We start from the raw sequence: 115,343 nt of genomic DNA, 5'->3' as shown, positions 1-115,343 counted from the left end.
GCTCGACCTTGGCATTCCCGTTGGCGCAGGCACAGACGCAACGCGCGTTTCGAGTTACAACCCCTTCCTCTCCCTCTATTGGCTAATCACCGGAAAGACCATTGGTGGGCTCAGTCTTTACGCACAAGACAACCGCATGAGTCGCGCCGAAGCGCTTAGGCTCTACACTGTGGGATCAAGTTGGTTCTCATCGGAAGATGGCAAGAAGGGCGCCATTGAAGTTGGGCAACTCGCCGATCTCGCCGCACTTTCGGCGGACTTCTTCACCATCCCCGACGAAGAAATTCGAAATCTCGAATCAATACTTACGATTGTCGGCGGCCAGGTGGTCCACGCCAGCGATGAGTTCACATACCTTGCGCCACCTTCTCTACCCGTGAGCCCCGACTGGTCCCCGGTCAAGACTTATGGCGGCTACGCAAAAGGCGATCTCTATCGCTCCGCGGCGCATGCGCGCGTCCAGCAGCCTGTCGCGGCACCGGCCCACCAACATTGCTACGTCCAGAGTGAGGAAGGAGTCTGGAGCCTCGGCTGTGACTGCTTCGCCTTTTGATGCCAGCCCATTGTGAGGAGCTGCAGATCCTTAGACCACAATGTTTGTCTTTCGGATACCCCCACTTAATGAGGAGTCGAAACAAGTATGAAGCACGTCCGCATACACGCTGATCGTACGAGAAGGTACTTGTCCCTAGGTGGGACGTGCTTTCTGCTGATGTGGACTTTGATTGACACTCGCCCCCTGCGGGCACAGATTGGATCAACAATCGACACAGTCCCTGAAGCCAAAGTAGATCGCAGCTACAAGATCCTGCGCGAAAATGAAGACTGGAGTTTCTTGAGAGATAGGAGCCTGCACGGGGATGAGTGGGATCCAATCAAATACATACCTTTTCGGTCTGAGGGTTCTGATCGTTACATCTCCGTCGGCGGTGAGGCTCGGGAAGTATGGGAGCACATCGGCAACGACAACTTCGGCCAGTCCCCGTCTTGGAATGGATACCTGAACGAGCGCTATATGCTGCACGCCGATATGCATTTCGGACCGCATTATCGTGCATTCCTCCAGTTCAAGAGCGGTATCGAAGATTTCCGAATGGGTGGCCCACGGATTATCGACGAGAAGAGGCTCGACTTTCTCGCCGCGTATCTTGAAGTTGGTACACGAGGCGAAGGAGAGAAGACCAACTTCATCAAGCTTCGAGTTGGGCGGCAGGAATTAAACTACGGCTCCGGTCGCCTGGTCTCGGTTCGCGAAGGCCCAAATGTGCGACAGAGTTTCGACGGCGTCAAGATACGGAGCAAAATCGATACCTGGAACATCGACGGATGGTTGGTAAGACCAGACCTCGACAAGCCTGGTTTTTTCGACAATGCCCCAAATCATGCCACCGAGTTCTGGGGCATCTACACATCCCATCCGATCACCCCGGCCGTCTACTTGGATGCTTACTATCTAGGGCTCAATCGCCAGTCTGCAACATTCAATCGAGGCTCCGGCCATGAGATGCGACACACTCTAAGTTTTAGGCTGTGGAATCCACCTAAAACAAGAGTGCGAGGCTGGGATTTCGATGATGAAGCAGTGTGGCAATTTGGCAGTTTTGCCAACGGAGGCATCGACGCATGGACAGTCGCCACCGATACCGGATACAGCTTGCCTGACGCACCGCTGAAGCCTCGCTTCAGTCTCAAGGCCGACATCTCCAGTGGCGACAATCCGAACCGTAAATCTCTGGGAACCTTCAATCCGGTTTTTCCACTAGGCAATTACTTCGGCGTTCTAGCTACTACAGGTCCGGGGCCAGTCAACTTTATCGATCTTCACCCACGCTTACAAACCGCGTTCCCGCACGGCGTTACTGTCTCCTGCGATTGGGTTGTGCAGTGGCGCGAAAGTCTCCTGGACGGAATCTATACAGTCCCGGGTACACTTCTCCGTCGCGCCGGCAACAGTCGCGCCCGCTTTGTTGGCCATCGTCCAGGTATTGAGGCGCGATGGCAGATCACCCGCCATGCATGGGCGCAGGCAGACTATGGCATCTTTTACGCTGGCCAGTTTCTTAAAGATACAAAACCCGGTAAGAACCTCAATTACTGGGCCTTATGGACTGGCTACAAGTTTTAGGAGACACCAATGGCTCAATCCTCGAAGACTGTCATCATAGCCGCTCGGATCCTCGTCGCTCTTGTGTTTCTCATCAATGGGCTAGGCATAATCGACCAGAGCGAGGCTCTCCGCGAATTGATTCAACGGGGGTGCCCTGACGCAGTAGCAGCAGTTCTGCTGCTATTTGGAAGAACTATCGAGATTGTCGCAGGCTGTGCGTTGGCGCTGGGGATGTACCCACGCATTGCAGCAGCGGGGCTCATCCTGTTTCTCGTTCCGGCCACCTGGGTCGGGCATCCCTTCTGGCTCCTTGCAGGAGCCCCAACCTACATTCCCCAGCTCATCAACTTTTTCAAGAACATCGCTATGCTAGGTGGGCTTCTCTTCGTCGCATCGATCGACAATCAGCCCACACTTCTCAATCTACGTAATAAGCCGTCCGTGCCGCGACAGACCAGCATGCGGATCGGTGACGAGAGCAATACGAGAAGATAGCCTCTGTATGGCTTCATGCTGTCTGCCTGACCACTATGCTGGATGGATCATTGACCGGGCGTAGGTTAAACCCATTCCATATCCGCCACCATTGGACTCAACGATCGCGCGGGCATCCTCGTAAGTGTCGTGGCGGGTCCAGTCGCGTTGAAACTCCAACAGCACCTGAACCCAGCTTGTGAGCCTGGCACCCGCCCACTCCATACGTCGTAGAGCAAATTCGTGACCTGCCTGAGTCAGACCACCACAAGAGTCTCCAACGACAAAAACCTCGAATCCTTCCTTCAGCGCCGATAACACGGGAAAAGATACACAAGCCTCCGTGAGCAGTCCCGCAACGATCAGTCGCTTTCTTCCGGTAGCGACAATTGCATCACGAGCCGGTGCATCCTCCCACACATTCATGTTCTTGCGCTCAATGGGGCTAACGCCTGGGAGGGCAGCCTGCAGAGTAGGAAACATCGGTCCACTGTAGACCCGTGAAGCTGAAGTCGAAGCCACGACCGGCACATGAAAAGCTAGAGCCGTTTTGGCGAGTGCGATGGCATTGTTCAATACAGCCTGTCTAGACATCGACTCCACACCAAAACCGAGACCAGCCTGGAAGTCAACCAGTAGCAGCACGCAGTCACTTGGCTTGAGCAAGGTATCCGGTCCGTTCATCTCTCCTCCTTCAGCCCTTATATTCAGTATCAAGCGAGTTGTATGTTAAGTACGCCGCCCGTGACGATTTGCAACATCAGAGGTATCATTCCGTAATCCTCTATCGCACCGCCATCATGTATTTCTATTACATCGTCTCAAGTCGTCCGCAGTTTCCACGCCATTTCCACAATCCTCTAGGGCAGCTGTATCCTTTCCATTGGAAATAGATCAAGAGAACTTCTAGAGATGGATGATGCCGCGTCGGATGGCGATTGTCACTGCGGCAGTCCGGTCGCTTGCGTCCAGCTTCTCCATGATGCGTTTGATGTGAGCCTTCACGGTCTCTTCAGAGATGAGGAGTAGTTTCCCTATTTCGCGATTGCCATTACCTTGGGCAACTTGCTTCAATACATCGATCTCACGCTCGCTCAGGTTCTCAGTGCTGAAATGCTCTGCAAACGACTTCCCGATCTCAGGCGCAACGCGCTTCTTTCCTGCGTGGACTTGACGGATGGCCTCTACCAATTCATTCGGTGGCATTGTCTTCAGTAAGTATCCAAAAGCTCCTGCCTGAAGTGCTCGTCTGGCCTCAGCATCGCCCTCAAAAGTCGTAAGTATGATGATCTTTGAATTTGGAAATTCTGCGCGAATTGCGCTCATCGCTTCGACTCCATTGATATCTGGAAGTCTAAGGTCCATCAGCGTTACATCTGGCCTAAACTCACGGAAGAGCTCTATCGAATTTCTGCCGCCCGAGGCCTGGCCAACAAGTTCCAAATCTGCTTGACTTCGGATCACAGTCGCAATGCCCTCTCGGATAAGTGGATGATCGTCAACCGTCAAAACCCGGATGAGTCTTGTACTCGTCATTTTGTTTCGCTCCCGCTCTCGTTGTGCTCCCCGCTCGATATATCTCTGCCTAAGAACCAGAGGAAGGTTCTTCGTAGTCTAGGTTGAAATACAACCCGCCCGGGGACCACCAACTCAACAACTGTCCCTGACATAGACCTCGTTACGAGTGTAAGCTTGGCTCCAATTCCCTGTGCGCGCTCGCGCATGCCCTTCAGACCCCAATGCCCATCCTTCCCATGGTTCACAATCTGTTCATCGATGCCTATTCCATCGTCACAGACCAATAAATGGAAGCGATGCCATGTGAATTTCAACCGCACCTCGACAGTCGACGCTCCAGAGTGACGAAAGGCATTTACAACTGCCTCTCGGGCTACACAATAAATCTCGTCGCGGATTGCCGGGTGCATCGGTTGCCATGGGCCTTCCGATGTTACTTGATACGCTAGATCCTGGTGAAGTCCACAAACCTCTGGTATCGAATTAAGTGCCTGTTGCAAATCTAGGTTCTTGGGACCGCTGGAGCGCAGTCCATTGAGAGTTGTCCGGCCCTCTTGCGTAACCTGTCCCATCAACTCCAACGATCTTTGGAGCAGGGACCTTGCGTTTGAATTTTCGGGGATCTCATGGGTGGCAACATGGACAAGCATAGAAGAACTGATAAAGCCCTGGAGAAGGGTATCGTGCAGATCTTGTGCGATACGGGTCCGCTCAGCCAGACGCTCTTCAAATCGAAGATTTAATCGTCGAGTCATCAGCTGCATTCGACGCAGATAGAAAAGCCACCCTGCCAGTATCAGCGTCAGGACACTCAATAACTGAAACCACCATGCCTGCCAGAATGCAGGCTCAATCCTAAAAGGGAAGCTGATCTCCGATTCATTCCATACACCATCGCTGTTCGCAGTCTTCAAGTGAAATCGGTAGGTGCCGTAACCTAACTTTGTGTAAATCACTTGGCGTGTATCAATGGGAGAACTCCAATCATGATCGTATCCATCGAGCCGGTATCGATACCGAACTCGATCAGGCACGGCAAGGCTCAACCCCACAAAGCGAATCACGATTTGCTGAGGAAACGGCGGGATCCGCACACCGTCCTCGAGCGCTCGCTGATTCCCGTCAACTGAAAGTCCCTCTATGTGAGGAATCGCGGGAGCGTCATTATTGTCCGCACGAATTGGATCCACCATTGCGACGCCACGACTAATAGAAAACCATACGCGGCCTCGATGGTCTGTCACCACGGTACGTTCACCCTTCACACCATCTGTTCCGGGCAGGCCGTCGACGGGGCCGTATTTACGAAGATCTCCCGAATTGAGCACGCCACTTAGGACGGCGCTTCGCCTAACTTTGAAAATGTGATTCAATGTGCTCATCCATAGATAGCCGCCTGGTCCTTCCGCGATGCCGAAGATTGCTTCATGAAGAAGTGGCTCCGACTCTACCGCAACCATGACATGATTCGAAGTGAGAAACGCCAACCCATGCGCCGTACCTATCCAAAGAACTCCAGCGGAATCCATTCGAACAGTACTCACTTCGTTCGACGGCAATCCATCTCTTTCGGTCAGAGTCTTCCAATGGCCATTCGTATACGCAGTGAGCCCACTGGAGGTGCCAAACCAAAGCGTTCCATCTGCACCTTGATCGATGGAAGATATGGTGTTCGAGCCAAGACCATCGGCAGCAGTAAATGTCTCAAACTTACCTTGCTTCAAGCGAGAGACCCCAGCACTGAATGTCCCTGCCCAAATCGCTCCATCTTGACTCATGAAGACCGAGGAAACGCTGTTTTGCGCCAGTCCTTGCGCGTGCGTGTAAGTGGTGGCAACATATCCCTTACCGTGTGCGGTTAGGTGGGTCAGGCCAGTTTGCCTCTGTCCAAGCCATATTTCCTCCCCCTTCCCTGCAATCGAATAGATAGTGTCGCTCTTGAAGTCCCGCGCATGGACTCGGTCAACACGACCGTTCTCAATTCGATAGAGACCACCATCCGAACCTGCGACCCAAGTACGATTTCCTCCATCTACATAGATGGGCCCGTTGCTGTCTGGCGGGAAACCCTCTGCCTTCGAGAAGGTGGAAAATGCACCGTCGCGCATCCGTTCCAAGCCAAAGGAATCCCCGATCCAAAGGTTCCCATCGCGGTCCTCAAAAATCACCGTAATCGCCCTGCCAGACTCGTCGGGGACACTGTCCACCAACAACGGGTTTCCCGACGTTAGCCGAAACAGACCACTCGCAGTGCCTACCCAGATATTCGAGTTTCGATCTTGCGCGAGAGATAACACCTGAACATGACTCAAAGATTTGAACGGTCCCTGGGAAGCAATCTTCGATCCGTCCCAGAAGATCAACCCGCTGTCGGTACCGATCCATAATCCGCCATTCGCCACAGGGAGCAAGGTGTTGATCTTGTTGTCGAGAACACCAGTCTTTACCGGTGTAATCTTTCCCTGATCCTCATAAAACAATCCTTCTTCAAAGCTTCCAATCCATATCTTGCCGTCAGTAGTCTCTGCGACTGATCGTGGTACTACTGTCGGCATTGGCCCACCTACCGGCGTCCCCGCTTCAATTCTGCCGTGTCTGTAACGAAGAATATTCACCCCGGCAGTTGCCATCAGCAAACCGCCGTCCTGTGCACGGGAGACAGCGACAATTCTGGCGTCCGGAAATCCCGAATTGGAGATCGTATCCATCAAAGCGTGGTCTCGATATTGCAGCAGCCGCCTGCTTTCGTCTTCGAGCCAGAGGTTCCCATCCCGATCCGTAAGCAATGTTTGAAATGCGGAGACCGCTCGATCGGCCGGATTTAATTGCTCAAAGGTCTGGAAAGTAAATCCATCAAATCGAACGAGGGCGTTACTCGTGGCAATCCATAAATATCCATCTTCAGCCTGGGCAATAGCGTTCACACGACCGGCGGGGAAGCCGTTGCTAGTCATCCATCGATCGCGCATATATTGCGACGCTCTTCGATTCGGATCCAGTGCTCTCGCAGTGTCGCCAGCACCCACAATCGCAAAACATATGAGAGCAAGACTAAAACAACAGAGTCTTTGCAACACACGTTTAAGGAAGATACTGGAATTTTTCAATCACAACCTCCGCTCCCTTCTGGAGAGGCACTTTGGCGTGTTCGAATTCGCAGAAATCTATGTTGGCCAGTTCATTGCCGGGCGTAGGAATGGCGGTAGTGAACGTCCTGATAGACGCTCTCTGTCGTTCTAGGCTTGCGCTTCCCACTCTTGATGTCCCGAAGGTAGCAGCACCCGCTTCCCAACGTAGGGAATAATTCACAGTACCTGGAGGAGGCTGGAATTTCACCTTATTCTCTGGGAACCAGGAAGGCTGAATTACGTAATCCCCAGACTTGTTTTTTGGATCTCCCCACTGGCTAAGTTCAATATCCATCTCCCGATGGTGCTGCTCTCCATTATGTTCATCAAATGTGAACAGGCTAAGCACCGCGGCTGGTTCCAAGTGAGAGAGATCTTGGACGGAGAAGGTGTAAGTGCCGTATCCCAAACTACGGTCAAGTGCAACCGACGCACACATCCATTTGTCTGACTTGCGAGTGATGCGAAGGTGGAGAAATCCATTGGAATCAGTCCAGACATTAGAAGGTTCGTAGTAAAGCATCGAGCCAAAACGCTCGCGCGCAACATGACGAATACTCCATTCGTATCCGCTAAACTTCAATGTCTGAATGATCGGGGGCACCAGTTTTCCGCCGCTTACACTCGCTACCGCCAGAACTGACCCACCTGGCTTCGGAAGGGCAGGGACCGTCGAAAGAGGAAGATACGTAGAGTCCACAAGCAATGCCGCATATTCGCTCCCGAGATGAGTGGCACTTTTCCAGCTGGAATCTTGCTCAATCTTTGTAAAAGGTTCGACATCCAAAGGCTGTACCCACCACACGTTACTGGCCTTCGCAAAGAGGACAATCCTCAGGCCGGGATGGCCGCCAGTTACCTTTCCCTCAATCATGTCGAGTTTGTCTGGTCCTCCCTCCCTTGCCGGTGGTATGCGGGTAAATTGAATGGTGGGTCGATCTGGATGGTGTCGCCAACCGCATCCAGGCAGTAGACAACATACAACTACGAACACCCTCCGCCAATTACCGAACCTCTTCATAGATCCTCTGGCAGGTAAGCGATCTGCCAACTCGCCCACCAAGGTGGGCCCGGGGAAACAGACTCATTCTATTCGCCGTCCTAAGGTCACGCAACGCTGAAATCCATCTGTCTTGAATGCCTGCGCACCGCGCTAGCGGCGCTTTGAGCGGTCCACTCGACCGCCGTGCCTGAGCAATCCGCACGAACTCCTGCGCATGTCGCATATGTTCGCATCACTTCTTGGCAGATGCCTGTTTACACGAGGAAATCACATACGACTCCAGATTTCACATGAAATGAAGGCAAATAATGGAAAGACATGATGGGCAACGCTAGAAGTCACGACTACCATCTCGGTCAAGAGGTCTTGGAATAGAAATGGCGAGACAGATGTTCAGGATGATCGAAGTCTGCGCCGTAGTCTTGCTCGGAATCTCTGCCTTCTTTCTCATCATCGGGGTGTTTGGTCTTCGTTTGGCAGTCGCAGGAGTTCTTGCCTTCGTCCTCTGCGCCATACTCACCGCCAGAATGGCCCCCGAAAGCAAGGCTTGAGATGAGGCTGGACGCTCCAACCCTCGCGCGGATCCAGTTTGCTTTTACGGTGAGCTTCCACATTATTTTTCCGACAATTTCTATTGGACTGGCGTCATTTCTGGCCGTGATCGAAGGACTTTGGATCACGACTAAAGATGAAGTTTATCTGCAGATCTATCGCTTCTGGCTCAATATCTTCGCTATGGCCTTTGGTGTCGGAGTCGTCACTGGACTTGTGCTTTCCTTCGAGTTCGGCCTTGGATTTTCCCGCTTCGCTCAGATAGCGGGCCCTGCAATCGGCCCCTTGATTGCCTACGAAGTGCTCACTTCCTTCTTTCTTGAAGCGGGCTTCCTGGGAATCATGCTCTTCGGCTTTCATCGCGTTGGACCAAAGCTTCACTTTCTGTCAACATGCCTCGTGGCTTCTGGAACTGTGATGTCTGCATCATGGATTCTGGCCGCCAATAGCTGGATGCAAACCCCCTCCGGGACCAGATTCAAGAATGGTCGTATCGAAGTTGTAGATTGGTTTCACGTCATCGTGAATCCATCCTGGAGCGTACGATTGCCACACATGATCAGTGCGGCTTATCTGACTGCCTCTTTCCTGGTCTCGGGAGTTGGCGCTTTCTATCTTTTACAGAGAAGGCATCTAGCCTTTGCAAAAAAAAGCGTGGCGCTCGGGACGACGTTTGCAACAGTCCTGATCGCTGGTCAGGTCTTCATTGGGGATATTCTTTATGGCACCATGCTCAAGCATCAACCATCCAAGATGCAGGCTGCCGAGGGATTCTGGGAGACCAATTCTCAATCACCTGCTCCCTACTACTGGATAATCGTGCCGGACCAGCAGCATCAGCGCAACCGCTTCGCCTTTGGAACCCCATACCTGGGAAGCATATGGCTAACCCACAGTCTCAATGGAACTGTACAAGGACTTAGAAACACTCCCCTGGATCAACAACCGATCATGGGCATGGTCTTCTACGGATTCAGGACCATGTATTGCACAGCAATGGTCATGTTTGGAGTTTGCATTTCATCTTTGTGGCTGAAATGGAGAGGTAGGTTGTTCACCTCTCAGTGGTTTCTGCGCATCCTCGCCTTGATGACCCCTTCCGGCCTTATTGCAACACTTGCCGGCTGGTACTTGGCAGAGACAGGCCGCCAGCCTTGGGTCATATTCGGTATTTTCAGAACATTAGATGCGATCTCACCAGTGCCTGCCCAGGCACTCCTGACTACGCTGATTGCCTTCGTTTGTATCTACTCGGTCTTCATCACAGCATTTCTGTTCTTTGCCATCAGGCTCATTCGACGCGGCCCCAAGGGTGAGACGAATGAAGCAAGTTCGTCTGGTTCCCTTAAGAATGCTCTACGCCCCGAAATATTGACCCGCGCACTCGACACATCGGCGACAGCAAGGAGGTGACCCAATGGACCTACCGCTTCTATCGGCTTGTTTCGCGGCGCTTGCCCTTACTTTATATGGATTGCTCGATGGCTTTGACCTGGGCGTGGGAACTCTGCTACTTCTTCAGCCTTCTGATTCCTCTAGAAACCACATGATCGACTCCATCGCGCCAACTTGGGATGGAAATGAGACATGGCTCGTGATGACCGGCATCACGCTTTTTACAGCGTTTCCTATTGCTTACGCAATTCTCATGCCCGCTTTCTATTTGCCAGTGATTATCATGCTGCTGGCGTTGGGAGTTCGAGGAGTTGCATTTGAGTTTCGCGTACAGATGAAAAACTATCGGCGTCACTGGGATCTCGCCTTCGGAATTGGCTCAGTGGTCGCAGCCTATATGCAAGGACTCATTCTCGGTGGCTTTTTGCAAGGCGTTGCAATCACCAACCAGCAGTTCTCTGGAAGCGTGCTCGATGTGTTCCGGCCGCTGCCACTTCTCAGTGGAGCAATCGTTGTGATCGGCTATTCGCTCTTGGGATCAGGATGGCTGTATCTAAAAGGAAATATTGGTATTCTTCATTTCGCCATCCGATCACTACGCATCGGCACCCCATCGTTCTTATTTCTTCTTTGCCTCGGGGCAGTTTACGCCGCTTCTATTCAACCCGGGTTGCTCGTAGCCTGGGGCGTTCACTCAGTCTTTCTATCTGGACTCGCAATGCTGATGATCGTATCTGGGGCTTACCTTTCTCTGTTCCCCAGGAGCGTCAACGCAATGGTTCCGCTTCTTCTTGGTTTCGCGCTCATCCTGTTCGGAATGACCGCCATTGCAGTGATTATTTTCCCGGATATCATCCCTTTCAGGTTGGCCCTTTGGGAAGCAGCCGCCGGATCGGCGAGTCAGCTATTTCTGTTGGTCGGGGCCATAGTCGTCACGCCGGTGATCCTGTCATACTCAGCCTTCGCCTATTGGGTCTTTCGCGGAAGAACACCGGAGAAGGGATGGGCGGAATGACCACCCGCATGCACCGATCTCTTTGGTTTTTCACGATATACGCTTTGTCGCTTGTCTCTTTTGCGCTGGTCATTTCCTTGATTCGAAAAATCTTTCAACTCATTTTCTGATCCGAGCGACAAGATCGAGGGGAAGAATACGCTCATCGATAGGCGGGCCTTGCCACAAGTTACGCCCAATCCATTGATCGTGTCTGTGCCTGTCGACGTATCGTGCACCTCAGCCGCGGATGAACCATAGCCTCCACAGACAATCGGACCACCCATCGTCAGTATGGCGAAAAATTCGCCTGACAACTCATAGCAGGCGGAAAGTCCCTTCCGTAAGAAAACAAAAGTGATACCCGAGCGGCGGTACCAGCAATCCCAGGCAGGCGCAGAACAGCCATGAATGTCGTGGAGCGGACCCATAGTTTCCTTGATGATGCACTGAGCAGCAAGCCGCAGCGATGACAAGACAAACCCTGTGGCGAACCACCCGCACCAGCACTGATAATGTTGAGCAGACCCGTAGCTCCAAAAGGAACCTCAATGCCGCACCACTCATCCCGCCTCCGGGCAGCATTAATCGCCATGCTCCTCTGTTGCATCCCGCCCTTGGTCACTTCAGCGCAGATGCAGATGCCAGCCTGCCACGCCATGCCCTCCGGACCGGAGATTATCGCTCCCGAAAAGCTGCCGCCACCACAAAGGCTTACCGGCATCGGCAACCTGCACTTCCTTATCAGTTCAAAGAATCCCGAGACGCAAGCCTGGTTCGATCAGGGCATCAACCTTGTCTACGACTTTTGGGACTACGAAGCCAATCGGGCATTCGAGCAGGCCATCCGTACCGATCCAAACTGCGCAATTTGCCACTGGGCTCTCGCGGACTCCCTCGGCATCCACAACTCGGAAGTCCAGGGTTACGCCCACGAAGAATTGGTGAAGGCGGTCTCCCTCCAGTCCCACGCCGACAAGCGCGAGAAGCTCTACATCGCAGCTTCACAGGGAGAGGCGAACGATTCCGCGCCCAAATCCAGCCGTGACCAAAAGTCCACCGCGATACTTCGCCAGATCGTCAAGAAATACCCCTGGGACATCAACGCCCGCCTCATGCTCTCCGAATCCGTCTCGGATGGCTATGACCGCGACACGGGTAAAGCCCGCCCCGGCACCGTCGAAAGCATGGCGATTCTACAAGGCATCCTCAAGGATAAGCCGGAAGATTCCGCCGCCAATCATCTCTGGATTCACGCTGTCGAAGCCAGCCCTCATCCCGAACAGGCCCTTCACTCCGCAGATATCCTCGGCCAGCTCACGCCAAACTCAGGTCACATGACCCACATGCCCGGCCACATCTTCTACCGCACCGGCAACTATGACCGCGCCCAGGTCGCCTTCGACCTGTCAACCTCTGTCGACGAAGCTTATATGCAAGCCCAGCACGTGGCCGCAGATGATGACTGGAACTACGTCCACAACCTGATGTACTCGATCGCCAACCTGCTCGAGTCAGGGCGCCTCGCCAAGGCTGCCGTAACATCAGCCAAGCTCACCGGAGCCCGCGGTACCCGCGCTGCCTCGCTGTACCCTTGGTCCACCCGCGACTCGATCACCCGTCTCAACCCGCTCCTGCCAATTGCACTGCGCACTGGCAACTGGCCACAGGTCGAATCTCTCTCCGCCTCCGCCACGCTCCAGCCGGAATTTCCCAACTTGCATATCCTCGCCAGTTCACTGACTGCTTTCTCCCGTGGCATGCAAAGTCTGGACAGGAAGGACATGACCTCAGCGCAAGCCCAATCCGCCGAGCTCGATGCCCAACTCTGGCGCCTCTCCCAAAAAGTCGATAACGAGGAATCGCTGGCAAAAGGCAAATTGGAAGCAACTCAAAAGACACCGGTCAACCAGAAGCAGCCCACCGATCAGGTCGACAGCGCTATGCTGAAGAATCTCGCCATCCTGTCACTCGAACTGCGCGGAGCCATCCTCATCCAGGACGGGAAGATTCCCGAAGCCGAATCGCTCTTTGCGCAGGCCCGCCGCGAAGAGTTTGAACTCGGCTATCACGAACCCCCCGCTTTCATTCGCCCAGTCGACGAGCAGGAAGCTGCCCTCTTGCTCGCCGCCGGCAGGATCGCAGAGTCAGAGAAAGCATGGAAGCAAGCCCTCGAAGACCGTCCCAACTCCGGCTTCCCTCTGTACGGCCTTGCCGAAGTCGCCGAACAATCCAACGATTCATCCAAGACGCAGAAAGCCTATACCGACTTTCTCGCAGCCTGGAAATCCGCCGACCAGTCCCTGCCAGAAATCCAGCATGCCCACCAATGGCTCTCTGTCCATGAGGCTCAAATCCCAGCCATGTGATCGATCCGGGTCCACCTTCAACACAGTCGTATCGCGTTGAAGGTGGCCTCTCTCTCGGGAAGCACGAACCGGCCAAATCCTCGGCTTCAGCGACAATAGAGAAAGCAATGGCTAACCCTACCAATCCCGATGCCCCGCAAAAGCGCCCACCAGCGCCAACCCCGGAGCCAGGAGAGTTTTACTACGACGGCCCTTATATCGTCTTTACCGCGGCCTATCACCTGCGCCGTGGCTGGTGCTGCGAGTCGGGCTGCCGCCATTGCCCGTATGGCTTCGTCAAGCCACAGGTAATCGGAAAGTAAACTTCTGTACTGCCCAACGCTACACCTGATTCACGCCACAAATCCTACAGGAATTGCAGCGCTGCGGGCATCTCGGCCATCGCCATTTACATCTCATTGCAGGAACCATGCTGTTCTGGTTTGCTCAGACATTTCACAAATACACAATCAAGGGCCAGGAGCAAAGAACTTCGGTCCTGAAGAAAGAAGGAGTAAGACTATGGGTGGTTTAATTTGGTGGATCATCGTTGGCCTCATCGCTGGATGGGCTACCGGTAAGATCATGAAGGGTTCGGGTTACGGCTTCATCGCCGACACTCTCCTCGGCATCGTAGGCGCAGTGATCGGCGGTTATATCGCAGGAGCCTTGGGGATTTCCCCGGCCGGCGGCCTCCTTTACACGATTCTCATCGCCATCGCAGGCGCCGTGATCATCGTTTTCCTCTTCCGGCTTCTCACCGGTCGACGAGCCTGACGCTTCCCGTCCCAAGCTTCAACAAGTAAGAGCCGCTGCTTCACCTCCAACAGTGAGGTGAAGCAGCGGCTCTTTTATTCGATTCTGATCCTTGTCAATTCGCAATAGAGAAGACAACCGTTTTATTGCGGTGTCGCGCTCACACCCGCGCCAGAACTTACCGCGACAGGAACTTCAGCCTCCCGCACGAGGACAGCAAATCGCGGAAATGCAAAGCTACCACCCGCATCATCGACCACATTTAATTGCCCGATATACGAACCCGGCTTTAACTTATCAAGCGGCACATCCAGTTCCACGGCCACCGCGTCCCGTCCAGGCACATTGATTGCCGTAGCCTGCACCACCGGCGTCTCAAACACTTTGGTTGAGCCCTGAATCAATTCCAGGCTGCTGACCAGGCTAATCGTCCCCTTAGCGATCTTCGGAGCATTCGCCAACGTGGCATCCGCCTTCACTCGTGTCGGGTTATAGACCTCGTAGAGCAGATACAAGTGCTGCCCCTGCCGGAACACATGGCTGATATTTGGCACATACTGTTGACCATCATGCACAAGAGGACTCGCCGCACCCTTCTCTTTCGGTGCATTCACCCGCATCGAAGCAAGCAATATCGAACTCAGCTTCAAGGGCGTCTTCTTCATGTCCGGCAGCATAATATCCGTCTCAAACGACCCCATGTGCCCAGTCTGATTTTCGCGAACGACAAACTTCAAGTGATACTTGCCCGCGGGTAGATTGAAGCTCGTCGAATACTGCACATTCTTCTGTCTCACCTGCTGGTCCGCGTTCACCGCCAACTTCACCGTCTCGCGAACATTCCCAATTGGCCGCTTCGCCTCGTCGATCACTTCGCCAATCACATCCAGCGTAGCCTTGTCCCGATCGCCACCCTTCACAAACGGTATCTGCGAACCCGGCACAATCAGGCTCACCGGCACATAGAATCGGTTCTCCTCCAGCCGGAAGTAATATGCGTCGAGATACATCGCCACATCGGTAGCCGGCAGATCGCTCGCTAGCTGCTCCTGTAAATCCCGCTCCCGATCCTCCTTGCCCGCATGCTGGAAGTCCGACGGGGCAAAATATCCAGGTCGAAACTCCAGCTTCACACCGGGCCGATTCACCTTCACCGTCAGCTTGCGAAACTTCCCATCACGCGCTGGATTGGAAGGGTGAAACCCAATCACGTAGTAAGCCGATGAATCGCTCTGCACCTTCGCAAACGCCGGCGCAAAATCATTCGAATCGAGGAACGCCTTACCCCCAGTATCCGCAGACAAAGTCGTCATCGTCTCTTGCGATGCGAAGTTGGCGTTGAAGTTATTCTGAATGGCCCCGCCATTGAACCCGCTCGAGCCACGTAAGCTCGCTGTCGAAGCATCTCCCAAGGGCGAGATCGCCTGTAATCCCCGTGTATCCAAGCTGTAAATCGCAAGGTTGGCCCGCACCGCTGCGTTGATCGCCGCTCGCAGCGAAGCCTGGTTCTCGATTCCGTCACGTGACAAGCCTCCCGAAAAATACAGCAGCGACTTTTTCTGATTGATCCGCTCCAGCGACTTCGAAATAGCTCTCAATGCATAGAGTTCGCGATCCGTATTGATGTCGTTATATTCGCTCTCATCCGGCGTATACCCGCTCGCATCCTCGACTTGATTCGAGTTAGCATTCGCCCCCTGCGCAAATGCAGACCCTTCGGTCCCGTTGTAAACACCAACCTTGCCAATCAGCAGATCCTTATCCGAAGTGAAATCCTGATCAACTTTCAACGCAGTATCCAACGAGACGAGTGCAACCAGATCGGCAGGCTGCAGCTTATGCGTGAGAAACTCCTTCGCCGCAGTGACGCTGCGATCAAGATCCTCGGGTTGCATAGATGTCAGGTCGAAGAAGAACACAATCAGCCGGTGATTGCGCAAATCCTCCGGCCTCACACCCGCATTCACACTGCCTCGCGCCACCGCCGCAAGCCCGCTGATCGTCGCCTCGTTCAGCGGCTTCGCCATGTCCACGCTTTCAAAATCGAAACTGGCAATTGACTGCGGCTTCCCATTCTCCAGAATCGTAAAATCGCTCTGCTTGAGTCCGCGCACTACCTCACCGGTCTTAGCATCGCGCACAACCACATTGGTCAGCACCAGGTCCGACTCAGCGCGCAAGGTAAAGCCGGCACCCTGCTCTTGCTGCGCATAAACCGGCGCAGGCAATGCCAGCGATAGCACCATCACCGCAATGACGATCACTCGTATTCCCGAGATGCCTCGACTCTTATCCATAACCACAACACCCACTAACTCGCTAATTCAGAACCGGAACCGCGCCAGAAAATTGAACTGCCGCATCGTAGCCGCTGAAGTCACCTCACCGGCAGTCCTCGAATCAAGATTCGTGTCCACACCCGAGTACTGGACCGTATTGAATACATTGTTGGCCGTAGCTCGCAGCTCCAGGTTGCGCGTATCTCCCAAACCCATCGTCTTCGACAACGACATCGCATTCGAAATCGTCCCCGGTCCGGTAATCGAATTGCGCGAAGCGTTCCCATACCCGCTGGCCGGCGTCGTGTACGCCGCAGTATTGAACCACTGATTCAGAGAATGTGCACCCGCCGTCACAGAAACTCCGGGCACACGATCCGGCCTCAGTGAGCCAGCAGTCCCGCGGGAAACATCCAGACTATCTGCTGCATAACTGGGAGTCAGTGGCGTCCCGGTAGCAAACGTGAACGTCCCTGAAACCGACCAGCCTTCAGCAATCCTCGCAGCAGTACCCGAAGTCAGAAACGCCCGGTCCTTGCCAAACGGCAGCTCGAATAGATAATCGCCAGAAACCTTGTGACGCTGATCGATACTCGAATTCCCCTCTTCCGCCAGCAGATCCTGCCAGTTCTGTGCCACAACCGTCGAAACCCCTCCCAGCGCGCCCGCATTATCAATCGAGTGTGAGTAAGTGTAGTTGGCGCCAAGGGACACTCCCTTCTGGAGCCTCTTCCTAAGCCGCAACGTAGCCGCATTGAAGTTTGAGAACGCAACCGCCTGCTCATAGTTGAAGAGCACCGGCGTCACCACAAACGGAGCCGTCTGATTGGCAGGTCGCGGGGCACTTGTAATATCCAGGTGCGTTCCCTTTGACCCGTTGTAACCGGCATTCAACACAATCCCCAACGGCAGCGTCTTCTGCACATCGATATTCCACACCTGCACATATGGCAATTTGTAGTGCGGGTCCAATGCATAGTTGGGAGGCTGTGCACCCTCGGCAACAGGGAAACCCTGTTCCAGCGTAATCGCCGTGTCCGTAGCCTCATTGGTCTGCACATTGGCAAACGGCGGCTGATGCGCCAGCGTAGTAGCAAAGCTCGCATACTGACCATTCGTGTAGTTGATGCCGTACCCAGCCCGAACTACAGTCGACTTAGGCAACCGCAGCGCAATGCCGAGCCGAGGAGCAATCGCAGTCCGATAGGGGAATACCAGCGAATTCGGCAAGCCCTTGCAGAAAGCATTGGTACATCCGGGCGTGATCTCTCCAACCTGGGTAAAATCCATGTTCGTCCCGATCTCGCCGAGATGATCATTCTTCTCCGAAAACGGTGAGAAGTATTCATAGCGAATGCCATAGCTAAGAGTCAGGTTCGAAAAAGCCCGGAAATCGTCCTGCGCAAACAAGTCGAATACATTCTCGCGAAGATAGCTCTTCGCAATCGTTGACTGAATTGAACTCTCCTGTGGCTGATCGCTCAACAAATTCTCCAACGCAGTAGCCGTGACATTACCAGTTGCATCCGTACTGTTCGTAAAGTAGAACGTCCCAGTCCCATTGGAACTGCTCAGCACATCCTGATGCACCCGCCGGAAATCTCCTCCGAACCGGTAGTTATGCTTGCCATGCCCCCAACTCAACGTTTCTGTCAGCGAAATCGTCTGCTGCAACCGGAAGCTCGGCTGTTGCTCGCTTAATCCCGTAAAACCACTCAGCACAAGATTCGGAACACCAAAGTTCAACGGGCTTGGGTTCAGCGGACCATCCGGCCCCAGCACCCCCAGCTCTGTAGCGATATCCGTCTGGTTGGTATAAAAATTTGTTGCCTCGCTGCGCGTCCGGTTCCATCCCAGCACGAGGTTGTTGTTCAGTCGGTGATAGCCGAGGGAGTAGCCAGCCTGCAGCGAATAATTGTCAGAGGCTGTCTTTCCACCAAGATTCGGAAAGATGTTCAAGTTATCCGAAGCCGAATGACTCCAGTTGTAGTTGGCATTCACGCTTTGTCGCAATCCCTGCAGCGCTGAGCCATTGCGGCGGCCACCACCTCCGCCACCACGCCCCCCGCCGGTCGGTAAGCTCGCATTCGAACCGATGGCGCGAATATACCGGGCCCCGGCCTGCGTAGAATTCGACTGCCCCGTCGAAGCAAAGTAGTAGTTATATCCCTGGCTCGTCTCTGCGAGATTTGGAGCAGGATACAAGGCCAGCAGCCTGCAGGCCGCCGTGGACTTGCTGGCGCATGTACCCTGCTGGGCATCCGTCAACACCGGGATGGTCGCGTACTGATTAAACGGCGTAGAAGTGCGCTGTCCCGACAGCGTGAGAAACAGCGTATCTTTCCCGCTCGGCTTCGTAAGCTTCGGCAGGTAAGGCTGCCCGATAAACGTAAGGCCAAATCGATTTGAACCATACGTAGGCTGATCCTGTTCCTGCCCCCGCAGCGCAAACGGCAGAGCGTTTATGGCCGAGTTGCTTCCCGTCCAGAACACAGCCCCATGCGGCTGGTCCGCACGGAAGCCACGAAAGTTCCCACGCCCTCCGCCAAATCCGCCAAATCCGCCGCCGCCCCCGATATCCGGTCCACCAAAGAATCCCCCGCCCCCACCCGGCCCACCCTGCGCCCGCATCGTCTCGATCGCATCCCGAATACGGTCGGGATCGATACCCGCAAGCGGACTCACCGATCCCGACTGCCCGGTGATCGCGACCGAGTCCCCGCTGAAATTCGAATTCGCCGCCGCACCCGGCAACGTAGTACCGCTGGCATTTGTGCCGCCCTCAGCAGCATCCGTACCCTGCCCCAGCGAACTCATCAAACTCAAACTCTGCACCCCAGCCCCGAGCTGCCGGATCGCCTGCGCAGTCTGTTGAGCCTGACCCGCTTCCTGTGCATCCTGTTTCGCCACCCGCGACGCCAGTTGCAGCTCAAAGTCCACTTTTACATCATGCGTAGTTGCATTGAGGCGTGCTTCCTGCGTCGTCGCTGCAAACGCCGTGAACTCCGTACGCAGCACATACCGACCATTCTGCGGGATCGTCATCGACCACGCGCCCGTAATATCGGTCGTAGTAGCGAACCGCTTGCCCGTCAGCGTGTTCGTTGCAGTCACCGTTACACCCGGCAAAGGGACGCCGCCTGATGCACTGCCCGGCCCAGCGGCAAATTTCACCACACCATGAAGACTCCCACCTGCTTGGGGCGCGGACAAAGCCGGTTCGGCTTTAGGCGCAGCTAGGGGAGCAGTTTGCTGCACGCTTTGAGGTAAAGCAGTCTGCTGACCAACGGCATGCACCGCGCACCCAGCCGCCATCGCCAACGCCAGCACCATTCGCCCGTACGCCGACGTCAGCCCCTTTTGCCTGGCGCACTCGACCGCCTTGTAAGAGCTATACGCCACTCGAATCCACTCTCCACTGGAATGTCGTCTGCTTGCATTCGTCTGACGTAAACTCGAACCATAAGGTTTACGCAAACCAATGCCCCGCTTCACTCCTGGTGCCAAGGCACATCGTAAACTCAGTCATGTCCACCGGTTCCGCAGCGCCAGCCGCATCCGCAGTTCACCAGTTCGTCCTCACGGACTTAACAGCGCAGTCCCTACCTCAGACAGTCCAGGCCGCCCGGACACTTCTGCTCGAATACGGGCAATTTGTTGCCTCGGAGCCCTCCGTCACCAGCTTCTGCTACGGCTCGCTACTGGATGAGGCCGCCCAATTGCCTCACAGCTACATTGACCAGGGCGGTGGCGCTGTGCTCGCTGAACGGGCAGGCTTCCCATTGGGCTTCGTCGCATGGCGCTCCTTGCCGGCAGTGCCGGATGCATGGGAGATCAAGCGATTGTGGGTTCGCGCCGAAGGTCGTGGCACCGGCCTCGGCAGGCTACTCGTGCAAACGCTGATCGACCGCGCTAAATCCTCAGGCAGGACGCAATTGCTGCTCGACACGGCACCCGAGGTCATGGCCTCCGCGTACCGCCTCTACCTCGGGATGGGGTTCACTGAGTGTCCACCGTACAATGGGCCCGCCAAGCCGGCAATCGTCTATATGCGGAAAGTACTCTGAAATCCACATAAAAACCTGTTGCGTTCACCTCGTACGCATGTTAACTATAAGTACAACATCTCATGAACTGCGACCACGGGTTTCGATTCCGCGTGGCGCATGAGTTTCGGGGCTCCAGCGATGAAAATCGGTACTACCATCCGCGGCCACCGGCTGCAAAAAGGCCTCTCTCAGGGTGACATCGAGAAAAAGACAGGCCTGCTGCGCTGTTACCTTTCGCGCGTCGAAAACGGCCACACCATCCCCTCGCTGGACACGCTATCCAAGATCGCCCAGGCTCTCGATCTGCCCATTGCCCAGTTCTTCGCCGAGGACTCGCTTAACCGCGAACTCAACACCCAGAAGCTATCGGACGACGAACTGCGCTTCCTTACGCAAATCCGCCGCTACTCCACAAACCTCAATGAAAGCGACCGGAAACTGCTGCTCGCCATGGTAAAAAAGTTCGCCGCCACCGCAGTTCGATAGCTCGCAAAAGAACTGGACCGGGCACCAATCGATAGCTACCGCGCAGGCCATCCCGGTCCGGGAAACACGTTGCTTAAATAAAAACCAAAGAGCACCAACACACCGGTCAGCACACCCACCGCCACGCGCCTGCGAAACTGAAACAACGGCCGCGGAGTCCCCAGCATTGGCACCAGTGGCAGCGCGAACACGATCCCGCCCAGAAACCCTCCCAGGTGGGCCATGTTATCGATGTTCACTCCCAGCTTGAGCCGGGCGCTGCCAAAGCCAATCACAAAGTTAATAACCGCAAAGTAAATAACGTACCTTCGTAAACTGCTCGATTCCTTCGCCGGAATCGGCAGCCGCGGCGACTTCAGCAACACAATCAGCACACCAGCCAGTCCGAAAACCGCCCCCGACGCCCCAGCTCCCACCGAAGAGTAGTTGTGATTCGCCATGTTCACGCCGATCGACAGTAAATTTCCTGCCGCCCCCGACAAAACGTAGGCAGCAAACACACCAAACGGCCCCAGCAGCGGCTCGCCCAGCAACCCCAGATTCCAAAGACACCACATGTTCGTGGCAAGATGGAGAATCCCCACATGCACAAACATCGCTGACACCACCCGAAACCACTCGCCATCGAACAATACCGCCTCAGGCTGCGTCGCACCCCACTGCAGAAGTTGGTCACCGGTAGGCTGTAAGAAAGAGACATGTGTGAGCAACATCGCCACGAATACAGCGCAATTGATGCCCATGAGCACGTACGTCGCAGGCGCATACGCCCAGGACCGCTGAGCTGGCCGAGTTTCCACTGACTCGTCGGGCAAGTCCTTCGACACAGCATCCAGATCGCCTCCCGGCGCAGCCCCGAGCTTGCCTTCGGGTAACAAGCTCTCGCGCGACTTCACTGGAAGGTCAGAAGGAGGAGGGGGATAACTTCCCATCTCTCTACTCTATTGCTCTATCCCACCTCTGGCAATCGGACGCGCTGCTCCCGGACTCAAGTCCCGCCCCGGCACCATGGTCAACATGAGTCCTTGCTTTTCTTATTGTGATTCCCGCACAGAATCTGGCGTTCCGAACCTCTAAATGGCCTATTCGATATACCCTGTAGAGTGCGCATACCGTCGAAACCCGCGCCCAAAAAGGACAACTCTTTTGGCAGCTGTAACTGACTTAAAGCCCATCCGCCGCGCCCTTCTAAGCGTCACCGACAAATCCGGCCTCGTCGCCTTCGCCCAAACCCTGGCCAGCTACGGCGTCGAGCTGATTTCAACCGGAGGCACTGCCAAAACCCTCCGCGAAGCCGGTCTGACCGTCAAGGACATCAGCGAGCTCACCGGCTTCCCCGAAATGCTCGACGGTCGAGTGAAGACCCTGCATCCCCGCGTTCACGGTGGCCTGCTCTACATTCGCGGCAATGCGACACACGAAGCCGCCGTTGCCGAGCACAGCATCCTCCCCATCGACATGGTCGTCGTCAACCTCTACGCCTTCGAGAAGACCGCCGCGCAGCCGAACGTGCCCTTCGGCCATCTCATCGAAAACATCGACATCGGCGGCCCCAGCATGGTCCGCTCCGCCGCCAAGAACTTCGAAGACGTCGCCATCGTCACCCTGGCCTCCGATTACGCCGCACTCACCGAAGAGCTCGCTGCCAATAGCGGAAGCCTGTCTCGCGCCACTCGCTGGCAATTGGCAAAGAAGGCCTTTGCCACCACCGCCGCCTACGACTCCGCCATCGCCAACGCTCTTGACCAGATTCCCAACGCGCCTGCGCCCGAAAGTCCAGCAGAAAAGAACACCGAAGCCCTCCCGACGACCCTCCGCATCAACCTCCGCCAGGCCGCCAGCCTTCGCTACGGCGAAAACCCCCACCAGCGCGCCGCGCTTTACGCCGACGCATCCGGCCTCGGAATCGCCAATGCCCGCCAACTCCAGGGCAAAGAGCTCAGCTACAACAATCTCGTCGACCTCGAAGCCTGCTGGGCACTCGCCGAAGAATTCCCCGAAACCGCGGTAGCCATCATCAAGCACACCAACCCTTGCGGCGCCGCCACCGGCTCAACCGTCCTCGAAGCCTACGAGAAAGCCCTGGCCGCCGATCCCATCTCCGCCTTCGGTGGCGTCATCGGCGTCAACCGGGAAGTTGATGCCCCAGCCGCCACAGCCATCGCCAAACTCTTCGTGGAAGCCATCGCCGCTCCGAGCTTTACCCCGGAGGCGCAAACCATCTTCGCAGCCAAGAAGAATCTGCGCCTTGTAGAAGTCAAAGACGCCCCGCCTACCCCAGTCGTGAAGCAGGTTTCCGGCGGCCTCCTCGTGCAGGACGCTGATATCGCACGCATTACCGCCGATGACCTGAAAATCGTCACCCACCGCCATCCCACGTCAGACGAACTGGCCAGCCTGCTCTTCGCCTGGCGCATCGCCAAGCACGTCAAGTCCAACGCGATCGTGTACGCCAAGGACGGTCAGACCATCGGAGTCGGAGCGGGCCAGATGAGCCGCGTCGATGCCGCCCGCTTCGGAGCCATGAAAGCCGTTCTCCCGCTCGCCGGCTGCGTCGCCGCATCAGACGCATTCTTTCCCTTCCCTGACGGTCTGGAAACCGTAGTGGCTGCGGGAGCCACCGCAGTTATCCAGCCCGGAGGCTCCGTCAAGGACGCCGACGTCATCGCCGCCGCCGACCGCCTCGGCATCGCCATGGCCTTTACCGGAATCCGCCACTTCCGCCACTGATCCTCAGGAATCGGTAAAGGACAAGCACGCCAGGCCTCACCTCTGGGGCCTGGCAGAAGCAATAACCAGTTACTTTCCATCGCTTTCACCCAATCCGGCACACACGCCGGAACCATTTGCAAGATACAATCGTCCAATAGTTCATGGCACTGCCCCACTGCGGCACTATGGAACGATTGCGGCTCCGGGACTCTCTTTTCGGCCCAGGCCTGGTCGGGCAGACCATCCACCCCTGCATCATCGGGGAAAGAGAGCGTGGGATAGCCAAACATGACAGAAGCGCAGATTTCCAACCTTAGCCGCCTTGGCCAATACTCCAAATCCATTCGCATCACTCTGGCCACAGCAGCGTTCCTCTTTCTGGCGCCGATAGCTTTTGCCCAGACCCCAGCCGCTCCCGTCGACGTGCCGCCAATCCCCGCCAAGCCGGCGGCATCCGCGCCCGCTTCTGTCCCGGATCGCTCAACCGCCTATTACCACGCGGCCCTAGCCCACTCCTACGAAGATATGGCCACTAACTACGGCCGGCAGGAGTTCGTCACCCGTGCCGTTGAAGAGTACAAACTCGCTCTCAACGCCGATCCCAACTCCTCCCAGCTCGCCACCGGTCTTGCCGAACTTTACTTCCGTGCTGGCCGCGTCCGTGAAGCCATCCAGACCGCCCAGGAGCTCGTCAAGAAGGACGATAACAACCTCGAAGCTCACAAGCTCCTCGGAAGAATCTACCTACGCTCGCTCGGGCAAGAGCAGCAGAATCAGCCCGCCACAGCCACGCCCAGCGGCCAGGTCCTCGACCTCGCCATCGCAGAGTTCCTCAAAATTGTTGCCCTCGAACCCAAGTCCCTCGAGAACCATCTGCTCCTCGGCCAGCTCTATACCGTCAAGCATGACAACGCCAAGGCCGAAGCGCAGTTCAAAGCCGCCCAGGACATCGAACCCGCCTCCGAAGACGTCGTTCTGAACCTCGCCCGCCTCTACGCAGAGTCCGGCGACCTGCGCCGCTCCAGCGAACTCCTCGAAGCCGTTCCCGTCTCCGACCGCACCCCCAAAGAAGAATTCACCCTCGGCGCAACCTACGAGCAACTCAAGCAGCCCAAGAAGGCTATCGCCGCATACCAGCGCTCCGCCGACATGGAGCCTGAAAACCTTGACGCTATTCGCGCCCTCGGCATGGTCTTGCTCAGCGACAACCAGCTGGACGAGGCCCTGAAGCAGTTCAAACAGCTCACCGACGCCGACCCGGAAGACGTCGCAGCCCTCAATCGCATCTCGGAGATTCAGCGGCGTCAGGGCAAGTACGAAGAAGCCCTCATCACGATTCGTAAAGCCCGCGCCAAAGACCCCAACTCCCTCGAAGCAGGCTATAACGAAGGTCTCCTGCTCGACGTCCTCGGCCGCTACGATGAAGCCATCGCCGTCTACGAGAAGATGACCGACCTTACCACCCACGCCAACGGCGCATACACGGCAGAAGAAAAAGCCAACCGCAGCATCTTCCTTGATCGCCTCGGCGCCGTCTATCACGAGCAGAACAAAACCACTGAAGCCATCGCCACCTACCAAAAGATGATCGAGCTGGGCGGCGACTTCGCCAAGCGCGGGTATCAGGGCGAGGTGGACACCTACCGTGACGCTAAGCAGTTCGACGAGGCCACCGAAGTCTGCCGCAAAGCCGTTGCGGCCAATCCCAATGACCGTGACCTCAAGCTGCTGCTCGCCTGGCAACTGGCCGATACCGGCAAGCTCGACGAAGGCCTCAGCCTGGCCAACAGTCTGCTCACCGGTAAGGCGGGCGACCGCGAAGTCTATCTGCAAATCTCCCAGATCCAGCTCCGTCTAAAGCACTGGAAAGAGGCGGAGGATGCCCTCACCAAGGCTGAACCCTTCGCCACCCGTGATGAAGATAAAGCCAATCTCTTCTTCCAGCGCGGTGCCCTCGCCGAGCGCGAAAAGAAGTACGATCAGGCCGAGCAGCTCTTCCACAAGGTATTGGAGATTGACCCGAATAACGCGATTACGCTCAATAACCTCGGCTACATGCTATGCGATAAGACCACCCGCTACACCGATGCTCTCAAGTACATCCGCAAAGCCGTCGAACTGGAACCGATGAACGGCGCCTACCTCGACTCCCTCGGCTGGGCCTACCTCAAGCTCGGCCAGTACGAGCCGGCTGAAGACAACCTCCGTAAGGCCGTCGAACGAAACTCAACTGACCCCACCGTGCATGATCACCTCGGCGATCTCTACGAGAAAACTGGCCGCATCCGTCTCGCCGCCGCACAATGGGAAATTTCAGTAGCCGAGTTTGCCAAGTCCTCGAGCGCCGATGTGGAACCTGCGGAAGTAGCTAAAGTCCAGAAGAAGCTCGAAGGCGCCCGCGTCAAACTAGCCAAGCAGGAAAGTCACACTGGCACCGACGCCAAACCGTAGTTTTCATTCGGACCACAGTGTGCCGTCATAACCTCTAGCCATCGGAAAAAACGAACCCCCAGCATCAGCGCGACTTGTTCGTGCTGATGCTGGGGTAAGACCCATAAAAGGGCCTCTGCAAATCTCTGCTTGACCAGACTCGACGCCCTACTGCTGGTGAGCCGAAGCCGCCTTAGAGAAGATATCGACATTCGCCTTATCTACCAGCGCCGTCCCAGTATCGATGAATACTGGATACTCGGCAAAGGCATCCACGCTGTAGTCCTTGGTCAGCGACTTGGGCGGGTTGTGACTGATTTCATCCAGTTCCTTCAATCCCACAAAGCCCATCGTGAATGGCTTCTGCGCGATCGTTGCGGCGATAGTACCATCCGTGATCTCAGCCAGCGTGTCCTGCTCCACATCCCACGCCACAACAACCCGGTCGGTAGCCTTTTGCCTGCGAATCGCATCCGCCACCACTTTGCCCGACGAAGCTTCCAGGCAGACGAATGCCGATACACGCGTGGGCCCGGTCTGCGTCAGATATTCCTGTGTCTTGTCATACGCAGTCCGCGCGTCTCCCTTGATATCCACCACGTCCATGATGTTGATATCCGGATGCGAGGCAAACACATCTTTGAATCCCTTGAGTCGATCATCCAGATTCGGCTGTCCTGGCATCGAGAAAAACACCACGTTCCCGCGTCCCCCGATCCCTTCGGATACCCGCTGACCGCCCAGATGTCCCGCCGCCAGGTTATTCGTTCCGATAAAGAAAAGCCGCCGGCTGCTCGGCGCGTCCGAGTCAATCGTAAGCACCGGAATCCCCGCCGCAATCGCAGCATCGATCCCCGGCCGCAACAAAGCCTCGTCTGCCACCGAGATCAAAATCCCCGCCGGCTTCGAAGCCACCACATGATTCAACTCCTGTAACTCTGCGGCCGCATCATAAGTGACCGGACCCGCGACCTTGGCTGTGACTTTATATCTTGCCGCAGCCGCGTTGAAGCCCGCAATCGCGGTCTTCCAGTACGGCAAGCCAAGGTTCGACGCGACAAGATAGTAAACTTCGCTTTGCGAATGACGCCCGCAACTAACAACGAGAAGCAACGCGGGCGATACTGCGAGTGCAATCAATTTCCGGAACCGTGTCATCCTCTTACCCCCTATCGAAAGTGCTCCAAGGTGGTACTACAGGCGAAACACCAGCCTAACTTCGACTCCTGAAATCTCGGCTCGTTCGCCAACGCTAGCCAAAAGTACCGGGAAGTGTACTCCGGTCTCTACACCTTGTCTATCGGAGCCTCAAAATATCGATATCCCTCCCTGGATGACTTCTCCGGCACCCATCCCTTCTTCCCAACTTGATACCCTGAATCAGTCCCTTGAACGGCAACGCATGACGAAACAATCTCGAATCCGTCCGCTTCCCCCTGGCATCGCCGTCCCGGACGATCCCAATGGCCCCCTCTCTGCCCGGGTCCATCCGGAACCGGTCCACCCGTATCGTTCCGTGTTCATCCGTGACTGCGGCCGAATCCTACACGCCAAGGCTTTCCGCCGGTTGGCAGGCAAGACTCAGGTATTCACCCGTCGCGGAACAGAAAGTGACCACTCCCGCAGCCGGCTCACACACACGCTTGAAGTCGCCCAGATCGCCCGCAATACCGCCGCCACTCTCGGTCTCAACGCACCCCTCGCCGAGGCCCTGGCACTGGTCCACGACATCGGCCACCCACCATTCGGCCACGCCGGAGAAACCGCACTCGACGAAGCACTCCGCGAACACAGCCCGGACGTGAAGCTCGGCTTCGATCACAATCTCCAGGCTCTCCGCATCGTCACCAGTTTCGAAGAGCGCTATCCCGCTTTTCCCGGCCTGAACCTCACCCTGGCGGTACGCGAAGGCATCGTCAAACACTCCCGCGACTACTCGGCTGCAACGCACCCCGAGCTAGCCCCGTATTTCCTCGACCAGTTCCCGCCCCTAGAAGCCCAGTTGATCGACCTCGCCGACGAAATCGCATACCTGAGCGCCGATTTCGAAGACGGCCTCGCCTCCGGCATCCTCGAGTTGCCACACGTCCTCGCCAACGTCCCTCTCGTCGCGGATTTCTACGCGAAAGTGGCAAGTCAATACCCGGCCGCCGACCCAACGTTGCTCACGAGCGAAGCCCTCAAGCAGGTGCTCAACACCCTCGTCACCGACCTGATGCAGGAAACCAGCCGCCAGGTAGAATCCTCAGATATCGAAACTCTCGAAGGCATCCGGCGAGCACCACACCGGCTTGCCCAACTCAGTCCTGAAGTGGAAGTCCAGCGCAAGCAAGCCAAGAGCTATCTCTATGAGTTCCTCTATCAATCCCCAGCGCTGGACGCAGAGCACGATCTCGCCGCCGAGATTATCCAGACTCTCTTCCACGCCTGGATCAACAACCCCAGCCTTCTGCCGCTCGATCACCAGGCCCGTATTCCCCAGGAAGGGACAGCACGCGCAGTAGCCGACTACATCGCCGGCATGACCGACACCTACATCGAGCAAGCCTGGCTCGCCTACCGCGACTCCGCTCAATAACTAAGACAGATCTTTACTGCACCGATCCATGCGGCCGCAAACGGCGCATATCCAGCGCGCACTCCACGGCATTCTGCGCCGCCAGCCGCAGATTATCACTCGCAGCAAACAGCCAGAACCGCGCAGTCTCCCCGCTGAGCCGATCCACCGGAGGCTCCGGCTTCAACCACACCAGCACATCGTTCTGCCCCGCAGCTGCCAGGTTTGACGGCGAATCCGTCTCTTCCAACACCAGGTCCAAATGCTCCCCACCCAGCGCATCCTCAATCGAAGCCAGCGGCACCGGGTGGGCCAGCTCAATGCAGATCGAGAACGTGTTCCCGTGAAACACCGGCGCATGCAGCACCTGTAAGCGAATCTCCGCCAGCCGATCTCCCGCCAGAGCAGCATAGTGCCGCCGAATTCGCCCTTCCGACTTGGCCAAACTCACCGACGCTGTCTCGCCAAAACTGGCCAGCGTGTTGTACGCCACCTGGGTATCGAACACCGCCCGCGGCATCGTCTGAAAGCTCAGCAAACTCACCGTCTGTTGATGCAACTCATCCAATGCGTCCTTGCCGTATTCAGAAGCAGGCTGTAACACCGTCGCCGCCGCGAACGTGACTTCAGCCACCTCGCCCAGCCGGTCCAGAATCAGCGCCAGGGTCAGCGCCGCCGCGTTCGCCGGCACCACCGCCTTCGTCAGCAGATCCGGCGAACCAACACCGCTGGTCAGCCATGGAGCCCGCACCAGGACCCCAGGCTCCTCATCCAGCGCGCCCGTCATATCCAGCACCGTCGAACCCGCCGCCAGAGCCTCGCGCCAGTACTTCCGCGTCAACTCCTCGCTCCCCGCAAAGAACGAAAAATCCATGCCCTCAAACACGCCAGGTCCGAGTGTCTGGATCACTGTAACTTCGTCGCCAACCTGGTCCAACTGTCCCTGCGCCTCCGCCTCATCCAGCAACACAAAGTTGGCCCCCGCCAGCGGAGACTCCGTCAACGATTCTTTCAGCTCCTTGGCCAGCAGCGTTGACGCCCCAACCACAGCGATCCTGTATTCAGTACTCATCAGATCTCGTTTTCCTATCGTTCTCTTCGCGCCAGGCCAACTCACTCGCGTTCAGTTCTCGCTCGTTAGATTCGAGCGGCACATGCTTTGGTTCCTCATAGATAGGATGAACAACCGTTTCCTGCACCGGCACGACCGGCTCGGCGATGTGCTGCACGTATTCATCCCGGAACACCGGCCCACCGGCCCGAGCTGGAACCTCAGGCTCCGTCATCTGCCTGCGCCGCCGTGACCACGAGTACGCCGCCCGCGCCCATATCCCCGAAAACATGTACACGAGCCCTACTAAAAACAGAGCCCACCGGGACCAGTACAGCAACGCGAAAAGCACAATCGCCAGGATCGCTATAAGTTGGAACGGCTGTCTTCGGGAGAAATTGATCTCCTTGCCCGACCAGAAACGCCAGGTACTTACCATCAGGAATCCAAGCAGGCCCACCAGTACCAGCCACAACAACGCCAGCCACCAGTACTGAACGGATCTCCCGTCGAAACAATGCACCGTAGCAGCAACCACCCCAGCCGCTGCCGGAATCGGCATCCCCACAAAATACTTCCGGTCTGGCCGCCCAGGATTTCTCGGCTGCGCATTATGGCTGCTGTTAAACCGCGCCAGCCGCGATGCTCCGCACAGCAGAAACAGGAAGCAAACAAACGAGCCAACCTGCAACAAGAGCCGATGAAGGTCCGGATCGATCGTCGAAGGCAGGGAATGGAACCCCCACACCCACGCCAGCAAACAGGGTGCGACCCCAAACGTGATCGCATCCGCCAGCGAGTCCAGTTCCTTGCCAAACTCACTCGTCGTATTCGTCATCCGGGCAATGCGCCCGTCCAGCGCGTCAAACGGGATGGCAAAGCAGATTGCCTTCGCCGCCCAGTCCAGATGACTCGCGCCACCGTCTCCGCCGACAACCGTCAGCGAATCCAGCGTCTGCGTGATCGCAAAGTACCCAGCGCCGATACTCCCCGCCGTAAACAGCGAAGGCAGAATATACATTCCGCGCCGCATCCGCGCAGCGCGCGCAACTGCCCGCTCCTCCGCATCCGGAGGCAGACCACCATTCAGCCGAGGCGTCACAGCCCCACCCTTGCCGAACCAGAAACCGGCATGGCAGCTAGCACAGACGCTCCACCGGCAACCTTATCCTTGACCTTCACCCGCAGTTGAGCCTCAACCGGTACGATCACATCCACGCGTGAGCCAAACTTGATCAGACCCACCCGCTCACCGCGCCCGATCACCGCACCCACCGTCGGGTTGAAAACAATCCGGCGCGCCAGCAAACCAGCAATCTGCTTGAACGTGACCTCGTAGCCTTCGCCGCGCACTGTGACAATGTTCTGCTCGTTCTCATCCGCAGAAGCCGGGTTCATCGCGTTCAGATAAAGCCCCTTCTGATAGCGAATCTCCGTGATCGTGCCAGCGATAGGAGACCGGTTCACGTGCACATTGAACACACTGAGAAATACGCTGATCCGCGTCTTCGGCCCGTCCGGCGTCTCAATACGCACCGTCTCCGTCACCACACCGTCTCCAGGAGACACAATCAACCCAGGACCATCCGGGATTGCCCGGACAGGGTCGCGGAAGAACCAAAGAAAGAATGCAGCCAGCAGAATCGGAACGATGGCATAAGGCCAGCCCGCTAATTTCCAAAGAAGTCCCGCTGCAATCAGGAACCCCACGCCGTAGTAATAACCGTCTTTAACCATGATTCCAAACGATTATACGGGCGCAGCTATGGTTCCAGCAGGCTACTTCGAAACAGCCCTGCCAACTTGTCCCAACCTCGGCTCATTTCTCTCCGGCCAACCGGAGAGTTGCGGGTGCCCTACCCTTGCCACGCTTCTGCTTTTGTGGCCAGCGTAGGACCAGCCCTCAGGCCCGAATCACCTACACCACAGCAGCCGAACGATGCTCCAGGGCCGAAATCAGGTCCTTGGCATGCAACTTCAGCTTTTTCAACCGAACTTCCTCCAGCTGCTCGTCGGAAGACAGGTACGGTTTGGTCACCAACTCGTTCAAGCGCAGAGAATACCGTTGATGCTCGGTCAGCAAGCGCTGAATCTCCGCGCTCATTTGCCATTCGAGTAGTTCATCCATGTGGGCACCTCGTCTGTTGAAGACACCTGATATATACGCCCGATGAACAGCGCTTCGCAACCCATCGCCGCCAACTTTTGTAATCAGAACTGTGGATAATCGGGCCGCTACCTTCGTAAACCTCTCAAGAATCATGCCTTCGCCGAGGCACGAATCGATATCATCCCGATAGAAGCCCGAAGGGCAAAGTCGAATGACCTCCGATAGATCTTGCCCTTGCTTTTATCTCTATTGTTTGTCATTCCCGAAGGGAATCTGCTGTTCCTTCAGGTCAAACGAAAGCCGCATCAGAACCGCATCCTCAGCCGGGTCCGAATAATATCCTCGCCTCCGGCCCTCCTCGGCAAAGCCTAGCCGAACATAAAGCCCCAATGCCGCAAAATTAGAAGCCCTGACCTCCAGCACCATAGCCGTGCAGCCTTCGCGCACAACCGAAGCGATCAGCGCCTTAAGAAGGCCGCCGCCGACGCCGCGCTTCTGCTCCCCGAAAGCAACAGCGATCGACTCCAGCTCAGCCTCTCCGGCCACCAGAGAAGCCACCGCGAACCCAACCACCGTCTCCCCCGCCAATGCCACCAGAGCGATCCGTCGCAGTGTTGAATCCCGGGCAATGGCCGAAAGATAAGCCTCCCGCCCCCAGCGCGGCGCTTCCGCCAAAGCCCCGGCGATCTCCATCACCGAGTCAACATCCTCCTCCCGCATAGGTCTCACCACGAAGCTCATCGCTGGCCCGCAACCTTCGCATCCGCCCCGCGCAGATAATACCCATCCAAGGCCGAAACATCGGCAAACTCCCCAGTCAGCCACGCCCGCAACCCAAATCGCAGCGCCTCAGCTGCTCCCAGCCCAGGCACACGCACAATCTCCGGCTCCCCCTGCAACTCCTCGAGAGCCTGCGCCACACTTTCCTCGCAAACCGCCACCGGCCCCGGCAATCCTCCCATCGCGTTGATCTCACCGGCAGTCATGAGTACTTCCGCAGTGGAATGCTCATACATCCCGCAATACATCTGACCCCGATGCGCATCCAGCACCGCTGTAGTCGTCCCCGCCGAATCCGCCAGCATCGCCAGCCGCGAAACCGTAACCACCGGCAACCCCGCAGCCTCAGCCAGCCCCTTCACCACCGCCAGCCCAATCCGGATTCCAGTAAAACTCCCCGGCCCAGCCACGGCGATCACTCCACCAAGCTCAGCAACCGAAATCCCAGCCGCAGCCAGAAGATCTGCGATCGCCTGCACCAGCGAAACCGACAGCTCCCCACCCGGCACCCGCACATCGCCCAGCAACTCAACTTGCCCTCCGGTCACGAGCCCAAGCGCCGCCGAACCAACCGTCCCGCAAGAATCCACCGCCAGCAAAATCACCCTGTCCGTCAAATCTCTCTCCAAAACCATCAATGCGCCGCTTCCACCAGTTCGACCAATACGCCATTCGCACTGGCCGGGTGCACAAACACATACCTGTGCCCACCCGCACCCACCTGAATCTTGTCGGAGACCAGCCGCAATCCCCGTTCCTTCATCCGCTCCACCGCCAACGCCAGATCCGGCACCCGCAGCGCGATATGATGCAGCCCCTCGCCGCGCTTGGCCAGAAACCTCCCGACGGCCGAATCTTCTGCAGTGGCCTCCAGCAACTCAATCCGGCTCTGCCCAACAGCCAGCATCGCGACCCGAACCCGCTCCTGCGGCACGTCCTCAACACCAGAAACTGCCAAATCTAGCGCCTCATAAAACCCCACCGAAGCGGTCAACGACCGGACAGCAATCCCAAGATGATCTAGCACCGCCCCACCAATCCCAGCCCGGATAAGTCCCTTGTCATCAATTGACTCAGCCATCGCTTCTACCGAAGCGGCCTTTGCTCCTGCTGAATGATCTGCCTGCGTCGCCTTTGCCTGTAAGGTAGGCCGGGGATTCATCCCCGGCATCAGGAGGCCACGCTGACCGGGGGCTTTAGCCCCTGCGGTCTGCTGTTCCGCCGCCAAAGAATCCACTACCCCCAGCAACTCCCCAACGCCCACACCCGTCGTAGCCACCGTCTTCACGACTGGCGGCATCTTCTGTTCCACCGCCAGCGCATGCGAAAGCCCAACCATCTCCCCAATCTCCGACTCCAGCCGCTCAATCCCCGCAGCATCCGCCTTATTCAGAACGAACACCGAAGCAATCTCCAGCACCCCAGCCTTCAGCGACTGAATCGAATCCCCCATCCCCGGCACCAGCACCACCGCCACCACATCCGCCAGCCCGACGACCTCGATTTCCCCTTGCCCCACGCCAGTAGTCTCGATGAGCAAAACATCCTTGCCCGAAGCCTCAATGACCGTCAGCACATCCTCCGTGGCCGCAGCCAAACCACCCAGATGCCCACGGGTAGCCATCGACCGCATATACACGTCGGGATCTCCAGCCAGATCCGTCAGCCGTATCCGGTCCCCCAGAATCGCCCCACCCGAAAACGGGCTGGAAGGATCGACAGCCACAATCCCCACGCGGCGTCCGGCCTTGCGCAGCTCCCGCGTCAATGCATCCACCAGCGTGCTCTTCCCCGCCCCAGCCGGCCCGGTAATCCCGATACGAATCGCCCGCGGACCCTCCGCCAGCGCCTCCCGGCAAAGTCGCAGCAACTCCCCAGCCTCGGGAGCTCCATCCTCCACCAGAGAAATCACGCGCGCCAGCGCCCGCGTTTGCCCGGAATTCGGACCACCGCGCAATCCCGCAAACAGCCGCGCCACACCGTCCGCCGGACCTCGAAATCCGTCCTCAGAAGCACTCAATTTTGTCATCTCCAAACCCAACCAGATCCCTCGCCAGACCTGCCAACCTGTTACCCTGACTAACGTCAGCATCCATAAAAATCAGCAGCAAAAGGACACACCGTTTGGCGGCGGCAACCATCACCTTTCACGATACATGGCGTCCCAAAGCCAACCCCTGGGTCATCGCCATCACCGTCACTCTTGCCACCTTCATGGAGGCGCTCGACACCTCCATCGTCAACGTCGCCATGCCGCACATCTCCGGCACGCTCTCCGCCAGCCGCGACGAAGCCACCTGGGTCCTGACCAGCTACCTGGTAGCCAACGCCGTCGTACTCCCCATCTCAGGCTGGATCGCCAACCGCATCGGCCGCAAGCGCTTCTATATGAGCTGCGTCCTCTGCTTCACCATCGCGTCGCTCCTGTGCGGCCTCGCCCCGACCCTCCCACTGCTCGTCTTTTTCCGCGTCGTCCAGGGAGCAGCCGGAGGCGGCCTCCAGCCCAGCGAACAAGCCATCCTCGCCGACACCTTCCCGCCCGAAAAGCGCAGCATGGCCTTCGCCGTCTACGGCATGGCCGTCGTGCTCGCCCCCGCCCTCGGACCCACCTTCGGCGGTTGGATCGTCGACAACGCAAGCTGGCGCTGGCTCTTCTTCCTGAACATCCCGGTCGGCATCATCTCGCTCTTCCTCACCCAGCGCCTCGTCGAAGACCCACCCTACCTCGCCGCCCGCCGCAAAAAGCGCGAAGGCATTGACTACTGGGGACTCGGCCTGCTCGTCCTCTTCATCGGCACCCTCCAGATGGTCCTAGACAAAGGCCAGGAAGACGACTGGTTCAGCTCCAGCTTCATCACTACCGCGACCATCGCCTGCGTCATCTCGTTCTTCATCTTCCTCTGGCGTCAGCTCAGCATCGACCACCCTATCGTCGATCTGCGCCTCTTCAAGCGCCGCAACATCGCCATGACCCAGTTCGTCATGTTTATGGTCGGAGCCAGCCTCTATTCAACCACGGTTCTCATCCCGCAATACCTGCAAGAGGTCATGGGCTACTCCGCCCGCCAGGCCGGCGAAGCTATCTCCGCCGGAGGACTCGTGCTCATGGTCCTCTTCCCCATTGCCGGCGCACTCGCCCCAAAATTCGATCCCAGAGTCCTCGTAGCCACCGGCTTCGCCATCACGACCTACGGCCTCTTCCGCATGACCAACATCAACCAGAATGTTTACTTCGGCCTGGCCGTAAGCTGGCGCGCCGTCATCGCCATCGGCCTTCCCTTCCTCTTCATCCCCATCAACACCCTCTGTTACGCAGGCGTCCCGCAGGAGAAGAACAACGAAGTCTCAGGCCTCACCGCCCTGAGCCGCAACGTGGGAGGCTCCGTCGGCATCAGCTTCGTCACCACGCTGCTGGCCCGCTTCTCCCAACGCCACCAGGCGATGATGATCCGCCACACCGTAGAAGGCAACAGCCCCTTCGACCGCCTCAAATCCGGCCTGACAGCAGTCTGGAAACAAAACGGCGCAGGCGACTCCGGCCCAGGCAGCGCCCTACACGCTGGAGCCCAGATCTACGGCATGATCCAATCCCAGGCCAGAACATTAGCCTACGTAGACGTGATCTGGATCCTGGTAGCCCTGACTGGCATCCTCATCCCTCTACCATTCCTGATGCAACGCCCCAAGAAAGGCGCACGCTCCGCCGAACCCGTTCATTAGTTCGCAACATAACGGAAGTATCTGGCCGTGCCTGTCTGCCATCAACTCCACTGCAAAGTAAACAACGCATCCTCCGGCATCGTTAACTCAAGTACTTCAGCCCCATGCACCAGTTGCACCCGCCGCTCATCTCCACGATTCGCCAGCACCACCACCATGCTTCCATTGGGATTGCGAAACCCAGCATGTGTCAGTGCCCGTGAGTTCTTATTCTCAATCAACCCGCCAATCGAAGGCGTCTCCACGCCATTGGTCGCAATCGCCTTCGCCCCGCGCTTCACATGCTTCGAGTAGTGCGCAAAGGCCCAGTACTGCCCACTCTTCGTAATCTTGTGGCTCCCATTCTCAACCGTGATCACACCACCGCAAGGGAACGGCCCAATGTTCGGATTTCCCTTCTCATCCAGCGCCAGATTCCAAGCCGTAATCGAACGAGACCAGTTATTCAGCGTGCTGTTGAACACCTCACCCCAGCGCGCCCAGTCCGTCGCATAATCCGGAGCAGTAATATCCGGTCCACCCTCGGTCCAATAAGCATTCTTCTCCGGAAACGCCTCATGCACCCGCGTCATCGCGACTGCATCGCCTACATACCCATGCCATGCAATCCCATCGATGTACTCATACGCCTGGGGGTCGGATAACTCAGCAATGGCCCTCCCCCACAAAGCATAGTTATGATCCAGCACCCATATCTTCGTCTTCATCCCTGCCCCACGCAGCGCCGGTCCCAGATGGTCCTTCACAAACTCAATCTCATACTCCTGCCCCCACAGACAGGCAGGCATGCGCCCATCCTGATCCGCATCCACCTCGTTCTGGACAGTTACCGCATCAATCAGCACGCCATCCGACTTATACGCCTCCAGGAACTTCACAAAGTACTTCGCATACGGCTCATAACTATGCTTCCGCATCGCCCCACCCAGCATCGACCCACCCGTCTTCATCCAGCCCGGAGGCGACCAGGGCGATGAGAACAGAAACATCTCCGGATTGACCTTTCTTACATCCCGCAATGTCGGCAAAATGTAGGCTTTGTCATGCTCAATCGAGAACTTCTTCAACTCCGGGTCCGGCGTCTCACTCTCGTCAAACGTGTACGCACTCCGCGAATAGTCACTGGCCCCGATACAGGTCCTGCAGACATTCAAGCCCATCTCTCGAGGCGAGAATAGATCATGCATCACGGCCTCGCGTTCATCAGCCTTCAGCTGGCTCAGGATGTAGCAGGTGGCATCCGTAAGCGCCCCTCCAAACCCAAGAATCTCCTGCTTCGTCGTCGCCGGATCAAGCACAATCGCATCCGCGGCAATCGCCGTCGCCGGCCGCCACTGAAGCGCTTCGCCAGCCGAATACCGTTGATCACGAAACGTCCGCCAAACCTTGACCGGACCGGCAGTAGGAGCCGCCCATCCAGGCAAAGCTTTAGCCAACGCAACGCCACCTGTCATTCCCACTGCCGTCTTCAGAAACCCACGCCGTGAACTCGCCTTCATTTCGCAACCCTTCTTCGATCGAAGCTCTTAGCAGACGAAATCATACCAGCGACCAGGGTCGCTATTCCTCTGGCATACGGAAAAGCGCGCCGAAGCAATATGCTCCGGCGCGTTAGTGTGGTTGTAATTTTCAGGAGGAGGCTACTTGGTAATAGCCGCACCCTTGGTCTTACCCGTGACACCCTGAATAAAAGGGAGTCCGTTGGGTTCCCCATAGCCTGTAACATTGTCCCAACCCTTCGTCACCGTCAACGAAGAATCGGTGCCAAAACTGATGGCAACCGCATCATTGCTGTCGAGCGGCCAGATAGCACTCGTGAACCCTGTATTGCCATAGAGCAGCCCATCGTATAACGAGGCAGGTGAATAGTACGTTGATCCGCTCGAGTCAGTAATCGTACCCGCAACGTTGTTCGGCGTAAGGCTGGTCGTTGGCAACACGTCACGAATTTGACCCGGTTTCAATTTCGAAGCCGCAACACTGGCCAGACCAAGCGGGCTGCCATTGTATTGGTCCGCGATCGACCAGATAGCCGTAAAGATCGGGCTGGCCAGACTCGTTCCTCCAACACCAGCCTCGGCATACTGCACTCCACCACTGGTGTAGATAATCACCACGCCTGTGAAAGGATCAGCCAGCGCTGAAACATCCGGCACCTGACGGCCAGTTCCGGGCAATGCTTTTTGCCACGACGGTTTGGCATAGAAGAGACTCTCGCCGCCACCCGCGCCACCGTTAAAGAAGCTGAACGGAGGGTCGAAGGGCCCATACGAATCAATATAGGAAATGTTGTTGCCCCATCCCGCCGTTAACGGCAGAGTTGCATTTGCGTTGTTGAATGCGCTGGTCCCACCTACTGCGACCGCATAGGGTGAATTGGAAGGAACACCCACGGATCCAAGCGGAGTACCAAGGCCAAGATCACCACCGTCACCACTCGAGAATTGGAACGATATGCCGGATGCAGCACCAAGCTTCAGCACAGTGTTGAAGAGGTTTTCTTCCTCTGCGCCGGCAATGATCTCATCATCGTTCTCCCAGCTGCTGGAGACGGTGTTAGCCACTTTGTGCGTGATGATGTAAAGCAGCGACGCAGCTTGATCTTCATTATCCTGGCCCGAAGAAGCAACCACTGCAATCTTCGCACCCGGAGCAATGGCATGCGCAGACTGAATATCAAGCGCAATCTCACCTGTCCAACCAGTCAGATCGGCAGCTTGAGGGTTGAGCGGTTTTCCTTCAGGATAGATCGTCGTGAAATTGCTCGAATTCAGCGCAGGCAGACCAAAAATGGTTGCAGCCGTGTTGGCATCCGCTTCCGCCGCATCGTAGCCATAAGCTTCCACCAGCGCAATCGTCTGACCATGTCCGTCGTATCCCTGCTTGATCAGCGAGGTAAGCCCGTAGTATGCCTGCAGTTGCGCCGGCGTGTAAGAGACGATAAGGCTTGGGTCCGGATCGTATACAGCACCTGTATAGGTAGCTACGGGCAGCGCCGCGCCGGGCGTGGTGTAGGTGACAGTCGTGGGAGGATAGATCGCCCGCGGCGTAATCGAGCTGAGAATGGTCGATCCGAGATCAGACTTCTTCAGGATCCTCTTGCTCAGCGGCTTGCCCGTCTTCGGATTGCTCGCAACCGACAGCAGCGGACGCACCGCATGCCGGTCAAGCCCAACCACCGATCCAATCAGGTTCCCCGCCGCGCCAGTCAGCTTCGCCTCGGTCGTGTGGGCCTGAAACGTCCTGCCCTGGTACGCAAACGTACGCAGTTGGGTCTGAAACGCCTCTTCAGCCGCCGTCGTAGTTCCCCTCACTCGCAGCGAGAAGTTATGAGGGTCGGAAGATACGACTGAAAATCCATGCCCTGTAAGTTCCTTCTTTACCGATTCAAGCTCAGCCGCCGTCGGTGCATACCCATCCAGGTCTTTATCCGTCAGCCATTGGTGAAACTTCGGTGAGGCTGGATCGTAAAGCGATTCCACCGTCTTGTTAAACTCGTCTTCATTATGCAGCTTCAGCAGGATTGTGAGTGTCTGCTGCTTGCGCAGATCAACTCGCCCCTGATCCTGGGCTACGCTTACCACCTTGGGTACATTCGAAGTCTTTACAGTGCGAAGCTCCGATTGAGCATGCGCGGAAATGGTTGCAAGAGCGGGAACGGCCAAAAACGCAGCGGCTGTCCAGGACGCCTTGGCTACAGAGATGCGAATGTTCATAAGTTCTCCTCGACCCAAAAATGGATCGCAGACACGTGGGGGCAGTCCGCCTTTATGGCAGATATCGATCGACGGTTCCATATAACTCTTCCTCTACGTAGAAAGAGACAAACTGGCCCCGTATCGCTCTACCTTGCAATAGGCGAATGCAGTAGCAACACCAATGCCGGCACGCAACAAAACTAAGTTGAGCTATCCGTCATGGCTGCAGCAATTGAACACGTCAAAGGAAAAGAAAGGTCTCATAGGCAGAGACATGCATTCTAAGTCAATCATCGGCAGCAAAGACAACAGAAGACGTGCAGAACCATCAAGACTTACGAAGTGCATTTGAGAATTGCTGATGGGGATTCAACAGGAGGGTGACTTCGTTAGAACTCGTAGACGTGAGGTCAGTAGAAGCATGGACGAACTATAGCATGAAGCTTTCAATAACCGCCAAGAAAAATCTTTTGCGTTGTATTCATCAAAGGCCGAGCACCTTGAGCCGCTAGATCCCGATCTCGTTCACATTTCAAAACAGAATTTATTTCAATGGCAGCGTTTCCATCCGGACCCGATGCGCATTCGATTGCGTATGCTGCTTACGTCCCACTTGCAAGTCTCTATCCCGGAGCCTAAATTGACCCCCATTCTCACGTCTCACACTTCGCCATCCCGATTCAAGTCGTACCTCGCGCTCGCAGCTGTCGTTGCCTCTTCAGCGATGCTGCCCGCATTCGCGCAAACAGCCGCACCAGTTGTCACAGGCAACGCAAGAGTAGACAAGCTTCTAAGCCAGATGACCCTCGACGAGAAGATGGCCCTCATCCGTGGCGCCTCCGAACCGTCCGCCACCAACCAGGGCCAGGCCGGCTACCTTACCGGCGTTCCCCGCCTCGGAATCCCGCCACTGCGCATGTCCGACGGACCTCCCGGCGTTCTCACCCGCCTTCCCTCGCAAGCCGAAACCGCCACCATGGGCCTAGCCGCCACCTTCAGCACCAAAGATGCAGAAGAGAACGGCAAAGTCGTCGCCCGCGAAGCCAAGTCTCTCGGCATCGACGTCGTCCTCGAGCCCTTCATCAACATCGACCGCGACATCACCTTCGCCCGCGGCTACAACACCTACGGTGAAGACCCCGTCCTCACCGGCCTCATGGGCGCCAACTTCATCCGCGGCGTGCAAAGCCAGGGAGTCATGTCCCAGGCCAAGCACTACGTCGCCTACGACACCGACGGCAGCAACGTCTTCGTCGACCAGCAGGCCCTGCACGAAATCTACGTCGCGCCCTTTATTGACGCAGTGGGAGCAGACGTCTCCTCCATCATGTGTTCCTACAACAAAGTCAACGGCACAGCTGCCTGCGGCAACTCCGACACCCTCGTCAAAATCCTTCGTGACGAAGTCGGCTTCAAAGGCTTCGTCACCTCGGACTGGGGCGCAGTCCACGCCGCCAACTTCATCAACAACGGCCTCGATATGGAAATGCCCGGCGTCGGCCCACCCGACAGCCCGCTCGGCGCCATGATCTTCTCTTTCTTCACTACCGAAGAACCCAAGCCCACTCCGCCGCTCAAGTTCAACACCGCTGCGCTCGCCGGCTTCTTCGGCGGCCCGTTGCCCGAAGAACCTGCCCCTAAGCCAATGGACATGGGTGCATTCGGCACAGCAAAAGATGCCCACACGAATTTCTGGAACCTCCGACAGCAGCACCAACTCGACGACGCCACCATCACCCGCGCCGCGGGTCGCGTCCTCTACGAATACGAGAAATTCGGCTACCTGGACCACCCCACTCCCGGCCAGTCCGGCCCGAAAATCGATGCGAAAGAACCGCCCGCGCATGATGTCGAAGCCAACGCCGCAGCCATCCAGAAGACCGCCGAAGATGCCGCCGTTCTCCTCAAGAACGAAGGCCACATCCTCCCGCTGAACCCCGCCGACGCAATCGCCATGATCGGCCCCGGCGCGGGACAGACGGTAGCCATCGGCACCGCAGGTGAGCGCTCGCTAGGCTGGCCCTGGCGCCAGATCGGTACCGTCCAGGCCATGGCCAAAGTCGCCCCTGGCACCAACGTCACCTACGCCGTGGAAGACGACATGACCGGCACCGCCATCCCCGCAGCACTTTGGACTTCAGACGGCAAACCCGGCCTGCAGCGCACCGCCAAAGACGGGACGAAGTCCACGGATACCGTCCTCGACTTTACCGACAAAGCCAACTCCGCCCTCCCCGCCAACAGCGACATCACCTGGGAAGGCACGCTGACCATCGACAAGCCCGGCAGCTACTGGATCTACCTGCAACTGCTCGCAGCAGCCGGTTCTCTCGAAATCGACGGCAAACACGTCGCCGGTGCCAACGGCATGCGCGGCGCCGTCCACGGCGACACCGTCCTCGGCGGCAAAGACGGCCTCATGCCCACCACCGATGGCCTCGATAACCTTCGCGCCGCCGTCGAGCTCACCGCCGGTCCACACAAAGTCTCCGTCCACATCGAGCCCGACACCTCCAACAATCCCGCCCAGGTTCGCCTCGCCTGGGTTACTCCCGACGAACGTAAGAAGAATCACGCAGAAGCCATCGCCGCCGCCAAAGCCGCCAAAACAGCCGTAGTCTTCGCCTGGACCCGTGGCAAGCAGGACTTCGCCCTCCCCGGCAACGGTACCGATTACGACCAGGACAAGCTCATCGAAGAGATCGCCGCCGTCAACCCCAACACCGTCGTCGTCCTCAACGTCTCCCAACCCGTAGCCATGCCCTGGCTCGGCAAAGTCAAAGCCGTCGTGCAGATGTGGTGGCCAGGCGACGAAGGCGGCTGGGCCACAGCCAACGTCCTCACCGGCAAAGTCAGCCCCGCCGGCCGTCTCCCTTTCACCTGGGCCAAAAAGCTAGCCGACTACCCCGCCACCGACCCCAAATTCCCCGAACGCTCCGCCAAAGGTGTAGACGGCAAAACCACCTTCAGCGAAGGGGTCAACGTAGGTTACCGTTGGTTTGACAAGCAGAAAATCGCCCCTGAGTTCCCGTTCGGCTTCGGCCTCAGCTACACCACCTTCGCCTACTCCGACCTCAAAGCCACACCCTCATCCGACGGCGGCCTGACCGTCTCCTTCACCCTCAAAAACACCGGCACAGTCGCCAGCGACGAAGTCCCACAAATCTACCTCGGCCGCCCACTCTCAAAGCAGGAAGGCGACTTCCCCGAACACGCTCTCGCCGCCTTCGACCGCATTCACCTGGCAGCAGGCGAATCGCAGTCGGTCAGCCTAACCATCCCAAAACATCGCCTGGAATTCTGGAACACCAAAGCCAACAAGTGGACAGCCGCCAAAGGCCCAAGAAACGTCCTGGTAGGCAGTTCCTCCCGCGACCTGCCCCTAACCGCGAAAGTTACCATCCCCTAAACCGACTGCAGAAACAAATGCCCGCCGAGGAATCATCTCTCGGCGGGCACTGCACTCATACAATTTCAAAACAATCTGTCATCCTGAGCGAAGCGACTAACGGTAGCGTAGTCGAAGGCCCTACGGTTGGCGGCCTCCTAAAACCCCATGATGTTGTATCCGCAATCGACATAAATCGTCTCGCCAGTAATCGCCCCGGAAAGCTCACTCGCCAGGAACGCCGCCGCCCCGCCCACCTCAAGCTGATCGACATTCCTCCGCAGCGGTGCCTTCTCGGCATGAGTCCGCAGCATATCGCCCAACTGGCCCACGCCGCGCGCGGCAAGCGTCTTGATCGGCCCAGCCGAGATCGCATTCACCCGAATCTTCTGCGGACCCAGGCTCGACGCCAGATACCGCACCGTCGCCTCCAGCGAAGCCTTCGCCACACCCATCACGTTGTAGTGCGGCACCACTTTCTCCGCGCCAAAGTAGGTAAGCGTAATCACGCTCCCACCCTCCGGCATCAGCGGAGCAGCCGCCCGCGACACAGCGATCAGCGAATACACGCTTACATCATGCGCAATCTTGAAACCTTCACGACTGGTGTTGATGAAATCACCCTTCAATTCCTCCGGCGGAGCGTAAGCCACAGCGTGCACCACCACGTCCAGCTTCCCGTACTTCTCCTTCAACAGCGCAAACAACGCTTCAATCTCTTCGTCGCTCGAAACATCGCACTGAAACCCATCCGCACCCGGCAGCTCGTCAATGAGCCCCTGCGCCTCGGACTTCATCCGCTCGTTCTGATAGCAGATCGCCAGCTTAGCTCCGCCCTCTTGCAGCTTCTGCGCAATGCCCCACGCAATCGAACGCTTGTTCGCCAGCCCAAAAACCACCGCAGTCTTACCTTCAAGATTGATCAAATCCGCCATAACACTTCCCCTCACGCCAGCGCCCACAGGCTCCAGCAAACGCAAATCAGAATACCAGCCCAAACGCAGTCACCGTTTCACCGCCATCACTACCCGCCCAGATCGACCAGCCCCACTTCACCCACCGGCAACCCGAGAAACCGCGACCCCAGCCGCGCAAACTTCTCCACCGAATCCGTAGCAAAGCAGCGAATCCGCGGTTCCACTCCCTCCGTCGCCGCACCGCGAGCACCCACGAGCCGGGCTGCCTCATCCGCCGTAGCCTCAGCAGAATCGATCACCCGCACACCCTCGGGCACAGTTGCCTCAAAGACACCCCGCAGCAGCGGATAATGCGTACAACCCAGCACCAGCGTATCCGGCTTCTGCCCGGCAGCCTGCGCCTCGGCTAGCAGTTCCGCCAGATAAATCCGCACCACCTCCGCCGTCACCGGGCTGTCAACCCAGCCCTCCTCCACCAGCGGCACCAGCAGCGGACAAGCCTTCTCGATCCCTTTAAGCCCCTGCGCCCGGCAAGCCGCCGCATAAGCGTGACTCGCCACGGTGGCCTCGGTCGCAATCACCATCACATCCCGGCTCGTAGAACTAGCCGCAGCGGCAGCAGCCCCCGGTTTGATCACTCCCAGCACCGGCACCGGCACCGCTTCCTCAATCGCATCCAGCGCCAGCGCACTCGCCGTATTACAGGCAATCACCAGAAACTCAGCCTTCTGCTCCTCAACCAGAAACTGGGCACTCTCTACCGCATACTTCGCAATCGTCCGCTGTGACTTCGACCCGTACGGCAGCCGCGCCGTATCCCCAAGGAAGACAAACCGCGCCCCAGGCATCCGCTTCAGCAACGCCTTCAGCACCGTCAACCCGCCAAACCCGGAATCAAACACCCCAATCACCGGCCCAGCGCTCAAGATTTCACTCACGCCCAGCTCCAGTCACAGCCGGCGCGTCCGCCGTCAGATACGTCCTCGTCAAGTCCGCATGTCCCGCCAAAGTAGCCCGCGGCTGCCCATCCACCAAAAACCGAACCTCACTGACCCGCGGCAGGTTCGCCCGCAGCGTCCCGCAGATCGATTGCACCGTCAGCATCTCCGCCTGAATCCCCGCCGGATGCCCATCCGCAAATGCCCCCGCCAGATTCACCACCGCCAGCTCCCCACCCGCTTTTCCCTCAGCCGGCAACAAAAACACCTGCTCCACCGCCCGCGGTACCCCCGGCACCGGATGCGTGGCGCCATCGGCCGCATACACCTCCAACAACCGGTCAAGCAACGCCCGGGCTCGAGCCTCCTCGTCCTTCGGCAACGGCAGCGATCGAGCCTCAGGCGTCAGCGAACCATCCAGATCATTCGCCACCAGCAGCGTAGCCTGCTCTGCCGGGGCCACCACCGGGGCAGTCGTCGGCGCGAGATCCTCGCCCTTCAGCAACCGGTCGTGCGCCCGCTCCCGGAGCCGCACCAGCACCGCAGCCATGGCAATCGAAACCACCAGCAGCACCAGAAAAATGATTTTTTGATAGCGAGGAATCACGGCAACTTACTCCCCGCCGCCTTCAAATCTGGCCGCACTGCATCCGATTCCCAATCCGTCCGCCACGCCAGCACCGCGTCGGCCAAGGCCTGCACCACCTGCGTCTGATACTGCTCGTCTGTCACCTCAGTGACAATCGCCCCATCTGTCCCGCGCACCGGCGCCATCTCAATCGCCACCGCTGGGCAGGTCATGCTGTCCACCCCCGGCAAACTTGTCCGCGCCAGGTTAGCCGCAATCGGACCCGCATCTGACCCACGCTCAAATGCCCCATTCACCACACCAGCCAGCTTCAAACTCCGCGTCACATAAGCCGCCTGGGCCGTCTTCCAGGCCAGAAACCGGGTAAGAGCCGCCGGGGCCAGCGAAGAGACAAAAATATGCACCCCAGAACCAGCTTGCGTCGCATGCAGGCTCAGGCAAGCCGCCGCCCCGGAGCTGCCCCCGGCACGATTTGCCACCTGCGCCCGGGCATCCGGCTCCACGCGAACATTGCCTTCCCGCGTCGTCACGACCTGAAAGCCCCGAGCCGTCAGCAGCGATCGCAACCGGACACTCATCGCCAGGGTAACTGTCTTTTCGGAAACAGAACCAGCCAGCTGCGCTCCGCCATCCTCGCCGCCATGCGCGGCATCCAGCACCACGACAAACCGCCGCTGCGGCACAACCGGGACAGCAGGCACAGGAGCAGACTGAGGCGCTGGCACCACCGGAGCCACCTGCGCCCCGGCCTCAAGTCCCGCCGGTAGGCAAACCACGCAACCCAGCAAAAAAGTGATGAGCGATTTTCCCGAGATGGAACCGGATCGATAGATCAATTGCCAGTCACCCCGCCACGCAGAGCCAATATCGCAGAACAACTCAAGGCAAAACAGTCTAAGCTGTTGAAAAACCAGCAAACCCGCGTTCTCTCAGGAGCTGTCGTAAGCATGGCCAGGGCCGTCAACCTTCGCTCGATTGTACCCCAGCCGCCAATCCAAAACCCTTCCCGCCCGTTCTCCTAACAGGAGTTCCATTCCGGTCAACACGATGACAACTCAGTAACACAAATGGTTCACAACAGTGCTAACATTCTGAGCACAATAGGGGTAGACGTATGACCACACTCCCTCTTCGCAACGCTGCTCCGATTCAACGCTGCTCTGCGCGCGAACACTCTGGCGTGCGCGCCGTCGGCCGGTACAGCCGGCTGGCCGCCACGGTCATTCTGCTCGCCCTCGTGACCAGCCTCGCGCCCAGTAGAGCCCACGCCCAGGAAGACCAACTCAACAAGGTCCACGTCCCCGAACCCGGCACCACTGCCACCCCCGCCACAGGTGCGCCCGCCGGCGCCGAAGCCCCAGCCCTCGAAGGCAACGAAGGCTTGAAGGCTCGCCCCGGCTCCCGCATCCGCATGGACGTCGACCTCGTCCTGGTCCCGGTCACCATTACCGACCCCATGAACCGCCTCGTCACCGGCCTGGAGCAGGACGACTTCTTTATCTACGAAAACAACTCCCTCCAGAAAACCCGCACCTTCGCCACCGAAGACGCACCCGTCTCCATCGGCATCATCATGGACCTCTCCGGCTCCATGACCTCCAAGCTCATTCGCGCCCGCGACTCCATCCTCCAGTTCATGAAGACCGCCAACCCTCAGGATGAGTTCTTCGTCATTGGTTTCAACGATCGCCCCGAACTCATCGAAGACTTCACCTCCTCCATCGACGACATCGAAGCCCGCCTGCAAACTGTCCGCAGCGGACACCGCACAGCCCTGCTCGATGCCATTTATTTCGGCATGGACAAGATGAAGCTGGCCAAGAATCAGCGCAAAGCTCTCCTGGTCGTCTCCGATGGCGGCGACAACCGCTCACGATACACCGAGGGCGAAGTCAAATCCCAGGTGCGCGAATCCGACGTAGAGATATATTCCATCGGCATCTTCGATCCCTACGCCCCCACCACCGAAGAGCGCATGGGGCCCATGCTCCTCAACGACCTGAGTGAAGAAACCGGCGGACGCATGTTCCGCGTAGACGACCTCGCCGACATGGGAGACATCGCCGTCAAGATCTCCACCGAGCTACGCAACCAATATGTGCTCGGATACCATCCCAAATCCATGCAACGTGACGGCAAGTGGCGTAAAGTGAAGGTAAAGCTGGTGCCACCCCAGGGCCTGCCCCCGTTAACAGTCCATGCCCGCACCGGTTACTATGCCCCCCTCCACTAATCCGACAGCTCTCCATCGAAACCTGCCAATTCGTGCGCCGCACCTCCCGCTGCTGAAAGGCGGGCTTGCAATCTTGGCCTTGATGTTGTCCTTGCAAGCTTTGGCTCAGCCTCAGCAACCCAAGCCAGCCCCTCAGCAAAACCCGCTGACCGTAGATCGCGACCCAGTCCGCTCTCCCGATCCCGACACACCGACAAAGCCAGAAGATAAAGTCACCAAAGACCGCAGCGGCTTCGTCCTCCGCAGCGAAGTCGAAGAAGTCTCCCTCAACGTGACCGTCCTCGATAGCAGCGGCCGCGTCGTACAGGACCTCAAGAAGGATGATTTCCACATCCTCGAAGACGGCGTCGCCCAGACCCTGCTCAGCTTCCAGCACCAGGATCTGCCAGTCTCCATCGGCCTCGTCATCGACAACTCCGGCTCCATGTACAAGAAGCGCCCTGCGGTGAACAAGTCCACACTGGACCTCATCGCAGCTTCCAACCCCAAGGACGAAGCCTTCGTAGTCAACTTCGCAGACGACGCTTATATCGACCAGGACTTCACGTCCGACCCCAACAAGCTCAAGGACGGCCTGAGCCATATCGAGTCGCGAGGCGGCACCGCTCTATACGACGCTGTCGTAGCGTCAGCAGACAAGCTGGCCGCCGACGCCAAGCGTCCCAAACAAGTCATCGTCCTCATCACCGACGGCGAAGACAATGCCAGCACCCTGACCCTCGAACAAGCCATTCACCGCGTTCAGCAACTCTCCGGCCCGGTCATCTACACGGTAGGCCTGCTCTTTGGCGACGAAATGTCCCGTGGAGAAGTCCGCCACGCCCGCCGCGCACTGGAACTGCTCTCCCAGGAAACCGGCGGCATATCCTACTTCCCGAAAACACTGGAGCAGGTGGACCAGATCGCCGCCGAAGTAGCCCGCGATATCCGCAGTCAATACACGCTGGCCTACCACAGCACCAAACCCAGCACCGACCCAGGCTTCCGCAAAATCACGGTAACAGCCCAGGCCAAAGGCAACAGCAAACTCAACGTCCGCACAAGAACAGGCTACTTCCCCAGCGTAAAAAACGCCCCCAAGACTCCCGCAACAAAATAGCCGCGCTCCTTGGCCGTTCAATACTCGCACTCGCTTCAACGAGAGGGGCTTAATCCAATCTGGATTAAGCCTTAACAGCATGGGGCCAAACTCTCCGCAAACAAGGCTTTGTAACAGGGCGCGGATTCAGTCGTGCCGAAAAGCCAATAAGAACGAATGGGCTTCAGCCCTGCTGATTCTTCAGTTTCCCAAAGATGCAGAATGACGATCCACCTTCCTCAGGCCTCGAACCTCACCGCAACAACTCAGGGCCAAAGGCCCGCTTCATACCAGCTTGGTCCAACGGCCCAGGTACGCGATCGATACCATCCAGAAGGGCTGAAGGCCCGATCTATAGCGTCAGCTCTCGTCAACCCAAGCCCCAAAAGCCTCTGCCAAAAAACTATGCAGCCTTGATCGCCAATCGAGCAGCCCGGCTTCGAGGCCTAGCTTTGACCACGACGTCTACATCCCGTCCCAGCGCCTCCAGAAACCGCATTAACCGCTCTACCGAAAAGCCTTCCAGTTTGTAATGTAAGAGCGCGGAAACTTTCGGCTGGTTGATTCCCAACCCCATCGCAACCTCAGCCTGCGTCAATCCATCCTGCTCAACAATCTGGTTAATCGCGCACCAAGCCGGACCTTGGCATCCAGTTCAGCTGCATCTGATCAGCAAACACGTTCCCGCTGCTTTGCACCACTTCGTTGTTGATCCGATTTGCCATACCTCACGCCTTTCCAGCCTCACCCTCAGCCGCCGGATTCCGCAGCACATCCAGCACCCGCTGAAACAGCTTATTCCGCATATCCGCCCGATCCGCAGCCCGTGTCACATACCGTACCAGCACATCGATCCCCGATGCCGAAGGCCGCAGATTCACCGTGGCATCCGCCGAAAACTGGCTCAACCCATCCGACCTCGACCCCCGCTTCCACTCCTGCTCGGCAATCGTGGCATCCTTGTCCGTCTCTGCAATCACCGCCTTGTGTATCTCCTCGATCATCGCGTACGTATCCTCGCCCGCCGGCACACTCACCGAAATCTCATCCCACATCCACTGTCCAGTCGTCGAAAAGTTAAAGTACTGCCCGCGAATCGCAAAGCTGTTGATAAACGTCACCCGCCGCCCCGTCGGATGCCCCTTGTCCGTCCAGTTCCCCGTCTCCAGCAGCGTCGTCCGGAACAGCCCAATCTCGGTCACTTCACCACCCACCCCGTTAATCTCCACCCAGTCGCCAACGCGAATCCCGTTCTTCCCCATCAGCACAAACCAGCCAAAGAACGCGATGATGAAGTCCTGCAACACCACCGTTAATCCAGCCGTTGCCAGCCCAAGAATCGTAGGCATCTGCCGCGGCGTCCCAAACACCACCAGCAGCACCACAATTACCCCAACCACCTGAACACCGAGTTGCAAAATCGTCTTGAGCGTCTGCATCCGGCGCCGGTCAAGCGTAGGCCGGCTCATCAACCGGACCAGCAAAGCATCCGCCAACACCACGCAGATAATCAAAAACGCCACCCACGCCAGCGACTGCAAAATCAAATGCAGCACAATCCTGTGCTGCAACTCCACCTGCGCCGCCCACTTGGTGTAAATCTCCTTAAGCCGCTGCTGCGTCTGAATCCGGTCGTCATAAATGCCAAGCAACTGCCGCTCCGCCGCACGCGCCTTCAGACTCGACAACTTCGCAGCATGATCCTGCTGTACACCCGCTGCAGCAGTTGCGGCAGCCGACGCCTGCTTTTCCAGCGCATTATGCTCGGCCGTCAGATTGGCTATATCCGTCCCAGCCTTCTGCGCCGCCTGCTCAATCAATCCGCGCCGTGAACGCTGGCTGTTATAAGCCTTGATCAGCGCCGAAAGCGTCCCATAACGAGAAGCCGACAACACCGCCACCTGCTTCTTCTCTTCAGAACCGCTGTCATACTTCTTCATCGCCGCTTCGTGCTCTTGCAGCTCGCTCTGAATCTGCGCCCGGTTATCCCCCGAAGCCCGCGCCAGATCCTCCTGAGCATCCGCTAACTGGTCCGAATCCAACCCCAACTGCGCCTTGGCAATCTCCAGGTCGTCCTCAGTATCCTCAATCGGATCGCCATCGTTCGCCTTGCCCGTATTTCCCGGCGCCGGCGACAAATCCTGCACCTGCGACTTGTCCTCTTTCACAAGCTCCTGCAACTGGTCCACCCGCTGCGAAAGCGCCAGCGCATCCCCCGTCAAAACCCGGTTCTGCACCTGCGCGGTAGCCTTGCGCAACTCCGAAGCAAACGCCTGGTCCACCTCGTGATCCGCCAGCCGCTCCGCCTCCTGCGCATACTGCTGCTCCTCATTGGTCACCGCCAGCGGAGCCAGAGCCGACGCCGTCTGCCATGGACTCAGATCCACCAGCGTCTTCTGGCTGGCCGCTAGCTTGCCCGTGATCGTCTTCACATTCAGAAACGGCAGGTTCTGCATCGAGTCCCGCGTCGTCCACGAGAAAATCGCCAGCAGCAAAATCGCCGCCACCAGAGATCCCAGCGCAATCAGCCGCACCTTAGTAAAAATCCGTTTGCGTGAAGGATCTACGACAGCAGGAACATTCGAACCGGATTGAGGGGAAGTAGCCATACCCTCAATTCTCCCAGAGGATCGCGCCTCAAACTACGTTCGTTTCTGAACAGACAACAAAAAGCCGGCCAGCAACCGCCCGACCGCTCCACGGAAGTTGTCTCTGAGGTAGGCCGGGGATTTATCCCCGGCAACAAGAGACGCAAGCGAGAAGGGCTTTAGCCCCTGAGGTATGCTTTCCTCCATTTCAGACCAAACAAAAGGCCGGCCAGGGATCACTCCCCAGCCGGCCTTTGCATTTGCCGTTTCAGTGAATAGGCGATCCAGACCGCTCCAGCTCAGCAATGTACTCCACCACCGCCTCGCTGAAACCATCCACATGCACCCACTTGCCATACCCCACGCCATTCCGCGCAGAAGCCACGTTAATCACGTACCCCTGCCCGCGTGGATCGCGAATCCGGTCATGCGCCTGCTCGTCCGTGATCACGATCAGCCGGTCATACTTCCCAACCTCCCGCTCCACCTGCTCCACCGCCCGGCCCATGTACGTGCCCTGATGCGGCTGGTTCTGGTCCAGCGCATCGCGCAGAGCCATTCCCCGCCGTGCCGGAACCAGCTTCGCCACCTCGGAGAAGGTATAAATCGTCACTTTCTCCGCCAGCTCCCGCAGCAGAATCGCCAGACCATACGCAGCATCCGTACGATTCATCTCCGAACGAGCCGAAAGCTGATAGCTCATCGACCCCGACACATCCACCAGCAGCACAGTGTGCCCGGAGAGAAGAGAAGATCGCCCTTCAAGCGACCGGAACATCGCCTGCTCGATCGCCATCTCCCACTGCGGAGCCTTCCGCGCCGCAGCCAGAAACCGAAACGGCAACACCCGCTCCGTCTTCATCGCCCCGAGCGCTTCCAGCACAAGCTCCTCGCGCACTCCAGCCTCACGCAGGTTCCGCAGATTGCGCAGCAGAGCCAAAGCCCCCAGACGCTTCTCCACCAGCAGCCGCTCCCAGACAACAGTCTTGGAAAGACTTCCATCGCGCCCGGCAGCAGACAGCGCAACCTCCCAGGTATCCGGAGTAGCCAGCTGATTTTCCGCCAGCCGCTTCCAAACCTCAGCCTGCGCAGCATCCACCGGCTTCGCATGCGAAAGGAACAGCACATCCCGCAGCCGAACCGAACCAGCCCGGTCGTACTTGGCCAGCGCATATTCGTCGAACTTCACGAAAGCCGCGGCCAGCCCCTTCTTAACCTGCCCGGACAAAGGCTGCTTCCGCCCCTGCGTCCGGTCGGCCCAGTAGATAGCCACAAACTCCGCCAACTCATCCGCCCGCTGAATCACCCGCTGCAGCGTCTCTGCCACCAGTCCGCGATGCGACGCATACCGCGCCATCTCCCGCACCAGCAGCAGCGGCACATGCCGCAGCTTCATCCGCTCCCGAGCCTCCACCGCCAGCGCGGCCACTGCCTCCGCACGAACCTGAGGAACGAGCCTCGCAATACGGCTTGCAACATCCGCCCCATCCTCATAGAACTCGCGCTCCCACAGCATGCAGGAGAGCACCGAACGCCGCAGCGCCTGCTCCGGAGTAAGAACCACCGCAAGCGCCCCCTCATGCGTCCGGGGCCCATCCGGCAGTTCGTCATACTCAATCAACTTCAAAACATTCAGTCGCATCCTGTGCCTCCTTCATTCAAAATTCACCGCCGGGGAAAAGTCGGGTACGGATTTACTCCAAACCAGAGCCAGACCCAGTCGCCTGGCCCCAATCTGAAGGCAGGGATCGAACCTGCTGCACCCGAAGTATCCGTTCCCTGCGCCACCGGCAGGCCTGTTCGTACAACGTTCACAACCTAGACAAGAGCCTCTTCAGCGTCAGCATCGACGTCGTCAAATTCCTCGTCATCCTCCGGCCTCTTCGCCGCCGCCGGTTCATACTCCGGCTGTTCAGGCCTGAGCGTGTCGGCGACATTGAATCCGCGTGTCTTCTTCGAAACCCGCACCGGCTGAATGTTGATGGCCAGCTTCTCCATCTGCTCCCAATCCGGCTTGTGTTTATCGCTGAAATCGCTGCACTCATGCACCACAAACGGAAGCTGAAAACTCGGCGTCGACAGCGCGCAGATCACCAGCACGTCCGACTCCCGATACCCCGTGATGTATTGCCCATTTCTGCAGCCCTTACACAGGTGCTGATTGCCCACCGGTGTGCCATCCTTCACAAACAACTTGCCCATGTCACTCACTCGCTATCCGCGCTCCGGCCCACCGGAAACGGGAAGAATATGGCCGGGGAACAGGGCGGCGACGGTGCTTATCGCTGCTCTACCACTGAGCTACCAGAGTTTGCACCCCAGGCTGGACTCGAACCAGCGACCAACGTTTTCGTCAGAAGTAACCGTTGCCTGCACCACCGGCCAGGGTGGTTGTTGTCTGGCGCATGCACCTCAGCGCCTCACCGAATCGATCGATCCCAGGAAAGTCGCACCGGGGAATACCTGACGAGAGTTTCGGAACCTCTGCTGCACGGCGCCTTGTGCTTCGGGACTACGCCCCCGCTCCGTGAAGTGACCCGCTCCGGCAAGGTTTCCCGCCCTGCTCTTATTTGGAGGAAGTAACTCTCATCGCCGCCACCGGCGCACTAACTCGCATACTGACTCGACTAATAACTACCCTGGAGGCAAAGCTATTCCCTCCGCTGCGCATAACTTATCGCAGCGTCCAGCGGAAACATAAGTTATCCAGGCTCGTTACCAATATCCGAGGGAACAAATAGAGTGCAGGGATTTTTCATTTACAGTGAAGTAACTGCACTCAACACCACTCGGACGTACCGATCGAAAATGATCCTCAGTTGCAGTCCAGCCATTCGCCACGAAGGCAAACGGAAGGACCACTACTGAAAATCAGCGATTAACCAATGTGCATGCGCTTATGCGTAGGAGCAGACACCAGTGGGGTTACTGGAAATTGGGAGACCACACCCGGCGACCGACGCAGCTAAACGAAAGCTGCTCCAGCCCACGCATCGCTAATTCCGAATTGTGCAATGTGTACTTCATCGGGGTGATTCTCCTACGCTTTGAGTACTGTGCCATAAGTAGAAACAGAAAAGCAATAGGTTATTCCAATTTATTCGCATTTATTTTTGTATAAGTTTCAGCAACATACCCGACGAACTTAGTCGCCCATTAAAGTTGAAGATTCCTACGCCCTCCGTTGAATCAATAAAACGGATGTCATCCTGAGCGAAGCGACCAACGGGGAGCGCAGTGGAAGGACCTGCTGTTGCTTTGGTAGTTGCCTTAGCATGCGCCTCTGCCGCTGTCCTTGCCTACCCTTCAGTCATTCCCGACGGGAATCTGCGCTTGCCCTTCGATCGGCAAAGACCATCCAGGTACCCATCCGTTCCAACACTGCGAAAAGAATGGGCTAAAGCAGACCAGCCTGTCTTCGCATTTGTTTCTACTGTTCCCTATTCCCTGTTCCCTGTTCTCTGTTCTCTGTTCTCTGTTCCCTGTTCTCTGTTCTCTGTTCTCTAATCCCCGTTCCCTAATCCCCCGCATCACCGCATACGATAAACTGAAGACTGTATGCCTCTAACCACCAATCCCGCCCTGCGCATCGCCGACGACATCACTGACCTCGTCGGCAGCACCCCCATGTTGCGCCTCGGCCGCATCTCCCCACCGCCCGCCGCCAGCCTCTTTGCCAAGCTCGAATTCCTCAACCCCGGCGGCAGCATTAAGGACCGTGCCGCGCTCGGCATCATCCTTGACGCCGAAAAGCGCGGCCTCCTCCAGCGCGGGTTGACCATCGTAGAGGCAACAGCAGGCAACACCGGCGTAGGCCTCGCCCTCATCGGCGTGAACCGCGGCTACAAGGTCAAGCTCTTCGTCCCGGAAGGCTTCGCCGAAGAGAAATGCATCCTCATGCGTGGCTTCGGCGCGGAAGTCGTCCGCACCCCCGAAGAAGAAGGCATGGGCGGAGCCATCCGGCGCGCCAAAGATGCCGCAGCCACCATCCCCGGCGCCTTCGTAGCCCTCCAGTTCCAGAACCAGGCCAACCCCGACTACCACCACGACACCACTGCCGCAGAAATCTGGGAACAGCTCGAAGGCAAGATCGATGGATTCGTCGCAGGCGTAGGCTCCGGCGGCACCTTCTCCGGTATCGCCCGCTTCGTCAAGAAACACAATCCCGCAGCCATCACCGTCGCCGTCGAAACCCAGGGCTCCATCCTCCAGGGCGGTGCGCCCGGCAAGCACAAAGTCGAAGGCATCGGCGTCAGCTTCATCCCGGAAACCTTCCACCGCGAATTCTGCGATCGCATCGTAGCCGTCAACGACGACGACGCCTTCACCATGGTCAAGCGCCTCGCCGCGGAAGAAGGCCTCCTCGGCGGCTCCAGCGCCGGAGCCATCGTTCACGCAGCAGCCCAGCTCACCGCCGAACTTGGCCCCGGCAAGCGCATCGCCCTCATCATCCCCGACTCCGCAGAACGCTACCTCTCCAAAAACATCTTCGAGGGCGGCCTGTGAAGCTCCGGCACGTCTCGCTTGCCATCATCGCTACTGCCCTCACCGTCCCAGGCCTGCACGCCCGGGGCAAGAAAAACGCACCCGTAGTCCAGCCAGTAGTCGAGGACCAGCCCATCCACGTCCGGCACTTCGCCGGCACCGTCTACGACTCCCGCGGCATGACCGTGGAGTACGCGACCGTCGAAGTCCACAATCCCAAGACACATCAGCTTCTGGCCTCCACCTTCGCCGATAGCAAAGGCTACTTCACCTTCGACGACAAGAAGTACGGCAAGAAGATAGAAATCCGCATCCTCCAAAAGGGCTTCAACCCCGCGCAATATACAGCCCTGCTGCGCCCCTTCGGAGACCAGCACCTCCACCTGACAATCTCCCCCGCCAACTAGGCCCCTCTACTACATCGAAAACGTCCACACTCCTTCCAAGTCGCGGCCGAAGTTTTCAACTGTTCTCTGTTCTCTGCTAGCTGCTCTCTTACCAAGTCAACGCGATAAGCTGAATGCAGGAGCATTTCCAACCCATCATGGCTGATTACAAGTACGCAACCCTCGCCGTCCACGCCGGGCAATATCCCGATCCGCAGACCGGAGCCGTCAACGTTCCGATCTACGCCACCTCCACCTTCGAGCTGAACGGCATCGGCTCCGACAAAGGCTGGGACTACTCCCGCGGCGGCAACCCCACCCGCGACCGCCTCGAAGAAGCGCTGACAGCCCTCGAAGGCGGCAAGAACGCCCACGTCTTCGGCAGCGGCATGGCCGCCATCATGGCCCTCATCGCCCCGCTTCACACCGGCGACCACCTGATCTGCTCGCACAACGTCTACGGCGGGACGGCGAGGTTACTAGACAAGGTCATCGTCAACTACGGCATCGAAGTCGAATACGTCGACCTGACCGACCTGGACGCCCTCAAGAAGGCCCTCAAACCGGCGACGAAGCTGGTCCACGTCGAGACCCCGACCAACCCGCTCATGCAGCTCACGGACATCGCCGCCGTCTCCGAGATCGCCCACGCCGGCGGAGCGGAAGTCAGCGTCGACAACACTTTTCTCTCGCCCGCCCTGCAGAGCCCGCTCGCCCTCGGCGCGGACATCGTCATGCACTCGACCACCAAGTTCCTGAACGGCCATTCCGACGGCCTCGGCGGCGTCCTGGTCGGCGCGAAAGCAGAGCACCGCGAACGCTTCCACCTCATTCAGAAAGCAATGGGCGGCATCCTCTCGCCTTTCGAATCCTTCCTGATCCTGCGCGGCATCAAGACACTGCCGCTGCGCATGAAGCAGCACGAAGAAAACGGCCGCGCCATCGCCGAATTCCTCTCGACCCACCCCAAGGTCCAGAAAACCTTCTACCCCGGCCTGAAGTCGCATCCGCAGCACGAACTCGCCGTGCGCCAGCAAAAAGGCTTCGGCTCCATGATCACGCTGGAACTCGGCTCACGCGAGGCCGCAGGCCGCTTCCTGGGCGCGATCAAGATCTTCCTCAACGCCGAATCCCTCGGCGGCGTCGAATCTCTGGCCTCGCACTCCGCCACCAGCACCCATGCCGCACTCACCGAAGAGCGCCGCCTCGAAATCGGCATCACCCAGGGACTTGTCCGTCTTTCCGTCGGTATCGAAGACAAGGAAGACCTGATCGCCGACCTCAGCCAGGCCCTAGACGCCGTCTAACCAAACCTAATCCACCAACCACGAAAAATGGCCGCGTTTCTGCGCGGCCATTGCCTTTTGTCCCATACAGATTGCACGTCGCACAGACATGGATTGCGCATTGTCCGACAAGTATTGCGCAGCGTACGACAGAAATTGCGCAGCGTCGGACAATCGCGATGGACGCAAAACCGGCCGATTTCGCCAATTCCATTCTTGACTAGCTGGCTGGCTGATTCAGCGTCACAACAATCTTGCGGGTATCCCCGCCCTCAGCCGTGATTGCAATCTCTCCATCCGCCCGCTTGCGAATACTCTTGAACTTCTCGCCCCACTCCACCAGAATCAGCGCATCCGGCGTCTGCATCTCCTCAAGCCCCAGCGGATCAAGCTGCCGCTCGGCATCCAGCCGGTACAGGTCCAAGTGCAGCAGTTTCATTGGCTTACCATTGAGCTCGCCAGCGTATTCATGGATCAAATTAAACGTCGGACTAGTCACTTCATCCGGCTCAGCCGCCCCCAGTGCAGTCGCTATCCCTTTGACCAGAGTGGTTTTACCCGCGCCTAAATCCCCGCGCAAAATCATCAGCCGCGGCGGCGTCAGCAAATCCGCTAGTTTGCGGCCAATGGCAACCGTCCCAGCAGCGGATTTCGTCTCGTACTCACGGACTTCGGGTTCTTGCTTGCTCATCGTACTCCTCTAACTATTGTTTTCCGGGCGAACCCTGTAGCCAACAATACCCTGACCGGGCCCGCGGGCGATAGCGGAAAGCGCGATACAGATTCGCCAGCGAATCTGTCGCCAGCAGAGTGTGCTGGTCACCCGCTATGCCATCGGTCTCGACAGTGATATCCGCCGCTAGACCATGCAGATAAACCGCTGATTCAACAGCTCTTTGCGGGTTATTCGGGTGCTGGCCTAGCAGGCTGGCGACCATCCCCGTAAGCAGATCGCCGCTGCCACCCTTGGCCATCGCCGGATTGCCGGTCGTGTTCACAGCAATCGACCCGTCCGGATGCGCCACTAACGTCCGCCACCCCTTCAGCACCAGGATGACTTTGTTACGCGTAGCGAAGTCGCGCGCAATGTTGATCCGGTCGGCCTGGATTTCCTTGGTAGTCTTGCCCACAAGCCGCGCCATCTCGCCTGGGTGTGGAGTCAGCACCAGCGTTCGGCCCTCAGCAAGTCCCGCGAGCAGCTCCGGTTTCGTAGAAATGGCATTGAGTGCATCCGCATCAGCCACCGCCGGTAGCCGCGATTGCGATAGCAGCCCCAGCGCAAATTCAACCGCCTCAGGCGCCATCCCGAACCCAGGGCCAATAGCCAAAACACTGATTTTATTCAGCAAAGCCTTCAGTTGATCCGGAGAGAGATTGTCCGCGGAAATTTCGCCGGTAGACGTCGTTGCCAGAGCCTGCGTCATGAGCTCAGGCGCAATGCCGGCTACAAGTGGCAGCACCGATGGCGTAACAGCTGCCGTCACCAGACCTGCTCCGCTGCGCATCGCCGCCAACGAAGCCATGGCTGGAGCGCCGGATTTTCCCGGGCTCCCACCGATCACCAGCACATGGCCATACATGCCTTTGTTCGAGTCCGCCGGGCGCTTTTCTTCGGTGATAGCTTTCGCGCTGCCGGTCCAGTGGAGATTCATCTCCGAAACAACGGCGGCATCCGGCGAGCCGATGTCCGCAACAACGATCGGCTGGCGAAGGCTGCGGGTCAGCTTGCCAAAGACATGTGCCGGTTTGGGCGCGGTGAAGGTGATGACTGCGTCGGCGGGATAGGCATTTTCTGCCTGGCCATCGGTCGAATCGGCATCCCACCCCGAAGGCAGGTCGATGGCGAGTATGGGCGGCAACTGCGGTGCCGATTTCAGCCAGTTCAGAGCGGCCATTGGCAGCCCGCGCAGTGGCGGCTGGAAACCAGTTCCAACCACGGCATCGAGAATTAGATCGGCAGCCAGCGCATCGGGATGAAAGGCAAATTCGTCCTCGCTCGAAATCACCCGCAGCGAAACCCGCTCATTGAGCGTTGGTTTCAACAGTTCGCGGAACGCAATAGCCGCATCGCCCTTCACTCCTGCGGCTTCCCCCAGCAACAGAACAGTCGCGTGGCACCCTGCCTGGGCAAGCAGGCGCGCGACCATCAGGCCATCGCCTCCATTGTTGCCACGGCCACTGAGTATGGTGATCTCCCTGGCTGCAGGAAACTGCGCTTGAATGAAGCCGAAGATAGCCTGCGCCGCATTACGCATCAGTTGCACCGATGGAATGCCAAGCAACTCCGTTGTGCGCTGGTCACAGGCTTGCATCTCGGCGGCAGAGAGAATCTTCATACAACAAGGGTACAGCCTGTTTCCTCACAGCCTCTGTGTCAACCTCTACAGTCCAGAGTGTTCCGCCGGCGCGACCACCTCAAACGGCCGCCTCAGCACGTTGGCAGCGACCATGTTTTGAAACCTCTTGTATTTCAGGAAATCATCCACGTCGAATGGCCGGAATCGATAATCTGAAATGGCGCCAGATACAGATGGATTGGGCGAATATGCAACTCGCGTCCTGACCTGAGGAACGATGTATGCGCTTCGACATAGCACCACGAAAAACCGGGCAAAATCCGCAATGGATTTTGCCCGGTTTCTCTTGGTGCGCTGTAATCGCAGCGTGCGTCTTACTTGACCGTAACCTTAGGTTCGACTGACAGGCCGGGGCGAAGTAAGTGGTTCTTGTCCTCTTCTCCAAGGTTGTCAAAGTCGATGCGAACCGGGACACGCTGAACGACCTTCACGTAGTTTCCGGTGGCATTCTCAGGCGGGAAGAGCGAGAGAACCGACCCTGTTGCGCCGCCCACCTGCGTAACCTTGCCGTGGTAAGTGCGGCCAGTCGCATCTACGTCGATCTCGACCTTCTGTCCCGCGGAGATGTGCTTGAGCTGCGTTTCCTTGAAGTTCGCCGTAACCCAGAGGTCGTCAAGCGAAACCAAGGTAAGAAGGTTCTGACCAGGAGAGATGTTCTGGTTGAGTTCGAGGCTCTTGCGGGTCACAATTCCATTCGCGGGAGCGACGATCTTCGTATAGCTCAGGTTGAGCTTGGCCTGGTCGAGCTGCGCCTGGGCGCTCTTGACCTGAGCTTCAGCCTGCTCGGCGCGGGCATGCTGCGCCTTCACCTGCTGAGGACCGGTCTGCGCTGACTTCAACTGCGCCTCCGCCTGCGCTACCTTCTGGTTGGCGACGTTCACACCATCCTGAGCGGCGCGCTCGCTCGCAATCGCATCCGCAACAGCGGCCTTGGTCGCATCGGCGTTGGCAACGGCAGCGTCAAACTGCTGCTTGCTGATGACATCCTTGGCGACCAGCGGCCTGTAACGCTCGAGATCCTGGTTGGCCTTGAGATTGTTGGCCTGCGCCTGGACTACCTTCGCATGGGCGGCCGCAACCTGGCTCTGAGCCTGGGAAACGGCTGCCTCTGCGCCGGCCACGTCAGACCCGGCCGAACGGAGAGTGCTACCGGTGTTGACCGAGGTGATCGGCACATTGACCGTGGCAGCAATTGCATTTGCCTGGGCGCTCGCCAAAGCTGCCTCAGCATTCTCGACCGCGACCTGGTAGTCGGCTGGATCGAGTTCGGCAATCACCGTGCCCTTGGCAACCTGCTGGTTTTCGTCCACGTTGACCTTGATCACCGTGCCGTTGATGCGTGAGCTGATCTGGATAAGATGGCCGTTGATCTGCGCATCGTCCGTATCCTCACTGAAGGTGGAGTGCCAGTAGAACGCACCCGCAGCGACCGCGAGAATAAGAACAACAATGATAATCAGGCCTTTGCGGCTCTTCTTAGGGGCCTCAGGCGCTTTCTGATCCGGCTGCTCACCGGAGGCTGGAGTTGCGTCCGCCACGTTTACTTACCTCCCAAATATTCTTTGTAGTTCTGCGCCACGCCCATTGCGCGGGCCAGGTTGAGCTTCGCCACGTTGTGCTGATAGAGACTGTTCACGTACTGGCTGTTGGCTTGCGCGACTGACTGTTGCGCGTCCGAAACTGCCAGATTGTCGCTCACGCCGGCCTTGTAGCGATCCTGCGCTTCCGAGAGCACTTCGGTGGAAAGCTCGACGTTGGAGTGCGAAACCTCAACCTGCTGCTGCGAAGAAGCAATGTCCAGAAGCGCGTCGCGAACATCTGCCTCGATCTGCGCGTCCAGATCGCTCTGCTTGTCCCGCTGCTGATCGAGATTCGACTGCGCAACACGAGCCTCGCCGCGGAATTGAGCTTCCTTGAAAATCGGGATGGTCAGCGTCCCAGTTGCATCCACCGTGCCATGCGAATGGCGCAGATTCGTACCGATGGCGCCATAGTCAGCCTCAGCCTTCAGCGTGGGCAGCCGGTCATACGTGGCGGCTTTGCGCTGATCTTCGTTGGCTGCGGTTTGCTCAATGGCGGCCTGATGATCCTTGCGATTGGCCAGAGCCTGCTTGATGGCCTGCTGAATCTCCGGCTGATCAAAGGCCGCGTAAGGGGCCTTGTCCGCCGTTTCAAACTTCTGTCCAAGCGGCAGGCCAATGATGCGGGCCAGAGAAAGCTTGTCTTTTTCGAGAGCGTTCTTGGCAACAATCAGCTGCTGCTGAAGGCTCTGATTATCCACCTGGGCGCGGAGCTGGTCGAGCTTTGGCGCCGTGCCGGCCTCGTGGTTGCTGATGGCCTGGTGAAGTGATACGTCCGAGGTCGCGAGTTCAGACTGAACTGCATCAATCTGGGCAGCGTCCGCGAGAACTCTCAGATACGCATTACCCACCGTGAGGATGACCATCTGGCGGGAGTCTTCCGCGGAGAGCTCAGCTGCCTTGAAGTAGTGCCGGGACGCAACGTAATTCTTGTAAGAATTAAGGCTGACGACAGTCCAGCTCAGGTTGGCACGGGCGTCCGTATAGCCAAAAGGTCCGATGATCGTCGGGAAGCCGGGAATGCGGAGACCCTGCGCGGCGAGGTCGCTCTGCAGGTAGGCTTCCTTAATGTTGGCGTCGATCGAGGGCAAAAGGGCTTGGAGCTCCTGGAGCCGCTGGCCGCGGGCATTGGCTGTCTGGGTGTTCGAGAGCAGAAGGCCGAGGTTGGTCTTCAGACCGCGCTGAACGGCATCGTCCAGCGTCAGAGAGAGCGTGTCGGCGGTCGCAGTTTCCTTGGAGACGCTGCCCGAATAGCTGGATTGCGAGGGCGGCGTTTGCGCGGACTGAGGGCTGGCGATGGGAAGCTGGCCAGCTGCGGAAAACGAGGCTCCAAAAGCCAATCCGGCTACGGCCAGGCTGGCGAAAAGCAGAGTTTTCCCGTTAGCAGCTTCAGTTGGATGGAGCAGATTTTGCATGTTTGTTCGCTTCACTCACTCGGTTCGATCAATTAAGTCTGCTGCTAAGAGATGCGGAATGAGGCAAGAAGGGTTCCGAAACTGAAAGGAAACTGAGTTGAACGGAGAATTTCCAGATTCAGCCTATCAAATAGGATGCGTTCCGTCTCTTCCGCCACCAAAACCGCAGCTGCCGACATCCTTATCGTGGTGCCTGCGGTTGCAAATTCCCACGAGAACTCATGCGCGAACCGCGCTATTTTGCCACTGACGCATGAATCAACTGTGATGCCAGCGAGCAAAGCGCCATCCGGAACGCGCTCCGAACGCCGTCCGCAGTCCAGGTCTCTGCCTGCGGACCGCCATGTTCGCCCAATAGTCCCGCCACTTCTCCGGAAGACAGCCCAGCGACAGCGCGAAGGACAAAAATCACGCGTAGCGAGGGAGTCAGGCTCTCCAGCCAATTCCGCAGGCGGTGGTCATCGGGACCCGTCAGCATCTGCTCCAACTCCGCCGGAGTCATGCCCACGGAATCCAGATCATCGTCTTCGATACAGCTCACGGGAGAGGATGCCTCGTCGGCCGGGGCGGCCAGCGATGCTGTGTCGCGTTTGGCAAGGATGCCGATCGCCTCGGCTCCCAGCAGCAGCCGGGAGCTGTGGCGCGCATCCACATGATCGGTGCAGGCAGATATATCGTTATTGATGACCACCCGCTCAATAACCTGGATAGTCTCTTCTCCCTCGCCAAGCAGCATGGAGCCGATGCGGTACAGCTCGGACGCAATCTTCTCGATCAGGTCATCCCAGCCGGACAAACGAGCCTCGACCAGAACCGGATCCTTGGGCTGCCCATCGAGCATATCTGTGACCTCTGCAAAAAATGCCGCACCCTTAGGGTCAATGGCGTCTTCGGGAACAAACTTGCTGTCGAGAGTCGGAAATTCAGAGGTCATTGGGGGTTGCTCCTGCGATGAGACCGGCAATCGGGCGGCGAACGCCCTCATTCCGTAACTCTATCCTTAATCCGCGCGGGAAGGTGCGTCAAATAGCTTTTGTCCGGAAGAACCTGTTTTCTTCTGAGATTCACACTCAAGGGTGGCCCAATACGATATGCATGGTTCTGAAGCTCATGGTCTGTCTCAAAGAGGATTGCTGAGCCGCCCAAAAAGCTCTAAACTTCTGTAAATCTTGAGTTTGTGGCTTCAGCGCAGACAAGTCACAGGACCGGGGAAAATTGGTATGGCCAAGACTTCGCAGCGCAAAAAGCAGTTTGCCGGACGCGACAAATCGTGGATCAACTTCAACCGGCGTGTGCTCGAAGAGGCTGAGGACGAGTCCAATCCCGTCCTGGAACGCGTAAAGTTTCTCGCCATTACCGGCAGCAATCTCGACGAATATGTGGAAATCCGGCTTGCCGGCCTGCTGCAGCGCACAGAGGATGGCCATACCGAGCCGGGCTATGACGGCCTGCCTCCCCAGGAGTCGCTGGAAATTCTGACCGCCGAGATCCACGATTTTGTTACCGCGCAATACCGCTGCTGGAAACAGCAATTACTCCCCGAATTGCGCCAGAGCGGCATTCGCCTGCTGCAATGGGAAGAGTTATCGGAAGAGCAGCGGTCGATGGCCCAGGCATACTTCCATCGCGAAGTTGACCCGCTGCTCACCCCAATCACGATCGATCCGGCACACCCTTTCCCGCGTGTTCTTAACCGGGCCCTCTGTCTGGCAATGTTGCTGCGTCCCAAACGGCGCAGCTCCGGGCCAGCGGTCCTGGGAGTCCTGACAGTCCCACGCGCTCTACCGCGTTTCGTACGCCTGGCGGATGCCAACGGCAGCTGGGATTACGTTCTGCTACAGGACCTGGTCGCTCAGAATCTGAGCGGCATGTATCGCGGCTATGAAGTACTGGCGTACGCAGCCTTCCGCGTAACCCGCAACTCGAACCTCTACTTCGAAGAAGAAGAAACGCGCTCCCTGCTGGAGTCGATCCGCAGCGAACTCCACAATCGCCGCAAAGGCGACGCCGTCCGCCTTGAAATCATTAGCAATGCCCATCCAGAGATTGTCGAAAAGCTGCGCACGAACTTCGAATTGGAGGAATCACAGGTATATCAGTGCGATGGACCGGTAAACCTGGCGCGGCTGATGTTCTTCTACGGCGATATCCAGCGGCCGGAGCTGAAGTTTGCATCCTTCGTTCCCCGCCAGTTGAATCTGAGCCGCAAGGTTTCCGACGTCTTCGAAGACCTTCGCCAGCGGGACATCCTGCTCCACCATCCCTACGACTCCTACGATCCTGTCGTGAGCTTCATCCAGCAGGGAGCGGTTGATCCGCGCGTCGTCACGATGAAGCAGACGCTCTATCGCACCAGCAAGGATTCGCCCATGTTCGAGGCGCTTACCGAAGCTGCGGCTTCAAAGGAAGCGACTGTCGTGGTCGAGCTGATGGCGCGCTTCGATGAAGCCTCGAATATTCGCTGGGCGCGCAGCATGGAAGACGCCGGCGTGCAGGTCTTTCACGGCGTCGTTGGCCTCAAGACGCATTGCAAGCTGGCCATGCTCGTTCGCCGCGACGAAGACGGCGTCACCCGCCGCTATTGTCACCTGGGCACCGGCAACTACAACCCCGTTACAGCGCGCTTCTACACCGACCTCAGCCTGCTCACCAGCGATCCGGCGATCACCGAACAGGTCCATATGGTCTTCAACTACCTGACCGCCCACGCCGAGATCGACGATTACAAGCCGCTGTTGGTCGCACCTCTGACCATGGCCGAGAACTTCCTGCAGCTCATCCGCCGCGAGATGGAGCATGCCGCAGCAGGTAAACCCGCGCGCATCGTCGCCAAGATGAATGCGCTGCTGGAGCCGTCCGTCATCGAAGCCATGTACGCTGCTTCGCAGGCCGGAGTCGAGATCGACCTGATCATCCGCGGCGTCTGCACGCTGCGTCCCGGCGTGAAAGGGTTGAGCGAAAACATCCGCGTCCGCTCCATCGTCGGGCGCTTCCTCGAACACAGCCGCATCTTCCACTTTGCCAACGGCGGCAAGGAAGAAACATATCTCGGCTCTGCGGACTGGATGCCGCGCAATCTCTTTGAGCGATGCGAAGTGGTCTTCCCGGTCAAAGACAAGGCGGCCAAAGCGCGGCTGCGGGAAGAGATTCTGCCCGCATACCTGGCAGACACCGCGAAGGCCCGCCTGATGCAGGAAGACGGACACTATGTGCGGGCCTCCGAAGGACTCAAGGGCCGCGGATTCAGCGCCCAGGAATTCTTGATGCGACTTGCCGAGGGCAAAGCTGATCTCGATGCGATCCCCAATTCCGGTCGCATCGTGCATGCCGCCGACCCTACGCCCGCTGCAGCCCTGGAACCGACCGCCTCCGAGAAGTAGCCGCTACTTCTTCTTCGGCTTGGAAGCGGCCTTCTTCGGTTCACCGGAAAGCTTCGCATACTCCGTCTTGGCTTCCTTGAGCCGAGGCAGATCAGGATCAGCGTCCTTCCAGATTTCGAGCACGATCTTGTACGCGAAACCCGCATCCACCAGCTTCTCCTGCTGCACCAGGGCTCGCGCCAGGCCGAGTCGGGCCAGAGCGTAGTTGGGCGAGAATGGCTCGATGCCGGGATGGTCGAGAATCTTGTGGAACTCGACCTCTGCCAGTTCAGGCTGGCCAGCAGCCAGATAAGCGCGCCCGCGAAGAGCCGGCAATCGGAAGCTGCGCAGATCGTAAGCCGCCGCCGGCTCGAGTGCCTGCACTGCCTCTTCCGCATGATGTTGATTGAGCGCAATGGCCGCGCGAATCTGCGGCGCCTGCGACTCTTGCCAAACGGTGGCAGCGGGATGCGCATCGAGTTCCCGCGTAAGGATAGCCTGCGCCCGCGATGTCTCCCCCAACGCGGCCCAGGCTACAGGGATATCTTCGCCATGATCCAATGCGCTGGAGGCCAGACTTGGAGCATCGGCAGGCCAACGGCTCAACGCCGAGCGCGCTGAATCCGGCAAGCCAAGGTCGGCAAGCGTGCGCGGCAGCGACGCCAGAATGCGATTTGCGTCCGCCCTTCTTCCCTGCTGGCGGTAGCCCTCGACTGCCTTCGCCAGGAGAGTCTGCGCCGCGTGCGTCTTCCCTTCCGCAAAGTCCATCAGCCCTTGCTGCAGAGCCAGCGTTGGCGCTCCCTGCGCAGAATTCTTCAACCACTCCAACTGCTCATCGATCACCGGCTGATCCAGGCGAAGGAACGCGATCTGCAGCAGATACGCATGGATCTCCTCGCCATCCAAATGATTCGCGATGGCCTGCTTGCAGGTGGATGCTGCCTCTTCAAACTGCCCGAGATCCATCTGAGCGCGCGCCAGCACTTCATAAGAAGTAGGGTTATTCGGGTCCAGCGTAAGCGCTCGGCGCGCCGGTTCGAGAGCTTCCGCTGCCTTGCCAATCTCGGTTTGAAGGACAGCAAGATTGCCAAAAGGCGCCGGATTATTCGGGTACGCCTCAGACCATTCCTTGTCGTTGCGAATGCTGGCCTGCAGATCGTTGGTCACCAGTGCGTTGTACGTGGCAATGATGAAGAAACGATCCTCGGCATCGACGGAATCGCGAAGTTCATACGCCTTCGATAAACTCGCCGCGGCCTGCTCATGTTCGCCCAGATTGGCATGCAGGGCCCCAAGATCGGCATGGGCAAGCGCGAATTTGGGATCGATCTCGATCGCTTTCTGCAGCAGTGGGATCGCGTCGCTTGCCTTCCCCTGACGGCTCAGAACAGCTGCCCCAGCATACGCATAGAAAGCCGTCAGCGAGGGGGTGCGCCCTTCAAACAAGGGCTTGCTGAATCGAGCGATCGAATCCTTCGATTCACCCAGTTGCTTACGCAAATCGACAGCCACCTTGTCGAGCACAGACACAACGCCGTCCGGAGAATCTGCAATGCCACGGCTCACGGCGAGATCCTTGCCGCTCGCGCAGTCAATGACCCGCAACGTCAGCATGTACTTGCGCGCCAGGCGATGAATGTCGCCCCCAACATAGGCTTGAGTTCCAACGGCATGGCAAAGACTGCGAACGACATGAGCAGGATCGGAGGGAGTTGCCGATGTGCTGCCAGCTTTTACCGCGTTCGCCTCCAACTGATCTCGCGCAGCTTCCACCTTGGCTGCGGGCGCAATGCGCAGAGAGGGGGCCTGGCCGAGATCGATGGCCAGCGCCGTCGGAATCGCATCAAACTCCGGGTATCCGGTTGCGTTGTCTACATCCGCAATCATGATCCCTATCGCTTGCGGGACACCTTCAGCGCGCGGCGCATGCTTCGACTGCCAGAGCAACCACCCTCCGGCACACAGGATCACAAGCAAGCCGATCGAAACACCAATCTGCCATGGACCTGGGCGAAGAACTCGAGCAATCCACCCTTTGCGTGCATCCTCGGAAGCATCGTCATCTGCGACGTCTTCGTCATGCCGCTTTTGCTTTTCGACGGTCAAACTCTGGGTTGGCTCAACACGATTCGCGGCAAAGCCCGCATTTGGCCCAGGATCAAGATTCGCTTTTGTGTCGGGCAGCCTCACCACCGAAGCGGTGAACTGGTAGCCTTTGCCGGGCACGCTGGCAACTACCTTCTCGCCCGGAATCGTCCCACTGAGAGCCTTCCGCAGCAGGAAAATATCCTGACTCAGGTTGCTTTCCTCGGCATGCGCGTCAGCAAAAAGCGCACGCAGCAGCTCATTCTTGCTGACCACGCGAGGAGCGTTAAGGAGAAAATAAGCCAGCAGGTCGAAGGTCTTGGGACGAAGAGCGACTGGCAGACCAGCGCGCTGCAAGGTACGCCGCGCCAGGTCCGCTTCAAAATCCTCGAACTGGTATTTACCTTGTTTTTTCACGAACATACGGGAACTAGTGCTCTGGCCGCACGCATCAAGCCAGGAAGTAACTACGGTAACAGGCGTGCGAAGGCAAGACAATCCGGATCCCTTGGCCGCAAGCAGTCCCACACAGACTGCACCCAACTTCACAACCATTTAGAATGGACCAGTAGAGAGAATTTCCGCACAGAGAAAGCAAAAACACCTTGGCGACACTATTAAACGGACAGGGACTGACGAAGTCCTTCGGGGCTGCTGCGCTCTTTCGCGACATTGGTTTTGTGGTCGATGAAGGCGACAGAATCGGCCTGATCGGGCCCAACGGTTCCGGCAAGTCCACGCTGCTCGGCGTTCTCGCCGGAGAAATCGACCCAGACGAGGGCGAAGTTGCCCGCAAGAAGCTGACCAAGCTTAGCTACGTCGCCCAGGTCTCCGAATTTCCCGCTGGCGTCACAGCGCGCGATGTTGTGCACCAGGCGCTGAAGCGAGCTCATGTTCACGAGAGCGAGTGGGAGGGCCGCACGGCAGAAACGCTGGGCCGCGCTGGCTTTGAAGACTTTGACACCGAAGCCGCCACATATTCCGGGGGCTGGAAGAAGCGTCTCTCCATTGCCATAGCCCTCTCTCAGAACCCCGATGTCCTGTTGCTTGACGAGCCGACAAACCATCTTGATTTGGCCGGTATTGAATGGCTGGAAGAACTGCTGTCAACCGCGCCGTTTGCCTGCGTCGTAGTCAGCCATGACCGCTACTTTCTTGAGAATGTCGCTACAGAAATGGTCGAGCTGAACAAGCAATATCCGCTCGGCCTGCTGCGCGTGCATGGCAACTACAGCGAGTTCCTGGAGAAGAAGGAAGAGTTCCTCGAATCCCAGGCTAAGCGCCAGGAATCGCTCGAGAACCGCGTTAAGCGCGAGATGGAGTGGCTGCGCCGCGGACCCAAGGCACGTACGACCAAAAGCAAAGCGCGCATTGGCAGCGCCAACGAGCTGATCGGCGAGTTGAAAGAAATGAAGGGCCGCGCACAGGTATCGAGCGCCGGAATCGACTTCTCCGCGACGGAGCGCCAGACCAAGCGGCTCGTCGAGTTGAAAGATGTCCAATACAGCATTGGCGAACGCACGCTCCTCAACGGCCTCACCTTTAATGTGACCGCAGGGATGCGTCTTGGCCTGGTCGGTCCAAATGGCAGCGGCAAGACGACGCTGCTGCGCCTTCTCCTCGGCCAGACCGAACCAAACGCAGGCGAGATCAAGCTCGCCAATATGCTACGCATCGTCTATTTCGATCAGACGCGCGTGTTGAATGAGAAAGTCACGTTGCGTCGCGCGCTTGCGCCTGAGAGCGATTCGGTCATCTATCAGGATCGCGTCATCCACGTCGCATCGTGGGCATCGCGTTTTCTCTTCACCGGAGAGCAGTTAAACCAGCCAGTGGAGCGGCTCAGCGGCGGCGAACGCGCTCGCGTGCTGATCGCTAACCTGATGCTGCAGCCAGCTGATCTCCTGCTGCTGGACGAGCCTACCAACGACCTCGATATTCCGACGCTGGAGATTCTCGAAGAGAGTCTGCTGGAATACACCGGCGCACTTGTTCTCGTAACCCATGATCGCTACATGCTGGACCGCATCTCGAATGTTGTTCTCGGGCTGGATGGCATGGGTAATGCTGAGCGATTTGCGGACTACGCGCAGTGGGAGCAGTGGCAGGCAAAGCAGAAGCAGAGCGCGTTGAAAGCCAGCAGCGCTTCTTCCCGCGCTGCCGTTGCTGGTCAGCCCGCGAACGCAGACCAGGATGCTCCGTCGCCGGGCAAGAAAAAGCTCGGCTACCTGGACGCGCGCGACTATGCAACGATTGAGAGCCGAATCGCTGCTGGCGAAGAACTACTCGCCGCAAAGCAGGCCATTCTGAATTCGCAGGAAGTAGTCATCGATGCCGCAAAGCTGCAGGCAGCTCTTGCCGAAGTGGAGGCAGCACAGAATGCTGTTGACACTCTCTACGCCCGTTGGGCTGAGCTGGAAGCTAAACAGTACGAAGCTGACTGAAGCCAGCTATCGCCACAAAGGGCAGGCGCGGATTCCGCGCCTGCCCTTTGTAATGGATATCTGTTAACGGCTGATGCGATAGTTCGTAAGCGTTGTCAGCAACCCAAAAACATTCAGAAGCCAGAGCACAACGCAGATCACGACGACAGCATTAAGAATAGACTTGATTGTTCCCTGCATCGGGATGAAGCGGTTGATGAGCCAAAGCAGAACGCCAATCACGATAAGCGTCACAACAACCGGAACCAACGCTACACCAGGGCCGGACGTAGCAAGGACAGGGGCGAAAGCAAAAGTATTCGCCAGCATGTGTAAATGCAGCATGGGTCGTCTCCTAATAGATTCATTTGTGGCCGCACTACCCGTGCAGCGCGACCGTTTATGGTAGTTCTTCCTGTCAGATGCAGACTATTGCTTATCTGTTGTCACAGCATCCGAGATACCGTGGAATTATCTGACAGGTGGAGCGCAACCATGTGATGCGCAACCAGCGTATCACCCCTCGGACAACGATCGCACTCAGTTCGAAGCGGCCGGATTCTTGGCCGCAGGGGCATTCGTAGCAGGCGACTTGGCCGCAGGGATGTCTGTCCCCTCGGGGTAGATCAGGATACGAACCGCCCCCCAATCATCCTTCGAGTTCTCCTTCGGATTATCCGAAGTCTGTTTTCCGAGAGCCACCGTCTTCAACTTGGTATCGTCGAATCCATAGTGCTGCACGATATAGTCCCGCACCACCAGTGCGCGCGCCTGAGACAGTGTCACACTGTCGTCGGAGTTACCAGTAGACCCAGTCGATACTTCGATGACAGCAACTCCGAAATCGTTCCCTGCAAGGTATTCGCCAGCCGCATTGAGAGCTTTCTGCCCCTTCAGCTTCGCTGTAGACTGCTTATCAAAAAGTTTCTTCGCCTGGAAATCAAATTCCTTCGCCGCAGTTGCCTGCGGAAGCCCGCTAATCTCATCCTTGCCTAGGTCGCTCGAATCCTCATAGCCACGATCTTTGAAGTATCCGCGCAGCAGGAAATTATGCTTTAACGCGTCCATGTTGTCTCTGAAATCAACGACGCCTGCCTGAGCAGCTGTAATGGTCGTTTTCGCGCTGGCAGCCGTCTGATTCAGCGTTACTACGGTTTGATTCAGGTTGTCGTACACTTGCCGGTCGTTGACAAGAGCGCCCACCGTGCCTTTACCGTCGTCCACCTTCGCAGTCACTGACTTAAGGTGGTCAGTCAGCTGCGTCACGTTATCCATCGCTGTCTGCCCGGATGCCAGCAAGCCATTCGCCTTGTCCAGCAAAGCTGCCATTTCCAGCGGAGGAAGACTGGCAATCGTATCGCCGTTCTTCAGTTCCGGCTTATCCGCGGAGCCAAACGATACAGCAACATACTGATTCCCTAGAAGCCCTTCTGTCTGAATGGATGCGACTGAGTCCTGCTTGAGAATATGCTGGGTCGCCTTATCCATTTCGAGCACCACAGAAATCTGATCCCCCGACTTGCTGGGCAGCACGATCGCCTTGACAGTGCCACTGTGCACACCACCAACAAGCACGTCCGCTCCCACATTCAGACCAGCCACATCATTGAAGCCCGTCTTCAACTGGAACGTTGACGTGAAGAGATACTCCTTGCCCCCGATAATAAAAATGCCCAGGGCAAGGATGACAAGCGTACCGAAAATGAAAGCGCCAAGGCGCGCCGAACGTGACATAGTGGCTCCTAGAAATCGCGATGCAGAAACTGCGACACAAACGTCTCGTCGCTCCGTTGCAGGTCTTCGAATGTTCCTTCGATGACGACCCTGCCCTTGTTCATAAGCGCGATGCGCGTTGCGATTGTCTTCGCGCTCACCATATCGTGTGTAACCACGATCGACGCGAGCTGATGTTCTTTTTGCAATTTGATTATCAGCTCATCGATCTCTCCGGAGCTGATGGGATCAAGGCCCGCGGTCGGCTCATCGAGGAGCAGGATCACCGGATCAAGCGCGAGCGCACGGGCCAATCCGGCGCGTTTCTGCATGCCTCCTGAGATGTTCGCCGGCATTTTCTTACCGTGACCATCCAGGCCTACTTCCTGCAGTAGCTGTTGCACGCGGTCCCGCCTGTCTGCATCCGTCATATCCGAGCGGTGGTGCACCATGGGAAATGCTACGTTCTCCTCAATGGTGAGCGAGTCATACAGCGCTGCATGCTGGAAGAGAAACCCCATCTGGCGCCGCACTTTACTGATTTCAGCAGCTGGCGCATCCGACATGTTTGTGTTCAGAATCACCGCAGCACCCGTATCCGGTGCCTGCAACCCAACAATGATGCGCAGCAATACACTCTTGCCCGTGCCGCTTCGCCCCAGCACCGCAAGGGTCTCGCCGCGGCGTACCTGAAAGGAAACGCCATCCAGCACGCGCTGCGGACCGAAGGACTTCGTCACCTTCTGGATGTCGATAGCAGGCCCGGAACCGTGGGCGGTAGCTGTGCTGGCCGTCTTTTCTGAACTTGCGAACATCATGGCCCTTCCTGACTAGCGCAAAAACTTATTGAAACAACACCTGGATGGCCTTCACCAACACAACATCGGCGAGGATGACACCCAGAGAAGCGAGCACGACTGACGTGGTCGCCGCATTGCCAACGCCAGCCGCACCTCCCTTGGCGCGCATACCTTGATAGGAAGCAATCGATCCGATAATTAGCCCATACACAGCAGTCTTGAAAGTTGGCGGTAAGAAGTCCTTGAAGCCCGCTCCCTTGAAACCGGAATTCACGAAGTGCAAGAGCGAAATCGGCTCACTAATCGTCGCTGTAACCCAACCCATAAAAACACCGCAAAAGGAAGCTACAAGCGTCAGTAGCGGCAGCACAACCATGCATGCAGCAATGCGAGTGGCGGCCAGAAGCTTGTAAGGGTCGACCGCAGAAGCTTCAATCGCATCGATCTGCTCGGTCACCTTCATCGCAGCCAGCTCGGCGCCGATACCTGCACCGACGCGGCCGCTGACAACAAGCCCCGTAATAATTGGGCTCATCTCGGTCACCACAGCGAAAACGATCGTGGTCGGCAGTAGAGACTTGGCACCGAAGCGCACAAGGCTGTAACGGGCTTCCAGAGCGAGCACCACACCGATAGCTGAACCAGCCAACGCAACCAGAGGGAGAGATTTTGCTCCTACCTCGTCCAGTTGCCGAACAAACTCTTTGACCTCAAACGGAGGAGCTACCGCAGCGCCCGCCACGCGCCACACAAAGCTTCCAAAGTCTCCCAGCCACTCAATAGAACTGAAGATTGGATTGGGTCTGGAGGGTTCAGGTGGAGCTGCTGGCTGGGTGCTCGTACTCGACATTGCCACAGACTCCTCGACTCATCAGTACATTTGGCCTGAAAGCAAATTCGGCAGGTTGATTAGCCCTTAGCGAAATTCACCTTTACCGCCATTCGCTATCCTAGGGGACATTCAAGGATATAGCTGGCCAAAAAAGCTCATGGTCCAAGCCAATCGCCAACATTCCATGATCTTTCGGAAACCCACTTAGCGTTGAGATTGAAATATCCAATCTCCCCACAAATTAGGGGTCAGCTCAGCTTCACTCGGAACGTCAGCTGTAATGCCTGTCGCCTTGTTACTCCAGTAGACGCGTTGCAAGGTCTGTACACCGCTGCCTCGAAGAATACCGATATCTGCACGGACCGTCTGTCCCGCTTGAGGCCTTAGACCGAGCGTTTCCAAAGGAATGGAAAGAGCATAGACGCCATTGACCGCACTGAGTTCAACGACACTACTGACGTCCTCAACCTTATCAATCGTGATGGTACGGACCGGCGATGAAAACGGAACGGGAGACGTCGTCCCCGGAACTACAGCGCGATAGAGAGTCGCGCGAGGCTTGCCATTGACAAGGTAGACGAGCAGTCGTACATCGCCCGCGACAGGCTTCGCGCGTTTCGGATCGGCAGACGCATTGGTGCCAATCATCAGGTCCAACGCACCTCCGGTCTTGAACGGAGCATTGGCAATCGTTCCCGCATTCTGAAGAAGGTTAGGGTCGCTGGTGCGGAAGGCCGCATATAACCGTCCACCGCCAACCAGGATGGCGGCATCGACAACATCAGGCTTATCCGCCCATCCTACCTTTGTAATCCGGCTGTCGATCGTTGCCCAGTCGGCAGCGCTCAGCGACGAGGCTAGATCTTTCAGAGCCAGCGGCGTAGTCCTGGCTATCGTCACCTTGAGGCTTTGAGGCCCGGTCGATCGTTGACGTTGAAGCTCCCTTTGATTGAGGAACGCCTGCGCTGCGTCCAGATTCTGCCGCGTGACCTCAAGCGGCGCTGCAGGAATGCGTTTCACGGAATCCAGACCATCCACTCGAACGATACTTGTCCGCGAACCGTCGACGACATAGATGTTCCCGTCAGGAGTCTGATTCAGCGTAGGGAAGAAATTCTCGTCATGCAGTGACACATTATTCAGTACCATACCGCGTATAGCCTGCGGCATGCTCCACGGAACACCTTTGCGAGTGTCCTGAAAAAGCTGAGTCACATATAGTCCATCGCCTGTAAACAGATAAATGTCGCCGGAGTTTCCATTGATGCCCCAGAGCGACCCTGACTCTCCGCCCCTGGGATGAACAAAGCCGCCAAGCAACCTCGTCGTACCAATCAATTCCCCTGGTTGACTCGGAACAGGGGCACTGTGCGAAGCATGCAGTCCGGGCCAAAGACTCGGATAACTCCATCGATGATTCGCTGCATCCACACCACCAACGCCGTCCTGTGCAAATGGCAGCAGTGCAGTTGTAGAAACGGTTTCCTGCGGCTCAACCAGGAGCTGGCCGCCGCCATCGGAGCTTGGTTTCTGCGCACCGTCTGCAATCACGTCACTGTGGTGCAGATCGTAGATGGGCACGCCGTCAGCGCTCACTTTGACAGGAGGAAACCGCAAAGCTTTTCCTTCAAAGTCGGATACATACATATCCAGGCTCGGATGCGCAGTATCCGGGCTCATGGTCACCGCAACAGGCAGTCCCTTCACAAACGAGACTTCATCGGCGTCCAGTTTGCCGTTTCCGTTTGTATCTGACCACGTGAAGAGTGCCGTCTTATTCGGATCCCGGCTCAGAGGATCAGTCCCTTGCGGCCACAAACCCCGAATGGGATCCGTCCTCAGTAAACTCCAGTCGTTGGCTTTGCCAAACGCGGCAACGGGCCGGATCACCCCGCCGCGATCAAGATAGACCACAGCAACCCCTACTCCATTCGTCGCGTAGCCCAGGTAAGCGTCGGTGAAGTAGCGATGGCCATTCGTGTAGAACGCCGTGCCAGGCGTACTGGTAGAAGGAAGCTGTAATGGATCTTTGTCCGCGCGGTACAAAACGGAGGTAAGGCTGTTCGTACCGCTCTTCCAGTCCAGCTTGAACTCCATGGCGTGGTAATAAAACTTCGTCTTGTCCTGGGGATCGATCGAACCTCCGCCACCGTACTCACTCGGGCCATAGAAGGCCTTCACCAGCTTGCCGTCAAGCGTCCACACGCTCACGCGCTTGGGCTGGAAGTCTTCTTCAGTCACCCAGAGATGCTGATTGCTGTCGATCGTAATGCCTCTGGGATTATCCATGTGCATCGCGTCATAGGGTCCTGCCGCCAACGGGCCTGCACGTCCAATGGTATGAAGAAATCTGCCCTCGGGCGAGAAGACTTTGATCTGGTTCGAGGCGCCGCGATCGCTGACATAGAGATTGCCCTGCCCATCGATTGCGATACCCACCGGATCTTCAAGACCCTGCGTTACGAGAGGCGAAGGATTGGTCAATAGCGCCGACTGCGGTTGCACTGCATAGCGAAGCAGCTTCTGACCCGACAACACCAGCAACCTGCCCTGCGAGTCGAAGACTATTCCACGCGGGTTGTCGACGGGTGCAAGTCCAATCACCTTGCCCGTCGAAGCGTCGGAGAAAAGCAACTGCCCCAGGCGCGAGAGACTCACCACCAGGACATTGTTCAGAACCGCAAGCCCACCCATCTGATTCCCCCAGATCGGCTTGCCGTTTGTACCGTAATCGAGCTTGTCCCCGGGATCGAAATCATAGTTCAACGCCGCCTTATCTCCACCTGTAGTGAGAGCCGTCAACCGGATTACTCCTACGGGTCTCGATTGGCTCTTGGCATCGTCGCTCCATGCTGAGCCAACGTAGGCATAGGTATTGGCGTTTGCACGGCTCCCGGCGTCGCGAGCAAGGTAAGGAGCAGCCGTCCAGCTGCCGCCGATCCATCCTCGCCCTCCCTGCTTGTTGCCGTCGAGATCAACCCAGGCGAGCCCCGCTCCGCCTTCGCTCACATAGCTCCCCAGATAGACCAGAGGCTTGCCGCCTGGCGCCTTCTCTGCGGGTACATACAGCGCACTCGAAGGTGGGGTGTGATTGGTCAGCCAGCCGCCCTTGCCATCCAGGGTTTCCCATGGTGGATTGCCGGAGTTATAGACCGAAAACTCATAGTGCAGATCGACGGCGCCGTGTACCAGGCCGCGCACCCGGTACGAACCGGGCGCAACGAAGTGTGTCGGTATCAGATACACGCCATGCGCCGCGGCATCCCGATTGCGGCCCAGGTCATCCGTGCCATCCCACCAGACAGTATTCGCGCCCGCCTCAAACCATGTGTCCGAAATCAGGTTCCGTACGCGATTGCCCGCGGCATCCTCGATCACCAGCGATACGTATCCAGGCGTATCCAGCTTGAAATGCACCGGGATCGGCGGCTTCGGAGCGACGTCAGTGCTTGTCGGCAAAGCCATCGCCTGCAGCGCGCCTGAGCCGAGCGGCGACAATGCCATCAACTCGCCCAGCCAAACGCGGTTGCCGTTTTTCGTCTTCCCCACCAGGTGCGGATGGCGCGACTCGTCCGTGATCTGCGTGATCTTAATCCGGATCGCGCGCGTCGTAACCGTCTTGCCGAAATCGAACCAGTCCACACCCAGAGCACGCGGATACTGATTGCGGAGCGACCACGATGGAGTCCCTGACGGCGCGTTCGCCGGACTGATAGCTTGCCACGCACTCTCAGGCGCACTCTGCGGATCGCCGCTTTCCGCACCCGCAAGCACCTGAACATCCGCCCCGTTGAATCCTGCCCACAGCGCCGCCAATCCGCTCAATGCCACCGGCTTCGGCCATGTGAGAAGAATCGTCTCCGGAGTGGCCGGCGTTACGGCATGAGCAAAAATGGGACCGTTGTCCCACGCCAGCCAGCCGTTGTATTGCTCGTCAACGAGTAAACTCGCCGCTTTCGTATTCGCGCTCACGGAAACCGATGCCAGCGGGGCAAGATTTGCCAAACGGGCAGACAGCAAATACACACCGAGCAGGGAACCGGTGTACGTCGCGTCCGTAGCGGCTGCTGTATGTGTAAAGCGAAGAGCCCGCGTCGTTGTCCCCGCAGGCAAAATCCAGAGAGCATACCCATTGCTGTCGACCCCTTCTGAGGAAGACTGCCCCTTTATCAACCGTTGCGCGGGAATCCACTGCGTCTCATCGGCCATGTTTCCGGGATAGGAAGCCCCAGCGCGCAGCACACTTAACTGGTCGCCTCCGCGCACCAGCACCGACCCAACCGGCTCCGGCACAGTAAATCCAATCCGTAAATGCCGGACACCCGGCTGCGATCCTGCTCCGAAGAGCAGTGGCGCACCGCCCGAAGGAGGTACCTGTGTCCAAAGAAGCTGGCGAAGCGCCGCTCCATTCGCAAATGGCCGTTCAGCGCCATCCACCCATTCCGCCAGTGATGCGTTATCGACCGCCGAGGCAGCCAGCGGCGTTGCAAACAATCCAGATACAGGCGGATGCTGGACCGGCTGAGCCCATCCATGAGAGGCGCCGAGAGCTATGCCTAGCAGGAGCAGAGCGGCCAGGCTACGCGTAACATGCGAGTTGAAACGAAGGACCATGACTTCCTCTGACTCTATTCGATGCAATCCGTTGCCGGGAACGCCAGCCGCAATCCCAACAGGTAACACGCCCGGTTTGCGGCTGCTTCTCTCCGGGCCGTACAATCTTGTACGATCTCGTTCTGTCGCCCCGGCACGTTGGAGATACCACGCTGGTCAGGTCCTAATGGAGGATAGCCAGGGCGGTTATTCGCGAAACTCTGACCATACCGATCAGGGATGGGCATCGCAGTATGAATCAAGACGGTCGTGAGTCAATGACCCGTCGATGCTTCCACCTGACTTGGCTCGACAGGCACAAGCTACGCAAAGCACGAATTTCAGTACGCAGTGGAGAAAACAATGGCAACCAAGGCTAAGTATCCCGGTATTCGCATTACCGCCAACGGCAATCAACTCATTGCGTACCACACCGAAACCCGCATCGCCGACGCCGGCGTCTTCTACCCGATCACTCCCTCGACCGAGGGCGGCGAACTCTTCCAGCAGGCCTATGCCGAAGGCAACCTGAACGTCTTTGGCCACAACACAATCGCCATTGAGACCGAGGGCGAGCACGCGGCCCAGGGCGGCGCCATCGCACACTCCGTCTGCGGCAAGCGCGTCGTCAACTTCACCAGCGGCCAGGGCATCGTCTACGGCGTCGAGCAGTACTACCACGCGCCGGGCAAGTGCTCCACCATGGTCCTCGAAGTCGGCGCCCGCGCGCTGACCAAGCACGCCCTCAACGTCCACTGCGGCCACGACGATATATATGGCGCGCTCGACACCGGCTGGATCATGGTTTTCGGCAAGGACTCGCAGCAGACCGCCGACCAGGCGCTCATCCTCCGCCGCGTGACCGAACTCAGCCTTACGCCGGGCATGAACATCATGGACGGCTTCCTGACCTCGCACCTCGAGCGCACCTTCTATAAGCACGAGTCCGACCTGATCCGCGAGTTCCTCGGCTCCTCCGAAGACATCATCGACACCCCCACGGAAGCACAGCGTACCCTCTTCGGACCCAAGCGCCGCCGAGTTCCCGCCATGATCGATCTGGCCAATCCGCTGCTGCTCGGCCCCGTGCAAAATCAGGAACACTACATGCAGGGCATCCTCGCCCGGCGTAACAACTTCATCGAGCCCATCCTCGAAATGCTCGAAGAGTCGTACAAGGCTTTCGGCGACCTGACCGGCCGCTACTACGGCCTGCTCTCCGAGTACAAATGCGATGACGCCGAGACAGTTTTCGTATCACTCGGCTCCGCCGCGGAAAACATCGAAGCCGCAGTCGACTACCTCCGCGAGACTCGCGGTTCCAACGTTGGCTCCATCCACGTCAACGTCATCCGCCCCTTCCCCGAAGCCGCCATCGTCAAGGCGCTCAAGGGCAAGAAGAACGTCATCATCCTCGAGCGCACCGACGAAGGCATGTCCGGCGACAACCCGCTCGGCCGCGATATCCGCACCGCGCTGAACAAGGCAATGCAGGGCGCAATGCTCTACGCTCCTGAGCCGGCCTACAACACCGTCCCGTCGATTGAAGCCTCCGAGATGCCGAAGATCTACTCCGGCACCTACGGTCTCGGATCGCGCGACTTCCGCCCCGAACACATCATCGCCGCCTTCGAATACGCCACCATGGGCACGGCGCGCAAGGACGGCAAGACTGCAGCCGACGGCGCATCCTTCATCGTCCTCGGCATCGATCATCCCTACCAGGTCACGTCGAACGAGACGCCTTCCCTGCTTCCAGACGGCGCAGTTGCCGTCCGCTTCCACTCGATCGGCGGCTGGGGCGCCATTACCACCGGCAAGAATCTCGGCGCCATCCTCGGCGACTTGAACGACACCCTCTTCGAGCGCGACGGCCTGCTCGACGATCTCGGCAACCCCAAGGAAGTCATCCACGTCAGCGCCAACCCCAAGTACGGTTCCGAAAAGAAGGGCGCACCCACCAGCTACTTCATGGTCGCCGCCAAAGATCGTATCCGCGTCAACTGCGACCTGCGCCACGTCAACGTCGTTCTCTGTTGCGATCCGAAGGCCTTCACCCACACCAATCCGCTGGATGGCATGGCCCCCGGCGGCTCGCTCGTCTGGGAATCCGAAGAGACCGGCGAACAGGCCTGGGAACGCCTCCCGCAGTGGGCCCGCAAGCAGATCGTCGACAACAAGATTCGCGTCTTCACCCTGCCCGGATTCAAGATCGCCAAGAACGCCACAGACCGCGCCGACCTGCAGCTTCGTATGCAGGGCAACGCCTTCCTGGGAGCCTTCTTTGCCGTCTCGCCCCTGCTCGAAGAGTTCGGTATCTCGCAGGAGAAGTATCGCGAAGTCGTCTTCAAGCAGTACGTCAAGAAGTTCGGCAAACTCGGCGACGCCGTCGTGCAATCGAACATGGAAGTCATGACCAAGGGCTTCGAGATGGTCACCGAAATCAACATCGGTGAGCTCACGGCTCCCGATCGTTCCAGCCTCCGCGGCGCGGCTCTCTTGCCCATCCTCGAAGAAGTCCCGGCAGGCGCAGCCGCAAGCTGTGGCACGGGTTGCCGTTCGCACGCCCTACCCACAGGCCAGGCCGAGCGTGCTCCGATCAATCTGCTCGAAACCTTCGATCGCGAGTTCCGCTCCAACTACGGCTACGATCAGCCCGCCACACCGCTCTCCGCGCTCGGCATGATCGCCGCCGCCACCGGCGACACCGCTTCGAAGTACGTCGCCCGCCGCGAAACCCCGCTCTACATCCCCGAGAACTGCACCCAGTGCATGGAGTGCATTGCAGCCTGCCCGGATACGGCTCTGCCCAACACCTCGCAGGAGCTTGAAACCGTCCTCCGCACCGCCATCTCGCGCTACGTCTCCGACTTCGGCGACCGCGCCCTCATGCTCTCCAAGGTCGGCGAGATCGACTCCCGTGCCCGCGTCATGATGAACGAAGCTGTCGCCAAGAAGCTTTCCACTCCCATGCCGGAGATCCTCAAGACCGTCACAGAACAGATCGAGGGCATCTCCGACACGGCTCTAGCCCAGTTCACCAGCATCATCGCCAAGGTTCCGTTGGCCTACACCAAGGTCAACGCGATCTTCTCTTCGCCGGAGCGCAAGAAGCCCGGTTCCGGCGGCGTCTTCTCCATCTTCGTCAGCGATCTCTGCAAGGGCTGCGCTGCCTGCGTCACCGCCTGCGGCGATCACGACGCCCTCCGCATGGTCGCTGAAACCGAAGAGGTCAACGCCGAGCACGAAACCGGCACCGCCTTCCTCGACCTGCTCCCAGACACCCCGCAAAAGTTCCTCGGCCTCTTCAACGCCGCCAACCCGGCGGAATCGAAGACCGCCACCCTGCGCAATCTGCTCATGGTGCGAAGCAACTACGACGCGCTCGTCTCCGGCGACGGAGCCTGCGCCGGCTGCGGCGAAAAGTCCGTACTCCGCGCTATCGCCGCGGTCACCGAGGCTTACATGCGCCCCGTCTACCACGCCAAGAGCGACCGCTTCCTGGCCAAGGCCGGCGAGCTCGAGAAGAACGGCGCAGCCCGTCTCGCAGCACTCGCGGAACGCAATCCGGAAGAGTACGCGCTCCTCAAGCAGCTCACCGCGCACCTCATCCTCAATCTCGGCGGCGAGCAGGTCGAGGACACCAAGTCCCGCATCGCCCAGTATGAGGCAGCCAACGGTCCCATTACCGACCAGCAGATCATTGAAGCCCTCGCAGCCATCCTGCTCACCGAGGCCTTCAATCACAAGAGCCTGCAGCCCATCGATGGCCGCCTGGCCAACGGCATGTCCGTCATGGCCATGGCCGCGCACACCGGCTGCAACACGGTCTACGGCTCCACTGCTCCGAACAACCCGCATCCCTATCCGTGGATGAACTCGCTCTTCCAGGACGGCGTCACCGTCGGCTGGCTCATGGGCGAGAGCTTTATCGTGGATCACGCGCGCCGCTCCGTCATCCCAGAGCGTCTAGCCGACATGATCCTCACCCGCGACGAGAACGTCATCACCCCGCGTGAATACTACGAGTTCACCCACTTCACCGACGCCACCATGACCGACCAGGAAATCGTCGAACTGCCCAAGGTCTGGGTGGTCGGCGGCGACGGCGGCATCGGCGACATTGGCTACCAGAACACCTCCAAGGTCATCCTGCAGAACCGGCCCAACGTTAAAGTCCTCATGCTCGATACGCAGGTCTACTCCAACACCGGCGGTCAGAACTCCGACTCCACGCCGATGCTGGGCGGCAACGACATGAACGTCTTCGGCGCAGCCACGCAGGGCAAGAACAACGAGAAGAAGACGGTCGCGGAAACCTTCCTTGCCGGTCACGGATCGCCCTTCGTTGCGCAGATCTCCATGGCCAATGCTCCGAAGATGTACCGCGCCATTCTCGACGGCCTCGAATATCGCGGTACGGCGTTCATCCAGTCCTTCACCACCTGCCAGCCGGAACACGGCGTGGCCGATGACATGGCGCTCACCCAGGCCCAGCGCGTGCGCGACTCCCGCGGCGTGCCGGAGTTCATCTTCAACCCGCGCCTCGGCGAAACCTACCAGGAAGCGATCGATGTCAAGGGCAACCCGATGCCGGACATGGACTGGTACTCCACCAAGGACAAGGTCACCGGCGAAGTCAACCGCTACACCGTCGCACACTGGTGCACGACAGAAGCCCGCTTCCGCAACCACCTCAAAAAGGTGAAGAAGGATGCGCTGCCCAAGCTGATTTCGCTCGACAACATGCTGGTGCGCATCACGCAGCAGGATGCGGTCTACCGGCGTTACCTCGTTCCCGACCACCGCTCGTTCATTCCCGACTTCGGCGTCTACATCAAGATTGCCCCGGCGAAAGAAGGTGCGGAGCCAACCTACATGGCGCTCTCTCGCCAGCTTGTCCTGTTCTGCGTCGAGCGCCGCAAGGCATGGCGCATGCTGCAGTCGAAGGCTGGCATCGTCAACAAGGAGTACGTGGCCCAGAAAGCAATCCTCGCCGATGTCGATGCGGGTAAGCTGCCGGTCAGCGAGCTGCTCTCACGCGGCGATGAACTGCTGCAGGAGCGGCTTGGCAATCTCGTTCCCGCCAAAGTGTAGTTTATTGGGCTTTCAAAGTGACTCAACGCCGAAATCCACCTAGGATTTCGGCGTCCTTCCTGGAAATCAATATCCTGAGGGCAAGTCAATATGCCTTGGCAAGCGCGGGTGTTACTGATCGTCTGTGGATTGCTGGCAGGCTTCCAATCCTATTCTTATCTGCTGGCAGGTAAGTTTGTTTTTGATAACGCGACCTACCGCCAGACCACTTACGCCTGGGGTGGTTTCGGAGTGGGTGCTCTACTGGTTCTGTTGGCTTTCCTACCACCAGCGAAGTGGATAAACAAATACATCACAAGTAAGCGATCAAAGCCTAAGCATTCTCGGCACTCGTAACAAGCGACAAGCATCTGAACTTTAACGCCGTCCGGTCAAAGCGTCATCAACCGTGCTTCGCCCAAAATGCCGCTGGCGTTACGACAGGATACTTTTCGCTCAAAGCCAAAAGATCTTTGTCACCTGTAATCAGATAATCCGCTCTCGAAGCCCGCAAAGTTCCTAGCACCAGTTGATCCTTCGGGTCGCGCAGGGCAGGCTCGATCTCCGAATCCGGCACGACCATCTGCGCCAAACCCAGGAAACTCTCGGCAAGCTCCCGGATTTCCTGCTGGGTTCGCCGATTGGCAGGCACTCTTAGCAAAACGCGCACCATTTCGTCCAAAATGTAGTGCGAAAGCGCCACAGACAGACTGCCTGTCAGCCAAGCATCCACGACTTGCCCTGGAATGCCGGTTGGGTAAGCCAACCCGGAGACGAGGACGTTCGCATCCAGCACCACCCGTATGTCGGCCACTACTTCTTCCCGCGAGCTTCCCGGACGGCTGCCTCAATCATCGCCATTCCCTCTTCTTCTGGAACATCCCGAAAATCCTCAGCAATTTTTCCTCGGATTTCGTCGAAGCGGTCCCGCATACGGCGAATGCGCTCGAATTGCTCGGCGTCGATCAGGACTGCGACAGCCTTCCCATCCTTGGTCACGACGACTGAATCTTTGCGATATTGAACCTGATTGAGCATTTCGCCCAGATTCTGGCGGAATTTGACTGCGCTGACTTCGGTAATCATTGCCTACCCCCATGATCATTATGACCATAATGACCGCTGTAGCGAGCGTATTCCACGCGATATGGATTGTCCAGCGAACGCGATCACGCATTCCCTGTGATTCCTTCTGTAAAATACTCGCATGGGAAGCAAAGACGCACCAAAGCGCGAAACGAAGAAAGCTCCAAAACCGAAACCCAAACCAGCCCCAGGCCGCCCTCGGACCGTCTGAGCTGAGCTTCGCGACTTTATTCCAGGATGTGAATCGGCCATCCGCGCTACTCCCGTTAGCGCGCGGGATTTTTATTCCCTGAAAGCTTATTCCTTATGAACAGCCACACCGTCGCAGCGCCCCCCACGACCAATAAGCATCTGATCCGCTGGGTTGAAAAGATGGCTGACCTTACTCAGCCCGACAATATCCACTGGATCGACGGCAGCCAGGAAGAATACGACCTGCTCTGTCAGCAACTGGTCGACGGCGGGACATTTCTGCGCCTGGACGAAAAGCTGTGGCCCGGCTGCTTCTACGCCCGTTCCGCGCCCAACGATGTGGCCCGCGTGGAGGACCGTACCTTCATCTGCTCGCTCTCCAAAGACAACGCCGGTCCGACCAACAACTGGGAAGACCCGTTCGTCATGCGCAAGAGGCTGAAGGCGCTCTTTCGCGGCTCCATGCGCGGGCGGACGATGTATGTGCTGCCCTACTCGATGGGCCCAGTTGGCTCGCCCATGTCGCAGATCGGCGTGCAGCTGACCGATTCGGCCTACGCCGTCGTCAACATGCGCATCATGGCGCGCATCGGTGCTCCGGTCTTTGCTGAGATCGATAAGGACACCAAGCGCGTCGTTCCCTGCATGCATTCCGTCGGCGCGCCGCTTGCGCCCGGGCAGAAGGACGTTCCCTGGCCCTGCAATGACGAAAAGTACATCGTGCACTTCCCGGAAACGCGCGAGATCTGGAGCTACGGCTCCGGCTACGGCGGCAATGCTTTGCTGGGCAAGAAGTGCTTCGCCCTGCGCATTGCATCGAACATCGCCCGCGATGAAGGATGGATGGCCGAGCACATGCTCATCCTCGGCGTCGAAAGCCCCAAAGGCGAAAAAACCTATGTCGCGGCAGCCTTTCCGTCCGCTTGCGGCAAGACCAACTTCGCCATGCTCATCCCGCCGGAGGGCTTCGAGGGCTGGAAAGTCTGGACGGTCGGCGACGACATTGCCTGGATCAAGCCGGACGCGTCCGGCAAGCTGCGCGCCATCAATCCCGAAGCCGGATTCTTTGGCGTTGCGCCGGGGACGAGCGCTAAGACCAATCCCAATGCCATGGCCACCCTGGCTCGCAATACCATCTTCACCAACGTCGCGCTCACTCCGGACGGTGGCGTGTGGTGGGAAGGCATGACGGACAAGCCTCCTGCCGAATGTCTCGACTGGCGCGGCGAGCGCTGGACACCGCTGATCGGCAAAGTCTCCGGCAAACCTGCAGCGCATCCGAACGGCCGCTTCACCGCGCCCGCGAGCCAGTGTCCGAGTATCGATCCGGACTGGGAAAATCCGGCGGGCGTGCCGATTTCGGCGATCATCTTTGGTGGGCGTCGTCCTTCGACGATGCCGCTGGTTTATCAGGCATTCAACTGGTCATCGGGCGTCTACATCGGCGCCACGATGGGTTCGGAGACAACCGCTGCGGCTGGTGGAGCTGTCGGCAAGGTGCGCCGCGATCCGATGGCCATGCTGCCCTTCTGCGGCTACCATATGGGCGACTACTTCCGGCACTGGCTGCGCATGCAGCGGAACCTGACCTCGACGCCGCGCATCTTCCACGTGAACTGGTTCCGGAAGAACGCTGCTGGCGAATTTCTTTGGCCCGGATTCTCCGAGAACATGCGCGTGCTGAAGTGGATCGTGGACCGCGTTCGCGGCCGCGCTCTCAGCAAGGAGACCCCGATCGGGTGGACTCCGCTGTACCAGGATATTCACTGGGACGGTCTGCCATTCACGCAAGCGCAGTTTGACGAACTGCAGACCGTCGATCGTGCGCAATGGAAGCATGAAGTGATGGATCATGAGGAGCTTTTTCTTGCTCTCCACGACCATCTCCCGCCTGAGATGATCTACGAGCGCGAGCTGCTCATCTGCCGCCTCTAGGCGAATCGAGGCAAAACCGGCCTGAATTTCGCTCTAGGGTGGGGGGGGGTAGTGCAAATCGCCTCATGCCATTGATAGGAAAAGCGTTACGCTGAGTTTTGTGACACTTAAGAGGGAGTTAAGGGCGCTTTTGTGCGTCTCGTTTTAAAACCCTCTTGAGATTCTGATTGTGTTGTTTTCTAGTATGCGCTTTTTCGAATAAATAATACGCAACGGATCTGAAAAAACTTTTCAGGCAGAGTGGCTAGCGCCTTCCGCAGGAGTTTCTGCGGAAGGCGCGACTGTTTGGTTACTCGGATTTGAGTGAGGCCATGTCGATGGAGAAGCGGTACTTTACGTCCGACTTGAGGAGACGCTCGTAGGCTTCGTTGACTTTCTGGATGGGGATGACTTCGACGTCTGAGGTGATGTTGTGCTCGCCGCAGAAGTCAAGCATCTCCTGGGTCTCGGCGATGCCGCCGATGGGCGAGCCGGAGAGGCTTTTCCGTCCGAAGAGAAGACCGAAGGCAGCGACGGCCAGCGGCTTTTCCGGGGCGCCAACGAGGGTCAGATTCCCGTCGCGGCGAAGGAGCTGGATGTAAGCGTTGATGTCGTGGTCGGCAGAGACGGCGTCGAGGATGAAGTCGAAGCTGCCGGCATGCTTGGCCATCTCATCGGCGTTCTTTGAAATCACGACTTCATCGGCACCGAGGCGGAAGGCATCTTCCACCTTGCTGGGCGAAGTGGTGAAGACGACGGTTTGCGCTCCGAAGGCGTGGGCAAACTTGACGCCCATGTGGCCGAGGCCTCCGAGGCCGACGACTCCAACTTTTTTGCCTTTGGTTACGCCCCAGTGACGCATGGGTGAGTAGGTGGTGATTCCTGCGCAGAGGAGCGGCGCGGTTCCGGCCAGGTCGAGATTGGTGGGAACTTTGAGGACGAAATGCTCGGTAACCACGATGCTGTCGGAGTAGCCGCCGTAGGTTACGGCTCCGGTGTGTTTGTCGGGGAAGTTGTAGGTGAGGGTGGGGTTGGGACAGAACTGTTCGAGGCCAGCTTTGCACTCGGGGCATGTGCCGTCGGAGTCAACCAGGCAGCCCACGGCGGCGAGATCGCCGACTTTGAACTTGGTGACAGCCGAGCCAATTTTCGTCACGCGGCCTACGATCTCGTGGCCTGGGACGCAAGGGTAGACGGTGGGCATCACTTCTTTCCACTCGTTGCGGGCCTGATGGAGATCGGAGTGGCAGATGCCGCAGAACAGGATTTCGATTTGCACATCGTGGTCCGAGGGATCACGTCGCGCGATGGTAGTGGAAGCGAAGGACGATGTAGGGCCGGTTACGGCGTAAGCTTTTGCGTTGTACATAAGAAGTCTCAACTTTCCTTGCAGAAAGGCCTGCGAACGAGCCTGCTGCACGAGAATCAGAGTACGAGAACAGGACCAGACGGCGGTATCCCGATCCTGCTTTTCTCTTGCCTATTTCTGTCAGTTGCCGCATTTTTGTGCATTTCTTCATACACGCGAATTTAATCTGGAATGCGAAGGGAACGAAGCCAGTGGCAGACAGACAGAACCAAATTGACGAGCATGAGGCGCAGCGGATCACAGCTCTGCGGGATGCGCTGGCTCACAGGATTACCGATCTTGCGAGTTCGGACGGCGACACGAGCACGGCGATTCCCAGTCTGCGGCTCTACCGGCAAAGCACCCCCACGGCCTGCGCTTCGTGTACGTACGAGCCTAGTCTGGTGATCTTCGTGCAGGGGCGCAAGCAGATCACGCTGGGGAAGACAGATTATCTCTGCAATGCATCGAACTTTCTGCTGACCTCTGTCGATCTGCCCGTGGTGAGCCAAGTGGTGGCGGCGACGAAGTCGGAACCGATGCTGAGCCTGATATTCCGGCTGGACATGCCCGTGGTGCGGGAGATTCTGAGCCAGCAGGAATTTCTGCAGCATGCGCAGGAAGTAGAAACGCGCGGCATGGCGATTGGCACGTCGTCCTCTGAACTGCTGGATGCATGCTTGCGGCTGGTCAATCTGCTGGAGACGCCGCAGGATGCCGGGTTTCTGAGTGGGCTGATCCTGCGCGAGGTGATTTACCGGATACTGCGGAGTCCGCAGGGACGGCATCTGCGGGCGATTGCGACGCTGGGGGAACAGAGTCATCGCACGTCAAAAGTGGTGGAGTGGTTAAGGGCGAACTACGCCAAGCCTCTTCGCGTGGAGGAGCTGGCGGCGATGGCGCGGATGGGGGTTTCCACGCTCCATCACCAGTTTCGCCTGCTGACGGCGATGAGCCCTCTGCAGTATCAGAAGCATCTTCGCTTGCACGTGGCCAGGGAGCGGATGCTGAACGAGGGGCTGGATGCGGCGAGTGCTGCGTTTGAGGTTGGCTACGAGAGTGCGAGCCAGTTTAACCGCGAATATCGGCGCTTCTTTGGGCAGCCGCCCATGCGGGATATCAAGGCGCTGCTGGCAGCTGGGTCAACCTCCTGACCGGTCGCCCTGAGAGCAATCGCCGAAAAGCAATCGCCCTTCCATCGAAAAGCCCATCCCGGACGGACTATTCCGTGCGCAGGGCTCGCATGGGGTCGATACTGGCGGCTCGCGCTGCGGGAATGGCGCTGGCGACGAGAGCGACCACGGCGACTCCGGCGACGGCGAGCAGATAGCTGGCGGGATCAAGCGGCTCGATGCCGTAGAGAGAGCTGGTGAGCGCGTGCCCTACGAGCATGGCTGCGGGGATGCCTAAGACAACTCCTGCGGCGGTGAGGACGAGGCTGCTCTTGAGGATCATCCAGACGACCTGGCTGCGGCGCGCGCCGACGGCCATGCGGACGCCGATCTCCGCGGTGCGGGTGCTGACGCGGTAGGAGAGAGTTCCGTAGAGACCGGTGGCGACCAGAACCACGGCGAGGAAGCCGAAGAATCCGGCGAGGCGGGCGAAGAGTATCTGGTTGGAGATCGTGAGGTCGTACTGAGCGCGCTGGGTCATGGGCCGGAGCAGCGGCAGGGTGGGATTGAGCTGCTGGACGGCTTTCTGCGCGGCGGGGAGGATGGCGAGGGGTTCGCCGTGGACGCGAAGTTCGACATGCATGGGGCCGGTCATGGGGATCTGGGCGTACATGTACCAGGCCATGGGGATGGGCTCTTCGTCGATGCTGCGGTATTTGTGATCTTTGACGACGCCGATAATCGTCATCTGATACGTACCGTTGTCCGGGCCGATGGTGTGGCCGAGCGGGTTCTGGCCGGGGAGGAAGCGGTCGGCGAATTGCTGGTTGATGATGCCGACGTGCCGCGAGGTGGATGTGTCCGAGTCGTTGAAGTCGCGCCCGGCGAGAACGGGGATGCCGAGCGTCTTGAAGAAGTCTGGACCGGCGATGTTGCTGCGAACGGTGCGCGAGGAGCCGTTGGCGACTTCGGGCAGTTTGCCGTCGACCATCATGTCGCTGTTGTCGGACCACCAGGAACCGAGGCGCTCTTCCATGACGGTGACGGATTCGACGCCTGGCAGGGCGCGGAGGTTGTCAATAAGCCTGCGGTAGAAGGCCCGGCCTTCTGGAAGTGCCTGGATGTTGGGCTTGACGCCGAAGACCACGAGACCATCGACCTGCATGCCGAGGTTGGTGTTCTGCAGGTTGCTGAGGGTGCGGAGCAGGAGCCCAGCGCCGACGAGCAAAACGACGCAGAGGGCCATCTGCAAGGCGACGATGGCTTTGGCGGTGTTGGACTTGCTGGCGTTGGAGGTAGCGGCTGAAGTTTTGAGAGCGAGTTCGGCGCGGCCGGCGAGGGCTACGCGCATTGGGGCGAGGCCGAAGACGAGGGCTGCTAGGACGAGAACCCCCAGCGTGACGAGCAGGACGGTGCGGTCGGGGGCAAGGCTGGCCTCGATCTGCGCCCAATTGGCGAGGAGACGGGTCGCAATCAGGGCAAAGGCCCAGGCGAGAATGCCGCCAGTTGTGACCAGCAGAAAGCTTTCCGCGAGGAGCTGGCGGAGGAGTTCACCACGGCCGGCGCCGAGGGCCTGGCGGAGGGAGAACTCTCGCTGGCGGGTGCGGTTGCGGGCCATCAGCAGCATCGCCACGTTGGTGAGAGCGATGAGCAGGACGAGGCCGACCATGGCCATGAGGATGTGCAGCGGCTTCTGGTATTGCTCAATCCGTGTGCCAAATTTGTGAGAGTCCACGAGGCTGAGCGTGGGTGGCTGTTCGCCCTGCGTGGGAGAGCCGAGGCCGATGTAGGCGGCGCGCTGGAAGAGCGGCTGGAGCTGTGCGATGGCCTGGGTCCTGCTCTGGCCGGGGGCGAGGCGGCCGATCAGCCGGAGGCACCACCAGGTTGGATTGTTGAGATAATTTTTTCCGTCATCGAGCGGATTACCCCAGGCATTCAGCTCGGGGCGGTTTTGCAGCGGGATCCAGAAGTCCGTGGAGTTGCCGCCTTCGACGCCTTCGAAGCCTTCCGCTGCAACGCCGACGATGGTGAGGGTTACGCCGTTGACGATGAGGGTTTTGCCGAGCACATGGGGATCGCGGGAGAAGCGGCGGTTCCAGTAGTTGTAGCTGAGGACGGCGATCGGCGCGTGGTCGGTCTCATCCTTCGCGGTGAACCCGTGGCCGCGGATGAGGTTGACGCCGAGGCCGGAGAAGAAGGTGCCGCTGACCATGTCGCCTTCGGCTTCTTCAGGCATGGCGCCGAAGCGGACGGCAACCTTGTTGGTCGAGAGCGGGACGTAGGCGATGAGCGCCGATAGGGGCGAGTTCTGCTTACGCAGCGTGTCGTAGACGGGGTAGGAGAAGGTTTCGTTGGTGTCGACGGTGCCGGTGTTCCGCGGCGGGTTGGAGGTCTGCAGGCAGACGAGGCGTTCCGGGTCGGCGACGGGAAGCGAGCTGAGCAGGACTGCGTTCATGACGCTGAAAACGGCCGTGTTGGCGCCAATGCCGAGGGCCAGGGTGAGGATGGCGGTGAGGGCGAAACCGGGGCTTTGGCGGAGTGAGCGGAAGGCGAAGCGGAGGTCGCGGATGAGGTTGTCGAGGGCGGCCCAGCGGTCTCTGCGGTAAAAGCTCTCGTGCGCGGCGGGGAGGCTGCCGAAGGTGGCGCGGGCGCGGCGGCGGGCTTCGTTCCGGTCGAGGCCTTCGTCTTCGAGTTCGGCGGCTTCGAGTTCGAGGTGAGCTTTGATTTCTTCGGCGAAGTCTTTGGCGCTGCGCTTCCGTTTGAACATGTTATGCCTCCTCTGGACTGGGTTCCGTGGGTTCGAGGATCAGGTCCATGGCGCGGGTGAGTCGGCGCCATTGGCTGGTTTTTTCTACGAGCTGCTCGCGACCCTTCGCAGTGAGGGAGTAGAAGCGGGCTTTACGGTTGTTATCGCTGACGCCCCACTTGGCGGCGATCCACTCTTTGTCTTCGAGCCGCTGGAGGGCGACGTAAAGGGAGCCGTGGTCGACGAGAAAGGTGTCCTCGGACTGGCGTTGGATGGAGCGGGCTACGCCCTGGCCGTGGCATGGGCCGAGGACGAGCGTCTTGAGGATGAGCAGGTCGAGCGTGCCCTGCATGAGGGCGATTCGCTCTTCGTTGGTCGGGCTAGTGCTCGAGTTCATGTTCTCTTGGGTAGCCATTCGACCCAAGTATCTGCTTGCTTGGGTAGAATGTCAACCCGAGTAGTGAATAAATTGCGCTCTGCCCCATGTCCTCCACTGCGCGGTGTTTGTCGTACGAAGCGCAATCCGCGTCCGTTACTGCGCAATCCAGAACTGAACGATGCGCAATCCGTGTCGCGACGTTGCGCAATCAGCGTTTACGTCTCTGCACTCATTTTGGTGCAGCCGTCTCAAAGAGACAGGTCGAGGGCTGGAGGTCAGTTTTTCGCGGAGGCTGGCTCTCAATGTTGCATCTTGAGACAGCGAATTAGCAGCTTCGCGGTTAGCGAGTCAGTTAGTTAGCGGCTTTGGTTAGAACTAGTAGATCAGCTTGAGGCTGAACTGGATCTGGCGGCTGGTGCCGGCTGTTTTGCTGATTTCGCCGAAGCCGGAGCCGTTGATGGTGTTGGCGGGCAGGCCCATGTTGACGATGTTGAAGATGTTGAAGAACTCTGACCGGAACTGGAGGTCTACGAGTTCGGCGCCGGACTTCCGGGTACCGAAGGGAGTGTCTTTGATGAGGGAGAAGTCGAAGTTGTAGAAGGCGGGGCCGCGGAAGGTGTTGCGGCCGAGGGCGCCGAAGCGGCCCTGGTTGGGACCGGAGCCGTCGGGGAGGTTGACCGGGATGTTGAAGTAGGACTTGTTATTGTCGCCGAGGCCGAAGTAGTCTTCGCGGACTTTGCGGGCGGTGGAGAGTTTCGGTTTGCCGATCTGGTCGGGGCGGTCAGCGCCTTGCGAGCCGTAGCCGGTTTGCTGGACGCCGGAGAGGATGGTGAACGGCGCGCCGGAGCTGATGGACGAGATGCTGAGCAGTTCCCAGCCCTGTGTGACTTTGCGGCTCACGGGATGTAGGAAGCCTACCTGTTCGCCGTGGAGGTCTTGAGCGAGCGAGAGGGTGAAGCCGTGGGTGGTGTCGAAGTTGGAGGGGGCTTTTTCGGGATGAGTGTTGTAGGGGTCCTGCGAAAAGCCGGGGGTGACTGCGCCGGTTGAGCCGGTGCCGCCGATGACGATGCTGGTGTCGTCGATGGACTTGCCCCAGGTGTAGCTGGCCTGGATTCCGGGGCCGCCGTGGGGGACGGTGCCGGAGAGCGATGTCTGCAGGGCGTGATAGCTGGAGTGGGCGGTGTCGTCGATGACGTTCTCTACGCCGAGGCCGCCGATGACGGCGCCGGCGGCGTTGAATTCGGTGTCGGGAGCGAAGCCGGGGCTGGCGTAGGGGTAGGCGTTGGGAAAGCTGATGCGCGGCAGGTGGTTGGACGTGGTGCCTACGTAGTTCACGTCGGCAGTGAGCTTGCCGATGGGGCGCTCGAAGCCGGCGGTCCAGGTGTAGAGATGGGCGTTGGTGAAACGGCGGTTGATGCCGCTGAGGTTAAGGGCGCTGATAATGTCGCTCTTGCTGAGGGCGGCGAGGTCCTTCTGGTAGCGGTCGATGTCGACGATGGTGTTGGCGGCGACCTGCTTGGGATGGTCGGTGTCGATGACGTGACCGGATGCGTCGTAGATTGGAGGCAGCTGCGCGGCGGTGATGGAGAAGCCGTAGTTGACCGGTGCGTTCTGGGCGGAGACGAGGCGCGGATAGATGGCGTAGGGCGTGGAGCCGGTAAGGAAGTTGTCCTGCCAGATGTTGGGCTGAATGATGGTGATGCCTGCGCCGGCGTGGACCTGAAGTTTCTGCGTGGCCTGCCATGTGGCCTGGACGCGGGGGGCGAAACCGGTCTTGCTGGTCTGATAGCCGGGCTGGGGGTTGACCAGGTATTGCTGCTTGCCGTCGATACGGAGGAAGCCACCGGTGCGCTTGGCGCGCTCGGTGATGGGGGTGTAGAGCTCCCAGCGAAGGCCGTAGTCGAGGGTGAGGCGCGGGGTGACCTTCCAGGTGTCCTGGGCAAAGGCGGTGTAGCCGTTGCGGCTGATGGCGGCGGGGCCGGTGTGGGGTCCGTCGGAGACGCCTGGGGGTGCGATGGCTACGGTGTAGGCTGCAGGGCTGCCGGTGAGAAATCCGGAGAGCGTGTCGGGGAGCAGGTTGCCATAGGAGACGTTGTGGGTACCGCTGGCGGAGTAAATCGTTCCCGAGTAGGCGGAATAGGCTGAGCCGCCGCCGAAGTCGTATTCGCCGTTGGGGCTGGTGCCGAAGTAGGTGGTGTCGCGGTTGACGCGCACTTCCGCGCCGAACTTGAAGACGTGAGCGTGGCGAGTCAAGGTAACGAGCTGGCGGGCGTGGAAGAGATTGCCGTAGGCCTGCATGACGGAGCCACCCGGTGCGTTGAAGGCTTCAAAGAGAGCGTCGTTGAATTTGACGGCGGGGTCGGTGTGGTTCTCCGTCGGAAAGCCGGGGGTACTGCGGGTGATGCCAAGGAGCGATTCAAAGACGAGGTTGGGCGAGCTGGTGTGGGTCCAGGAGCCCATGACGTTACGCTGGTGGTCTTTATAGGTGATGGCGAAGCTGCGGTCGATGGCGGTCTGGTCGGGGTTGGTGGTGGGACCGTTGAGATCGTTGTAGTTGAAGCGGGCCAGGAACTGGTCTTTGCTGGTGATGCGGTGGTCGAGGCGAATGGAGAACTGGTTGGCGTTGGTGACAACCTTGGATGAGGTGGCGTAGGTGTGCACGCCATAGGCTCCGCTGGGCAAGTTGGGCAGCGGGTAGCGGGCGAGGATGGGCGCCATGCTGGCGGCGATGGGGACATAGAGCGTGTCGGTCGCGGTCGAGTTGTCGGCTAGCTTGTAGGTGACGACGTCGGGGACGGTGAGAACTCCGGCGGGGTCAACGACGGTGGCGTTGCGCTCCTGTTCGGTGGGAACGGGCAGGACCTGGGTGGTGCCGAGGACCTGGCGGAATCCCTGGGTCTGGAAGAAATAGAAGCTCTTGCCGCGGCCATCGTAGATGTGGGGGATGAAGATGGGGCCGCCGTTAGTGCCGCCGAACTCGTTGCGGCGGAATGGCGGGATGCGGCCGGGGGTAAGCGGGGTGGCGTGGTCGAAGTAGTTGCGGGCGTCGAGGGACGAATTCCGGAGGAACTCGAAGAATGACCCGTGGAAGCCGCTGGAGCCGGAGCGGGTGAGGATGTTGGTGAATCCTGCGGCGCCGCGGCCGATTTCGGCGGGCATCCAGCCGGAGCTGGATTGGATGCCTTCGACGGCATCCACGTTGAAGTTGGAGAAGGTGGCGCCGCCCATTTCAGGATCGCTGATGTCGGAGCCGTCCATGGCGAAGACGGCTTCTACGCCGCGCTGGCCGTTGATGGCGAACTGGGCGGTGAAGTTGGTGGCGCCGTTGGAGTCGGTGCTGGTGCCGGCTGCGAGGAGAAGGAGCTGGCTGAAGTCGCGCTTGTTGAGCGGGAGGCTGCTGACGGCTTCGCTGGAGAGCTGTTCGCCGCCGGAGGTGTTGGGCTGGTCTTTACTCGTCTGTTTCGGAGCGCCAGGGGCTGGGATGGGCGCGGAGAGCACGGTAATGGCGGTTTCACCGGAGCCGGTGGGGGCGAGGGTGATGGTGAGCGCCGGGTTCGGAGTGCTCACGGCCACGGGGTGCGGGTAGACGACTGTGCGTTCGCCGACGGAGATGGTGAGGTTGCAGGTACCGGTGGGGAAGATGTGCAGGTTGAAGTGGCCGTCAGCAGCGGTGGTGGCGACCTGCCTGTCTCCCTGGCAGTCAAGCGTGACCTGCGCGCCGGCGATGGGTTTCCCGGCGGGGTCGGCGAGCTGGCCGTTCACGCCTTCGACGTTCAGGGGAACGGTGGGGCCTTGCAGAGTGGCTTCGGGTTGGGGTTTCTGGGACTGAGACTGGAACTGAGCTTGAGCTACGCAATCGGTTGCGCAGAAGAGAGCAAGAGAGAGAACGATGAGCAGGTGAGGACGGCGTCCCCACGAAGGTGGTGCGAATGTGGCTTGCAATGTCGTGAACCTCTTGGTACTGCCAGGTCTCGTACAGGTAAGTCGATTCGCCCAGATGCAGAATGTGAATTTGAGCCCGGGGTCCGTGCCTTGCAACGAGTCGAACCATAGTAAACGAGTGAAGAAACGGCTTCCAAGTGACTTTCGGGATATGTGCCATAAGCAACAGTCTCGTCTGTTGATCAAAAGGGACGTAAGATGGTGGGACAGAGGAGACATCCTGATGGCAACAACGTGGAATGCAGCGGATTTGGGTCCGGTTCGCAAGCCGGAGAGCGCGGGGATTCCGTGGTACCTATGGTGTGCGGTGCTGGCGGTGACTTCGGTCTCGATTGGCGCGCACTGGGATGTTTCGTGGCACCGGTCGATTGGGCGGGACAGCTTTCTGACGCCGGCTCATATCGCGATTTATGCGTGCGGGGTGCTGGCGGCGATCTGCTGTGGATACCTGGTGCTGAACACCACGTTCCGGAAGCCGGCGGCGATGGTGGCTTCCTCGGTCAACATCTTCGGTTTCCGTGCGCCGCTGGGGGCGTTTATCGCTTCCTGGGGCGGGATTGCAATGCTGACGTCGGCGCCCTTCGATAACTGGTGGCACAACGCGTATGGGCTGGACGTGAAGATCATCTCGCCTCCGCATACGCTGCTGATGCTGGGGGTGTTTGCGGTTTCGGTGGGGACGCTGATTCTGCTGATTGGCGCGATGAACCGGGCGAATGCCGCGGGGAATGCCACGACGGCGAAGCATCTGCAATGGCTGCTCTTGTATGTGGGCGGGCTGATGGTGGTGTTTCAGATGTTCTTCCTCATGGAGCACACGTGGGATGTGGTGCTGCACCAGGCGGATGCGTACCAGTGGATGGCGGCGGGGATGCCGACGATGTTTGCGATTCTGTGGACGACTTCGCGGAACCGGTGGGCGTCAACGATTACGACGACGATCTATACCGTGTTCGTGATTGGGACGATCCTGATTCTGCCGCTGTTTCATGCGGAGCCGAAGCTGGGGCCGGTGTACCAGCAGGTCACGAACTTTATTCCGCCGAAGTTTCCGATTCTGCTGATTGTGCCGGCGATCCTGATCGATCTGCTGTGGACGAAAACGCAGACCGGGACTCGGGACTGGAAGCCGTGGCTGGTGGCGCTGGCGACGGGGCCGGTGTTTGTGCTCTCGCTGGTGGCGGCGGAGTGGCCGTTTGCGGATTTTCTGATGACTCCCGCGGCGGCGAACCGGTTCTTTGGGACGACGTACTTTGCGTATGCGGAGCCTTCGACTTCGTTTGACGTGCTGCGGAAGTTTGTCGATCCGGAGACGGGGTGGACGCTGTGGAGCGGGCTGCTGTGGGCGATGCTGTTTGCTTCAGTGAGTACCTGGCTGGGGATCAAGCTGGGAAGGTGGATGCGTGGCATTCAGCGCTAGGCTTCGGATCGTTCTGCTGGCGATGATTGTTGGGTTGTTGCCTGCGGCTGCTCTGGCGCATGTGGGCAGTCCGGATATTTATGCGGATGGGCAGGCTGGGCCTTACAAGCTGTATGTGACGGTGCGGCCGCCGCTGGTGATTCCTGGCGTGGCCGAAATTGAAGTGCGGTCGGAGGGTGGCGTTTCGGGGATTCAGGTTGCGCCGATTCCTCTGGTGGGCGAAGCCTCCAAGCATCCTCCGGTGGCGGATGCGATGAAGCAGTCTGCCGGGGATAAGCAGTTCTTTACCGGATCGCTTTGGATCATGGCGAGTGGGTCGTGGCAGGTGCGGTTTACGGTGAAGGGCGACAAGGGCGACGGGGTGCTTTCGATTCCGGTGCCAGCTACTTCTTCTTCGACTCTTGGGATGCAGGCGGGGTTGGGGACGATCCTTGGCGGGTTGGGCTTGCTTTTGGTGGTTGGAGTGGTCGGGATTGTGGGCGCGGCGGCTCGGGATTCACAGTTGCCTGCCGGAGAGACTGCGAAGCCTGCGAGCCGGAAGAAGGCTTGGATTGCCATGGGAGTCACGCTAGCGTTGATGCTAGCGGCGGTGTGGTTTGGGAATGTGTGGTGGAAGGGTGAGGCGGATGATTATGCCCACTATGTCTATAAGCCGTTGACGATGACGGCTGCTCTTAGTCCGAACAATCTGTTGACCCTTAAAATTCAGGATCCGGGGTGGTTGAAGAGCCGGAAGACCAACGACTTCGTGCTGGATCATGACCACCTGATGCATCTGTATCTGCTGCGGCTGCCGGGGTATGAGGTGGTGTACCACTTGCATCCGGAGCAGGTGGCGGCGGGGGAGTTTCAACTGGCGCTGCCTACTGTGCCGGCGGGAGACTACCAGGTGTATGCGGATGTGGTGCATGCTACCGGGTTTCCAGAGACGCTGGTGGCGCGGATCCAGTTGCCGGAGATTGCTGGCCGGCCGCTGGCTGGGGATGATGCGAAGGGCGTGGCTCCGGCGCTGAGCCCGCTGCCGACAGGGAACGCGTGTCCGGTGAGTCCGGTGGCTGGGCCGCGGTTTGCGCTGCCGGATGGGTACACGATGGTTTGGGAGAACGCGAAGACCTTGCCGGCGAAGAGTGCGCAGGTATTCGAGTTTTCATTGCTGGATGCGGCGGGGAAGCCTGCGTCCGATATGGCGCTGTATATGGGGATGGTGGGACATGCGGCGTTTGTGAAGGATGATGGGACGGTGTTCGCGCATGTGCATCCTTCGGGGACGGCTTCGATGGCGGCGCTGATGATGGCTGCGGCGCAGAATCAACCGGATCCTAAGAGTAATGCTTCGGCAAAGGCGATGGCGGCGATGCCGGATATGGACAGCGACGATGACGATTCCGGGGACAAGGATACGGCAAAGGACAAGAGCAACACTGGGTCCGCTGGTTCGATGGACAAGGCAGACGGCATGGCGGGCATGGACATGGCGGGCGAGAAATCGAATGCTCGCGGAATCCCCAGTAGAGTTGGGTTTCCGTATGGCTTTCCTACGCCGGGGGCTTACCGGATTTTTGTGCAGATGAAGCATGGGCAGACGATCGAAACGGCGGCCTTTGATGCCTGCGCGGGGGACCCAGTAAAGCACTAAACGGTCCGAACTTTGGCTGAGAACTTGATTACCCCTGAGCGTTGAAGCCGGTGACGGCAAATGCGTACAGAAACGACGTATGCGGTGGTATTCTCGGCTGGTGCGCTACCGCCTTGCCATCAAGGCTTTGTTCCTGCTTTTTGCCGCGCATTTAGCCGGCCAGCAGCCTCCCCTGAAGCCCGCTCCGAATGCCTCACCGACACTGGTGGTTCAAGGTGTTGGCAAGGGCGTTGTGCCGCTTGAGGGTAACTGGCAGTTTCATATTGGGGACGATGCGCGCTGGGCCCGACCGGATTGGGATGATTCGGATTGGGAGTCGGTCGATGTGAACCGGTCGTGGGGTGAGCAGGGGCATCCTTCGTATGCCGGGTTTGCCTGGTACCGGCGGCATATCGAGATTCTGCCGACGGCGGGCGGCACGCAGGATTACCGGGTGCTGATTCCCTATGTTCAGGACGCGTATGACGTGTACTGGAACGGCGTGCTCGTTGGGCATTATGGGCAGTTGCCGCCGCATCCGACGTGGTTCTACTGGCAGTTTCCGAGTTCATTTCCGTTGCGCGGATCGGCGTATGGGACGCTGGCGATTCGCGTGTGGAAGGCGCCGCTGGAGGCGTTTTCGGCGGCTGAGTCGGGCGGGCTGTTTGAGGTTCCTCTCGTCGGCGATGAGGAATCGATCAAGCTGCATGAGCACTCGATTTACTGGACCTATGTCCGGGATGATTTGTTCGAGTATTCGCTGGTGCTGCTGCGCTGCTTTGTCACGCTGCTGTGCTTGATGCTGTGGAGCAGGAACCGCAAGGAGCGGTTGTTTGTGTGGGTGGGCGTGTTCACCGTTACGCCGGTGGCGCTGGAGATCCTGGAGCACCTTTTCCTGATTCCCTTCCCTTACGGACTGGCGCGGTGCCTGAACCAGCCGATCTATGTGCTCTACCACATTTCGCTCTGGTATCTGCTGCTGTATCTGCTGCGGCTGAACGATAGCCGGCGGCTGGTGCGGTGGACTCGAGTGCTGTCGTACCTGACGATGGCTGCCGGATTGGTGGATGGACTGCTGGCGCTGGTTTGGGACCAGGCGACGCCTGTAATGCAGTGGGTGGACGGGCTGATGACGACGTTCATCCTGTTAGCGCAGGTGTTTCTGTTTGTGCTGATCGGCAACGGAGTGCGGCGGCGGCTGGATGCTTCGCGATGGGTAGTAGCGCTGAGCGCGCTGGTGCTGCAGATGATCGAGACGACGGCGACGGCGACGGCGCTGGGGCAGCGGTTTACCCACTGGACGCTGTTTGCAGACCTGATCGATACACCGCTGTTCACGATCCAGGATGTGCAGTTCCGGCCGCAGCAGGTGACGGCGATTCTACTGTTTGTCGCGATCATCTACGCGGTTTACCGGTATGCGCTGGAGCAGCAATCGCGGCAGAACGTGCTGGAGCGGGAGATCCAAAGCGCCCGGGAGATTCAACAGGTGCTGATTCCCGAGGCGCTTCCTTCCCTGAAGGGGTATGCGGTGACGAGCGCTTATCAGCCGGCGTTGGAGGTGGGCGGGGACTTTTTCCAGATGCTGCCGCGGGACGACGGTTCGACGATTGTGGCGCTGGGCGATGTGAGCGGCAAGGGTTTGAAGGCCGCGATGAATGTTTCGATGATCGTCGGCGTGCTGCGCGCGCTGGCCGATGCTAGCCCGAATCCGTGGGAGATTCTGGTGGGGTTGAACCGCGCGCTGTGCGGACGGATGCATGGCGGGTTTGCTACGAGTATTGTGTTGCGGCTGGACCCGGATGGCACGGTGACGTTTGCCAATGCCGGGCATCTGCCGCCGTTTTTGAATAACAGGGAATTTGAGTTGGAAGGTTCGCTTCCGCTGGGTCTGGTTTCTTCCGCGCAGTATGGCGAGGTGGCGCTGCAACTGAAGCCGGGTGACCATCTGAGTTTGTACACGGATGGGTTGCTGGAGGCTCGCAACGCCGAGGGCGAGCTGTATGGGTTTGAGCGGCTGCATGCGTTGCTGGGCCAGCGGCCTACGGCACAGCAGGCGACCGAGGCTGCCGCGACGTTTGGGCAGGATGACGATATTACGGTGTTGACGCTGACCCGGCTGGCCGCCGGTGAGGAAGAGACGACTTCGCTGGTGGCGCCGTTTCTGGCTTCTGCATAGGCTGGTCTCTCCTAGTCTGCTGGTTCACGGATACTTTCCGGCTCGGCAAACATGGCCATGCAAATCAGAAGGGCCTTTCCTTGCGGAAAGGCCCTTCTGTTCTTACTGCGTTGTTGTGCGATCTTTACTTGGGGGGAAGGACGCTGAACTTCAAGGTCTGCGAGGGAGCCGCTGCGTAGTTGCCTTGCGCTGCGTAGCTGATGACGATAGTGTGGGCGCCGGTGGCCGGAGCAGCGATGGAGAAGGAAGCGACTCCGCCACTGAGGGGTAGGGAGACGGCAGGGCCGCCGTCGTAGGTGTAGGTGATGTTGCCGCTGGCACCCGCGGCGACCGGCTTGGTGTAGACCTTGCAGGAGTAGGGGGTATTCGCCGGAAGAACAGGGTTGACGCAGGAGACAGAGAGCGTGACCGGCGCCGGGGTCACGTTGAGGATGACCGGAGCGGAGAAGCCGGGAGGGTTGATTCCGTCGCCAACGTACTTGGCGCTGAAGGTGTGCTGGCCCGCGCTGAGAGCCGACAGATAGTCATAGGTCGCAGAACTGCCACCACCGGCGCCCGAGAGGGTCAGCGTTGCCAGTGACGTGGTGCCGTCCAGCAGTTGCACGGTGCCCTTCGGGGCGTGAGCCGGATCGGTACCGGGCAGCAGCTTCACGGTCGCGGTGATGCCGGATGGGTACGTAATGGCAGCAGGCGACAGGGTGAGCTGAATCTGCGTGTCGTAAGAGCCTGTCACTGTGTAGTTCAGCGTTTGCGTGGTCTGGTTTCCGGCTGCATCGACTGCGAGAACAGAGAAGGTCTTCGTTCCGGGCGAAAGCGTGTCGACCGGGCTCATGAGGGTTGGGGTCGAAGCTGTGCCCTGGGCATAGGTCTGCGTTCCGCAGCGAACGATGCCGGAGAGCGCATCGGAACAGCTGAAGCTGGCGGTGACGGGGGTGCCGAGCGGGTAAGTCGCCTGGGCCGGTGAGAGCGTGATGGCGGAAACCGTGGGTGCTACCGTATCCACGTTAAGCGGGAAAGTGTAGAAGCTGGTGGACCAGTTGCCCTGAGCATCCTGGGAGAACTTGAGCTCTTCGGTGCCGGCGCAGTCCTGCGCGTAGTAGTGGATGAGATAGCGGCCGTTGGCGAGACCGGAGAGGGTCTGGACGGGCGGCGTGAAGACGGAAGCTACCGGGCTGGTGGGGTTCGTTGGCGTGGGGCAGCCGTTGGAATCGACGACGGTGGTGTCTGTCGGGATGATGTCCCCCGGCGACGGGACCGCTGTGGCTGGGGAGATGCCGTAGGTGATGTTCTGGATAGGCGATGCGACGAAGCTTGCTGCGCCGGGCAGCGAGGTGCCGGCCAGGTTGGGCGGGAGACTGGAGAGCGTGACGTTAGCGGTCGGAGTGTTGATCCATCCGCTGGCGGTCTGTCCGGCGACGCTGACCGTGGTCAGATCTTCGGGGACCTGGGCAACGCTGATGAAGGTGGAGTTGGGGCGCGTGGTTCGGCCACCGCTCGAGTAGGAGCTGGAGGATGAGCTGGTCGAACTTGTCGAGCTGGCGGCGTTGGCGTGGACGGCGGACCTGGCGTTCGCATGCGGTGTGGCAGCAAGCTGCGCCTGCGCGGCGTTGGTTACGCCGGAGAAGCTGGTGAGGAGGTTCTGCGGGCAGTCCTGATCGGCGAGGCCGGAGGCGGGGTCGAAGGTGCAGGGTCCGCCTGTCCAGCCTTCCTTGGCCATGAGCAAGCCGATGCCCTGGTGGAAGGTGACGCCGCTGGGTGTCCCGATGTCAGGCAGGGTGAAGGCGGGGCCGTCGAACTGGTCCTGGAAGATTTCGTTGGGAATCGACGAAATGGGGCACTGCGCGCCGGTCGGGTCCGTGCCGGTGGCGAGCTTGCACTGCAGCGTGTAGAGCTTGCAGGCGGGCTGGCCGCTGGGGAGGGATTCGCCGAGGTGCACCAGGCAGCTTGAGGTCGCGAAAGAAGTGCCGGGGGTGAAGGTGGACTGATAGACAGCGGGGTCGAGCGGCTGGTCGCCGACCTCGGGGATGGTGCCGTCGACGATGTTCAAACTACCGGCTGCCAGGGCTGCGGTGAGGTCGTAAGTGAAGCCGATTCCCTGGCCGTCGGTGGGGTTGAAGGTGAAGTCCTGCGCGAGCTGATCCGGCGTCGGATTGCTGCTGGGGATCGGGTTGCCGGAGACCAGGGCCGGGCCGGTGACGCCGGTCTGGGTACAGCTGGTGTTGAGATAGAGCGTTGAGTTGCCGAGATAGAAGCCTTCGTCCTGAAGGCTGATGGTGACCTGCTCACTGCCGGGAACAAGGAGGCTGCTGATGTCGATGGGCTTGACGCCGCCGACGGCGACGAAGTTATCCGGATCGCCACCGATGTAGTTCACGCCGGCGGGAGGGAATTCGTAGGCCGAGGAGAAGCAGTTCTGAAACGGGATGCCGATCGCGGATCCGTTGACGCCGCCGACGCAGACGTTGGTGGGACCGTTGATGGACTGGCCTGCCGTCACGGTGACGTTGATGTTGTTGTCAACGAGCAGATTGCCTGTGCTGTCGGGCGTGGAGGACAGGATCGCGGTGATGGGCGAGGCAGCGCATGTGAGGTTCAGCGTGTTGCTGTTGAAGTTCACCGCGGCGGCTCCGTAGCCGGTGCCGGCGGCAGAAGCACGCACGTTCACAGGCGAGAAGAGCTGAATGGAATTCTGGCTGGCGACCTGAGCGAACAAAGTAATCGACGTTCCGGCGAGACAGAGGGCGACCGCAACGGGCCGCAGGATCGAAGAATAGAACCGCATATAAACTCCTGTGGTAACAGCCACCCAACGCAACTTGGTAACGGCAATGAAGCTGGATTTCGCATGCGCCGGTAACATGCAAAACGAACTTAAGTGGGATGCGAAACAGCACCCTAACATCGGTGAATTCAGCGTTCTGAAATGATCCCCACATGATTTATATACGCCGACTCATACATGTCAACATGAAAGCGAAAAACAGGCTTAAATAGGGCAAATGAGCCCGAATTGGCAACAAGATATTGCCAAATTGGGCTCATTCTTGCGAGAGGTAAATTGCGGCTTTCTTCGTTGCAACTTAGAGCGTTCGAGTGTTAGTCGATATAGGTTTCGTCGATATAACACCAGCGCCATTTTTCGCCTTTCTCCGCGGACTGAATGATCGGGTGCTGAGCGGCAGTGGCGTGGGCGCGGGCGTGGCGGTTCTTGGGCGAATCACAGCAGCCGACGTGGCCGCATTCCAGGCACATGCGCAGGTGGACCCAGGTGTCGCCAGTCTTGAGGCAGTCTTCGCATCCTTTGGAGGATGGCTTTACGGCTTTGACGTGTTCTTTGACGTGTGTACAGGCTTTGGCCATGTTGGATCTCCCTGAGCGGATACTTCCAAGCGATCCGGACGAGACTAGCGTAACTGGTTGGGGCTGGATGTGGGAAGGGTTTGCGAGGATTGGCTGGCCGCTATACTGGGCTGGTGTTTTCTGGCTTGTCTGCTTCGGTCTGAAGGATGAGGTGCTGTGCGTCCCTTTGAAATTGCGATTGTGTGCCTGGTGCTGATCGGGCTGCTGGCGGCGCGGGTGTTTTCGCGTAAACCCGGTGCTGCCCTTCCTGCCTGGGTGTGCTGCGGTTTGCTGGTCGTGGCGGTGGTGCTGCATCTGCTGCTCGAGGGCGCTCACTGGCAGTTGGGGCCACTCTATCTTGCCGTGCTTGCAACCTTGATTCTGCTGCTGATTCACGACCTGCGGAGAGCGTGGAAGATTGCTGCTGCGCTGGTGGTGATGCTGTTGGTTGCGACGAGTTGCGGGCTCTCGTTTGTGAAGCCGATGTTCTCGCTGCCGAAGCCTACGGGACAGTTTGTCGTTGGCACGCGGATCATTGCTATGACTGACGCGAGCCGTAGGGAAGATGCTTTCGTGGGAGATCAGCATCCGCGCGAGGTAGTGGCGCAGATCTGGTATCCGGCTGCCTCTTCCAACAACCATCGCGCGGCGTATCGCAGGCTCAGCGAGACTACGTGGAAGACTTCGCACCAGAGCGTGGTGTGGACCAATGCTCGTCTCGATGCGCCGGTGGCGAGGGGCGCGTTTCCTATCCTGGTGTATAACCCGGGATGGAATGGGTGGAGGTCGCAGAACACGGCGCTGACCGAGGAGTTGGCGAGCCATGGGTATGTGGTGGTCGCGATCGATCATCCTTACAACTCGGGACCGGTTGAGGTGGCGGATGGGCGTGTGATTCAACCGGTGCCGACGCCACAGCTTTCCGATGAAGTGACGAGTGCGCAGGCGGTGTATGCGCTGATTGATGCGGAGGTTGCGAAGGAGACGACCGATGCGCAGTTTGTGCTGGCGTTGGTGGAGCGGATGAACGAGGATGCTGCGGGCCCGTTCTATCATCGGCTCGATTCTTCGAAGATTGGGGCGCTGGGGTATTCGCTGGGTGGGGCGGTGGCGGCGGAGCTGGCGCTGCGCGATGCTCGCGTTGGGGCGGTGATGGATCTCGATACGCCGTTGTATGGGCAGGCAGGCAAGCTGGGCGTGCGGCAGCCGTTCCTGCTGCTGTCAGAGGAGATTGCCCATTCGACGCCGGAAGAGCTGGCGCGGATGAGCTTTGGACAGCGGCGCGATGCGGAGATGGATGAGGGCGATTATGCAAGGCAGTTGCCGATGCTGCGCACGGCGGGGAGCTACCAGATTGTGCTGCATGGGACGCTGCATACGAGCTTTCAGGATGGGATTTTGATGTCGCCGCTGCAGCGGTTTTCGGGGGCTGGCGCGATTGCTCCGGAGAGGATGATTTCGATTCTGCGGCAGTACACGGTGGCGTTCTTTGATCAGTCGCTGCGCGGGGTTGCTTCGCCGCTGCTGGCGGCTAAGACGAGTCCATTTCCTGAGGCAGAGGTCTTGTATAGCTCTTCGCCTGCGGGAACACAGGCAAGGAAATGATTCAGGCGAGCGGATCGGCCTGCGACCTATTGGGGATGGTGAGCTTTCCTTGATTGCCGTAGTCTTGCAGGGATTCACCTCAACATTCTGAACGCAACACCGAGGTTTTGATGTCCGACGTCATCTCGATCAACGAAGGCAGGCACGTTGCTCCCGCACAGTGGACGCCACTGCAGAAGCTACTGTTCCGCGTGGCCTTTATTTATCTCATTCTGACTGGCAGTTATTGGGTTTTCATCTTTGCGGACAGGATGACGGCGGCGGCGAGCAAGCCGTTCAATGCTGTGTGGCATCCGCTGGCGCAGTGGACTGCGGTGCATCTTCTTCATTGGCCCACAGGGGTTGAGCCGCATTTTTTGTATGACACGCGCTATTTGTATTCGCTGGTGACCTGCTGGATTCTCTTTGCTGTGCTGGCGGCTGCGGCCTGGTCGCTGCTGGACCGCAAGCGCCGCGACTATGTTGGGCTCAATCACTGGCTGCGCGTGTTTCTGCGCTATGTGCTGGCTTACATTCTGCTGCATTACGGGATGGACAAGGTCTTCCTGATCCAGTTCCCTGCTCCTTCGCTGGCGCGGTTGACGGAGCCGTTCGGGGAGTATTCGCCGAGCTCGCTGATGTGGGCGTTTATTGGTTCTTCGACTGCGTATACGGTCTTTGGCGGGCTGGCGGAAGTACTGGCTGGAGTGCTGATGCTTTGGCGGCGAACGACTACGCTGGGAGCGCTGATTGGCTTTGCCGTGATGTTCAACGTGACGGTGATGGACTTCAGCTACGACGTGGGCGTGAAGCTGTTTTGTCTGCATATTCTGCTGATGGCAACCTATCTCGTGCTGCCGGATGCCCCTCGGTTGCTGCAGTTTTTGGTGCTGAACCGCGCGACGGCTGCGGCGCACCTTGACCCTGCGCCGCTGGCGCGAACGCAACAGCGGATTGCATGGGGCCTGAAGGCGCTGGTGATTCTGCTGCTGATCGTGCCGCTGACGCTGCGGGAGTGGAAGAGCTATCGCGAGACGGGCGCGGGTGCGCCGCGGCCTCCGCTGTATGGGCTGTATGAGGTGGATGCATTCACGTTGGCTGGAGTTGAACACCCGCCGCTGTTGACGGATACGGCGCGGTGGCGGTCAGTGATTCTGGAGACACCGGATACACTTGTTCTGCGGCACATGGATGGCTCGCTGAGCAGCTACCGCATGCACTACGATGCTGCTTCGCATACGATCGCGTTCGATGCCAAAGGCGATGGTGTTGATAAGAGTTTGCTGGCTGTCACGCAGCCTTCGGCAGACAGCATGGCGGTCGAGGGTAAGTTTGCCGGAGCGCCTGTTTTTGCGCGGCTGCATCGCGTGGATCGATCGAGCTTTACGCTGGTCAATCGTGGCTTTCACTGGGTGAGTGAGTCATCGTTTGTGCGCTGACTTTTGAAACCAACTCATGCTGTCTTGTCTGCTGGATGGAAGAGTATGATGAGCGGCGCTGGCAGCGGCTGCATGGCCGGAAGCTCGATAAGTGAGCAGGTTTCCATTTGTTGCTTCGGTGTGCCGAGGGCTGAGGCGAGGACGCAACGTGAGTCAGGGGGCCAGCCGTTGGCCGCTAGCTCCGCAGCGATGGCTGCGTAATCGCGGCCGGGCATGTAGAGCACGAGGCTGACGTCTGGCTTGATGCCGGCGAGTCCGCTCTTGTCGCCCGCTGCGAGATGGCGCGTCGCAAAGAGAAGGCGCGAGGATGAGATGCGTCCGGTGAGCGGCAGGCCGGCGAGGGCTGCTGCCGCGAATCCTGCGGAGACACCAGGGATGACTTCAAATGGGACGAATGCCTGTGAAAGCGCGGCGATCTCTTCTACTGCACGGCCAAAGAGAAGTGGATCTCCGCTCTTGAGACGGACTACGCTATGGCCCCGCTGCGCGTAGTGAATCATCCAGTCGTTGATCTCCTCCTGGGTAATCATTTTTTCGCCACACCGCTTGCCTACGTTCTGCACCAACGCCTGGGGTGAGGCAAGCGAGAGGACTTCGGCTGAGACGAGATCGTCATGCAGCAGGCAGGTGGCCGAGGAGATGAGTGCATGGGCGCGCAGGGTCAACAGATCGAGCGAGCCTGGGCCTGCCCCGACCAGATACACAACGCCGCTTTCTGCTGCGCTCATGGCTGCTGGCTTTCCTTCTTCGCTGCGAGGAGACGGTCGAGGTTCTGCTGGACGGGACATTCGTCTGGAGTGCAGCTTTCGCGGCGGGCGAGCAGGTGTAGGGCCTGCTTGCGGGCGTCGCTGAGGGGGTAAACCTCTAGCATGCGAGCGCGGGTTGCACCGAGGCGGTCGAGCCATTCGCCGGTGTCTTCGGGGAGCATGGCGTCGATTTCCTGGCGGAGGCGCTGGGCGAGAGCAGGGCTCTTGCCTGCGGTCGAGATGGCAATCTGCAGGTCGTTGCGGCGAACGACGGAGGGGTAGAAGAAGTCGCAGTCGGGCGGGTCGTCGACGGAGTTGCAGAGGATGCCGCGAGCGCGGGCTTCTTCGGCCACGGCGTGATTGACGGGCTGGATATCGGTCGCAGTGATGACCAGGAAGGCGCCGTCGAGGTCGGATGGCTGGACCTCGCGGAGATGCAGGGTGAGCTCGCCGCGGGCAGCCTGGGCGGCGATTTCAGCTTGCACGCGGGGCGCGACGACCGTGACGGCACCTCCGGCGCGGAGGAGGCTGGCGATCTTGGGAGCGGCGATGGTGCCTGCGCCGACGACGAGGCAGGGGCGGCCTTCGAGTTTGAGGAAGATGGGCAACATCTCCATGGGAGCGCAATCCTTCTGGTTCCAGAATCGCACATTGGGGGCAGTGGCCTGAGGCGCAGTGGCGTCGAGCAAGAGTCATCGAAAGGATGCTCCCATTGTCTGTGCCTCGTGTATGGGAATCAGTCACTCTTGCTGTCTCAAGATGGGAATTGTGTTCGATTCTTCTCGGTCAATTGCCGCAGCTTGACGCAAATTTCCCACACAATGGCTGGGTGGGCGGAATGAGTTGCTGTGCGGGTAGTTGGGGCAGGGCATGGCGTGAGGGAGCTATGGGGCCACGAAGGATGGAGTTGCTGATGAGAACGTTCGGGCACCGGAGACTCGTTCGATTGCTGCTGGTATTGGTCTGCGTCTCGGTGGCGACCACAGCTCTGGGGCAGATTACTTCCAGCACCTCGACTGTTTCGCTGACAGCGACTCTGGGGGAGACGCTGACGATTTCCGCAACACCGAGTGCTGTTACGTTCACGCTGGTGCAGGGTGGTACGGCGACGGGATCGAGCGCGGTGGCGATTCACACGACGTGGCTGCTGCTGCCGACGCGCGCGAATCTCTACCTGGACGGGTACTTTGCTTCAGCGACATCGGCTCTGACAGACGGCAATGCCACACCTAACCTGATTCCCACTTCAGCGGTGTTCGGGCAGGTGCCTACCGGCAGTCCGACGACTTACACGGCGTTTACACAGAATACGGCGCTGGGTCCGGCGGGTGCTGGGCTGCTGCTGTTTACGCAGTCTCTGACGGCTCTGAACCGGGCAGGAACACGCAACGACAATCTCAGTCTCCAGATCAACCTTTCAACGCTGCCGCAGTTGCCGGCGGGGACATATACGGGAACACTAACGCTGCAGGCGCAGGCGCTCTGAAGCGCTGAAAACGAGAGGCGCATGATGCTATCCCGAATTCGAATGAGCGCTCGAGGACGGCTGGTGCAGGCTACGCTCTGGGGAGGTCTGTGCTTTGCGGGAATCCCACTGATCGCGCAGACGATCGAACCGGTGATTGTGGAGTACACGGAGAAGGCAGACGGGCGGTTTGAGGTACGGAACGACACGCTGACGCCGATGGCGATTGTGCTGGAGCCGCGCAGCTTCAGCATTGCGGCGGACGGGCGTGGTATGTTTCGCGCACTCGATGCGGGGATCCATGTCGCACTTTCCACGAACAGCTTCCGGCTGGAGCCGCGGCAGAGTTATTACGTTTTCTACAAGGCGAGCGCCGATCAACTGCCGGCGTGGTTCACGGTGTATGCCACATTTTCGCCGGTGCGCACGGGGCCCGGCATGACAGTGCGAGTGATGCTGCCGCATACGGTGTACCTGTACCAGAAGAGACCGCTCCATAGGGAAACAATCCGCGTGGGGCAGGTGACGTACGAAACGGGCAAGGGGCAGGGGAAGAATACGGTGCTATGCGACGTGGAGAATACCGGTCTCGCGCTGGTGCGGGTGCAGGAGGTGCGCGCGGTAGCCGGCAAGACGTCGGTGGTGCTGCCGGGGTTTCCACTGCTACCGGGCAGTTCACGACACCTCGAAATCGATTGGGAAGAGAAAGCTCGCCCGGAATATGTGCTGCTGCATTTCCCTCATTTTGATATGAAGGAGCCGCTGGCGCCGCGCGACCAATGAACGCATCCGAGCGCGCAAAAACGAACGAAGACTGGATGAGTGAGGAAACCGGTTGTCACGCTCTGGCTGCAGTGTCGCGGTATGGCTGGCCATGGGATGGTTCGCCTCAGGATGGTTGGGGTGGGGAGGGGGTACTGTGCTTGAAGCCCAGGTTTTTGAGGTTAGCGGCGGAACATCCTCGCTTTACCAAGCGGGCGGAGGCAGCGTGACGATGCATGCTCCGAGCTACGACTTCACCCTGGGAGCTGGGACGGTGGATGGGCATCTGCTGGAGGGTACCCGAATGCTGAAGGCTACGCCACATGGGACTTACATCGTTGGGGACGATCGCATTGATTTCCGGCTGCCTACCGATGTGTTTGACAGCAGCCACTATTTGCTGGCGAGGGGTGTTGGCTTCAGCGGGGTGCGCGGCGGGACGGATATCACGGCCTACCTGGGGGTAGCGTCGCTGGACAACAACAGCCCGTTTTTTAACGGGGTGAAGATGAGCGAGCCGGAGGCCGTGCTGTTTCTCAAAAAGAAGATCGCGGCGAAGTGGATGCTGTACTCCGACACGATCGGGTCGAAGAAAGTCACACAGATTGAGGCGCTGCAATGGATGCCGCAGCCGAAGACGGAAGTAGCCTTTGCTGGCGGTGTGGGTGCGAATCAGCCGTTTGGCGCGCTGAGCCTGAACATGGAGCGGTCTCGCTTCGATCTGCGGGCTGCGTACATTGCTGCAGGGCAACAGTTTCACCGGATTGCCGTGGCGTCGCCACTGCTGGCGGAGCCGGACAGGGAGAATGTGCTGGTAACGGTAAGGCCGATGCATTTTCTTTCGATTACTGGCAGCCATCAGAATTATCTCGTTCCTCAGTCCTCCACGCAGCGAGAGCCGAACCTTGTCAATGTTCGCAGCTCGATCGATCAGGTATCGGCGTCTCTCCATCTGTTGGGTACGCAGGTGGGTGGGACGATGTATCGCTCGACGTATGAGCAGCCTGGGTATGGGACGGAGGCGAATCACGCTGTGGCGTTGTCGGCGATGCGCGATGTTACTTCGCGGCTGCGCCTTGCGACAAACTACTTTGTGAGCAAGCCGAAGGACGGGAGGACGACCGACAGTCTTCTTGCCACCTTGACCGAAGTGCTGACCTCACGGATATCGGTCAATGAGAGCGTGACGTATTCCAATGGCAATACGAGCGTGAACTTCGGCGGGGAGTTCTTGTCGAATTTCATTTCATTCAGCGCCAACTATGACACCTTTTACGTTCCTGCAGAAAATGCGCAGCCCTTCCAGCAGGCGTTGTTACTCGACATGAAGATGCACCTGATGGGACGTTTGCTGTTGCATGGAGCGTCCTATGTGGACCCGACAGGACACCTGCGCTATACCGCAGACGCCAGCACTGTTTTCAGCCGCGCTCAGGCCGCGGCGCCGCCAGAACACATGATCCTGGGCCGGTACATCCTCCATGGATGCGTGGTGGATGCGAACGGGGGCGCCGTGGAGGGTGCGGCGGTGGTGATTGACGAAAGGCCGGTGTATACAGACTCGACGGGATGTTTTTACATGCGGGAGAGCAAGCCGCGAACGCACCAGTTGCGAGTGGTCATCGGGGAGTTCCTACAGGGTGGGAACTGGCAGATCACGTCCATGCCGACGACCATTCGCAGCGCGACCGAGGAAAACAGCCCGGAAGCAACCGTAATGGTGACGGTGCGGCGGGTGCCGATCATTTCGCAGAATCCAGCTTCGGCGCTACCCTCGCCGGGAGCCTCGGGAAGCGACCGGAAGATGCCATGACGTTGCAGGGCGTTGGACGGCGGTTCCAATTCGGAGCACTTTGGGTGCTTTTGCTTGCCGCCGCCGCGGCAGCTGATCCGCAGGCGCTGCGCGTGCAGCCGCGGACGATGCGACCAAGGCCGGAGTTGCTCTGCGTACTTTGTACACTCACCGTAACGGCAACGCCGACTTTAGTGAGTTTTACGCTGGTCAAGGGCGGAGTGGCGACGGGGTCCAGTGCAGTTGCCATCACAACGGCTGTCTACGGGATTTCCCTACTGACAAACCTGTCGCTATATGGGTATTTCAGTTCCGCATCGGCAGCGCTTACCGATGGGGCTTCGACTCCGAATAACATTCCTTCCTCGGCGGTGCTGGGCCAGGTGACGACGGGAAGTCCGACCACCTTCACAGCGTTTACGCAGAGCAATGCGGTGGGGACCGCCGGAGCTGGGCTTCTGCTGTACAGCACGAGTAGTCTGCCGATCCTGAGCTGTCTTCTTGCCGTGTGCCGCACGGACAATCTCAATCTTGAAATCAATCTCGGCAGTCTGCCGCAGCTGCCTGCCGGCAGTTACAACGGCGCGCTCATCTTGCAGGCTCAGGCGTTTTGAGCAATACACAGGAGGAGCTCAGGAACAATCGGCGGGGCGGAAATGGGCAGCGGAAGCTCGGGGACGGCAGAGATTTCTCCCGTCCCCGGAAGCGCTCAGGCAGATCGAAGTGTGTCAGGCGCGACCGTAGAACTCGCGGGTTTCGGTCGATACTTTGATCTTTTCCCCCTGCTTGATGAAGAAGGGGACGCGGATTTCGATGCCGGTTTCGAGGGTGGCAGGCTTGGTAACGGCTCCGCTGGCGGTATCGCCGCGAACGCCGGGCTCGGTGTATGTGACGGCTAGCTCGACCTGGGCGGGGAGCTGCAGGCCGATGGGGTTGCCGTTGTACTTGTGAATCTGGAGGAGAGCGCCTTCGAGCAGATAGTCGAGAGCGTCGCCTACCATGTCGCCGTTGAGGGTGAGGGTCTCGTAGGTGGCCTGATCGAGGAAATAGGAGCCATCGGCGTCGCTGTAGAGGTAGGATGCCTCGTCGACGGTGAGATCGGGTTCCTTGAACTTGTCGCCTGCCTTGAATGTCTTGTCGAAGACAGCGCGGGTGATCAGGTTGCGCATTTTGAGGCGCACGAGCGTCTGGCCGCCGCGGGCGGTGGGGGTCGAGATTTCCGACTCGAGACAGAGGTAGGGGGCGTTCTCAAATTCAAAGTACATCTTGCGCTTTACGTTGATGGCGTCTAGCAATGCGGCCATGGATTCCTCAGGCAACCGGGGATTCAGCGGAGAGATTCAGCTGGGGTGTGGTGCAGGCCTTATTTTACGGGATAGAGCCCGATGAGCTCTTGCAGCATTGGGGCGCCGCAGCCATTCCCGCTGGGGCGGCGCGTTTCCGGCCCTTCATTTGAATCGAAGCTCAGGGCATCGCCCGGTGGGACTTTCCATGCACATGAAAACTTCGAGGTTGACTCTATAACTGACATGAGACTTTCGTTTCCCATCTCATGCTCACGCGTGGGAGTGGGATAGACTGTCTTCACACTTACAAGGTCCCGAATGCTCGCGAAGCTTCTCCCCATACTGCGCTCTGCTCTCACAGGCACTCTATCGCTGCTCGCCACCGCATCTCTGGCGCAGACGACGATTCACGTTGGTCCTGGCCAGCCCTATACGACCATTCAGTCGGGGATTCAAGCGGCCAATGCTGGGGATACTGTTCTCGTTGAGCCTGGAACATATGGCGAAAACATCAATTTTAGTGGTAAAGCCATCACGGTTGTCAGCGCCCAGGGAGCAGCAAAGACCATCATCCAGGGCGACGGGACCATGCCGGTCGTCACGTTCGTCTCCGCGGAAACTCGCAACAGTATTCTCAACGGGTTCACGATCCAAGGCGTCAGCAATCCAACTCCAAACCAGTATTACCCCGGGATACTGGTCGGATCGGCGCCTACAATCATCAATAAC

Annotated in this window: 83 protein-coding genes (2 of these 83 cut by a window edge); 36 read left to right on the top strand and 47 right to left on the bottom strand. The window is 58.7% G+C overall.

Annotated elements, in window-relative coordinates; all coding sequences use genetic code 11:
- The 3 genes from AC5S27_RS05080 to AC5S27_RS05070 form a co-directional block, all read left to right on the top strand.
- Window positions 1-553 carry the 3' portion of an amidohydrolase gene (locus AC5S27_RS05080; RefSeq protein WP_493933483.1) on the top strand. Its footprint begins 1,265 nt before the window's first position, so only the last 553 of its 1,818 coding nucleotides appear in the window; its start codon lies beyond the left edge, outside the window; its stop codon occupies window positions 551-553.
- A gap of 87 nt (window positions 554-640) precedes the next feature.
- On the top strand, window positions 641-2,125 hold the full coding sequence (locus tag AC5S27_RS05075) for an alginate export family protein (RefSeq protein WP_493933482.1): 1,485 nt from the start codon (window positions 641-643) through the stop codon (window positions 2,123-2,125).
- A gap of 9 nt (window positions 2,126-2,134) precedes the next feature.
- Complete coding sequence (locus AC5S27_RS05070; RefSeq protein ID WP_493933481.1) at window positions 2,135-2,602, top strand: DoxX family protein; 468 nt, start codon at window positions 2,135-2,137, stop codon at window positions 2,600-2,602.
- A 33-nt stretch (window positions 2,603-2,635) separates the two neighbouring features.
- On the opposite strand, the gene AC5S27_RS05065 is transcribed toward AC5S27_RS05070, so the two are convergent.
- The 4 genes from AC5S27_RS05065 to AC5S27_RS05050 all read right to left on the bottom strand — a co-directional run bounded on the left by AC5S27_RS05065 (window position 2,636) and on the right by AC5S27_RS05050 (window position 8,101).
- A complete protein-coding gene (locus AC5S27_RS05065) occupies window positions 2,636-3,265 on the bottom strand; it encodes a hydrolase (protein ID WP_493933480.1) in 630 nt (209 codons plus the stop codon).
- A gap of 222 nt (window positions 3,266-3,487) precedes the next feature.
- On the bottom strand, window positions 3,488-4,117 hold the full coding sequence (locus AC5S27_RS05060; protein WP_493933479.1) for a response regulator: 630 nt from the start codon (window positions 4,115-4,117) through the stop codon (window positions 3,488-3,490).
- Window positions 4,114-7,068 (bottom strand): sensor histidine kinase, encoded by a 2,955-nt coding sequence (locus AC5S27_RS05055; RefSeq protein WP_493933478.1) that lies wholly within the window; start codon window positions 7,066-7,068, stop codon window positions 4,114-4,116. Before AC5S27_RS05055 ends, AC5S27_RS05060 begins: the two co-directional genes overlap by 4 nt.
- A 112-nt stretch (window positions 7,069-7,180) precedes the next feature.
- Complete coding sequence (locus tag AC5S27_RS05050; RefSeq protein ID WP_493933477.1) at window positions 7,181-8,101, bottom strand: LamG domain-containing protein; 921 nt, start codon at window positions 8,099-8,101, stop codon at window positions 7,181-7,183.
- A gap of 506 nt (window positions 8,102-8,607) precedes the next feature.
- Between AC5S27_RS05050 and AC5S27_RS05045 the strand changes: the two genes are divergently transcribed.
- The 6 genes from AC5S27_RS05045 (at window position 8,608) to AC5S27_RS05020 (ending at window position 14,296) form a co-directional block, all read left to right on the top strand.
- A complete protein-coding gene (locus tag AC5S27_RS05045; RefSeq protein WP_493933476.1) occupies window positions 8,608-8,781 on the top strand; it encodes a hypothetical protein in 174 nt (57 codons plus the stop codon).
- A 1-nt stretch (window position 8,782) separates the two neighbouring features.
- Window positions 8,783-10,195, top strand: coding sequence for a cytochrome ubiquinol oxidase subunit I (locus AC5S27_RS05040; protein ID WP_493933475.1), 1,413 nt, complete (start codon window positions 8,783-8,785; stop codon window positions 10,193-10,195).
- A gap of 4 nt (window positions 10,196-10,199) precedes the next feature.
- Window positions 10,200-11,192 carry a cytochrome d ubiquinol oxidase subunit II gene (cydB, locus tag AC5S27_RS05035; protein WP_493933474.1) on the top strand — a complete coding sequence of 331 codons (993 nt, stop codon included), beginning with the start codon at window positions 10,200-10,202 and terminating at the stop codon, window positions 11,190-11,192.
- A 530-nt stretch (window positions 11,193-11,722) separates the two neighbouring features.
- On the top strand, window positions 11,723-13,540 hold the full coding sequence (locus AC5S27_RS05030; RefSeq protein ID WP_493933473.1) for a tetratricopeptide repeat protein: 1,818 nt from the start codon (window positions 11,723-11,725) through the stop codon (window positions 13,538-13,540).
- 107 nt (window positions 13,541-13,647) lie between these two features.
- Window positions 13,648-13,842, top strand: coding sequence for a C1orf53 family protein (locus AC5S27_RS05025; protein WP_493933472.1), 195 nt, complete (start codon window positions 13,648-13,650; stop codon window positions 13,840-13,842).
- 199 nt (window positions 13,843-14,041) lie between these two features.
- The gene (locus AC5S27_RS05020; RefSeq protein WP_493933471.1) at window positions 14,042-14,296 is read left to right on the top strand and encodes a GlsB/YeaQ/YmgE family stress response membrane protein; all 255 of its coding nucleotides are present in this window, start codon (window positions 14,042-14,044) and stop codon (window positions 14,294-14,296) included.
- Window positions 14,297-14,418: 122 nt separating this feature from the next.
- Here AC5S27_RS05020 and AC5S27_RS05015 read toward each other — a convergent pair whose 3' ends face one another.
- Both AC5S27_RS05015 and AC5S27_RS05010 read right to left on the bottom strand, forming a co-directional pair.
- Window positions 14,419-16,572 (bottom strand): VWA domain-containing protein, encoded by a 2,154-nt coding sequence (locus tag AC5S27_RS05015; RefSeq protein WP_493933470.1) that lies wholly within the window; start codon window positions 16,570-16,572, stop codon window positions 14,419-14,421.
- 27 nt (window positions 16,573-16,599) lie between these two features.
- Window positions 16,600-19,956 (bottom strand): TonB-dependent receptor, encoded by a 3,357-nt coding sequence (locus AC5S27_RS05010; protein WP_493933469.1) that lies wholly within the window; start codon window positions 19,954-19,956, stop codon window positions 16,600-16,602.
- Between the two features lie 125 nt (window positions 19,957-20,081).
- On the opposite strand from AC5S27_RS05010, the gene AC5S27_RS05005 reads away from it, so the two are divergent.
- Both AC5S27_RS05005 and AC5S27_RS05000 read left to right on the top strand, forming a co-directional pair.
- The gene (locus AC5S27_RS05005; RefSeq protein WP_493933468.1) at window positions 20,082-20,621 is read left to right on the top strand and encodes a GNAT family N-acetyltransferase; all 540 of its coding nucleotides are present in this window, start codon (window positions 20,082-20,084) and stop codon (window positions 20,619-20,621) included.
- Window positions 20,622-20,741: 120 nt separating this feature from the next.
- Complete coding sequence (locus AC5S27_RS05000) at window positions 20,742-21,089, top strand: helix-turn-helix domain-containing protein (protein WP_493933467.1); 348 nt, start codon at window positions 20,742-20,744, stop codon at window positions 21,087-21,089.
- 35 nt (window positions 21,090-21,124) lie between these two features.
- On the opposite strand, the gene AC5S27_RS04995 is transcribed toward AC5S27_RS05000, so the two are convergent.
- Window positions 21,125-22,021: a rhomboid family intramembrane serine protease gene (locus AC5S27_RS04995; RefSeq protein ID WP_493933466.1), complete on the bottom strand. Its 897-nt coding sequence runs from the start codon at window positions 22,019-22,021 to the stop codon at window positions 21,125-21,127.
- A 214-nt stretch (window positions 22,022-22,235) separates the two neighbouring features.
- On the opposite strand from AC5S27_RS04995, the gene purH reads away from it, so the two are divergent.
- Window positions 22,236-23,819: a bifunctional phosphoribosylaminoimidazolecarboxamide formyltransferase/IMP cyclohydrolase gene (gene purH / locus AC5S27_RS04990; protein ID WP_493933465.1), complete on the top strand. Its 1,584-nt coding sequence runs from the start codon at window positions 22,236-22,238 to the stop codon at window positions 23,817-23,819.
- A 270-nt stretch (window positions 23,820-24,089) separates the two neighbouring features.
- Window positions 24,090-26,252: a tetratricopeptide repeat protein gene (locus tag AC5S27_RS04985; RefSeq protein WP_493933464.1), complete on the top strand. Its 2,163-nt coding sequence runs from the start codon at window positions 24,090-24,092 to the stop codon at window positions 26,250-26,252.
- Window positions 26,253-26,399: 147 nt separating this feature from the next.
- On the opposite strand, the gene AC5S27_RS04980 is transcribed toward AC5S27_RS04985, so the two are convergent.
- Window positions 26,400-27,389, bottom strand: coding sequence for a substrate-binding domain-containing protein (locus AC5S27_RS04980; RefSeq protein ID WP_493933463.1), 990 nt, complete (start codon window positions 27,387-27,389; stop codon window positions 26,400-26,402).
- 244 nt (window positions 27,390-27,633) lie between these two features.
- On the opposite strand from AC5S27_RS04980, the gene dgt reads away from it, so the two are divergent.
- Complete coding sequence (dgt, locus tag AC5S27_RS04975; RefSeq protein WP_493933462.1) at window positions 27,634-28,809, top strand: dGTP triphosphohydrolase; 1,176 nt, start codon at window positions 27,634-27,636, stop codon at window positions 28,807-28,809.
- A 13-nt stretch (window positions 28,810-28,822) separates the two neighbouring features.
- Here dgt and AC5S27_RS04970 read toward each other — a convergent pair whose 3' ends face one another.
- The 7 genes from AC5S27_RS04970 to meaB form a co-directional block, all read right to left on the bottom strand.
- The gene (locus AC5S27_RS04970; protein WP_493933461.1) at window positions 28,823-29,860 is read right to left on the bottom strand and encodes an Asd/ArgC dimerization domain-containing protein; all 1,038 of its coding nucleotides are present in this window, start codon (window positions 29,858-29,860) and stop codon (window positions 28,823-28,825) included.
- Window positions 29,850-30,941, bottom strand: a complete 1,092-nt coding sequence (locus AC5S27_RS04965) for a CDP-alcohol phosphatidyltransferase family protein (protein ID WP_493933460.1) — start codon at window positions 30,939-30,941, stop codon at window positions 29,850-29,852. Before AC5S27_RS04965 ends, AC5S27_RS04970 begins: the two co-directional genes overlap by 11 nt.
- On the bottom strand, window positions 30,938-31,576 hold the full coding sequence (locus AC5S27_RS04960) for a phosphatidylserine decarboxylase (protein ID WP_493933459.1): 639 nt from the start codon (window positions 31,574-31,576) through the stop codon (window positions 30,938-30,940). The genes AC5S27_RS04965 and AC5S27_RS04960 overlap by 4 nt, the downstream gene beginning before the upstream one ends.
- A gap of 181 nt (window positions 31,577-31,757) precedes the next feature.
- Window positions 31,758-31,967: a hypothetical protein gene (locus AC5S27_RS04955; RefSeq protein WP_493933458.1), complete on the bottom strand. Its 210-nt coding sequence runs from the start codon at window positions 31,965-31,967 to the stop codon at window positions 31,758-31,760.
- Window positions 31,968-32,195: 228 nt separating this feature from the next.
- A complete protein-coding gene (rimI, locus tag AC5S27_RS04950; protein ID WP_493933457.1) occupies window positions 32,196-32,669 on the bottom strand; it encodes a ribosomal protein S18-alanine N-acetyltransferase in 474 nt (157 codons plus the stop codon).
- A gap of 17 nt (window positions 32,670-32,686) precedes the next feature.
- Window positions 32,687-33,346, bottom strand: coding sequence for a tRNA (adenosine(37)-N6)-threonylcarbamoyltransferase complex dimerization subunit type 1 TsaB (gene tsaB, locus AC5S27_RS04945; RefSeq protein WP_493933456.1), 660 nt, complete (start codon window positions 33,344-33,346; stop codon window positions 32,687-32,689).
- 17 nt (window positions 33,347-33,363) lie between these two features.
- On the bottom strand, window positions 33,364-34,749 hold the full coding sequence (gene meaB / locus AC5S27_RS04940; RefSeq protein ID WP_493933455.1) for a methylmalonyl Co-A mutase-associated GTPase MeaB: 1,386 nt from the start codon (window positions 34,747-34,749) through the stop codon (window positions 33,364-33,366).
- A gap of 104 nt (window positions 34,750-34,853) precedes the next feature.
- Between meaB and AC5S27_RS04935 the strand changes: the two genes are divergently transcribed.
- On the top strand, window positions 34,854-36,449 hold the full coding sequence (locus AC5S27_RS04935) for a DHA2 family efflux MFS transporter permease subunit (protein ID WP_493933454.1): 1,596 nt from the start codon (window positions 34,854-34,856) through the stop codon (window positions 36,447-36,449).
- A gap of 41 nt (window positions 36,450-36,490) precedes the next feature.
- On the opposite strand, the gene AC5S27_RS04930 is transcribed toward AC5S27_RS04935, so the two are convergent.
- Window positions 36,491-37,948, bottom strand: coding sequence for a glycoside hydrolase family 30 protein (locus tag AC5S27_RS04930; RefSeq protein WP_493933453.1), 1,458 nt, complete (start codon window positions 37,946-37,948; stop codon window positions 36,491-36,493).
- 141 nt (window positions 37,949-38,089) lie between these two features.
- Complete coding sequence (locus tag AC5S27_RS04925) at window positions 38,090-40,165, bottom strand: S53 family peptidase (protein ID WP_493933452.1); 2,076 nt, start codon at window positions 40,163-40,165, stop codon at window positions 38,090-38,092.
- Window positions 40,166-40,787: 622 nt separating this feature from the next.
- On the opposite strand from AC5S27_RS04925, the gene AC5S27_RS04920 reads away from it, so the two are divergent.
- Window positions 40,788-43,556: a beta-glucosidase gene (locus tag AC5S27_RS04920; RefSeq protein WP_493933451.1), complete on the top strand. Its 2,769-nt coding sequence runs from the start codon at window positions 40,788-40,790 to the stop codon at window positions 43,554-43,556.
- A gap of 137 nt (window positions 43,557-43,693) precedes the next feature.
- Here the strand turns inward: AC5S27_RS04920 and AC5S27_RS04915 are convergent, their stop codons facing one another.
- The 4 genes from AC5S27_RS04915 to AC5S27_RS04900 form a co-directional block, all read right to left on the bottom strand.
- Window positions 43,694-44,461: an enoyl-ACP reductase FabI gene (locus tag AC5S27_RS04915; RefSeq protein WP_493937270.1), complete on the bottom strand. Its 768-nt coding sequence runs from the start codon at window positions 44,459-44,461 to the stop codon at window positions 43,694-43,696.
- A gap of 98 nt (window positions 44,462-44,559) precedes the next feature.
- Entirely contained in the window at window positions 44,560-45,390 is an 831-nt protein-coding gene (murI, locus tag AC5S27_RS04910; RefSeq protein ID WP_493933450.1) for a glutamate racemase, read from the bottom strand.
- On the bottom strand, window positions 45,383-45,997 hold the full coding sequence (locus tag AC5S27_RS04905; protein WP_493933449.1) for a GerMN domain-containing protein: 615 nt from the start codon (window positions 45,995-45,997) through the stop codon (window positions 45,383-45,385). Before AC5S27_RS04905 ends, murI begins: the two co-directional genes overlap by 8 nt.
- Window positions 45,994-46,815: an N-acetylmuramoyl-L-alanine amidase family protein gene (locus tag AC5S27_RS04900; protein WP_493933448.1), complete on the bottom strand. Its 822-nt coding sequence runs from the start codon at window positions 46,813-46,815 to the stop codon at window positions 45,994-45,996. The genes AC5S27_RS04905 and AC5S27_RS04900 overlap by 4 nt, the downstream gene beginning before the upstream one ends.
- 278 nt (window positions 46,816-47,093) lie before the next feature.
- Between AC5S27_RS04900 and AC5S27_RS04895 the strand changes: the two genes are divergently transcribed.
- Window positions 47,094-48,212 carry a VWA domain-containing protein gene (locus tag AC5S27_RS04895; protein WP_493933447.1) on the top strand — a complete coding sequence of 373 codons (1,119 nt, stop codon included), beginning with the start codon at window positions 47,094-47,096 and terminating at the stop codon, window positions 48,210-48,212.
- A gap of 82 nt (window positions 48,213-48,294) precedes the next feature.
- Window positions 48,295-49,311 carry a VWA domain-containing protein gene (locus AC5S27_RS04890; RefSeq protein ID WP_493933446.1) on the top strand — a complete coding sequence of 339 codons (1,017 nt, stop codon included), beginning with the start codon at window positions 48,295-48,297 and terminating at the stop codon, window positions 49,309-49,311.
- Window positions 49,312-49,693: 382 nt separating this feature from the next.
- On the opposite strand, the gene AC5S27_RS04885 is transcribed toward AC5S27_RS04890, so the two are convergent.
- The 4 genes from AC5S27_RS04885 to AC5S27_RS04870 all read right to left on the bottom strand — a co-directional run bounded on the left by AC5S27_RS04885 (window position 49,694) and on the right by AC5S27_RS04870 (window position 54,089).
- Window positions 49,694-49,867: an XRE family transcriptional regulator gene (locus AC5S27_RS04885; protein ID WP_493937269.1), complete on the bottom strand. Its 174-nt coding sequence runs from the start codon at window positions 49,865-49,867 to the stop codon at window positions 49,694-49,696.
- A gap of 151 nt (window positions 49,868-50,018) precedes the next feature.
- Complete coding sequence (locus tag AC5S27_RS04880; RefSeq protein WP_493933445.1) at window positions 50,019-51,899, bottom strand: mechanosensitive ion channel family protein; 1,881 nt, start codon at window positions 51,897-51,899, stop codon at window positions 50,019-50,021.
- Window positions 51,900-52,146: 247 nt separating this feature from the next.
- Window positions 52,147-53,520 (bottom strand): vWA domain-containing protein, encoded by a 1,374-nt coding sequence (locus AC5S27_RS04875; protein WP_493933444.1) that lies wholly within the window; start codon window positions 53,518-53,520, stop codon window positions 52,147-52,149.
- Window positions 53,521-53,696: 176 nt separating this feature from the next.
- A complete protein-coding gene (locus tag AC5S27_RS04870; RefSeq protein ID WP_493933443.1) occupies window positions 53,697-54,089 on the bottom strand; it encodes a hypothetical protein in 393 nt (130 codons plus the stop codon).
- 1,347 nt (window positions 54,090-55,436) lie between these two features.
- Here AC5S27_RS04870 and AC5S27_RS04865 point away from each other — a divergent pair.
- The 3 genes from AC5S27_RS04865 to AC5S27_RS04855 all read left to right on the top strand — a co-directional run bounded on the left by AC5S27_RS04865 (window position 55,437) and on the right by AC5S27_RS04855 (window position 58,056).
- On the top strand, window positions 55,437-56,384 hold the full coding sequence (locus AC5S27_RS04865; protein WP_493933442.1) for a PLP-dependent cysteine synthase family protein: 948 nt from the start codon (window positions 55,437-55,439) through the stop codon (window positions 56,382-56,384).
- A complete protein-coding gene (locus AC5S27_RS04860; protein ID WP_493933441.1) occupies window positions 56,381-56,770 on the top strand; it encodes a carboxypeptidase-like regulatory domain-containing protein in 390 nt (129 codons plus the stop codon). Before AC5S27_RS04865 ends, AC5S27_RS04860 begins: the two co-directional genes overlap by 4 nt.
- Before the next feature lie 137 nt (window positions 56,771-56,907).
- Window positions 56,908-58,056: a trans-sulfuration enzyme family protein gene (locus tag AC5S27_RS04855; RefSeq protein WP_493933440.1), complete on the top strand. Its 1,149-nt coding sequence runs from the start codon at window positions 56,908-56,910 to the stop codon at window positions 58,054-58,056.
- 199 nt (window positions 58,057-58,255) lie between these two features.
- Here the strand turns inward: AC5S27_RS04855 and tsaE are convergent, their stop codons facing one another.
- The 5 genes from tsaE to AC5S27_RS04830 all read right to left on the bottom strand — a co-directional run bounded on the left by tsaE (window position 58,256) and on the right by AC5S27_RS04830 (window position 64,321).
- Window positions 58,256-58,726 (bottom strand): tRNA (adenosine(37)-N6)-threonylcarbamoyltransferase complex ATPase subunit type 1 TsaE, encoded by a 471-nt coding sequence (gene tsaE / locus AC5S27_RS04850; protein ID WP_493933439.1) that lies wholly within the window; start codon window positions 58,724-58,726, stop codon window positions 58,256-58,258.
- 13 nt (window positions 58,727-58,739) lie between these two features.
- The gene (locus tag AC5S27_RS04845; protein WP_493933438.1) at window positions 58,740-60,371 is read right to left on the bottom strand and encodes an NAD(P)H-hydrate dehydratase; all 1,632 of its coding nucleotides are present in this window, start codon (window positions 60,369-60,371) and stop codon (window positions 58,740-58,742) included.
- Window positions 60,372-60,706: 335 nt separating this feature from the next.
- Window positions 60,707-61,930 carry an HlyD family secretion protein gene (locus AC5S27_RS04840; RefSeq protein ID WP_493933437.1) on the bottom strand — a complete coding sequence of 408 codons (1,224 nt, stop codon included), beginning with the start codon at window positions 61,928-61,930 and terminating at the stop codon, window positions 60,707-60,709.
- Window positions 61,931-61,932: 2 nt separating this feature from the next.
- Window positions 61,933-63,387 carry a TolC family protein gene (locus AC5S27_RS04835; protein WP_493933436.1) on the bottom strand — a complete coding sequence of 485 codons (1,455 nt, stop codon included), beginning with the start codon at window positions 63,385-63,387 and terminating at the stop codon, window positions 61,933-61,935.
- A 235-nt stretch (window positions 63,388-63,622) separates the two neighbouring features.
- Complete coding sequence (locus AC5S27_RS04830; protein WP_493933435.1) at window positions 63,623-64,321, bottom strand: hypothetical protein; 699 nt, start codon at window positions 64,319-64,321, stop codon at window positions 63,623-63,625.
- A 286-nt stretch (window positions 64,322-64,607) separates the two neighbouring features.
- Between AC5S27_RS04830 and ppk1 the strand changes: the two genes are divergently transcribed.
- Window positions 64,608-66,767 (top strand): polyphosphate kinase 1, encoded by a 2,160-nt coding sequence (gene ppk1, locus AC5S27_RS04825; RefSeq protein ID WP_493933434.1) that lies wholly within the window; start codon window positions 64,608-64,610, stop codon window positions 66,765-66,767.
- 3 nt (window positions 66,768-66,770) lie between these two features.
- Here ppk1 and AC5S27_RS04820 read toward each other — a convergent pair whose 3' ends face one another.
- A complete protein-coding gene (locus AC5S27_RS04820) occupies window positions 66,771-69,254 on the bottom strand; it encodes a tetratricopeptide repeat protein (protein WP_493933433.1) in 2,484 nt (827 codons plus the stop codon).
- A 182-nt stretch (window positions 69,255-69,436) separates the two neighbouring features.
- Between AC5S27_RS04820 and AC5S27_RS04815 the strand changes: the two genes are divergently transcribed.
- The gene (locus tag AC5S27_RS04815) at window positions 69,437-71,275 is read left to right on the top strand and encodes an ABC-F family ATP-binding cassette domain-containing protein (RefSeq protein ID WP_493933432.1); all 1,839 of its coding nucleotides are present in this window, start codon (window positions 69,437-69,439) and stop codon (window positions 71,273-71,275) included.
- Window positions 71,276-71,338: 63 nt separating this feature from the next.
- Here the strand turns inward: AC5S27_RS04815 and AC5S27_RS04810 are convergent, their stop codons facing one another.
- The 5 genes from AC5S27_RS04810 to AC5S27_RS04790 form a co-directional block, all read right to left on the bottom strand.
- Entirely contained in the window at window positions 71,339-71,599 is a 261-nt protein-coding gene (locus AC5S27_RS04810; protein WP_493933431.1) for a Thivi_2564 family membrane protein, read from the bottom strand.
- A 195-nt stretch (window positions 71,600-71,794) separates the two neighbouring features.
- Window positions 71,795-72,988 carry an MlaD family protein gene (locus AC5S27_RS04805; RefSeq protein WP_493933430.1) on the bottom strand — a complete coding sequence of 398 codons (1,194 nt, stop codon included), beginning with the start codon at window positions 72,986-72,988 and terminating at the stop codon, window positions 71,795-71,797.
- An 8-nt stretch (window positions 72,989-72,996) separates the two neighbouring features.
- The gene (locus tag AC5S27_RS04800) at window positions 72,997-73,785 is read right to left on the bottom strand and encodes an ABC transporter ATP-binding protein (protein ID WP_493933429.1); all 789 of its coding nucleotides are present in this window, start codon (window positions 73,783-73,785) and stop codon (window positions 72,997-72,999) included.
- A 25-nt stretch (window positions 73,786-73,810) separates the two neighbouring features.
- Window positions 73,811-74,617, bottom strand: a complete 807-nt coding sequence (locus AC5S27_RS04795; protein ID WP_493933428.1) for an MlaE family ABC transporter permease — start codon at window positions 74,615-74,617, stop codon at window positions 73,811-73,813.
- A 186-nt stretch (window positions 74,618-74,803) separates the two neighbouring features.
- A complete protein-coding gene (locus AC5S27_RS04790; RefSeq protein ID WP_493933427.1) occupies window positions 74,804-79,213 on the bottom strand; it encodes a hypothetical protein in 4,410 nt (1,469 codons plus the stop codon).
- A gap of 342 nt (window positions 79,214-79,555) precedes the next feature.
- Here AC5S27_RS04790 and AC5S27_RS04785 point away from each other — a divergent pair, with 342 nt between their 5' ends.
- Window positions 79,556-84,289, top strand: coding sequence for a 2-oxoacid:acceptor oxidoreductase family protein (locus AC5S27_RS04785; protein WP_493933426.1), 4,734 nt, complete (start codon window positions 79,556-79,558; stop codon window positions 84,287-84,289).
- A 382-nt stretch (window positions 84,290-84,671) separates the two neighbouring features.
- Here AC5S27_RS04785 and AC5S27_RS04780 read toward each other — a convergent pair whose 3' ends face one another.
- Window positions 84,672-85,082, bottom strand: coding sequence for a putative toxin-antitoxin system toxin component, PIN family (locus AC5S27_RS04780; RefSeq protein WP_493933425.1), 411 nt, complete (start codon window positions 85,080-85,082; stop codon window positions 84,672-84,674).
- Entirely contained in the window at window positions 85,082-85,354 is a 273-nt protein-coding gene (locus AC5S27_RS04775; protein WP_493933424.1) for a type II toxin-antitoxin system Phd/YefM family antitoxin, read from the bottom strand. Before AC5S27_RS04775 ends, AC5S27_RS04780 begins: the two co-directional genes overlap by 1 nt.
- A 306-nt stretch (window positions 85,355-85,660) precedes the next feature.
- Here AC5S27_RS04775 and AC5S27_RS04770 point away from each other — a divergent pair, with 306 nt between their 5' ends.
- A complete protein-coding gene (locus tag AC5S27_RS04770; protein WP_493933423.1) occupies window positions 85,661-87,481 on the top strand; it encodes a phosphoenolpyruvate carboxykinase (GTP) in 1,821 nt (606 codons plus the stop codon).
- Window positions 87,482-87,770: 289 nt separating this feature from the next.
- On the opposite strand, the gene AC5S27_RS04765 is transcribed toward AC5S27_RS04770, so the two are convergent.
- Window positions 87,771-88,829 carry an NAD(P)-dependent alcohol dehydrogenase gene (locus tag AC5S27_RS04765; protein ID WP_493933422.1) on the bottom strand — a complete coding sequence of 353 codons (1,059 nt, stop codon included), beginning with the start codon at window positions 88,827-88,829 and terminating at the stop codon, window positions 87,771-87,773.
- A 191-nt stretch (window positions 88,830-89,020) separates the two neighbouring features.
- On the opposite strand from AC5S27_RS04765, the gene AC5S27_RS04760 reads away from it, so the two are divergent.
- Window positions 89,021-89,962, top strand: a complete 942-nt coding sequence (locus AC5S27_RS04760; protein WP_493933421.1) for an AraC family transcriptional regulator — start codon at window positions 89,021-89,023, stop codon at window positions 89,960-89,962.
- Window positions 89,963-90,029: 67 nt separating this feature from the next.
- On the opposite strand, the gene AC5S27_RS04755 is transcribed toward AC5S27_RS04760, so the two are convergent.
- From AC5S27_RS04755 to AC5S27_RS04745, 3 genes are all read right to left on the bottom strand, one after another.
- The gene (locus AC5S27_RS04755) at window positions 90,030-92,687 is read right to left on the bottom strand and encodes an ABC transporter permease (protein ID WP_493933420.1); all 2,658 of its coding nucleotides are present in this window, start codon (window positions 92,685-92,687) and stop codon (window positions 90,030-90,032) included.
- Between the two features lies 1 nt (window position 92,688).
- A complete protein-coding gene (locus AC5S27_RS04750; protein ID WP_493933419.1) occupies window positions 92,689-93,063 on the bottom strand; it encodes a PadR family transcriptional regulator in 375 nt (124 codons plus the stop codon).
- A gap of 357 nt (window positions 93,064-93,420) precedes the next feature.
- The gene (locus AC5S27_RS04745; RefSeq protein WP_493933418.1) at window positions 93,421-96,987 is read right to left on the bottom strand and encodes a TonB-dependent receptor domain-containing protein; all 3,567 of its coding nucleotides are present in this window, start codon (window positions 96,985-96,987) and stop codon (window positions 93,421-93,423) included.
- Window positions 96,988-97,210: 223 nt separating this feature from the next.
- On the opposite strand from AC5S27_RS04745, the gene AC5S27_RS04740 reads away from it, so the two are divergent.
- From AC5S27_RS04740 to AC5S27_RS04730, 3 genes are all read left to right on the top strand, one after another.
- A complete protein-coding gene (locus tag AC5S27_RS04740; RefSeq protein ID WP_493933417.1) occupies window positions 97,211-98,407 on the top strand; it encodes a hypothetical protein in 1,197 nt (398 codons plus the stop codon).
- Window positions 98,391-100,043, top strand: coding sequence for a DUF8832 domain-containing protein (locus AC5S27_RS04735; protein ID WP_493933416.1), 1,653 nt, complete (start codon window positions 98,391-98,393; stop codon window positions 100,041-100,043). The genes AC5S27_RS04740 and AC5S27_RS04735 overlap by 17 nt, the downstream gene beginning before the upstream one ends.
- 79 nt (window positions 100,044-100,122) lie before the next feature.
- Complete coding sequence (locus tag AC5S27_RS04730) at window positions 100,123-102,201, top strand: PP2C family protein-serine/threonine phosphatase (RefSeq protein WP_493933415.1); 2,079 nt, start codon at window positions 100,123-100,125, stop codon at window positions 102,199-102,201.
- A gap of 124 nt (window positions 102,202-102,325) precedes the next feature.
- Here the strand turns inward: AC5S27_RS04730 and AC5S27_RS04725 are convergent, their stop codons facing one another.
- Complete coding sequence (locus tag AC5S27_RS04725) at window positions 102,326-104,983, bottom strand: Ig-like domain-containing protein (RefSeq protein ID WP_493933414.1); 2,658 nt, start codon at window positions 104,981-104,983, stop codon at window positions 102,326-102,328.
- 314 nt (window positions 104,984-105,297) lie between these two features.
- A complete protein-coding gene (locus AC5S27_RS04720; protein ID WP_493933413.1) occupies window positions 105,298-105,561 on the bottom strand; it encodes a UBP-type zinc finger domain-containing protein in 264 nt (87 codons plus the stop codon).
- A 156-nt stretch (window positions 105,562-105,717) separates the two neighbouring features.
- Here AC5S27_RS04720 and AC5S27_RS04715 point away from each other — a divergent pair, with 156 nt between their 5' ends.
- Both AC5S27_RS04715 and AC5S27_RS04710 read left to right on the top strand, forming a co-directional pair.
- Entirely contained in the window at window positions 105,718-107,145 is a 1,428-nt protein-coding gene (locus AC5S27_RS04715; protein ID WP_493933412.1) for an alpha/beta hydrolase family protein, read from the top strand.
- 110 nt (window positions 107,146-107,255) lie between these two features.
- Window positions 107,256-108,563, top strand: a complete 1,308-nt coding sequence (locus AC5S27_RS04710) for a hypothetical protein (RefSeq protein WP_493933411.1) — start codon at window positions 107,256-107,258, stop codon at window positions 108,561-108,563.
- A gap of 14 nt (window positions 108,564-108,577) precedes the next feature.
- On the opposite strand, the gene cobA is transcribed toward AC5S27_RS04710, so the two are convergent.
- Both cobA and AC5S27_RS04700 read right to left on the bottom strand, forming a co-directional pair.
- Complete coding sequence (gene cobA / locus AC5S27_RS04705; protein ID WP_493933410.1) at window positions 108,578-109,291, bottom strand: uroporphyrinogen-III C-methyltransferase; 714 nt, start codon at window positions 109,289-109,291, stop codon at window positions 108,578-108,580.
- Window positions 109,288-109,998 (bottom strand): precorrin-2 dehydrogenase/sirohydrochlorin ferrochelatase family protein, encoded by a 711-nt coding sequence (locus AC5S27_RS04700; RefSeq protein ID WP_493933409.1) that lies wholly within the window; start codon window positions 109,996-109,998, stop codon window positions 109,288-109,290. The genes cobA and AC5S27_RS04700 overlap by 4 nt, the downstream gene beginning before the upstream one ends.
- Before the next feature lie 257 nt (window positions 109,999-110,255).
- Between AC5S27_RS04700 and AC5S27_RS04695 the strand changes: the two genes are divergently transcribed.
- From AC5S27_RS04695 to AC5S27_RS04680, 4 genes are all read left to right on the top strand, one after another.
- Window positions 110,256-110,795, top strand: a complete 540-nt coding sequence (locus AC5S27_RS04695) for a hypothetical protein (protein WP_493933408.1) — start codon at window positions 110,256-110,258, stop codon at window positions 110,793-110,795.
- A 42-nt stretch (window positions 110,796-110,837) separates the two neighbouring features.
- Window positions 110,838-111,557: a hypothetical protein gene (locus AC5S27_RS04690; RefSeq protein WP_493933407.1), complete on the top strand. Its 720-nt coding sequence runs from the start codon at window positions 110,838-110,840 to the stop codon at window positions 111,555-111,557.
- Window positions 111,558-111,693: 136 nt separating this feature from the next.
- Window positions 111,694-113,349 carry a carboxypeptidase-like regulatory domain-containing protein gene (locus AC5S27_RS04685; protein ID WP_493933406.1) on the top strand — a complete coding sequence of 552 codons (1,656 nt, stop codon included), beginning with the start codon at window positions 111,694-111,696 and terminating at the stop codon, window positions 113,347-113,349.
- A complete protein-coding gene (locus AC5S27_RS04680; protein WP_493933405.1) occupies window positions 113,346-113,942 on the top strand; it encodes a hypothetical protein in 597 nt (198 codons plus the stop codon). Before AC5S27_RS04685 ends, AC5S27_RS04680 begins: the two co-directional genes overlap by 4 nt.
- Window positions 113,943-114,056: 114 nt before the next feature.
- On the opposite strand, the gene efp is transcribed toward AC5S27_RS04680, so the two are convergent.
- Window positions 114,057-114,632, bottom strand: a complete 576-nt coding sequence (efp, locus tag AC5S27_RS04675; RefSeq protein ID WP_493933404.1) for an elongation factor P — start codon at window positions 114,630-114,632, stop codon at window positions 114,057-114,059.
- Window positions 114,633-114,932: 300 nt separating this feature from the next.
- On the opposite strand from efp, the gene AC5S27_RS04670 reads away from it, so the two are divergent.
- Window positions 114,933-115,343 carry the 5' end (the start) of an Ig-like domain repeat protein gene (locus AC5S27_RS04670; protein ID WP_493933403.1) on the top strand. Its footprint extends 3,471 nt past the window's final position, so only the first 411 of its 3,882 coding nucleotides appear in the window; it begins with the start codon at window positions 114,933-114,935; its stop codon lies off the right edge, out of view.

The sequence above is a fragment of the Acidicapsa borealis genome, from assembly GCF_059115245.1.
The sequence above is the reverse complement of the archived record's forward strand: the minus strand, read 5'-3'. Positions and strand labels throughout refer to the sequence as shown.

Bases quoted from the DNA above. Each gene is read 5' to 3' on its own strand.
- AC5S27_RS04985 (WP_493933464.1), top strand. From the start codon at position 24,090: ATGACAGAAGCGCAGATTTCCAACCTTAGCCGCCTTGGCCAATACTCC.
- AC5S27_RS04960 (WP_493933459.1), bottom strand. From the start codon at position 31,576: ATGGTTAAAGACGGTTATTACTACGGCGTGGGGTTCCTGATTGCAGCG.
- AC5S27_RS04995 (WP_493933466.1), bottom strand. From the start codon at position 22,021: ATGGGAAGTTATCCCCCTCCTCCTTCTGACCTTCCAGTGAAGTCGCGC.
- AC5S27_RS04880 (WP_493933445.1), bottom strand. From the start codon at position 51,899: ATGGCTACTTCCCCTCAATCCGGTTCGAATGTTCCTGCTGTCGTAGAT.
- AC5S27_RS04875 (WP_493933444.1), bottom strand. From the start codon at position 53,520: ATGCGACTGAATGTTTTGAAGTTGATTGAGTATGACGAACTGCCGGAT.
- AC5S27_RS05025 (WP_493933472.1), top strand. From the start codon at position 13,648: ATGGCTAACCCTACCAATCCCGATGCCCCGCAAAAGCGCCCACCAGCG.
- cobA (WP_493933410.1), bottom strand. From the start codon at position 109,291: ATGAGCGCAGCAGAAAGCGGCGTTGTGTATCTGGTCGGGGCAGGCCCA.
- AC5S27_RS04885 (WP_493937269.1), bottom strand. From the start codon at position 49,867: ATGGGGTTGGGAATCAACCAGCCGAAAGTTTCCGCGCTCTTACATTAC.
- AC5S27_RS04955 (WP_493933458.1), bottom strand. From the start codon at position 31,967: ATGGATGAACTACTCGAATGGCAAATGAGCGCGGAGATTCAGCGCTTG.
- AC5S27_RS05000 (WP_493933467.1), top strand. From the start codon at position 20,742: ATGAAAATCGGTACTACCATCCGCGGCCACCGGCTGCAAAAAGGCCTC.
- tsaE (WP_493933439.1), bottom strand. From the start codon at position 58,726: ATGAGCAAGCAAGAACCCGAAGTCCGTGAGTACGAGACGAAATCCGCT.
- AC5S27_RS05030 (WP_493933473.1), top strand. From the start codon at position 11,723: ATGCCGCACCACTCATCCCGCCTCCGGGCAGCATTAATCGCCATGCTC.
- AC5S27_RS04890 (WP_493933446.1), top strand. From the start codon at position 48,295: ATGTTGTCCTTGCAAGCTTTGGCTCAGCCTCAGCAACCCAAGCCAGCC.
- AC5S27_RS05065 (WP_493933480.1), bottom strand. From the start codon at position 3,265: ATGAACGGACCGGATACCTTGCTCAAGCCAAGTGACTGCGTGCTGCTA.
- cydB (WP_493933474.1), top strand. From the start codon at position 10,200: ATGGACCTACCGCTTCTATCGGCTTGTTTCGCGGCGCTTGCCCTTACT.
- AC5S27_RS04730 (WP_493933415.1), top strand. From the start codon at position 100,123: ATGCGGTGGTATTCTCGGCTGGTGCGCTACCGCCTTGCCATCAAGGCT.
- AC5S27_RS05050 (WP_493933477.1), bottom strand. From the start codon at position 8,101: ATGATTGAGGGAAAGGTAACTGGCGGCCATCCCGGCCTGAGGATTGTC.
- AC5S27_RS04820 (WP_493933433.1), bottom strand. From the start codon at position 69,254: ATGTTCGTGAAAAAACAAGGTAAATACCAGTTCGAGGATTTTGAAGCG.
- ppk1 (WP_493933434.1), top strand. From the start codon at position 64,608: ATGGCCAAGACTTCGCAGCGCAAAAAGCAGTTTGCCGGACGCGACAAA.
- efp (WP_493933404.1), bottom strand. From the start codon at position 114,632: ATGGCCGCATTGCTAGACGCCATCAACGTAAAGCGCAAGATGTACTTT.
- AC5S27_RS05015 (WP_493933470.1), bottom strand. From the start codon at position 16,572: ATGGATAAGAGTCGAGGCATCTCGGGAATACGAGTGATCGTCATTGCG.
- AC5S27_RS04970 (WP_493933461.1), bottom strand. From the start codon at position 29,860: ATGAGTACTGAATACAGGATCGCTGTGGTTGGGGCGTCAACGCTGCTG.
- AC5S27_RS04765 (WP_493933422.1), bottom strand. From the start codon at position 88,829: ATGTACAACGCAAAAGCTTACGCCGTAACCGGCCCTACATCGTCCTTC.
- AC5S27_RS05060 (WP_493933479.1), bottom strand. From the start codon at position 4,117: ATGACGAGTACAAGACTCATCCGGGTTTTGACGGTTGACGATCATCCA.
- AC5S27_RS05055 (WP_493933478.1), bottom strand. From the start codon at position 7,068: ATGCGCGATCGATGGATGACTAGCAACGGCTTCCCCGCCGGTCGTGTG.
- AC5S27_RS04895 (WP_493933447.1), top strand. From the start codon at position 47,094: ATGACCACACTCCCTCTTCGCAACGCTGCTCCGATTCAACGCTGCTCT.
- AC5S27_RS04785 (WP_493933426.1), top strand. From the start codon at position 79,556: ATGGCAACCAAGGCTAAGTATCCCGGTATTCGCATTACCGCCAACGGC.
- AC5S27_RS04775 (WP_493933424.1), bottom strand. From the start codon at position 85,354: ATGATTACCGAAGTCAGCGCAGTCAAATTCCGCCAGAATCTGGGCGAA.
- AC5S27_RS04710 (WP_493933411.1), top strand. From the start codon at position 107,256: ATGTCCGACGTCATCTCGATCAACGAAGGCAGGCACGTTGCTCCCGCA.
- AC5S27_RS04755 (WP_493933420.1), bottom strand. From the start codon at position 92,687: ATGTTCAAACGGAAGCGCAGCGCCAAAGACTTCGCCGAAGAAATCAAA.
- AC5S27_RS04770 (WP_493933423.1), top strand. From the start codon at position 85,661: ATGAACAGCCACACCGTCGCAGCGCCCCCCACGACCAATAAGCATCTG.
- AC5S27_RS04925 (WP_493933452.1), bottom strand. From the start codon at position 40,165: ATGAACATTCGCATCTCTGTAGCCAAGGCGTCCTGGACAGCCGCTGCG.
- AC5S27_RS04930 (WP_493933453.1), bottom strand. From the start codon at position 37,948: ATGAAGGCGAGTTCACGGCGTGGGTTTCTGAAGACGGCAGTGGGAATG.
- AC5S27_RS04680 (WP_493933405.1), top strand. From the start codon at position 113,346: ATGACGTTGCAGGGCGTTGGACGGCGGTTCCAATTCGGAGCACTTTGG.
- AC5S27_RS04725 (WP_493933414.1), bottom strand. From the start codon at position 104,983: ATGCGGTTCTATTCTTCGATCCTGCGGCCCGTTGCGGTCGCCCTCTGT.
- AC5S27_RS04845 (WP_493933438.1), bottom strand. From the start codon at position 60,371: ATGAAGATTCTCTCTGCCGCCGAGATGCAAGCCTGTGACCAGCGCACA.
- rimI (WP_493933457.1), bottom strand. From the start codon at position 32,669: ATGCGGGAGGAGGATGTTGACTCGGTGATGGAGATCGCCGGGGCTTTG.
- AC5S27_RS05075 (WP_493933482.1), top strand. From the start codon at position 641: ATGAAGCACGTCCGCATACACGCTGATCGTACGAGAAGGTACTTGTCC.
- AC5S27_RS04720 (WP_493933413.1), bottom strand. From the start codon at position 105,561: ATGGCCAAAGCCTGTACACACGTCAAAGAACACGTCAAAGCCGTAAAG.
- AC5S27_RS04830 (WP_493933435.1), bottom strand. From the start codon at position 64,321: ATGACCTCTGAATTTCCGACTCTCGACAGCAAGTTTGTTCCCGAAGAC.
- AC5S27_RS04855 (WP_493933440.1), top strand. From the start codon at position 56,908: ATGGCTGATTACAAGTACGCAACCCTCGCCGTCCACGCCGGGCAATAT.
- AC5S27_RS05070 (WP_493933481.1), top strand. From the start codon at position 2,135: ATGGCTCAATCCTCGAAGACTGTCATCATAGCCGCTCGGATCCTCGTC.
- AC5S27_RS04865 (WP_493933442.1), top strand. From the start codon at position 55,437: ATGCCTCTAACCACCAATCCCGCCCTGCGCATCGCCGACGACATCACT.
- AC5S27_RS04690 (WP_493933407.1), top strand. From the start codon at position 110,838: ATGAGCGCTCGAGGACGGCTGGTGCAGGCTACGCTCTGGGGAGGTCTG.
- dgt (WP_493933462.1), top strand. From the start codon at position 27,634: ATGACGAAACAATCTCGAATCCGTCCGCTTCCCCCTGGCATCGCCGTC.
- AC5S27_RS05040 (WP_493933475.1), top strand. From the start codon at position 8,783: ATGAGGCTGGACGCTCCAACCCTCGCGCGGATCCAGTTTGCTTTTACG.
- AC5S27_RS04750 (WP_493933419.1), bottom strand. From the start codon at position 93,063: ATGAACTCGAGCACTAGCCCGACCAACGAAGAGCGAATCGCCCTCATG.
- AC5S27_RS05045 (WP_493933476.1), top strand. From the start codon at position 8,608: ATGGCGAGACAGATGTTCAGGATGATCGAAGTCTGCGCCGTAGTCTTG.
- AC5S27_RS05005 (WP_493933468.1), top strand. From the start codon at position 20,082: ATGTCCACCGGTTCCGCAGCGCCAGCCGCATCCGCAGTTCACCAGTTC.
- AC5S27_RS04790 (WP_493933427.1), bottom strand. From the start codon at position 79,213: ATGGTCCTTCGTTTCAACTCGCATGTTACGCGTAGCCTGGCCGCTCTG.
- AC5S27_RS05020 (WP_493933471.1), top strand. From the start codon at position 14,042: ATGGGTGGTTTAATTTGGTGGATCATCGTTGGCCTCATCGCTGGATGG.
- AC5S27_RS04835 (WP_493933436.1), bottom strand. From the start codon at position 63,387: ATGCAAAATCTGCTCCATCCAACTGAAGCTGCTAACGGGAAAACTCTG.
- AC5S27_RS04800 (WP_493933429.1), bottom strand. From the start codon at position 73,785: ATGATGTTCGCAAGTTCAGAAAAGACGGCCAGCACAGCTACCGCCCAC.
- AC5S27_RS04740 (WP_493933417.1), top strand. From the start codon at position 97,211: ATGGCAACAACGTGGAATGCAGCGGATTTGGGTCCGGTTCGCAAGCCG.
- AC5S27_RS04810 (WP_493933431.1), bottom strand. From the start codon at position 71,599: ATGCTGCATTTACACATGCTGGCGAATACTTTTGCTTTCGCCCCTGTC.
- AC5S27_RS04980 (WP_493933463.1), bottom strand. From the start codon at position 27,389: ATGACACGGTTCCGGAAATTGATTGCACTCGCAGTATCGCCCGCGTTG.
- AC5S27_RS04795 (WP_493933428.1), bottom strand. From the start codon at position 74,617: ATGTCGAGTACGAGCACCCAGCCAGCAGCTCCACCTGAACCCTCCAGA.
- AC5S27_RS04805 (WP_493933430.1), bottom strand. From the start codon at position 72,988: ATGTCACGTTCGGCGCGCCTTGGCGCTTTCATTTTCGGTACGCTTGTC.